This window comes from Streptococcus oralis subsp. tigurinus, assembly GCF_002356415.1.
Taxonomy (GTDB): domain Bacteria; phylum Bacillota; class Bacilli; order Lactobacillales; family Streptococcaceae; genus Streptococcus; species Streptococcus oralis_F.
Window position 1 is genome coordinate 1,612,753 of sequence record NZ_AP018338.1, and the last position, 115,343, is coordinate 1,728,095.

General features: G+C 42.7%; 107 protein-coding genes, 12 tRNA genes, 3 rRNA genes, 1 pseudogene and 1 riboswitch (2 of these 124 only partly in view). Of the genes and pseudogenes, 16 read left to right on the plus strand and 107 right to left on the minus strand.

What is annotated here, in order from left to right:
* Positions 1-41, plus strand: a pseudogene (locus STO1_RS09720) (site-specific integrase) (its annotated part extends 118 nt beyond the left edge of the window); the annotation flags it as partial.
* Positions 42-147: 106 nt separating this feature from the next.
* On the opposite strand, the gene rpsI reads toward STO1_RS09720, so the two are convergent.
* The 9 genes from rpsI to STO1_RS08270 all read right to left on the minus strand — a co-directional run bounded on the left by rpsI (position 148) and on the right by STO1_RS08270 (position 9,638).
* Positions 148-540: a 30S ribosomal protein S9 gene (gene rpsI, locus STO1_RS08230; protein ID WP_000075973.1), complete on the minus strand. Its 393-nt coding sequence runs from the start codon at positions 538-540 to the stop codon at positions 148-150.
* A gap of 18 nt (positions 541-558) precedes the next feature.
* Positions 559-1,005, minus strand: a complete 447-nt coding sequence (rplM, locus tag STO1_RS08235) for a 50S ribosomal protein L13 (RefSeq protein ID WP_001044624.1) — start codon at positions 1,003-1,005, stop codon at positions 559-561.
* Between the two features lie 214 nt (positions 1,006-1,219).
* Complete coding sequence (locus STO1_RS08240) at positions 1,220-2,419, minus strand: ABC transporter permease (RefSeq protein WP_096422788.1); 1,200 nt, start codon at positions 2,417-2,419, stop codon at positions 1,220-1,222.
* Entirely contained in the window at positions 2,416-3,309 is an 894-nt protein-coding gene (locus STO1_RS08245) for an ABC transporter ATP-binding protein (RefSeq protein ID WP_000895271.1), read from the minus strand. Before STO1_RS08245 ends, STO1_RS08240 begins: the two co-directional genes overlap by 4 nt.
* 250 nt (positions 3,310-3,559) lie before the next feature.
* The gene (pheT, locus tag STO1_RS08250; RefSeq protein WP_096422790.1) at positions 3,560-5,965 is read right to left on the minus strand and encodes a phenylalanine--tRNA ligase subunit beta; all 2,406 of its coding nucleotides are present in this window, start codon (positions 5,963-5,965) and stop codon (positions 3,560-3,562) included.
* 128 nt (positions 5,966-6,093) lie between these two features.
* Positions 6,094-7,140 carry a phenylalanine--tRNA ligase subunit alpha gene (gene pheS / locus STO1_RS08255; RefSeq protein WP_000103747.1) on the minus strand — a complete coding sequence of 349 codons (1,047 nt, stop codon included), beginning with the start codon at positions 7,138-7,140 and terminating at the stop codon, positions 6,094-6,096.
* A gap of 379 nt (positions 7,141-7,519) precedes the next feature.
* The gene (locus tag STO1_RS08260) at positions 7,520-8,170 is read right to left on the minus strand and encodes a phosphatase PAP2 family protein (protein WP_002876867.1); all 651 of its coding nucleotides are present in this window, start codon (positions 8,168-8,170) and stop codon (positions 7,520-7,522) included.
* On the minus strand, positions 8,160-8,723 hold the full coding sequence (locus tag STO1_RS08265) for an ECF transporter S component (RefSeq protein WP_000185817.1): 564 nt from the start codon (positions 8,721-8,723) through the stop codon (positions 8,160-8,162). Before STO1_RS08265 ends, STO1_RS08260 begins: the two co-directional genes overlap by 11 nt.
* Positions 8,724-8,876: 153 nt before the next feature.
* Positions 8,877-9,094, minus strand: a riboswitch (FMN riboswitch).
* Between the two features lie 40 nt (positions 9,095-9,134).
* Positions 9,135-9,638, minus strand: a complete 504-nt coding sequence (locus STO1_RS08270) for a tRNA (cytidine(34)-2'-O)-methyltransferase (protein WP_000181354.1) — start codon at positions 9,636-9,638, stop codon at positions 9,135-9,137.
* 402 nt (positions 9,639-10,040) lie between these two features.
* Between STO1_RS08270 and trkA the strand changes: the two genes are divergently transcribed.
* Together trkA and STO1_RS08280 are read left to right on the plus strand one after the other, a co-directional pair.
* Entirely contained in the window at positions 10,041-11,390 is a 1,350-nt protein-coding gene (trkA, locus tag STO1_RS08275) for a Trk system potassium transporter TrkA (protein ID WP_000706803.1), read from the plus strand.
* Between the two features lie 3 nt (positions 11,391-11,393).
* Positions 11,394-12,833 (plus strand): TrkH family potassium uptake protein, encoded by a 1,440-nt coding sequence (locus STO1_RS08280; protein ID WP_001043439.1) that lies wholly within the window; start codon positions 11,394-11,396, stop codon positions 12,831-12,833.
* An 88-nt stretch (positions 12,834-12,921) separates the two neighbouring features.
* Here the strand turns inward: STO1_RS08280 and STO1_RS08285 are convergent, their stop codons facing one another.
* The 5 genes from STO1_RS08285 to STO1_RS08305 form a co-directional block, all read right to left on the minus strand.
* The gene (locus STO1_RS08285) at positions 12,922-13,851 is read right to left on the minus strand and encodes an ATP-binding cassette domain-containing protein (protein WP_001291314.1); all 930 of its coding nucleotides are present in this window, start codon (positions 13,849-13,851) and stop codon (positions 12,922-12,924) included.
* A gap of 10 nt (positions 13,852-13,861) precedes the next feature.
* Complete coding sequence (locus tag STO1_RS08290) at positions 13,862-14,929, minus strand: ABC transporter ATP-binding protein (RefSeq protein ID WP_000159803.1); 1,068 nt, start codon at positions 14,927-14,929, stop codon at positions 13,862-13,864.
* An 8-nt stretch (positions 14,930-14,937) separates the two neighbouring features.
* Positions 14,938-15,864 (minus strand): oligopeptide ABC transporter permease OppC, encoded by a 927-nt coding sequence (gene oppC, locus STO1_RS08295; RefSeq protein ID WP_000103693.1) that lies wholly within the window; start codon positions 15,862-15,864, stop codon positions 14,938-14,940.
* Positions 15,864-17,360, minus strand: coding sequence for an ABC transporter permease (locus STO1_RS08300; RefSeq protein WP_000759887.1), 1,497 nt, complete (start codon positions 17,358-17,360; stop codon positions 15,864-15,866). Before STO1_RS08300 ends, oppC begins: the two co-directional genes overlap by 1 nt.
* Before the next feature lie 66 nt (positions 17,361-17,426).
* On the minus strand, positions 17,427-19,403 hold the full coding sequence (locus STO1_RS08305; RefSeq protein ID WP_096422792.1) for a peptide ABC transporter substrate-binding protein: 1,977 nt from the start codon (positions 19,401-19,403) through the stop codon (positions 17,427-17,429).
* A gap of 306 nt (positions 19,404-19,709) precedes the next feature.
* On the opposite strand from STO1_RS08305, the gene STO1_RS08310 reads away from it, so the two are divergent.
* Positions 19,710-19,780 (plus strand) — tRNA-Cys (locus tag STO1_RS08310).
* 150 nt (positions 19,781-19,930) lie between these two features.
* Here STO1_RS08310 and STO1_RS08315 read toward each other — a convergent pair.
* The 11 genes from STO1_RS08315 to STO1_RS08365 all read right to left on the minus strand — a co-directional run bounded on the left by STO1_RS08315 (position 19,931) and on the right by STO1_RS08365 (position 28,720).
* Positions 19,931-21,262 (minus strand): hemolysin family protein, encoded by a 1,332-nt coding sequence (locus tag STO1_RS08315; protein ID WP_000390009.1) that lies wholly within the window; start codon positions 21,260-21,262, stop codon positions 19,931-19,933.
* Between the two features lie 125 nt (positions 21,263-21,387).
* Positions 21,388-22,221 carry a DNA/RNA non-specific endonuclease gene (locus STO1_RS08320; RefSeq protein WP_096422794.1) on the minus strand — a complete coding sequence of 278 codons (834 nt, stop codon included), beginning with the start codon at positions 22,219-22,221 and terminating at the stop codon, positions 21,388-21,390.
* A 40-nt stretch (positions 22,222-22,261) separates the two neighbouring features.
* On the minus strand, positions 22,262-22,456 hold the full coding sequence (locus STO1_RS08325; protein ID WP_000739701.1) for a DNA-directed RNA polymerase subunit beta: 195 nt from the start codon (positions 22,454-22,456) through the stop codon (positions 22,262-22,264).
* On the minus strand, positions 22,443-23,726 hold the full coding sequence (gene murA / locus STO1_RS08330; protein ID WP_033585515.1) for a UDP-N-acetylglucosamine 1-carboxyvinyltransferase: 1,284 nt from the start codon (positions 23,724-23,726) through the stop codon (positions 22,443-22,445). The genes STO1_RS08325 and murA overlap by 14 nt, the downstream gene beginning before the upstream one ends.
* A 23-nt stretch (positions 23,727-23,749) precedes the next feature.
* Positions 23,750-23,980: a DUF1146 family protein gene (locus STO1_RS08335; protein ID WP_080568240.1), complete on the minus strand. Its 231-nt coding sequence runs from the start codon at positions 23,978-23,980 to the stop codon at positions 23,750-23,752.
* A 55-nt stretch (positions 23,981-24,035) separates the two neighbouring features.
* A complete protein-coding gene (locus STO1_RS08340) occupies positions 24,036-25,073 on the minus strand; it encodes a SepM family pheromone-processing serine protease (protein ID WP_096422796.1) in 1,038 nt (345 codons plus the stop codon).
* Positions 25,057-25,545, minus strand: coding sequence for a pantetheine-phosphate adenylyltransferase (gene coaD, locus STO1_RS08345; protein WP_084872220.1), 489 nt, complete (start codon positions 25,543-25,545; stop codon positions 25,057-25,059). Before coaD ends, STO1_RS08340 begins: the two co-directional genes overlap by 17 nt.
* Positions 25,535-26,074, minus strand: a complete 540-nt coding sequence (gene rsmD, locus STO1_RS08350) for a 16S rRNA (guanine(966)-N(2))-methyltransferase RsmD (protein WP_000706949.1) — start codon at positions 26,072-26,074, stop codon at positions 25,535-25,537. The genes coaD and rsmD overlap by 11 nt, the downstream gene beginning before the upstream one ends.
* A 64-nt stretch (positions 26,075-26,138) precedes the next feature.
* A complete protein-coding gene (asnA, locus tag STO1_RS08355; protein ID WP_000747987.1) occupies positions 26,139-27,131 on the minus strand; it encodes an aspartate--ammonia ligase in 993 nt (330 codons plus the stop codon).
* Positions 27,132-27,240: 109 nt separating this feature from the next.
* A complete protein-coding gene (locus tag STO1_RS08360) occupies positions 27,241-27,924 on the minus strand; it encodes a Bax inhibitor-1/YccA family protein (protein ID WP_096422800.1) in 684 nt (227 codons plus the stop codon).
* A 55-nt stretch (positions 27,925-27,979) separates the two neighbouring features.
* Complete coding sequence (locus STO1_RS08365; RefSeq protein ID WP_033605589.1) at positions 27,980-28,720, minus strand: TrmH family RNA methyltransferase; 741 nt, start codon at positions 28,718-28,720, stop codon at positions 27,980-27,982.
* 33 nt (positions 28,721-28,753) lie between these two features.
* Between STO1_RS08365 and STO1_RS08370 the strand changes: the two genes are divergently transcribed.
* Both STO1_RS08370 and yidC read left to right on the plus strand, forming a co-directional pair.
* Entirely contained in the window at positions 28,754-29,032 is a 279-nt protein-coding gene (locus STO1_RS08370; protein WP_001174619.1) for an acylphosphatase, read from the plus strand.
* 77 nt (positions 29,033-29,109) lie between these two features.
* Positions 29,110-30,039: a membrane protein insertase YidC gene (yidC, locus tag STO1_RS08375; RefSeq protein ID WP_000835958.1), complete on the plus strand. Its 930-nt coding sequence runs from the start codon at positions 29,110-29,112 to the stop codon at positions 30,037-30,039.
* 70 nt (positions 30,040-30,109) lie between these two features.
* Here the strand turns inward: yidC and pflA are convergent, their stop codons facing one another.
* The 12 genes from pflA to STO1_RS08435 all read right to left on the minus strand — a co-directional run bounded on the left by pflA (position 30,110) and on the right by STO1_RS08435 (position 40,781).
* On the minus strand, positions 30,110-30,904 hold the full coding sequence (gene pflA / locus STO1_RS08380; protein WP_096422802.1) for a pyruvate formate-lyase-activating protein: 795 nt from the start codon (positions 30,902-30,904) through the stop codon (positions 30,110-30,112).
* A 121-nt stretch (positions 30,905-31,025) separates the two neighbouring features.
* Positions 31,026-32,282 carry a diaminopimelate decarboxylase gene (locus tag STO1_RS08385; RefSeq protein ID WP_096422804.1) on the minus strand — a complete coding sequence of 419 codons (1,257 nt, stop codon included), beginning with the start codon at positions 32,280-32,282 and terminating at the stop codon, positions 31,026-31,028.
* A gap of 66 nt (positions 32,283-32,348) precedes the next feature.
* On the minus strand, positions 32,349-33,176 hold the full coding sequence (purR, locus tag STO1_RS08390) for a pur operon repressor (protein WP_002874197.1): 828 nt from the start codon (positions 33,174-33,176) through the stop codon (positions 32,349-32,351).
* 104 nt (positions 33,177-33,280) lie between these two features.
* The gene (locus STO1_RS08395; protein WP_009730690.1) at positions 33,281-34,222 is read right to left on the minus strand and encodes a 3'-5' exoribonuclease YhaM family protein; all 942 of its coding nucleotides are present in this window, start codon (positions 34,220-34,222) and stop codon (positions 33,281-33,283) included.
* Positions 34,212-35,468, minus strand: coding sequence for a DNA recombination protein RmuC (rmuC, locus tag STO1_RS08400; RefSeq protein ID WP_009730691.1), 1,257 nt, complete (start codon positions 35,466-35,468; stop codon positions 34,212-34,214). The genes STO1_RS08395 and rmuC overlap by 11 nt, the downstream gene beginning before the upstream one ends.
* Before the next feature lies 1 nt (position 35,469).
* On the minus strand, positions 35,470-36,132 hold the full coding sequence (locus tag STO1_RS08405; protein WP_096422806.1) for a thiamine diphosphokinase: 663 nt from the start codon (positions 36,130-36,132) through the stop codon (positions 35,470-35,472).
* Positions 36,095-36,751 (minus strand): ribulose-phosphate 3-epimerase, encoded by a 657-nt coding sequence (rpe, locus tag STO1_RS08410; protein ID WP_096422808.1) that lies wholly within the window; start codon positions 36,749-36,751, stop codon positions 36,095-36,097. The genes STO1_RS08405 and rpe overlap by 38 nt, the downstream gene beginning before the upstream one ends.
* Positions 36,752-36,761: 10 nt before the next feature.
* Positions 36,762-37,640, minus strand: coding sequence for a ribosome small subunit-dependent GTPase A (gene rsgA / locus STO1_RS08415; protein WP_096422810.1), 879 nt, complete (start codon positions 37,638-37,640; stop codon positions 36,762-36,764).
* A 1-nt stretch (position 37,641) separates the two neighbouring features.
* Positions 37,642-38,514 (minus strand): 16S rRNA (adenine(1518)-N(6)/adenine(1519)-N(6))-dimethyltransferase RsmA, encoded by an 873-nt coding sequence (gene rsmA / locus STO1_RS08420; RefSeq protein WP_001216849.1) that lies wholly within the window; start codon positions 38,512-38,514, stop codon positions 37,642-37,644.
* Positions 38,515-38,533: 19 nt separating this feature from the next.
* Positions 38,534-39,241 carry a dimethyladenosine transferase gene (locus STO1_RS08425; protein WP_096422812.1) on the minus strand — a complete coding sequence of 236 codons (708 nt, stop codon included), beginning with the start codon at positions 39,239-39,241 and terminating at the stop codon, positions 38,534-38,536.
* A gap of 203 nt (positions 39,242-39,444) precedes the next feature.
* A complete protein-coding gene (gene rnmV, locus STO1_RS08430) occupies positions 39,445-40,008 on the minus strand; it encodes a ribonuclease M5 (RefSeq protein ID WP_096422814.1) in 564 nt (187 codons plus the stop codon).
* Positions 40,008-40,781, minus strand: coding sequence for a TatD family hydrolase (locus STO1_RS08435; protein ID WP_000575641.1), 774 nt, complete (start codon positions 40,779-40,781; stop codon positions 40,008-40,010). The genes rnmV and STO1_RS08435 overlap by 1 nt, the downstream gene beginning before the upstream one ends.
* 151 nt (positions 40,782-40,932) lie before the next feature.
* Between STO1_RS08435 and STO1_RS08440 the strand changes: the two genes are divergently transcribed.
* Positions 40,933-42,777: an APC family permease gene (locus STO1_RS08440; RefSeq protein WP_096422816.1), complete on the plus strand. Its 1,845-nt coding sequence runs from the start codon at positions 40,933-40,935 to the stop codon at positions 42,775-42,777.
* 199 nt (positions 42,778-42,976) lie between these two features.
* Here STO1_RS08440 and rpmH read toward each other — a convergent pair whose 3' ends face one another.
* On the minus strand, positions 42,977-43,111 hold the full coding sequence (gene rpmH / locus STO1_RS08445) for a 50S ribosomal protein L34 (RefSeq protein WP_000831905.1): 135 nt from the start codon (positions 43,109-43,111) through the stop codon (positions 42,977-42,979).
* A 144-nt stretch (positions 43,112-43,255) separates the two neighbouring features.
* The gene (locus STO1_RS08450) at positions 43,256-44,470 is read right to left on the minus strand and encodes a pyridoxal phosphate-dependent aminotransferase (RefSeq protein WP_084938916.1); all 1,215 of its coding nucleotides are present in this window, start codon (positions 44,468-44,470) and stop codon (positions 43,256-43,258) included.
* A 244-nt stretch (positions 44,471-44,714) separates the two neighbouring features.
* Between STO1_RS08450 and STO1_RS08455 the strand changes: the two genes are divergently transcribed.
* Positions 44,715-45,167, plus strand: a complete 453-nt coding sequence (locus STO1_RS08455; protein WP_000079164.1) for a universal stress protein — start codon at positions 44,715-44,717, stop codon at positions 45,165-45,167.
* Between the two features lie 123 nt (positions 45,168-45,290).
* Here the strand turns inward: STO1_RS08455 and STO1_RS08460 are convergent, their stop codons facing one another.
* Together STO1_RS08460 and STO1_RS08465 are read right to left on the minus strand one after the other, a co-directional pair.
* Positions 45,291-47,369 carry a CAP domain-containing protein gene (locus STO1_RS08460; RefSeq protein ID WP_096422818.1) on the minus strand — a complete coding sequence of 693 codons (2,079 nt, stop codon included), beginning with the start codon at positions 47,367-47,369 and terminating at the stop codon, positions 45,291-45,293.
* Positions 47,370-47,891: 522 nt separating this feature from the next.
* On the minus strand, positions 47,892-49,286 hold the full coding sequence (locus tag STO1_RS08465; RefSeq protein WP_045616504.1) for a Cof-type HAD-IIB family hydrolase: 1,395 nt from the start codon (positions 49,284-49,286) through the stop codon (positions 47,892-47,894).
* A 65-nt stretch (positions 49,287-49,351) separates the two neighbouring features.
* Between STO1_RS08465 and STO1_RS08470 the strand changes: the two genes are divergently transcribed.
* Positions 49,352-50,314, plus strand: coding sequence for an asparaginase (locus STO1_RS08470; RefSeq protein WP_084853081.1), 963 nt, complete (start codon positions 49,352-49,354; stop codon positions 50,312-50,314).
* A 52-nt stretch (positions 50,315-50,366) separates the two neighbouring features.
* Here STO1_RS08470 and ccpA read toward each other — a convergent pair whose 3' ends face one another.
* Positions 50,367-51,377, minus strand: a complete 1,011-nt coding sequence (ccpA, locus tag STO1_RS08475) for a catabolite control protein A (RefSeq protein WP_084853082.1) — start codon at positions 51,375-51,377, stop codon at positions 50,367-50,369.
* Positions 51,378-51,585: 208 nt separating this feature from the next.
* Between ccpA and STO1_RS08480 the strand changes: the two genes are divergently transcribed.
* The gene (locus STO1_RS08480; protein ID WP_000886045.1) at positions 51,586-51,903 is read left to right on the plus strand and encodes a DUF960 domain-containing protein; all 318 of its coding nucleotides are present in this window, start codon (positions 51,586-51,588) and stop codon (positions 51,901-51,903) included.
* A gap of 50 nt (positions 51,904-51,953) precedes the next feature.
* Here the strand turns inward: STO1_RS08480 and STO1_RS08485 are convergent, their stop codons facing one another.
* The 7 genes from STO1_RS08485 to STO1_RS08515 form a co-directional block, all read right to left on the minus strand.
* Entirely contained in the window at positions 51,954-53,237 is a 1,284-nt protein-coding gene (locus tag STO1_RS08485) for a hypothetical protein (RefSeq protein WP_084853083.1), read from the minus strand.
* Positions 53,230-54,051 carry a 2-amino-4-hydroxy-6-hydroxymethyldihydropteridine diphosphokinase gene (gene folK / locus STO1_RS08490; protein WP_084853084.1) on the minus strand — a complete coding sequence of 274 codons (822 nt, stop codon included), beginning with the start codon at positions 54,049-54,051 and terminating at the stop codon, positions 53,230-53,232. Before folK ends, STO1_RS08485 begins: the two co-directional genes overlap by 8 nt.
* Positions 54,052-54,093: 42 nt before the next feature.
* On the minus strand, positions 54,094-54,648 hold the full coding sequence (gene folE / locus STO1_RS08495; protein ID WP_000380916.1) for a GTP cyclohydrolase I FolE: 555 nt from the start codon (positions 54,646-54,648) through the stop codon (positions 54,094-54,096).
* A 3-nt stretch (positions 54,649-54,651) separates the two neighbouring features.
* Entirely contained in the window at positions 54,652-55,953 is a 1,302-nt protein-coding gene (locus STO1_RS08500; RefSeq protein WP_096422820.1) for a bifunctional folylpolyglutamate synthase/dihydrofolate synthase, read from the minus strand.
* A gap of 1 nt (position 55,954) precedes the next feature.
* Positions 55,955-56,929 (minus strand): dihydropteroate synthase, encoded by a 975-nt coding sequence (folP, locus tag STO1_RS08505; RefSeq protein ID WP_172843653.1) that lies wholly within the window; start codon positions 56,927-56,929, stop codon positions 55,955-55,957.
* Positions 56,930-57,004: 75 nt separating this feature from the next.
* Positions 57,005-57,712 (minus strand): CPBP family intramembrane glutamic endopeptidase, encoded by a 708-nt coding sequence (locus STO1_RS08510; RefSeq protein WP_096422823.1) that lies wholly within the window; start codon positions 57,710-57,712, stop codon positions 57,005-57,007.
* A 54-nt stretch (positions 57,713-57,766) separates the two neighbouring features.
* A complete protein-coding gene (locus tag STO1_RS08515; protein ID WP_007522449.1) occupies positions 57,767-59,185 on the minus strand; it encodes an NCS2 family permease in 1,419 nt (472 codons plus the stop codon).
* A gap of 186 nt (positions 59,186-59,371) precedes the next feature.
* On the opposite strand from STO1_RS08515, the gene STO1_RS08520 reads away from it, so the two are divergent.
* The 4 genes from STO1_RS08520 to STO1_RS08535 all read left to right on the plus strand — a co-directional run bounded on the left by STO1_RS08520 (position 59,372) and on the right by STO1_RS08535 (position 63,267).
* A complete protein-coding gene (locus STO1_RS08520; protein ID WP_007522452.1) occupies positions 59,372-60,184 on the plus strand; it encodes a Cof-type HAD-IIB family hydrolase in 813 nt (270 codons plus the stop codon).
* Positions 60,185-60,464: 280 nt separating this feature from the next.
* On the plus strand, positions 60,465-61,454 hold the full coding sequence (locus STO1_RS08525) for a PTS sugar transporter subunit IIB (RefSeq protein ID WP_007522453.1): 990 nt from the start codon (positions 60,465-60,467) through the stop codon (positions 61,452-61,454).
* 74 nt (positions 61,455-61,528) lie between these two features.
* Positions 61,529-62,341 carry a PTS mannose/fructose/sorbose transporter subunit IIC gene (locus STO1_RS08530; protein ID WP_001280325.1) on the plus strand — a complete coding sequence of 271 codons (813 nt, stop codon included), beginning with the start codon at positions 61,529-61,531 and terminating at the stop codon, positions 62,339-62,341.
* A gap of 14 nt (positions 62,342-62,355) precedes the next feature.
* Positions 62,356-63,267 (plus strand): PTS system mannose/fructose/sorbose family transporter subunit IID, encoded by a 912-nt coding sequence (locus tag STO1_RS08535; protein ID WP_096422825.1) that lies wholly within the window; start codon positions 62,356-62,358, stop codon positions 63,265-63,267.
* Positions 63,268-63,330: 63 nt separating this feature from the next.
* On the opposite strand, the gene STO1_RS08540 is transcribed toward STO1_RS08535, so the two are convergent.
* The 26 genes from STO1_RS08540 to pbp2a form a co-directional block, all read right to left on the minus strand.
* Positions 63,331-65,559: an HAD-IC family P-type ATPase gene (locus tag STO1_RS08540; protein WP_096422827.1), complete on the minus strand. Its 2,229-nt coding sequence runs from the start codon at positions 65,557-65,559 to the stop codon at positions 63,331-63,333.
* A 164-nt stretch (positions 65,560-65,723) separates the two neighbouring features.
* The gene (pepC, locus tag STO1_RS08545) at positions 65,724-67,058 is read right to left on the minus strand and encodes an aminopeptidase C (protein ID WP_096422829.1); all 1,335 of its coding nucleotides are present in this window, start codon (positions 67,056-67,058) and stop codon (positions 65,724-65,726) included.
* Between the two features lie 109 nt (positions 67,059-67,167).
* A complete protein-coding gene (locus STO1_RS08555) occupies positions 67,168-67,890 on the minus strand; it encodes a pseudouridine synthase (RefSeq protein WP_084938923.1) in 723 nt (240 codons plus the stop codon).
* A gap of 72 nt (positions 67,891-67,962) precedes the next feature.
* Positions 67,963-68,193, minus strand: coding sequence for a GlsB/YeaQ/YmgE family stress response membrane protein (locus STO1_RS08560; protein WP_000580441.1), 231 nt, complete (start codon positions 68,191-68,193; stop codon positions 67,963-67,965).
* A gap of 9 nt (positions 68,194-68,202) precedes the next feature.
* A complete protein-coding gene (locus tag STO1_RS08565; RefSeq protein ID WP_096422831.1) occupies positions 68,203-69,444 on the minus strand; it encodes an aminopeptidase in 1,242 nt (413 codons plus the stop codon).
* Positions 69,445-69,459: 15 nt separating this feature from the next.
* Positions 69,460-69,612 (minus strand): hypothetical protein, encoded by a 153-nt coding sequence (locus STO1_RS08570; RefSeq protein WP_000776630.1) that lies wholly within the window; start codon positions 69,610-69,612, stop codon positions 69,460-69,462.
* Positions 69,613-69,635: 23 nt separating this feature from the next.
* On the minus strand, positions 69,636-74,027 hold the full coding sequence (locus STO1_RS08575; protein ID WP_096422833.1) for a PolC-type DNA polymerase III: 4,392 nt from the start codon (positions 74,025-74,027) through the stop codon (positions 69,636-69,638).
* A gap of 177 nt (positions 74,028-74,204) precedes the next feature.
* Positions 74,205-74,278: transfer RNA gene (locus STO1_RS08580), tRNA-Pro, on the minus strand.
* 15 nt (positions 74,279-74,293) lie between these two features.
* Positions 74,294-74,367 (minus strand) — tRNA-Arg (locus STO1_RS08585).
* A gap of 11 nt (positions 74,368-74,378) precedes the next feature.
* Positions 74,379-74,464 (minus strand) — tRNA-Leu (locus STO1_RS08590).
* Positions 74,465-74,471: 7 nt separating this feature from the next.
* Positions 74,472-74,543 (minus strand) — tRNA-Gly (locus STO1_RS08595).
* Positions 74,544-74,565: 22 nt separating this feature from the next.
* Positions 74,566-74,638, minus strand: a tRNA-Thr gene (locus tag STO1_RS08600).
* A gap of 12 nt (positions 74,639-74,650) precedes the next feature.
* Positions 74,651-74,732: transfer RNA gene (locus tag STO1_RS08605), tRNA-Leu, on the minus strand.
* A 5-nt stretch (positions 74,733-74,737) separates the two neighbouring features.
* Positions 74,738-74,810: transfer RNA gene (locus tag STO1_RS08610), tRNA-Lys, on the minus strand.
* Between the two features lie 24 nt (positions 74,811-74,834).
* Positions 74,835-74,907, minus strand: a tRNA-Asp gene (locus STO1_RS08615).
* A 4-nt stretch (positions 74,908-74,911) separates the two neighbouring features.
* Positions 74,912-74,984, minus strand: a tRNA-Val gene (locus STO1_RS08620).
* Positions 74,985-74,989: 5 nt separating this feature from the next.
* Positions 74,990-75,105 (minus strand): 5S ribosomal RNA (rrf, locus tag STO1_RS08625).
* A gap of 76 nt (positions 75,106-75,181) precedes the next feature.
* A 23S ribosomal RNA gene (locus STO1_RS08630) occupies positions 75,182-78,084 on the minus strand.
* A 122-nt stretch (positions 78,085-78,206) separates the two neighbouring features.
* A tRNA-Ala gene (locus STO1_RS08635) sits at positions 78,207-78,279 on the minus strand.
* A gap of 51 nt (positions 78,280-78,330) precedes the next feature.
* Positions 78,331-79,879: ribosomal RNA gene (locus STO1_RS08640) — 16S ribosomal RNA — on the minus strand.
* Together the 16S, 23S and 5S rRNA genes with 11 tRNA genes alongside form the textbook arrangement of a ribosomal RNA operon.
* Before the next feature lie 243 nt (positions 79,880-80,122).
* Positions 80,123-80,194, minus strand: a tRNA-Glu gene (locus STO1_RS08645).
* A 63-nt stretch (positions 80,195-80,257) separates the two neighbouring features.
* Positions 80,258-80,731, minus strand: coding sequence for a hypothetical protein (locus STO1_RS08650; RefSeq protein WP_007522820.1), 474 nt, complete (start codon positions 80,729-80,731; stop codon positions 80,258-80,260).
* A 120-nt stretch (positions 80,732-80,851) separates the two neighbouring features.
* Positions 80,852-81,388 (minus strand): transcription termination/antitermination protein NusG, encoded by a 537-nt coding sequence (gene nusG, locus STO1_RS08655; RefSeq protein WP_000376728.1) that lies wholly within the window; start codon positions 81,386-81,388, stop codon positions 80,852-80,854.
* A gap of 51 nt (positions 81,389-81,439) precedes the next feature.
* On the minus strand, positions 81,440-81,616 hold the full coding sequence (secE, locus tag STO1_RS08660) for a preprotein translocase subunit SecE (protein WP_000505776.1): 177 nt from the start codon (positions 81,614-81,616) through the stop codon (positions 81,440-81,442).
* A gap of 9 nt (positions 81,617-81,625) precedes the next feature.
* Positions 81,626-81,778 (minus strand): 50S ribosomal protein L33, encoded by a 153-nt coding sequence (gene rpmG, locus STO1_RS08665; RefSeq protein WP_009755504.1) that lies wholly within the window; start codon positions 81,776-81,778, stop codon positions 81,626-81,628.
* A 52-nt stretch (positions 81,779-81,830) separates the two neighbouring features.
* Entirely contained in the window at positions 81,831-84,026 is a 2,196-nt protein-coding gene (pbp2a, locus tag STO1_RS08670; RefSeq protein WP_096422836.1) for a penicillin-binding protein PBP2A, read from the minus strand.
* Positions 84,027-84,112: 86 nt separating this feature from the next.
* Here pbp2a and STO1_RS08675 point away from each other — a divergent pair, with 86 nt between their 5' ends.
* A complete protein-coding gene (locus STO1_RS08675; RefSeq protein ID WP_084647669.1) occupies positions 84,113-84,988 on the plus strand; it encodes an RluA family pseudouridine synthase in 876 nt (291 codons plus the stop codon).
* Positions 84,989-85,058: 70 nt separating this feature from the next.
* Here the strand turns inward: STO1_RS08675 and gap are convergent, their stop codons facing one another.
* From gap to tgt, 24 genes are all read right to left on the minus strand, one after another.
* A complete protein-coding gene (gap, locus tag STO1_RS08680) occupies positions 85,059-86,066 on the minus strand; it encodes a type I glyceraldehyde-3-phosphate dehydrogenase (protein ID WP_000260675.1) in 1,008 nt (335 codons plus the stop codon).
* A 316-nt stretch (positions 86,067-86,382) separates the two neighbouring features.
* Positions 86,383-89,034, minus strand: coding sequence for a bifunctional acetaldehyde-CoA/alcohol dehydrogenase (gene adhE, locus STO1_RS08685; RefSeq protein WP_096422838.1), 2,652 nt, complete (start codon positions 89,032-89,034; stop codon positions 86,383-86,385).
* Between the two features lie 296 nt (positions 89,035-89,330).
* Positions 89,331-89,744: an MORN repeat-containing protein gene (locus STO1_RS08690; protein ID WP_000413199.1), complete on the minus strand. Its 414-nt coding sequence runs from the start codon at positions 89,742-89,744 to the stop codon at positions 89,331-89,333.
* Complete coding sequence (locus STO1_RS08695) at positions 89,731-90,174, minus strand: low molecular weight protein-tyrosine-phosphatase (RefSeq protein ID WP_096422840.1); 444 nt, start codon at positions 90,172-90,174, stop codon at positions 89,731-89,733. The genes STO1_RS08690 and STO1_RS08695 overlap by 14 nt, the downstream gene beginning before the upstream one ends.
* A gap of 47 nt (positions 90,175-90,221) precedes the next feature.
* Positions 90,222-90,542: a preprotein translocase subunit YajC gene (gene yajC / locus STO1_RS08700; RefSeq protein ID WP_001069056.1), complete on the minus strand. Its 321-nt coding sequence runs from the start codon at positions 90,540-90,542 to the stop codon at positions 90,222-90,224.
* A gap of 117 nt (positions 90,543-90,659) precedes the next feature.
* Positions 90,660-92,636, minus strand: a complete 1,977-nt coding sequence (tkt, locus tag STO1_RS08705; RefSeq protein WP_096422842.1) for a transketolase — start codon at positions 92,634-92,636, stop codon at positions 90,660-90,662.
* A gap of 117 nt (positions 92,637-92,753) precedes the next feature.
* On the minus strand, positions 92,754-93,377 hold the full coding sequence (locus STO1_RS08710; protein WP_096422844.1) for a ribonuclease P: 624 nt from the start codon (positions 93,375-93,377) through the stop codon (positions 92,754-92,756).
* A gap of 55 nt (positions 93,378-93,432) precedes the next feature.
* Positions 93,433-94,419, minus strand: a complete 987-nt coding sequence (jag, locus tag STO1_RS08715; RefSeq protein WP_084855913.1) for an RNA-binding cell elongation regulator Jag/EloR — start codon at positions 94,417-94,419, stop codon at positions 93,433-93,435.
* A 14-nt stretch (positions 94,420-94,433) separates the two neighbouring features.
* On the minus strand, positions 94,434-95,261 hold the full coding sequence (locus tag STO1_RS08720) for a membrane protein insertase YidC (protein WP_000728097.1): 828 nt from the start codon (positions 95,259-95,261) through the stop codon (positions 94,434-94,436).
* Positions 95,236-95,607, minus strand: coding sequence for a ribonuclease P protein component (gene rnpA / locus STO1_RS08725; RefSeq protein ID WP_000748120.1), 372 nt, complete (start codon positions 95,605-95,607; stop codon positions 95,236-95,238). The genes STO1_RS08720 and rnpA overlap by 26 nt, the downstream gene beginning before the upstream one ends.
* A gap of 149 nt (positions 95,608-95,756) precedes the next feature.
* Positions 95,757-96,947 carry an acetate kinase gene (locus STO1_RS08730; protein ID WP_000167800.1) on the minus strand — a complete coding sequence of 397 codons (1,191 nt, stop codon included), beginning with the start codon at positions 96,945-96,947 and terminating at the stop codon, positions 95,757-95,759.
* Between the two features lie 50 nt (positions 96,948-96,997).
* Positions 96,998-97,951, minus strand: coding sequence for a class I SAM-dependent methyltransferase (locus STO1_RS08735; RefSeq protein WP_084917154.1), 954 nt, complete (start codon positions 97,949-97,951; stop codon positions 96,998-97,000).
* Positions 97,952-98,009: 58 nt separating this feature from the next.
* Positions 98,010-98,600, minus strand: a complete 591-nt coding sequence (locus STO1_RS08740) for a class I SAM-dependent methyltransferase (RefSeq protein ID WP_096422845.1) — start codon at positions 98,598-98,600, stop codon at positions 98,010-98,012.
* 32 nt (positions 98,601-98,632) lie between these two features.
* Entirely contained in the window at positions 98,633-99,046 is a 414-nt protein-coding gene (gene comGG / locus STO1_RS08745) for a competence type IV pilus minor pilin ComGG (RefSeq protein ID WP_096422847.1), read from the minus strand.
* Entirely contained in the window at positions 99,024-99,485 is a 462-nt protein-coding gene (gene comGF / locus STO1_RS08750) for a competence type IV pilus minor pilin ComGF (RefSeq protein WP_000250700.1), read from the minus strand. The genes comGG and comGF overlap by 23 nt, the downstream gene beginning before the upstream one ends.
* Positions 99,448-99,750 carry a competence type IV pilus minor pilin ComGE gene (gene comGE / locus STO1_RS08755; protein ID WP_000413383.1) on the minus strand — a complete coding sequence of 101 codons (303 nt, stop codon included), beginning with the start codon at positions 99,748-99,750 and terminating at the stop codon, positions 99,448-99,450. The genes comGF and comGE overlap by 38 nt, the downstream gene beginning before the upstream one ends.
* The gene (gene comGD, locus STO1_RS08760; protein WP_172843654.1) at positions 99,713-100,147 is read right to left on the minus strand and encodes a competence type IV pilus minor pilin ComGD; all 435 of its coding nucleotides are present in this window, start codon (positions 100,145-100,147) and stop codon (positions 99,713-99,715) included. The genes comGE and comGD overlap by 38 nt, the downstream gene beginning before the upstream one ends.
* Positions 100,110-100,433 carry a competence type IV pilus major pilin ComGC gene (comGC, locus tag STO1_RS08765; RefSeq protein ID WP_000735798.1) on the minus strand — a complete coding sequence of 108 codons (324 nt, stop codon included), beginning with the start codon at positions 100,431-100,433 and terminating at the stop codon, positions 100,110-100,112. The genes comGD and comGC overlap by 38 nt, the downstream gene beginning before the upstream one ends.
* A gap of 1 nt (position 100,434) precedes the next feature.
* Positions 100,435-101,451, minus strand: a complete 1,017-nt coding sequence (comGB, locus tag STO1_RS08770) for a competence type IV pilus assembly protein ComGB (protein WP_162138308.1) — start codon at positions 101,449-101,451, stop codon at positions 100,435-100,437.
* Positions 101,399-102,340: a competence type IV pilus ATPase ComGA gene (comGA, locus tag STO1_RS08775; RefSeq protein ID WP_061428665.1), complete on the minus strand. Its 942-nt coding sequence runs from the start codon at positions 102,338-102,340 to the stop codon at positions 101,399-101,401. Before comGA ends, comGB begins: the two co-directional genes overlap by 53 nt.
* A gap of 68 nt (positions 102,341-102,408) precedes the next feature.
* The gene (locus STO1_RS08780) at positions 102,409-102,774 is read right to left on the minus strand and encodes a DUF1033 family protein (protein ID WP_000286399.1); all 366 of its coding nucleotides are present in this window, start codon (positions 102,772-102,774) and stop codon (positions 102,409-102,411) included.
* A gap of 152 nt (positions 102,775-102,926) precedes the next feature.
* Positions 102,927-104,078 (minus strand): N-acetylglucosamine-6-phosphate deacetylase, encoded by a 1,152-nt coding sequence (gene nagA, locus STO1_RS08785; RefSeq protein ID WP_096422851.1) that lies wholly within the window; start codon positions 104,076-104,078, stop codon positions 102,927-102,929.
* A 140-nt stretch (positions 104,079-104,218) separates the two neighbouring features.
* Complete coding sequence (locus STO1_RS08790) at positions 104,219-106,036, minus strand: acyltransferase family protein (RefSeq protein ID WP_096422853.1); 1,818 nt, start codon at positions 106,034-106,036, stop codon at positions 104,219-104,221.
* Positions 106,037-106,169: 133 nt separating this feature from the next.
* Positions 106,170-107,312 (minus strand): tRNA guanosine(34) transglycosylase Tgt, encoded by a 1,143-nt coding sequence (tgt, locus tag STO1_RS08795; protein ID WP_061588011.1) that lies wholly within the window; start codon positions 107,310-107,312, stop codon positions 106,170-106,172.
* Between the two features lie 116 nt (positions 107,313-107,428).
* Here tgt and STO1_RS08800 point away from each other — a divergent pair, with 116 nt between their 5' ends.
* Complete coding sequence (locus STO1_RS08800; protein WP_096422855.1) at positions 107,429-108,286, plus strand: DUF975 family protein; 858 nt, start codon at positions 107,429-107,431, stop codon at positions 108,284-108,286.
* A 40-nt stretch (positions 108,287-108,326) separates the two neighbouring features.
* Here STO1_RS08800 and STO1_RS08805 read toward each other — a convergent pair whose 3' ends face one another.
* The 8 genes from STO1_RS08805 to STO1_RS08840 form a co-directional block, all read right to left on the minus strand.
* Positions 108,327-108,689: a DUF1304 domain-containing protein gene (locus STO1_RS08805; RefSeq protein WP_096422857.1), complete on the minus strand. Its 363-nt coding sequence runs from the start codon at positions 108,687-108,689 to the stop codon at positions 108,327-108,329.
* 10 nt (positions 108,690-108,699) lie between these two features.
* Complete coding sequence (locus STO1_RS08810; protein ID WP_007522862.1) at positions 108,700-109,125, minus strand: MarR family winged helix-turn-helix transcriptional regulator; 426 nt, start codon at positions 109,123-109,125, stop codon at positions 108,700-108,702.
* A gap of 158 nt (positions 109,126-109,283) precedes the next feature.
* Positions 109,284-110,147, minus strand: coding sequence for a DUF2262 domain-containing protein (locus tag STO1_RS08815; RefSeq protein ID WP_096422859.1), 864 nt, complete (start codon positions 110,145-110,147; stop codon positions 109,284-109,286).
* Between the two features lie 149 nt (positions 110,148-110,296).
* Positions 110,297-111,508: a LysM peptidoglycan-binding domain-containing protein gene (locus tag STO1_RS08820; protein ID WP_000746970.1), complete on the minus strand. Its 1,212-nt coding sequence runs from the start codon at positions 111,506-111,508 to the stop codon at positions 110,297-110,299.
* A 165-nt stretch (positions 111,509-111,673) separates the two neighbouring features.
* Complete coding sequence (locus tag STO1_RS08825; protein ID WP_033583906.1) at positions 111,674-112,294, minus strand: HAD family hydrolase; 621 nt, start codon at positions 112,292-112,294, stop codon at positions 111,674-111,676.
* A gap of 3 nt (positions 112,295-112,297) precedes the next feature.
* Positions 112,298-113,578: an MATE family efflux transporter gene (locus tag STO1_RS08830; RefSeq protein WP_061588006.1), complete on the minus strand. Its 1,281-nt coding sequence runs from the start codon at positions 113,576-113,578 to the stop codon at positions 112,298-112,300.
* 60 nt (positions 113,579-113,638) lie between these two features.
* Positions 113,639-115,123, minus strand: coding sequence for a threonine synthase (gene thrC, locus STO1_RS08835; protein WP_096422861.1), 1,485 nt, complete (start codon positions 115,121-115,123; stop codon positions 113,639-113,641).
* Between the two features lie 75 nt (positions 115,124-115,198).
* Positions 115,199-115,343, minus strand: partial view of a glutamate-cysteine ligase family protein gene (locus STO1_RS08840; protein ID WP_033583902.1) — the final stretch only. 1,133 nt of this gene lie beyond the right edge of the window; 145 of the gene's 1,278 nt are visible here — the last part of the coding sequence; its start codon lies beyond the right edge, outside the window — the gene reads right to left on this strand; it ends in the stop codon at positions 115,199-115,201.

Consider the following 115,343-nt stretch of genomic DNA (forward strand, 5'->3'; position numbering starts at 1 on the left):
TGGCAGTCGGTGAATTTGCCTTACAGTCTCTAAAACAATAAGGTGAAAATAAGGTGAACTTTGAGGTGAACTTTTTCAAAAAACATAAAAAAAGCACCCATGAGGTAAACTCTTGAGTGCTTTGAAACGTTGATATAATCGTATTGATTAACGTTTTGAGAATTGTGATGCTTTACGAGCTTTCTTAAGACCTGGTTTCTTACGTTCAACTTTACGTGAGTCACGTGTAAGAAGTCCTGCGCGTTTCAATGAATCGCGGAAGTCTGGGTCTACTTGAAGAAGGGCACGAGCGATACCGTGACGGATAGCTCCTGATTGACCAGCGTATCCACCACCTACAACGTTAACGAAAACGTCGTATGAACCTACAGTTGAAGTAACTGCGAATGGTTGGTTGATTACAAGACGAAGGTCAGCGTGTGGGATGTACTCTTCAACATCTTTTTTGTTAACAGTGATTTTACCAGTTCCTGGAACAAGGCGAACGCGTGCAACAGCGTTTTTACGACGTCCAGTACCTGCATATTGTGCTTGTGACATACTTTATTGTTCCTTTCCTTAGATAAGTCCTGAAATATCAAGAACTTCTGGTTGTTGTGCAGCGTGAGTGTGCTCAGCTCCAACGAATACTTTCAATTTCATACCTTGAGCGCGACCAAGAGTATTGTGTGGAAGCATACCTTTAACTGATTTTTCGATCAAACGTACTGCATTTTTAGAACGAAGTTCACCAGCAGAGATTTGTTTCAATCCACCTGGGTGGTTTGAGTGAGTGTAGTAGATCTTATCAGTTGCTTTTTTACCAGTCAATTTAACTTTTTCAGCATTGATAACGATTACGAAGTCACCTGTATCAGTGTGTGGTGTAAATGTTGGTTTGTTTTTTCCGCGAAGTACGCTAGCAACAACTGCTGAAAGGCGTCCAAGAGGTACATCAGTTGCGTCAACAACGTACCATTTGCGTTCTACTTGGCCTGGTTTAGCCATGAATGTAGTTTTGTTCATGATTTCTCCTATATGAATATCGTTTTTGTTTACAAGGCGGATGTTCCGGTCCGCGGGGTATTTGAAAGGTTCCGGGGCCTTACAAATGGGGTAAACAATACCGTCTACTATCATACCAAATTTTACTACTAAAAGTCAATAGATATGAAAAATAATTTTCCTGATTTGACCTTTAAAGTATCACAAAAACCTCGTAAAAACGAGGTTTCTATTACTATTTATAAGCTAAGGCACGTTTAAAGGTTTTCCATATTCCCAAATCATCCGTTTGAAGGACTAGGCTGGCATACATACGCCCGATAAAGACTGTCGCAGTTACTGCAAAAACGATTGTAATCGCTAGTGAAATCCAAGCCTCTAAATCACTTGCATAACCATTGATAGCTCTAAATGGCATAAAGAAGGTCGAGATGAAAGGAATATAAGACCCAATTTTCAAAACCAAATTGTCCCCCGCAGCGCCCAAGGCAGTTACCCCTATAAAGCCTGCTATAATCAAGATCATCAATGGTGACAAGGCTTTGCCTGCATCTTCAGGACGAGAAACCATGGAACCGAGAAAGGCTGCCAAAACTACGTACATAAAGAGACTCACTAAGACAAATAGTAAGGTATTGACTGTGAAGGCTTCTCCCAAATGGTTTAAAATACCTGAATTTGCCAAGAATGGTAAATCTTTGAAGAGAAGAAGCACAGCAAGTCCACCCACTACATAAATACCAATATGGGTCAAAATTACAAGAAGCAAGGCAATCATGCGAGCGTAGAAATAATGGCTAGCTCGGATACTAGAAAAGACAACTTCCATGATTTTGGTTCCTTTCTCGCTAGCCACTTCCTGAGCAGTGACACTAGCGTAGGTAATCAAGATCATATAAAGGAAGAAACCGAGCCCTGCAGCTGCAATGGTTTGGACCATCTTTTTATTTTCTTTGGATTCGTCAATCTTCTCAGTAAAGTCAACGGTTTGACTCAGGCGCTTTTCCTGCTCTTGGGACAAATTGGCCGCCGAGCGATTGAGTTGGTATTGAAGCTCATTGAGTTTATTGGTTACTGCTAGCTTGATGCCTGTTTCAAGAGAAGTTTCACCATGGTAAACGGCTTTGATGACACTATCCTCTTGATCAATGGTTAGGTAACCCTTGATTTTTTCATCCTTGATAGCAGCTTGGGCACTGGCTTCATCCTTATAATCAAAGTTGATACCATTGGTACCCTTGAGACCCTCAGCTACAGATGGCACTGTTGTTACTACTGCTATCTTGCTATTCTTGGCCATAGAAGACCCTTGGAGATAGCCGATTCCTACAGATAATCCTAAAAAGAGGAACGGCGAAATCACCATGAAGAAGAAACTCCACGACTTGACATGTCGAAGATAGGTTTCCTTCATTACAACCCACATATTTCTCATACTTCCACCCCTGATTCTAGTTTAAAGATTTCATCGATTGTTGGAGCTTGTTGGTCAAAGGTCGCGATATATTGACCTTGAGTGAGGATGGGGAAGAGTTCCCTTCCAGCGTCCTCATCATCCAGGATTAATTTCCAACTGCCTTGCTTAGTCAAGCTCACCTGTTTGACGTGAGGAAGTTTTTCCAGTTCTTCCTTGCTTTGTTCACTTGAAACGAAAAGACGTGTTTTCCCATATTGATTACGGACATCCTGAACAGGTCCATGCAAGACCACACGCCCATCTCGAATCATCAGAATATCATCGCAAAGTTCCTCAACATTGGTCATGACATGGTCAGAAAAGATAATGATTGCACCACGCTCTTTCTCTTTCAAGATGACCTGTTTGAGCAACTCGGTATTGACTGGGTCCAAACCACTAAAAGGCTCATCCAGGATAATCAAGTCTGGCTCATGGATCAGGGTGATAATGAGCTGAATTTTCTGCTGATTCCCTTTGGAGAGGCTCTTGATTTTGTCGGTCAATTTGCCCTTTACTTCCAATTTTTCCATCCATTGAGGGAGTTTTTCCTTGACCTCCTTAGCATCCATGCCCTTTAGAGTCGCCAAATAGCGAACTTGTTCAAGGACTGTTAGCTTAGGCATGAGGCTGCGTTCCTCAGGCAGATAGCCAATCCGAGCATAGGTCTCCTGACGAATCTCCTGTCCATCCAGACTGATTTCTCCTTGATACTCTAAAAATTTTAACATACTGTGGAAAATCGTTGTTTTCCCAGCACCATTTTTTCCTACCAAGCCCAGAATCCGTCCTGGACTTGCCTGAAAATCGACACCAAACAAGACTTGCTTGGAACCGAAACTTTTCTCTAGATTTCTTACTTCTAGCATCTTCCACCTCCGAGATATGTTGCACTTATTATACTCCTTTTTGATAGCATTTACAACATTTTATGTCCATTTTTATCGATATTATTTATAGTAAAAATCTACCAAATCTAAGTTTTTTAAGCGGTTCAGTGATAACTTAAGTATAGCTCATTAAAGGCTTTCTGAGATGATTCCTCTCTCAACTGTTGCTTTTCTCTTCTGAACTGTCCTTTTGAAACTAAAAATCCACCCCGAAGGATGGATTGATGAGTTAACGTACTTCTGCATTCACTTTTTCTTCGAGTGATGCTTGGATTTTTTCCATGTAGCGTGCGACTTCCTCGTCCGTCAAGCTATCTTCTGGATTTTGGAAGGTCAGGCTGTAAGCCATTGACTTCATACCAACTCCCAGTTTTTCGCCTGAGAAGACGTCAAAGAGTTTGATATCTGTCAATCGTTTCACGCCGGCAGCTCGGATAGCATCTACAACTTCTTGGTGAGTGACTTCTGCATTGAGAAGTAGAGCAATATCACGACTAACCGCTGGGAATTTCGTGATTTCCACAAATGGAGTAGCTGGTTGAAGGGCAGCTTCGATGGCTGAAAGGTTGAGCTCCGCTACATACGTTTCTGGAATATCATAAGCCTTAGCAGTGACTGGATGCACTTGGCCAAGGAAACCAAGAACTTGGTCACCGAGTGAAATCACAGCTGTACGGCCTGGGTGAAGACTAGCAATTTCATCTGTTGCTGTATAAGTCACTTCAAGCCCCAAGCGAGCAAAAAGCGCTTCAAGGATTCCCTTAGCATAGAAGAAATCAACTGGAACTGCTGCTGTTTGGAAGTCTTTTTCAGCAACCAAGCCGGTTAAGGCAAAGGCAAAGCTATTGATCTCATTTGGTAGATCTTCTTTTGGATTGCCTGTTTGTTCAAAGACTTTTCCAATCTCGTAAAGAGCCAAGTTTTTGTTCTTACGAGCCACATTGTAGGCAACCGTATCAAGGATACCTGAGACCATATTTTGACGGAGAACGGAGCGATCCACTGTCATTGGCCACATAAGTTCTGTAAGGTTACTTGGTTGAGCTGTGAACTCAACTGCTTTTTCAGGAGTTGTTAGAGCGTAGGTAATGATTTCTGTCAAGCCTGCTCCTTCAGCAATCGTACGGACTTGGCGACGCAATTTTTGTGTTGCAGTCAATTCACCTGCTGTACCATCATCTTTTGGAAGACTGGTTGGCAAACGGTCATAACCATAGATACGAGCGATTTCTTCAAAGAGGTCCGCTTCGATGGCGATATCCCAACGACGACGTGGGACGCTAACGGTAAAGCTATCTTCATTTCCAGAAAGACCAAAGCCAAGACGACGGAAGACATCTTCGACATCAGCGTATGAAAGTTCTGTTCCAAGGACACGGTTGACATCGGCAAGAGTTGAAGATACATCTTCATCTGAAGTGTCAAGCTCACCCGCTGAAACGATGCCCTTACGCACCGTCGCACCTGCAAGTTCTGCAATCATGCTAGCTGCAGCATCCAAGGCCTCATTGACTGTTGCCACATTGATCCCTTTTTCAAAACGAGAAGATGATTCCGAACGAAGGTTAAGGCGTCCGCTAGTCTTACGAATGGATGTGCCATTGAAAACAGCTGCCTCTAACACAACTCGACTTGATTTTTCAGAGATTTCTGTAGCCTCTCCACCCATGACACCTGCAAGGGCTACTGGTTTGTCAGCCACAGTGATGACTAAGTCATTTGTTTCCAAGTCACGTTCTTCACCGTCCAAGGTCACCAATTTTTCACCAGCACGCGCTTCACGCACATGGATGTCATTGCCTTCAAAGGTATCCAAGTCAAAGGCATGCATAGGCTGACCAAAGTAGAGTAGGATATAGTTGGTTACGTCGACCACATTATTGATGGGACGGATACCTTCGTTCATGAGGAGATTTTGCAACCACTGTGGACTTGGTGCGATGGTCACATTGTCCAAGATACGGGCAGCATAGTATGGCGCCTTGTCTGTTTCAATCCCTACAGAAAGAGCATCTGCTGCACTTTCATTTGTTTCTGTTAAACTGAATTCCTTAAAGCTAACTGCCTTGTCATAGATAGCTGCCACTTCGTGCGCTACTCCACGCATAGATAGAGCATCTGCACGGTTTGGCGTGATGGAAAGTTCGATAATTTCATCATCCAAGTCTAGGTAAGAAAAGACTTCGTCCCCAGGAATAGCATCTTGAGGCAAGATTTGGATACCATCTGCGAATTCCTTTGGCACAACTGAGTCCGAAATACCTAATTCACCAAGTGAGCAAATCATTCCGAGAGACTCTAAGCCACGGATTTTCCCTTTTTTGATTTTGTAGTTGTCAGCGATACGAGCTCCTGGAAGAGCCACCATGACCTTGATACCAGCACGCACATTTGGGGCACCACAAACGATCTGACGGGCTTCTTCTTCGCCAACGTTAACCTGACAAACATGAAGATGAGTTTCTGGCACATCTTCGCAAGACAAGACCTCACCGACGACAATTTTTGAGAGACCGGCAGCCGGTGATTCGACACCTTCGACCTCGATCCCTGTAGTTGACATTTTTTCAGCCAACTCTTGTGATGGCACATCAATGTCCACCAATTCTTTTAACCATTTATAAGATACAAGCATAATTCTGATTGTAAGATCTCACCAAGTAAGACCTTTTCAATTCCTTTCTTTTTCTTCGAGTCAGTCCTCACCTTCTCATCGAGAGAAAATGACTAGGACTGTATAGGACTGTGTTTCAGGTTTCAATCTTATTTAAACTGTTCTGAGAAGCGGACATCCCCTTGGTAGAATCCACGAATATCGTTGATTCCGTAGCGGAGCATAGCTACACGCTCTTGACCAAGACCAAAGGCAAAACCAGAGTAAACAGTTGCATCAATACCACTCATCTCAAGGACACGTGGGTGAACCATACCAGCACCCATAATCTCGATCCAACCTGTTTTCTTACATACGTTACAGCCTTCTCCACCACACTTAAAGCAAGAAACATCCACCTCGACAGATGGCTCTGTGAATGGGAAATAGGATGGACGCAGACGAATCTGACGCTCTTCACCAAACATTTTTTGAACGATCAATTGAAGGGTTCCTTGAAGATCTGCCATAGAAATGTTCTTCCCAACAACCAAGCCTTCGATTTGGTGGAACTGGTGACTGTGGGTCGCATCGTCCGTATCACGACGGAATACACGCCCAGGTGAGATCATTTTCAAAGGACCTTTTGAAAAATCATGGGCGTCCATAGCACGCGCCTGAACTGGAGACGTGTGAGTACGGAGTAAGATTTCTTCTGTGATGTAGAAAGTATCCTGCATATCGCGAGCTGGGTGATCTTTTGGAAGGTTCATACGCTCGAAGTTATAGTAGTCTTGCTCCACTTCAAAACCATCCACTACTTGGTAACCCATCCCGATAAAAATATCTTCGATTTCTTCACTGGTTTGTGTAAGAACATGACGGTGACCAACCGCAACAGGACGACCTGGAAGTGTTACATCGATGCTCTCACTAGCAAGTTGAGCTGCGACTTTCTTTTCTTCCAAGAGTTTCGCTGTTTCCTCAAAGGCTGCTGTCAAGACATCACGAGCTTCATTAACGTGTTTCCCGATGACAGGGCGCATTTCAGCCGATACATCCTTCATCCCTTTAAGGATTTCAGTAAGCGACCCTTTTTTACCAAGGACAGAGACACGTAATTCTTGCATCTCTTTTTCATTTTCAGCAGTAATCTGCTTCAAGCTAGCCAGCGTTTCTTCGCGAAGCGCTTTTAATTGTTCTTCAATAGTTGACATAATTCCTCCATCAGTCGCTCGTAGATAAAAAGAAAACCACATGCCAAAAACTCCACTCGGAGCGTTGACACGCGGTACCATCCGTTTCATCTGACAAGTCAGACCTTCATTTCTAAATCCATGCGCAAGTGAATTCACTCAGCTTTCATATAGAGAGCTTGCAGTCCTGGCTCTCCTCCCTGATATACTTCCCTTGAGTTACTAGTCTTGCGGATTTCTATTCGATTACTACATAGTTTATCAAATTTTTAGTTAAAAAACAAGTTAGACCAGACTAATTTCAATATAAAAAGGAACAAGACGCAATGCACTATCTATTTGTAGGGCCTGTTTCATCTGCTTTCCTTTTCATTTCTTTCTCCTCAAGGGAATTCGATACTCACTTCTGCTTGCCTTTAAATCGCCATTGGAAGCGAAGCTTGTCATAGAAAGGAAATTCGATAAACAAGACTCCCAAGCCCACACAGAGACTGGCAAGAACATCTGATGGGTAGTGAACTCCCAGATAGACCCGAGATAGCAGCACACTGACTAGGTAGAGGCCAAGGACGATTTGCACGATTTTTCTCCAGACTGGATTTTTAATTCGCTGACTAAGGATAACAATCAAAGTCCCTACCATCAGCGTCACTGCCAGAGAATGCCCACTTGGGAAGGAAAATCCCTTCTCCTCGACTAGATGTAAGATAGCTGGTCGTGGGCGCTGGTAGATATTTTTAAAGGACACGATTAAAAGACCAGCTATTGCTAGATTTCCCGCCATGAAGAAGCTTTCTATCTTCCACTGCTTACGATAAAAGATAAAGGCTGCGATGGCAACCCAGGTGATAATCACCGGGATATCAATCAAATGCGTAAGGGCACGGAACAGAACTGTCAAATAATTTGGCAAGTCTCCACGAAGGGCAGTCTGAATCGGTTGATCAAAACCGACCAACGTTTCAGGATAGAATTTAACCATATAGCCAAGAAGGACGAAAAGTAAAAGGGCAAAACTGCCCTTCATTAAAAATGTTTGTTTATCTCTCATAATATTTTAAGGTTGGTTTTAAGAGGACATACAGCAACCAGAATGAAACGGCAAAGATTACACCCTCAATCAAGTTAAAAGGTAAAACCATGGTCATTAGGTAGTTGGAAAGTCCCAAAATTTTTCCAATATCAAAGTTGGCAAACTGCGCGTACAAAGGAACCGCATAAACATAGTTGAGAACCAACATAGCAGCAGTCAATCCAATAGTTCCCGCTAGAGATGCTAGTAGGAAACGAAGAGTGCTACGTTCCTTTTTCCAAATCAAACCAAAGGCGATAACAAAAACTCCCAAGGCTACGATATTCATTGGCAAACCAATGTAGGTATTCACGCCCTGGCTATTCAGAAGCAACTTCAAGAGTGAGCGAAGCAAGAGGATTCCTAGTGCAGCTGGCAAATCCATCACCACCAAGCCCACAAGGACTGGCAAGATACTAAACTCGATCTTGAGGAAGGCCGCCGCTGGCAAGAGCGGAAAGTCAAAGTACATCAGCACAAATGAAATGGCTGATAAAATCGCAATGGTCGAAAGTCGACGTGTGTTTGTCATAACAGGTTCCTCCAATTTTCTATAAAATCAGAAGAAGTTGGAAAGGATCCCTCTATCTATTCTCACTTTTTATATCCCAAAAGCTCCCTCTCACTCTTTTGAGCAAGCGGTTGCAATTCATCTATAAACTCATCAGAACAGACAAAGCTATTCTTTCGTCTTCTCCCATCCAGACTATACTGTCGGTTGTGGAATCGCACCACATCAGCTTGCGCTCGCGGACTTCTTTAACTAAGATATTTTGGATTAATCTAGGCGTCGCAGTCGAAGATAATACTTGAGTATATCGAGACAAGACAACGAAGAGTAAGCCAAAATAGCTAGTTAAGGTCACCGCCGGTCGGGAATCTCACCCAGCCCTGAAGACCCTTTAATCATAACAAAAAACGCTTGCAAGTGCAAGCATTTTGATTATTTCAATTTATCTGCTTCATAGGTGTGAACAAGATCAAGACCTGCAAAATTCTGCTGGCGAAGAGCCTCATATACAATCATGCAGACGGTATTCGAAACATTGAGACTGCGGACGTGTTCATCGTTCATAGGAATACGGAGTGCTTTCTCAGGATGTTCTCGCATAAAGTCCTCAGGCAAGCCCTTGTCTTCACGTCCAAAGAGAAAATAATGGTCCTCGTCAGTCGATAAATCTACCTCAGAATACACCTTCTCAGCAAATTTCGAAATCAGATAGAGTTTTCCCTTCATCTGAGACATGAAATCTTCCAAGCTGTCATAAAAATAAATATCTAACTTATCCCAATAATCTAATCCAGCTCGCTTCATCTTGCGATCATCAATAGGAAATCCCATCGGTTTGATGATGTGAAGGGGAGAATTGGTCGCAGCGCAAGTACGCGCAATGTTACCTGTATTTTGTGGAATCTGAGGTTCAAATAATACAATGTGATTTGTCATGACTTGCTTCCTTTCACCATTGCAAAAAAATAGCCACACTGCCCGGAGTCAAGCTCAGCAAACAGCGTGGTTAAGGCATCGTTAACTTACCTCACAACAGGTTTGAAGTAAATCAGCGAAGCTGCTTTCTTAGTATAACACTTTCAGAATCATTGTCAATAGAAACGACTTGATTTTTTTACTTTTTTTGATAATATTTCCATACTTAGTCATTCTTTTTCTGAGAAAGGATATTAAATGAGCGAAATCACTTCATATAATAGACATTTCTATGAAAGGTGAGCAATTTTATCTTTGAAAACTTACAAAAAGTCTTTTCTTATCCTCTAAAATGGCTTGGTAAGTGCATTTTTTGCGAAAAAAGGGTATGATAGTTACATCATGAAAAAGTAGGGTTTTTATATGAAAATTGTCCTTGTTGGTGGAGGGAAAGTCGGTTTCGCCCTCTGTCGTTCACTGGTTGCAGAAAAACACGACGTTGTCCTCATCGAACAAGATGAGGCTGTTCTCGATCATATTGTCAGTCGCTTTGATATCATGGGACTCCTTGGAAATGGAGCAGACTTTGCTATCTTAGAGCAAGCCGGCGTTCAAGAGTGTGATATCTTTATTGCTCTAACGGAACACGATGAAGTGAATATGATTTCAGCAGTACTTGCTAAAAAAATGGGCGCTAAAGAAACCATCGTTCGAGTGCGAAATCCTGAATACTCCAATGCCTATTTCAAAGAGAAAAATATTCTTGGATTCTCACTTATCGTTAACCCAGAACTCCTAGCCGCCCGTGCTATCTCAAATATCATTGATTTCCCGAATGCACTCTCAGTTGAGCGGTTCTCAGGGGGACGGGTCAACCTGATGGAGTTTGTTGTCAAAGATTCCAGTGGTCTCTGTCAAATGCCAATCTCAGATTTTCGTAAAAAATTTGGCAATATCATTGTCTGCGCTATGGAACGAGACCATCAACTTATGATTCCGAGCGGTGATATCACCATTCAGGACAGAGATAGGATTTTTGTTACTGGGAATCGTGTGGATATGATGCTCTTCCATAACTATTTCAAATCACGTGCAGTGAAAAGCTTGCTCATCGTTGGTGCTGGAAAAATTGCTTATTACCTACTTGGCATTTTAAAAGATAGCCGTATTGACACTAAAGTTATCGAGATTAATCCTGAGAGAGCTCGTCTCTTCAGTGAAAAATTTCCAAATCTCTATATCGTACAGGGAGATGGAACTGCCAAAGATATCTTGCTTGAGGAAAGTGCTCCCAACTATGATGCAGTTGCAACTTTGACTGGGGTTGATGAGGAAAACATCATTACCTCTATGTTCTTAGACCGTGTTGGTGTCCATAAGAATATCACCAAGGTGAATCGAACTAGCCTTTTAGAGATTATCCATGCACCTGATTTTTCAAGTATCATCACACCCAAAAGCATTGCAGTGGATACCATTATGCACTTTATCCGTGGTCGAGTAAACGCCCAATACTCAGACCTTCAAGCCATGCACCATCTAGCAAACGGTCAAATTGAAACTCTTCAATTCCAAATCAAGGAAGCTAATAAAATGACTGCCAAACCTCTTTCACAGTTGAAATTGAAAAAAGGGGTTCTCATCGCAGCCATTATCCGAAAAGGAAAAACAATCTTCCCTACTGGAGAGGATAGACTTGAGGTAGGAGATCAGTTACTCGTGACGACTTTACTACCAAATATCACCAAGATTTATGATCTGATTGAGAGGTAAAAGATGAATAAAAGTATGATTCGTTACCTCCTCTCAAAACTTCTCTTGATTGAGGCGGTTCTCCTCCTAGTACCCGTTAGCGTAGCAACCTATTATCAAGAATCTAGCCAAGTATTTACAGCTCTCTTTACAACAATTGGAATTTTAATACTTCTTGGTAGCTTGGGAATTTTACGGAAACCCAAAAATCAGCGAATTTATACTAAGGAGGGAGTCTTAATCGTCGCCCTCTGTTGGATTCTATGGTCTTTCTTTGGAGCACTTCCCTTTGTCTTTTCAGGACAAATCCCAAGCGTCATCGATGCCTTCTTTGAAATCAGTTCTGGTTTTACAACTACAGGAGCGACCATTCTGACAGATGTCTCAGTTCTCAGCCGTTCCCTCCTCTTCTGGCGAAGTTTTACTCACTTGATTGGAGGGATGGGGGTACTCGTCTTCGCGCTTGCCATTATGGACAATGCCAAGAATAGTCACTTAGAGGTGATGAAGGCTGAGGTCCCTGGGCCTGTCTTCGGTAAGGTTGTATCCAAACTGAAAAATACCGCCCAGATTCTCTATCTGCTTTATTTAGGGCTCTTCTCACTTTTTGTAGTCATCTACTATCTAGCTGGTATGCCCCTATTTGATAGCTTTGTCATCGCTATGGGAACGGCAGGAACCGGAGGCTTCACCGTCTATAACGACGGAATTGCCCACTACGGCAGCTCACTCATCACCTATCTCGTCAGTATCGGGGTTCTGGTTTTTGGGGTTAACTTCAATCTCTACTATTACCTTATGCTCCGTCGGGTTAAGGCTTTCTTTGGAGATGAAGAACTTCGCACGTATGTAATCATTGTCCTAGTTTCTACCGGCTTGATTACGCTCAATACGCTCCATCTCTACCAAGGTGTCTCTAAGAGCTTTGAAATGGCCCTCTTTCAGGTTTCCAATATCATCACAACAACTGGTTTTGGTTATGGAGATATCACCAACTGGCCCCTCTTCTCCCAATTTATCCTCCTCTTCCTCATGGGAATCGGTGGATCTGCTGGATCAACCGCAGGTGGACTCAAAGTTATCAGAGGGCTCATCCTTTCAAAAATTGCAAAAAATCAGATCTTGTCCATCTTATCTCCTCATCGCGTATTGACTCTACATGTCAATAAAACTGTGATTGATAAGGATACCCAGCACAAGGTCCTAAAATATTTTGTCATTTATGTGATGATTTTACTGTCACTTATCTTCATTGTCAGTCTAGATAACAATGATTTTCTAGTTGTTACCAGTGCTGTCTTCAGTTGTTTCAATAACATCGGACCTATTCTAGGTACAACTTCTAGTTTTGCTATCTTTAGTCCCATCTCTAAAATACTTCTCTCATTTGCAATGATTGCAGGTCGTCTAGAGATTTATCCCATTTTGCTTCTCTTTATGAAACGTACCTGGTCCAAACGCTAATCACAATAAAACTCCCCTTTTACAAGCTAGTGAAAGGGGAATTTTTCTATTAAAAATGAGAAGACCTTTCGGTCCTCTCCTAATCTGTTTATTTTTTAAGTGCTTCTTTGTAGCGAGCAACTTCCGCTTGATTAGCCCAAACATAGTGACCTGGACGAATTTCCACCATAGATGGTTTGTCTGTCTCATAGTCATGTTGGCTAGGGTCATAGACTTTCAAGACCTTCTTACGTTCCAAGATTGGATCTGGAATCGGTACAGCAGATAGAAGCGCTTGAGTGTACGGATGAACCGGATTGTTAAACAACTCCTCTGTCTCCGCTACTTCAACGATAACACCCTTATAGATAACTGCGATACGATCTGAGATAAAGCGAACAACTGACAAGTCATGCGCGATAAAGAGATAGGTCAAGCCCAATTCTTTTTGAAACTTCTTGAGCAAGTTCAAGACTTGCGCACGAACAGACACGTCCAAGGCTGAAATTGGCTCATCCGCAATAACGAAATCAGGTTCCATCACAAGAGCACGGGCAATCCCAATACGTTGACGTTGACCACCAGAAAACTCGTGTGGGTAACGGGTCAAGTGCTCTTTCAAAAGACCAACTTCATGAATCATCTTTTGAACTTTTTCTTTTCGCTCTTCTTCATCTTTGAACAAGTGGTAGTTGTAAAGACCTTCAGAGATGATATAGTCAACTGTCGCACGTTCATTTAAGCTGGCTGCAGGGTCTTGGAAAATCATCTGGATACGGCGGATCAACTCTGAAGATTCCTTATGAGATTTTTTCCCATTGATCTTATGACCGTCAAAGATGATTTCACCTTTACTAGTATTATTCAAACCAATAATGGCACGACCAATCGTCGTTTTCCCACTACCAGATTCACCAACGAGAGAGAAAGTTTCTCCCTTGTTGATAAAGAAGTTAGCGTTTTTAACGGCAACAAACTTCTTACTTCCTTCACCGAAGGAAATTTCTAAATCTTTAATTTCTACTAATTTTTCAGACATTTCCTTCCTCCTAGTCTTCTAGATGAGCAAAGCCCATTTTATCACGAATTTTATCATGTAAATCTGCGATGATTTCTGGTTTTTCAACCTTAGGAGCATTCTCATGAAGCAACCAAGTCTTAGCCCAGTGAGTATCAGTGACTGAAAACTGAGGTGCTTTCTGTTCAAAGTCAATTTGCATCGCATAATCTGAACGAAGGGCAAAGGCATCACCTTTCAACTCCGTATAAAGAGACGGCGGTGTTCCTGGGATAGAGTACAATTCCCCTTTATCATCAGCGAGCTGTGGCAAGCTAGACAAGAGACTCCAAGTATATGGATGACGTGGGTCGTAGAAGACTTCCTCAACAGTACCATATTCTACAATTTCACCAGCATACATAACCGCTACCTTGTCCGCAATACTTGCTACCACACCAAGGTCATGGGTGATAAAGATAATGGTGAAGTGGTACTCATTTTGCAAAGTTTTAAGCAAATCAATGATTTGCGCTTGAATGGTTACGTCAAGGGCCGTTGTTGGCTCATCACAGATCAAGATATCTGGACGACACGCAAGGGCAATGGCAATAACGATACGTTGGCGCATCCCTCCAGAATATTGGAAAGGATACTCGTCAAAACGTTTTTCAGCGTCTGGAATTCCGACCTTGTTCATATAGTCGATTGCCATTTCTTTGGCTTCCTTAGCTGTTTTCCCTTGGTGTTTAACGATAACTTCTGTGATTTGGCTACCGATTGTATTGATTGGGTCCAAACTTGTCATTGGGTCTTGGAAGATGGTCGCAATTTTAGCACCACGGATTTTCTCCCATTCTTTGTTCGAAGTCAAGGCTGTCAAGTCTTGTCCACGATAGTCGATGCTTCCTTGGGCAATGCGTCCATTATCTTCTAACATCCCTGTAAAGGTTTTTGTTAATACAGATTTACCAGAACCAGACTCACCTACCAAGGCAAGAACTTCTCCTTCAATCAGTTCTAGAGAAACGCCTCTGATAGCTGTTAGAACTTTGTCACGAACGTCAAATTCCACGACGATATCGCGAGCAGTCAAAATTACATTACTTTCTTTTGTCATGTCTACTCCTATCTATGTGTACGTGGATCACTAGCATCCGCTAAGTTCTGACCAACAACGAATAGAGATAGGGATACCAAAATCAAGGTTGTCAATGGAATCCAGAACAAGTACGCGTTGGTCGTAACGTTTTGTGAGTAATCTGAGATCAAACGTCCCAAACTTGGCACTGTTACAGGCAATCCCAATCCAAAGAAAGAAAGGAATGCCTCATAAGAGATAAAGCTTGGCAACATCAAGGTCATCGTAGAAACAATAACAGATACCAATTGTGGCATGATATTTTTAACGATGATTTTAAAGGTTGGTGTTCCAAGTGTTTGAGAAGCAAGGTTGTATTCCAAGTCACGGTAACGCATGATTTGAATACGAATTGAATAAGCAATACCGATCCAAGTCGTCACACTCATAGCGAAGATCAAATTCCAGAAACCAGCACCAATTGAGTAAGTCAAGACGATAACAATCAAGAGAGATGGAATGTTTGAAATAATGTTATAAACTTCCATCATGACGCGGTCAACAGATTTGGAAATCCCCCAAATTCCACCAACAATAACCCCAATTACAAGGTTAATAAAAGTGGCAATTACAGAGATAAGAATTGAATTACGCGCACCAAACCAAACCCCGTCAAACAAGGATTTACCATTACTATCTGTACCAAACCAATGTTCAGCATTGGGCTTGATAAAACGAGCACTAAAGTCATTGACCTTACTTACATCGTTGAAGTCAAAATCTGAGAACATTGGGTAAATAAAGCTCATCAAGATAATGGCAACCAAAATTCCTAGCATAATGACTGTTGATTTTTTCTTTAAAAACTGTCTAAATACAGAGCCCCAGTAAGAGTAGGCAGGAGCATCAATCGTTTCAGAGGCAAAATCATCACGTTTTACGAACTGAAATTTTTCTTTATCAATTGTTGACATTATTTGCCTCCTTTCTCTGTCAATTTAATACGTGGGTCAAGCATAGTCATCCAGATATCTCCTACAAAGAGTGAGAAGATAGAAATACATGTAAAGATGAAGACGAGACCAACTACCATTGAGTTATTTGATGCCTTAACAGAGTCAATCAACATTTTACCCATACCTGGGAAGGCGAAGACTGTTTCTGTCAATGTTGCACCACCAATAACCCCGATTACGGCACCTGGAATACCTGAAACCAAAGGAACCATGGCATTTTTAAAGACGTGTTTATTTGAGATTTCTTTTTCAGATAAACCTTTTGCACGAGCAAAACGGACAAAGTCCTGAGATTGCAAGTCAATCATGTAACGACGAATCCAGATTGCTGTACTTGGTGCTCCCAGCAAACCTAGAATGACTGCTGGCAAGACATAGGAACGCCAATCTCCAGCCCCCAAGATAGGGAATGAGTCAGGCAGACCAATAGATGATCCAATCAAGCGAACGATATAAACCAAGGCAATCGTTGGAAGTGCAAGCAAGAAGGTTAGAACACCTGTTGAGAAGCTGTCAATCCAAGTATTCTTGTGGCGAGCCATAGCAGATCCAAGAGGAATCGCAATAGCATAAGAAATAATCAAACCAATCAAACCAGCAACAGCTGAGCTTGCAATCATAGATGGATATTGGTAGTTACTTTCTGTAGCTGTATATGGATCGTCTTTACCATAGTTAGCTATTTCACGCGCATCTGCTTGACTTGGAGATTTGTAGGTACGAGAGTAAATATCTACAGACGAAGTCTTTTTACCAGTAGGGAATTGAACTTCTGATGTCTTAGTTTGTCCTTGACCTTGTGTGATAACTTGAAGCACTGGCGTGTTCGCATAAGTTGGGTAAGAGTCACCCAAGTTAATGTTCACAAAGTTTTGGTGTACAAACGGGAATTGATTGTTGAAATACAAAAGGTATTTATGTTTGGTACCTGAACCAACCAATGACCAACCGATAGCAGGGTCATTTTCAAAACGAAGATAACGTTCCAAGTTTGGATTTTCAGGGTCTTGAATCTTGTTTGTATGATCAATATCAAGTAAGTTCGCATAGAATTTGAAAACACGTTCAAAAATCGGAATTTCACGCGTAGCATAGAACTGACCACTCTCTGAAAAGACACCTAACGTCCAACCATTACCGAGTTGGTTGATGTATTTTTCGTAGATTGCCTTATTGGTATCATTGGCATCTACTGTTACAGATGAGTCCATCGTGCTAGCTTTTTCTTGCAACTCCTTGGTATCGTAGTACTCGATATAGCCCATACGTTCATAAACGGTATTCTCATAATTATCCCGCTTATCTGGAGTTGTTGCAATCTTGTTGTAGTTGGTATCCTGCTTGAAAATCAGTTTCCGAGGAACCATCGTATAGATAATCGTGTAGGTCAAGGTTGTCACCAAGAAAATAGACAACAATGAGCGCAAGACACGCATAAAAATATATTTTTTCATATCGTTTCCTTTTAAAATCCCAAAAGAACCTTCTCCTCATGGAGAGAAAGTTCTCTTGAGAGTTATTTATTTAACGTGATTCGTCAATTCTTTTTGAACTTTTTCGTTTGATTCTTTTTTCTCTTTGAGCCATTTCTCACGAGCTTGTTCGTAATCAGCTTTCGTTACAACCTTGTCTTGCAACTGAATATACTTGAAGTATACATCTGAGCTCTTATCTCCAGACTGGCTGTATGATGCAGAGAATGGTACAACACGAGAAATGAATGGTGCAGCACCACTTGATGACATAGCTGGCAAGAAGAGTGAGCTATCTGTCAACCAAGCTTGAGCAGCCGCGTATTTTTCATAACGAACATTCAAATCGTCAGTTTCTTTAGCAGCTTCATCAACTAACTTATCGTATTCTTTCAAACCAACTTGTGCAGCTGCTGCATTTGCTGGATCGTCGTAACCCATATATGTTTTTGTTTGCTCGCTATTAGTTGTTTTCAAGATATCAAGGTAAGTTGATGGATCTTCATAGTCTGGGTTCCACCCAACTGCTCCTGAGAGATCCCAATCTTCTGCCGCAGCGCTTGCAGCATAGTAAGTGATATTGTTCAACTCATCTTTAGAAACTTGTTGGATATCAATGACTACATTGCCTTCGCCAAGTACTGTTTCAACTGATTGTTTGAAAGATTGGATACGTGCGATATAGTTTTTAGATGTTTGGTCTACTGGAATATCCAAGTGGATAGGGAATTTCACACCTTCTGCTTCCAATGCAGTTTTAGCTTTGGCAAATTCGGCTTTGGCTTTATCGGCGTTGAAGAGTCCATCTTGACCATCCGCAAAGTTTACATTCTTCCACTCATCACCATAAGTAGCCATCTTTTCAGTTACCAAGTCACCGAAAGTTTTTTCACCTGCAGAGACAAAACCTGGTTTCACAAAGAGGTTACGAACTGCAAGAGGAGCACCTTCTTTACCATTGATTTGTGCTGAGTAAGAAGTACGGTCAAAGGCAAAGTTCAAAGCCTGACGGAAATCCTTGTTAAGAAGAGCTTTCTTAGTAGAAGTCTTCTCTTCATCAGTTGTCTTAGAAGTGTATTTGTAACCTTGACGGTCAATATTCACACCCAAACCAGCAATCCCTGGTCCTGATGGAGTGTAGAAGATGTTATCCTTATAGCTTTCTGCTACTTTAGAATAGTTTGAACTTGTTGGGAAAAGGCGAGCATAGCTGTATGCTCCACTTGTAAAGTTACGTTCAATGGACTCTTGGTCTGACCCATCATAGAAAGCAAGGGTAACTTTATCAAGGTGAACATTATCCTTATCCCAGTACTGCTCATTCTTAGCAAATTCGATAGAAGATTTAGTAGTCAAACCTTTTAGCAAGAACGGACCATTATAAAGCAAGGACGTAGGATCTGTTGCTTTGGCAAAATCTGATCCTTTTGATTTTTCAAAATCTTCGTTCAATGGCCAGAAGATTGAATAAGCCATCTTAGAGTTCCAATACGGTTCTGGTTGGTTCAAGGTATACTCAAGAGTATAATCATCAACTGCCTTCACACCTACCGTAGAAAAGTCTTTTGAATTTCCAGACAAATAATCAGACAATCCTTTAACAGAAGTTTCTGCTAGATATAGAGCTTCGGATTTCTTATCTGCTGCGTGTTTCAAACCATTTACGAAATCTTTAGCTGTTACTTCAGCGTACTCTTCTCCATCAGATGTCATCCATTTAACACCTTTACGGATTTTGTAGGTATAAGTCAAACCATCTTTTGAGACTGACCAGTCTTCCGCAACTGCGGGAGTCAAATTCCCATATTTGTCATTTGTGAAGAGACCATCAATGCCATTTGAAGTGGCAATCTTAGTACTTTGTTTCCCTGAAATGAGGTAATCCAATGTTTCTGGGTCAGCTGAATAGATATAACCATAATTTTTTGGCGCCGTTGAATCAGATGATTTAGAACCGCAGGCAGCTAGTACGCCAGTCGCTAATAAGGCAACCCCTGCTGCAACCAATACTCTGCTTTTTTTCATGTATATAACTCCTCTTGAAAAATTTAGGCTTATTGGAAATTATAACATATATCTTCTAAAAAGTAAACGAATTTTCAGAATATTTAGGCGTATATCTACAAAAAACTTCTCTTTGTCAGAATTTCCCCATTCTTTATTTGTATTTATAAGAAAAGAAAATTAATTTGTCTAGCTCTGTAAGCTTCATTTTTACAAGTTGCTTTTCCCTTTTTTCTTCACATGACATAATCTATCTTCTTAAATTGGATTTTAGAATAAGAAACTATTGACGGGAAATGATTTTCAAGGTATAATAATAAACGTTGAGGCGGTATAGCCAAGTGGTAAGGCACGGCTCTGCAAAAGCTTGATCGTCGGTTCAAATCCGTCTACCGCCTTTCAGTACCTGAATTAACAGGAATTAACCGAATAAAAAAGCCCGTAAAATCGGGCTTTTTTATTTTTTTCTTCGGATAAATACGGATAACTTTGAAAAACTTTTGGGGCGGATTGGGCGAAAATATAAAGCAGTGACTCAAGTCACTGCTTTATTCTGTTTCTTCTTCAGTCTCTATTTCAGTGATTTGGACTTTTACCTTGGTAACACGTCCGTTTTTCACCTTGTCATTGGTTAGGATGATTTGTTTGTTTTGGCTGACCAATTCATAACTGAGTTTTTCAGTCGTTGGAATCATTCCCACACCCGTCAAATAATAACCGGCGATGGTATCAACATCATCACTTTCTAGTTCCACATCAAAGTAGTCATTAAAATCATTAAGATTCATGGTACCTTGAACGATATAGGTATCTTCTCCTATTTGATGGACTTCAATTTCAGCCTTGTCAGTCTCATCATCAATCTCACCAACAATTTCTTCTAAGAGGTCTTCCAGAGTTACCAAACCAGCCATTCCACCGTATTCATCTAGTAAGATGGCCATTTGATTTTGGGTATTTCGAAGTTCTTTAAGAAGATCGTCCACAAAGATAGTCTCAGGCACAAATAGTGGCGTTTGGAGAATTCGTTTCCAGACAATATTGTCAAAACCATCCACAAAAGCGGCATTCAACAAGCGCTTGGTGTGAATCAAACCAATCACATTATCCTTATCACCATCATAAACAGGGATACGTGAGAAATTTTGCTTTAAAATACTCTCGATAATCGTTTGACTGTCATCCTGAATATCCACCATAAAGGCATCTGTTCGGGGCACCATTACCTCACGAGCCATTAGTTCATCTAAAGAAAAGACTCCCTGTAACATTTCAATCTCATCTGCATCCAGTGTTTCTTCACTATTAGTGAGCATGTACTCTATTTCATCACGTGTCATCTTTTCATCAGCATCATCAAAGGTCATTGGCGTCACACGGCTCAATAGATTAGTCGAGGCTGATAGGAGCCAAACAAAGGGACTGACAATTTTCCCCAAACCAATAATAACTGGCGCTGTTCGGATAGCTAAGGTATCTTTCAGATTTAGAGCAATTCTCTTGGGATAAAGTTCCCCAAAAACAATGGAAATATAGGTCAAAAACGCTAAAGATAGAAAACTTGCAATAGCGGAAGCTGTTTCACTGTTCCCTATCCAAGATGCAATTTCGCGTCCTAGAGTCTCCGCTAAACTGGCCCCAGACAAGATGGTAATTAACGTGATACCAACTTGAATCGTTGATAAAAAGTGGTTAGGATTTTCAAGTACCTTTAACAAACGGATGTAACGTTTGTCTCCCTCTTCTGCCTTTTGTTCTACTCGGGAACGGTTTAGTGACACCATTGCCATCTCAGTGGCTGAGAAAAAAGCATTTAACAAGGTCAAGATAAATAATAATACAAACTGTAGCAACAAATGCTGACTGCTCGGGTCTTCCATAGTCCTTCTCCTAAAATAGTATCTTGTGTTTCATTATATCATAAAATTCTTCAGGATTCACATTATTTTTCATTTAAACTACAACTCCCCTGCCTCTAGAAGACAAAGGAACTGTTTTATTGTATCTATTGTTTCTGATCTGTCACCGTTACTTGACCTGTTCGGTAATCAAGCTGGATTCCCTTTTGAACATTGGGGATTAGCACGTTGAACTCCAATTCGCCATCCGAAGATTTGGCTTCAATTTGTGAAGCAGATGGAACTAGATCCTCATTTGTCGCATAGTGGAGTGTCACGCGGTAACGGACCCTCTTGTTTTGGTCTAAGGCTTTTCTGACCAAACTCTCATAGTAGTTCTGACCTGTCGAATCCTCAGCCTGCGCTTGGTTCGCCCAAGCTGTCTGGACTGCAATGTTCTTGGGGTTGCTGGTAGAGGCATCAAAACCATCCAAACCACCTATCAAGGCATAGCCCAGCAGGTGTCCTCTATCAACTGCATGTGTATAGGCTCCCTTTAGATTCTTAACCTGATGCCATCCTGGTGGCGTCCAAGAGGTGGAGCCATTCCCAGTCTCTTCACGATTCTTATATTGCCGAGTCGCTTTGGATAAGATGGCATTGGCAACAGTTGGGACTGTTTCTTTTCCAACTATCTTTGTCTTATTATCCGCATAGGGTTTACTAGAAACCTTGGCATCTAGATTGGTTTTATTGCCATTGACAACAAAGGCTCCTGCTCCATTCCACTCGAGCTCCCCCTTGATTTGGTTTTTGATTGACTCAGTTAAGACACTTTTAGCCAGCTCCTGACTGGGAGCTTCTGAAGCTTGTTTTTTCTGACTAACCTTCGTTCTAGGGCTATTTGGTGCCGACTGCATCTGCTTGATATAATAGCTTCCCGCAGCCAAGAGTAAAAATAGAAGTAACCCTATCAAAGTCTGTCTTGTTTTTTTGTTCATTTTTCTCCTTGTTTCTTTAGAAAAAGACTGGTCTCCCAGTCTAATTTCCTGTAAATTTGCTAATCAATTCCTGCCACTTTGCTGGAGACAAAATCGCCCATGGATCCTGTCCCTTTCCTAGGATACCATAGCCAACCATTAAGCCGATTCCTAAAGCCAGAAAGCCAAGCAGTAGGACGATAAAAATCAACAGTAAACGACGGAGTACATAGCGTAAGTTTTTATTCTTCTTCATCATTCGCCTCGATTCGCTGAATCTTCGCTCCTAGCTGAGCCAATTTCTCATGGAAACGGTAGTAACCCCTATCAAGGTGGACTAACTTACCAACAACTGTTTCTCCCTGCGCCACCAGACCTGTCAAAATCAAGGCAGCACTAGCGCGAAGATCCGTTGATAGAACTTCTGCCCCTTGCAAAGCCTGCCCCCCTACAATACGAGCTGTGTCACGGATAATCTCTGAATGCAAGCCCATACGGCGCATTTCCTCTAAGTGTTGGAAGCGATTCTCAAACACCGTTTCCACCATGGTGGATTCCCCTTTTGCGACTGTCATCAGAGCTGTAAATTGCGCCTGCATATCTGTTGGGAATCCTGGATGTGGTAAGGTTTTTACATGAACAGCCTTGAGATTTTCAAGTTGAGAACGAACACGAATACCTTCTGACTCCTCTGTCACTTCAACACCCATCTCAAGTAGTTTTGAAATCAAGGGACGATTATGCTCCCAGACTGCATCACGAACGAGAACATCCCCACCTGTCATGGCTGCGGCTACCATAAAGGTTCCAGCTTCAATACGGTCCTGTACTACAGTATGAGTCGTACCATGGAGGTTCTCGACACCAGTCACTGTGATGGTTTCGGTACCAGCCCCCTTGACCTTGGCTCCCATTTCATTAAGGAAGATAGCGAGATCAACAATTTCTGGCTCACGCGCAGCATTTTCAATCACTGTCACACCATCAGCTAGAGTTGCTGCCATCATCAAGTTTTGTGTTGCGCCGACACTAGGAAAGTCCATGTAGATATGAGCGCCATGCAGGCGTTCTGCCTTGGCTTCGATGTAACCAGCTGTCTGGGTAATCTTTGCCCCCATAGCTTCCAAACCTTTGAGGTGAAGGTCGATGGGACGACTCCCGATGGTACATCCCCCTGGCATAGAAACTTTGGCATGGCCTACACGAGCAAGGATTGGTCCCAAGACAACGATGGATGCACGCATCTTGCTGACATACTTGTATGGAGCTTCCTCAGTGATATCACCAGTCGCATCGACCTCGACAACATGAGCTTCCTCATCAAAGTCCACCTTGGCATTCAGACCTCGAACCACTTGATTCATGGTGAAAACATCTGACAAGATTGGGACGTTCTGCAAGACTGTCTTCCCCTTGCTTGCTAGAATAGTCGCTGCCAACAAGGGCAAGACTGCATTCTTTGCTCCCTCGATCGTCACACTCCCGACCAGACGATTATCTCCGCCTTGAACCACAATTTTTTCCATAGTTGTTTCCTTTACTTTTGATTTTATAATAGTCCTCTAAGCGCTTCTTGCCACAGTTGGTACAAACTGATAAAGAATGAACTCAAGATGTAGCCCATCACAATACTAAAGAAGCCGACCAACAAACGAACCTTTTTTGTGTTAGTAGCGGTTACTTTTAAAACCTTTTCCCATCTCACAAGATCCTTCAAAAGGTAAAAACTCAAATAAATAAAGAGTAGATGACTACTTAGAGTGAATAATAATTGAACCATTTGACTATTATACCATCTTATCGGCTTGCGCGCTAGTTTTCAATTTTTCTACGAATTAGGGATTGTTTTTAAGGTAATCAATCGCATCCTGCAAGGTCTTAACCGGAACGATTTTCATCTCTGTTTTGATCGTTTTAGCAGCTTCTAGGGCTGTTTCATAGTTGCTTTTCGCATTGGGATCTGCTTTTTTTGCTTCCTCAGTGACTGGATTGTCAGGAGCAAAAAAGATGTTGGCTCCCTGACGAGAGGCTGCAACCACTTTTTTGTCAATTCCACCAATATCGCCAACATTTCCATCACGATCAATAGTTCCCGTTCCCGCAACGACGCGGCCATTACGAAGTCCTGGATCTGCTATCTGGGTGTAAATAGCTAGACTAAACATGAGACCGGCACTTGGCCCCCCGATACCAGCTGTTGAAAAACGAATGGGAACATCACTGGTCACTTCCGTACGGTCAATCAAACCAATCCCAATCCCGTTTTTTCCGTTTTCGAGAGTGATAATTTTACCTTCTGCAGACTTGACTTTTCCGTCTTCTTCATAAGTTACCTTGACCGTATCCCCTAATTGTTGAGAATTGACATAGTCGACCAAATCTTTGGAACTGTCAAACGTTTTGTCATTAACAGCCGTCACGGTATCTGCAATGTTCAGAATGCCCTTAAAAGTTGAATTGTCCGTCACGGTCAAGACATAGACACCCAGATACTTGAGTTCGATATCCTTTCCAGCCGTCTTCAGTCCTTGATACTTGGCCATGTTTTGGGATGTTTGCATGTAGAACTGATTGATCCGCATAAACTCTGCATCAGTAGAGCCACCCGTAGTCTCCTTAGCACTTCTAATATCCGTAAAAGGTGTTAACCAAGCATAGACAAGATGTGATAGGGTTGCGTGTCGAATACCGACCGTTACAAACTGGTAAGCTCCTGCTTCTGTATCTTCTGTTTCATTGACTTTTAAAACTTGACGAATATCTTCCGCTCCACCTGGAACTTCTATGTAGTAGGGTAAAGGTACTACAAAGGCTAAAAAAGTCAATACTAGTGCTAGGATGACATATAAGGGCCATCTAGTTTTTTTCTTCATGTTCTAATTCCTCCACAACACTGTTTGGGACATATTGCTGAATCTCCTGACCAAACTTCAGAAGTTCTCTCACGGCTGAAGAGCTAATATAAAGATGCTCTGGGCGACTATATAGGTAAATGGTTTCGATTTCTGGAGCCAGTTGATGATTATAGTAGTCAAAGCTAGACTCGTATTGCAAGTCTGTGGCATTCCGCAAGCCACGAACAAGGGTCTTAGCACCCAGTCTTCTTGCAACATCGACGACTAGCTGGTCATGAGAAGCTAGGACCTCTACATTATCTAAATGCGCCACAGCTTTTTCGACTGCCCGTTTGCGATTTTCAACAGGGAGAAAGCCTTGTTTGTGGGGATTGTAGAACACCCCGACATAAAGCTTATCAAAGAGTTTGCTGGCACGTTCAATGATATCCAGATGTCCATTTGTCATTGGATCAAATGAACCGGTAAATAATCCAATTTTATCTGACATAGACAGTCACCTTACTAATCCCATATATTTTTTCCTTCCATATGCCGAGGCAGGCAATTTCTTCTGGAAGTTCTACAGACTTATCGGTTTCGCAGACAACCATGATTTCTTCGGAAAATAGGTTTCTTTCTGCCATTTTTTCGATATCTGCAACGATTTGTTCCTTGGCATAGGGAGGGTCTAAAAAGACCAGGTCAAAGGGACCTGTCACCTGCTCCAAGGCCCGTTCAGCCTCCATCTTTAAGAGCTGAAATTTGGAAACTTCCTTGGTCATTTGGATATTTGCAGCGACGATAGCTTGTGCCCTTCTATCCCGTTCCACTAAGACAGCATGGGACATCCCTCTTGACACAGCTTCAATAGACAGACCACCACTGCCAGCATAGAGATCCAAGACACGACCGCCCTCAAAATAGGGACCTATCATGTTAAAGATAGCTCCACGCACCTTATCTGATGTCGGCCTCGTCGTCTTGCCTTCTAGCGTCTTGAGGGGACGCCCTCCGTAGATTCCTGATACGATTTTCATACCGTTTATTATACCAAATTATAGGCAAAAAGAGAAAGAAAACCGAACCTTGCGGTTCGATTCTCTACAAGATATTTTCATACGTATCGCGGACTTCCTGAGGCCAAACACTGGTCTGAACTTCTCCAATGTGTTTCTTACGAAGAAGGAACATGGCCATCCGAGACTGTCCGATACCTCCACCGATTGTCAGTGGGAAAAGGCCGTTAAGCAAGGCTTTATGCCATTCCAACTCCAGACGATCTTCATCCCCTGTAAGGGCAACTTGGCGACGAAGTGTATCTTCATCTACCCGAATCCCCATTGAAGAAAGTTCAAAGGCGCAACCAAGAGATTCATTCCAAACCAGAATATCTCCATTTAGCCCCTTGTAGCCATTCTCAGACTCTGTTGTCCAGTCATCGTAGTCAGGTGCGCGGCCGTCATGAGGTTTGCCATCAGGCAACTCGCCACCAATACCAATCAAGAAGACAGCACCGAACTCTTTACAGATCGCATTTTCACGCTCTTTCGGTGTTAGGTCTGGATAGCGTTCCACCAACTCTTCTGTATGGATAAAGGTAATTTGTTTTGGCAAGATGGATTCAATATCGTAGCGTGCTTCTACGGCTAGCTCTGTCAGACGAATAGCCTTGTAAATCTTCTCGACGGTTTCTTTGAGATAAGCGATATTACGTTGACCATTTGGAATCACTTTTTCCCAGTCCCACTGGTCTACATATACAGAGTGAGTCGCATCAAGCGAATCTTCGTCTGGACGAAGGGCCTTCATATGAACAAATAGACCTTCACCTTCTCCAAAACCAAAACGAGCTAAGGTGTGGCGCTTCCATTTGGCTAGTGAGTGAACGACTTCATAAGTTTCATCTGGAATCTGCAAGACCTTTACGGATACTGGATGTTCGACACCGGACAGGTTATCCTGCATCCCATCACCAACCTTGCTCAAGATAGGGCCTTGAACTTCAACAACTTCTAACTTATCTTTCAAATACTGGGTAAAGGTGTTTTTGACAAAGGAAATCTCTTCTTGTTGATGAATAAAACTTTTCTTCATAAACGGCTCCTCAAAAATTAGTTAAAAGCATTATACACCTATTTCCAAGAAAAGAAAAGAGTAAATAAGAAAAAGTCAGTGCTCTTTTGAACACTGACTCTGTCATTCATTAATCGTTTCGACCAAAGATACGTAAGATGCTAAGGAAGAGGTTGATAAAGTCTAGGTAGATGCTGAGCGCCATTGAGATGACCCAACCTGTCGCTACTTGCCCTCGTGACTGCTCATAAACATAGCGAATCTTTTGGTTGTCCCAAGCAATCAAACCTGAGAAGACCAAGACCATGGCAATACTAATCATGTAGTCAAAGAAGCTATTGGCTAAAAATAGATTCACAACCATAGCAATGATGAGACCAACAAGCGCCGCCATCAAAGCTCGTCCCATTCCACTCAAATCTTTCTTAGTGAAAATTCCGATTGCCGCCATGACAAAGAAGAGAAGGGCACTGGATACAAAGGCTGATAAGACGGTCCCAGGTGTATAGAAGGCTACGACAAAGCTGAGCGTAAAGCCATTTAAAACAGAATAAACTAAAAATACTGGGAGAGCTGCTGGGCTGTTCTTCGCAGCCATGCTACTTGCAACAAAGACTAGAGCAAGTTCTGCAAAAGTTGCAACCATCAACCAGAGACGGCCATGCATTAAAAAGTAGACCAATTGGGACTGAAAGACTGTCAACATCAAAGCTGACACGAGAGCTGATAGGCCAATCCCAAGTCCCACAAAGGCATAAACCTTAGCGTAAAATTGATTGAGACCTGAACGTTCTTGAATAATCGTTTGATTCATTCTGATTCTCCTTTTCTCTATAAATATGTCTTGATTATAACAAAGATTTTATAAATCAGCTAAAATAAAACATCAATATACCTGCGGCAACTGCCACGTTGAGACTTTCTGCTCGACCTTTCATGCCAATATGAACCAGCTGTTCAGCACTCTCAACCATGACAGAACTAATCCCCTGTCCTTCATTTCCCATAACTAAAGCAAAGTTTTCTAGGGGAGAAAGATCACGATAATCCTTGGAATCTCTCGATAAAGTCGTTGCCAGAATGGGCAAGTTACTCTTCTTTGCCCCTTCTACAAAAGCGGCAACTGGCATACGATAGATGGGCAAGTGAAAATGACTTCCTTGCATGGAACGCAGGGTCTTGAGACTGTAGATATCTGCTGACTTATCTGAAACAATAACCCCTGTAAAACCTGCAGCATCCGCAGTTCGAATCATGGTGCCAACATTACCAGGATCTTGGACTTCCTCTAAAAATAGAAACTTACCCTGACGAAAATCAGGCAGTCCTATTTCCTCTTTTTGAATCACTGCAACAATCCCTTGAGGAGTTTGCGTATCTGCCAAATCCAGCAAAATCTCCTCTGAAACCCAGATAGTTTGAGGAAAAGCGACTAGCTGATCTCGGTAACTTTCTAAGGCAAAAATCTTCTCAATCGTTACTCCTGCTTGAACAGCTTCTTCAAACAAGTGCCAGCCCTCAATCAAATAGGCAGACTTTCGATATTTTTTTTGATGCAATTTCTTGGCATTTTTTACCACAGAATTGGCTTTTGAGGTTATAATAGTCATAGAAATATTATAACACAATCAAAGGGGTTTGGTATGCAAAAGGTTAGAATGATTGCCCAAGGTAGGGTGCAGGGTGTTGGTTTTCGCTGGGGTGTTTATACTTTAGCGCTTGAAATCGGTGGCATCACCGGTCGTGTCTGGAATAACGACGATGGCACAGTGGAAATTCTTGCTCAGGCAGACTCCTCTGCCACTATGGCAAAATTTATCCAAGAAATCCGAAAAGGTCCGACACCTTTTTCAAAAGTCACCTATCTAGATGTACAAATGAGCAACTTTTCATCCTATCCAGACTTCAAAGTCGCAAATTAGGTCTCCAGAACTATTGTATATTTTACAAAAAAACAGTAGAATAGAAAGGTATAATTTTTAAAGAAGGAATGAAAACATTGAAATCTATTAAACGTTTTGCCCTCTCTGCTATGGGAGTGGCTATGCTACTCGTCTTGACAGGCTGTGTCCAAGTAGACAAAGCAACAGGACAACCTACTGGTTTTATCTGGAACACTATCGGATCGCCTATGGCAGAGGCTATCAAGTACTTCGCTACTGATAAAGGTCTAGGCTTTGGTGTGGCTATCATTATCGTAACCATTATCGTGCGCTTGATTATCTTGCCACTTGGTATCTACCAATCATGGAAGGCAACGCTTCACTCTGAAAAGATGAATGCCCTCAAACATGTCCTTGAACCACATCAAACACGCCTTAAAGAGGCAACAACTCAGGAAGAAAAACTAGAAGCACAACAGGCTCTCTTTGCTGCACAAAAAGAAAACGGCATCAGCATGTTCGGTGGTGTAGGATGCTTCCCTATCCTCATTCAAATGCCTTTCTTCTCTGCTATCTACTTTGCAGCCCAATATACTGATGGAGTATCTAGCTCTACCTTCTTGGGTATCAATCTCGGTTCCCCAAGTATGATCCTTGTCGCCTTCGCTGGTATCCTCTACTATCTCCAATCACTCCTTTCACTTCACGGAGTAGAAGACGAGATGCAAAGAGATCAACTCAAGAAAATGATTTACATGAGCCCACTCATGATTGTCGTCTTCTCCCTCTTTGCCCCAGCCAGTGTGACACTTTACTGGGTTGTCGGTGGTTTCATGATGATTCTCCAACAGTTCATCGTTAACTATGTTGTTCGTCCAAAACTTCGTCAAAAAGTACGTGAAGAATTTGCCAAAAACCCACCAAAAGCAAGTTCATTTTCAACTGGAGGCGGGCGCAAAGATGTCACTCCTGACCAAGCAACTGCTATCATAACCAATAAGAAACATAAAAAACGCAATTCTGGAAAACAACGTTCTAGAAAATAAGAAAAAGGCTTAGCTGAGAGGCTAAGTCTTTTTGTATCACAAAAGCCCGATGTCTCCATCAGGCTTCTTTTTATCCATGAACACGTTTCATGTAATCTTGGTAACTTTCTGTGTCCATGAGTTTTTTGGCATTCTTGACACGGTCTGCTGTTGGTGGTTTTACCCCTTCAAGTGAGTATGGAATTCCAAGTTCACGCCACTTGAATTCTCCCATAGTGTGATAAGGTAGGATTTCAAACTTGTCAACGTTTTTGAGGGTTTTGACAAATTTCCCAAGTTCAATCAAGTCCTCATCTCTGTCTGTCAAGCCTGGAACCAGCACATGGCGAATCCAAACAGGTTTCCCAATATCTGATAGATATTTTGCACAAGCCAAGATGTTTTTATTGGTTTGACTGGTAACGATCCTGTGTTGTTCATCGTTGATTTCCTTGATATCCAAGAGAACCAAATCTGTCACTGCCATGAGTTTATTAAACTTTTCGAGATAACGTGGTTTATTACGGAACGGAAGGGCACAAGTATCCAAGGTACAGTGGATTCCTTTTTCCTTGGCCTTGGTAAAAAGGGCAATCAAGAAATCAATCTGTAAGAGGGCTTCTCCTCCACTGACAGTGATTCCTCCCTTGTCTCCCCAGAAACCACGGTAGCGAAGGGCTTCTGACAAAACATCGTCTACTGTCCGTCTTCGTGATTTATTGGTCTCCATAGCCCATGTATCAGGGTTATGGCAGTACTGGCAACGCATGTGACAACCCTGCAAAAAGACAATGAAACGAATCCCGGGGCCATCTACCGCCCCAAAACTCTCTGTCGAATGCACCATTCCTGTCACTTGTCCATAGTCAATTGTTTCTTCAGACATATCGTCACCTTCCTTGAAACCGTTTTATAGTTTTATTATATCACGAGTAAGGTGAAAAACAAGGTTTTTTTGTCTATTTTTTAGAAAGCAATCTGTTTTTCACTTTCATTTTCAATTTCTTTTAATGATCCGATTCAAAATCAAAACCATACAAGGTTGCGAAATAGTCCTCAGGACGCTCTGCACGGCGGATTTGGCGAGCTTTCCTTTCCTCGGTATAGAGGATTTCTGCAGAACGCAGTTTGGCATTGTACTGGTAACCCATGGAGAATCCATGTGCACCTGTATCATGAATCACCAGCAAATCACCTATTTCTGTATGAGGTAGTTCGCGATTGATGGCAAATTTATCATTGTTCTCACAGAGCGATCCAACCACATCTACGACCTCAACAGGGCCGTCTGGATGAGTGAGGTTGGTGATATGGTGGTAGGCACCGTACATGGCTGGGCGCATGAGATTGACTGCTGAGGCATCCACACCCAGATAGGTACGGTAGGTTTTCTTTTTATGGGTGACTTTGGTAACGAGAACCCCGTGAGGTGCCAGCATAAAGCGGCCTAATTCAGTAAAAATCTTGACCTGACCAAGCCCTGCCGGCGTGAGGACTTCTTCATAAACCTTACGCACACCCTCACCAATCATTGCAATATCATTTGGCTCCTGGTCTGGGCGGTAGTTGACTCCGATCCCACCTGAAAGATTGATAAAGTCTAGTGAAATGCCCAATTTTTCTTTAATTTCCACAGCTAATTCAAAGAGCTGACGGGCCAACTCTGGATAGTAGAAATGGGTCACGGTATTGGATGCTAGGAAAGAGTGAATCCCAAAAGTCTTGGCTCCTTTTTCCTTCAAGATAGCAAAGGCTTCAAAGAGTTGATCCTTGGTCATACCAAACTTGGCTTCCCCAGGATTGTCCATAATGTCTGTTCCTAATTCAAAGACTCCGCCTGGATTGTAACGACAAGAGATGATTTCTGGAATGCCTGCCGCTCGCTCCAGATGCTCAATGTCTTCAAAGGCATCCAAGTTAATGGTCGCCCCCAATTCTCGCGCATAAGCATACTCTTGGTCTGGCGTGTTGTTTGATGAGAACATGATCTCAGAACCAGGGAAATCCAGTTTATGGCTCATCAAGAGCTCCACATAACTAGAGCAGTCCACACCACAACCTTCCTCTTTGAGGATTTTCAAGATGGCTGGGGTTGGAGTGGCCTTGACGGCAAAATATTCCTTAAAGCCCTTGTTCCAGGAAAAGGCCTTGTTGACTGCTCGCGCTTTCTCGCGGATTCCCTTCTCGTCATACAAGTGAAAGGGAGTCGGAAACTCTGCAACAATCGTTTCTAAATCTTCTCGGCTGATAAATGGTGTTTTCATAAGCATCCTTCTATTCTGTTTGCAAAGAAAGGCTGGGACAATCGTTCCAACCTTTAGTTCTATTTCTTATTTGTCTTCGTCAAAGATATTTCCAATCTCAACATCGATGGATTGGTTCTTAACATCAATATTGGTTACTTTCAAGAGTGACTTGTAATCAAACTGCTTTTCACGTTCTTCTTGGGCATTGTCTGCAAAAACTGCGACACCAGCTAGTTCCGAATCAAACTCACGCAAGAGACTGATCATCCCATTGACAGTTCCCCCACCTTTCAAGAAGTCATCCACGATCAAGACACGACTGCCTGCCTTGAGGCTACGTTTTGAAAGGAACATTTTCTCTATGCGGTCACCGCTTGAACCTGAAACATAGTTGACGCTGACCGTTGAACCTTCGGTAATTTTCAAGTCACGGCGCACAATGACAAATGGAACATTGAGGACATTGGCAACTGCATTTGCAAGTGGCACACCTTTTGTTGCTACTGTCATAACCGCATCGATTTTTTGGTCCATAAAGCTCTTGGCAATGATACGACCAATATTTTTCAAAATGGCAGGCGTACTAAGCAGATCAGACAGGTAGATATAGCCGCCTGGCAAGATACGATCGCTTTCTGAAAGTTTGTCACGCAAGTCTGCGATCATTTCTTTGGCTTCATGACTCGAAATTGATGGTGTAAAGATAACGCCACCACCTGCTCCAGTCACAGTCTGAATATGGCCGATTTCAATTTCCTCAAAGGCACGCTTGATAATCACGATATCCTCCGAAATCGATGATTTAGCAGATTCGTACTTTTCTGCAAAGGTGTTGAGACTTGTTAGTTTGTATGGATTATTAATCAAATAGTTGGAAATGACAACCATCCGATCACTTCTTCTTAATTTCATTTTTATTTACCATTCCATTTAATTTTGATATTTTATCCATTATACCACATTCACATAAAAAAACGAACATTATTGCGTAAAAAATGCTCGTTTTTCTTAAATTATTAATCTAAATCTGGTTTATAGAAGGAACGATTGTCCATAGCGAAGATTTTATTGGTCATCTCTCCTTTGTCCACCAAAGCTAGAGCCGTTGACATCATCATCATGCTGGCATCCAGATTATCAATCATATGGATAATCTCTGCCTCCATAATGCGTGGTCGGACCGGACTTCCATACTCCAGCAAGCCATGATGACTGAGAATCACATGGCGCAGTAGCACCACTTCTTCTCTGGTATCATCGATACCGAGTTCCATAACTGTCTTGGTGATTTCGCTATCGATTAGGGCGATATGACCGATGAGATTGCCTCGCACTGTGTACTCCGTCTGATCGGGACCGCTGAGTTCTAAAACCTTGGCCAAGTCGTGCAACATAATCCCAGCATAAAGCAGGCTCTTGTTGAGCTGAGGATAGATATCGCTAATGGCATCTGCCAAGCGCACCATGGTTGCCGTATGAAAAGCCAAACCCGTTTCAAAGGCATGATGGTTGGTCTTGGCAGCTGGATAAGAGTAGAATTCCTTATCATACTTGGTGTAGAGACTGCGAACGATACGCTGCCAGACAGGATTTTCTATCTTGAAAATCATTTGCGACATGTAATCACGAATTTCCTTGACATCAACTGGAGATTTGACCTTGAAATCAGCTGGATCATTGGGTTCGCCAGGTTGAGGTAAGCGAAGAGTGATTTGATTTACCTGTGGAGTGTTATTGTAAACTTCTCGGCGCCCTTTCATGTGAACAACCTTACCTGCGGTAAAGGACTCAACGTTATGAGGTTGGGCATCCCAGAGCTTCCCTTCAATCTCGCCGCTATCGTCTTGGAAGGTAAAGGCTAGGTAGTTTTTCCCAGCACGCGTCTGTCTCAGGTCAGCTGATTTAATCAGGTAAAAACCTTCAAACAGCTCATCTTTTTTCATGTGACTAATCTTCATATTCTTCCTCATCTTCTTGGAAATGGAGTAGATCAAGCGCAGGCTCACCTTCTGATAACTCAATGTGACGGAGCGTCCGCTCAATAGCTGTGGTGCGACGGTTTAATAATTCATCAATATTGCCAGAGGCATGTTGAAGATGCTTTTGTGCCTTGACCAGAATGCCTCCGAACTTACCAAACTCGGTCTTGACACTAGCTAGGGTCTTGCTGATATGGTCGGCACTCTTTTGGATATTGAGAGTCTTGAAGCCAACTGATAGAGAGTTAAGCAGGGCTGATAGGGTACTTGGACCTGCGACAATAATCTGCTCCTCCCGTCTCAAATCATCAAAGAAGGCCGGATTTCGAACGATTTCTGAATAAAGACCTTCTGTCGGAACAAACAAAATCCCAAAATTGGTCGTCCGAGGCGGCGCTATATACTTGCTCTTGATATCCTTGGCAAAACGCTTAACGCTTGCCAAGAGTGACTTGCGACAGCGTTCGATTTCGTCCTTATCGCCTGCTTCATAAGCTTCTTCTAAGCGGTAATAATCCGCCAGTGGAAACTTGGAGTCAATCGGCAAATAGACAGTTACCTGGTCACCTTGACCAGGTAACTTGATGGCGTATTCCACACGTTCACTGGAGTTTTCAACCGTTGCAAATTCTCGTTCGTACTGGGCTGGTGTCATGATGTCTTCGATGATTTGCCCCAGTTGTAATTCGCCCAGAATTCCTCGCGTCTTGGTTCCAGAGAGAACCTTGTTGAGGGCCCCGACATCGCGGGCAACTGTCTGCATTTCTCCAAGGCCTCGATTGACCGACTCCAATTGCTTGGAAACTGTCTCGAAGGAAGCCTGCAAGCGTGTCTGCAAGGTCTTTTCTAGCTTTTCCTCGACCGTCTGGCGCATTTGTTCTAAACGTTGCTCATTGGACTCCTGCAGGGCTTGGAGACGTTGGTCGGTCTTGTCTCTGGTTTGAAGGAGATTCTCGTTCATCTCCTGTCTAACTTGAGTCAAGCCTTGGTGCAACTCCATTCGCACCTCTTGCAAGCGGTCGCTGACAGCCACTTCTAAGTCTTTTTGATCTAGTTGACTGGCTTGTCTGGCTTGTTCAAAGCGATAATCCAGTTGATCTGAAAGATTGTCTGCTTGATCTTCCAAACTCTTGGCTAGGTACTTGTCTTGCTTATCCTGCCTTTGCCAAATCAGAAAGAGTCCAGCTAGGTTGGCAATTAATAATAGTAATAATACAGTCTCCATCCTACCTCCTGTCCTTGCTATGCAGCACGACGACATAGCCATCTGGGCAAGTTATCAAAACTTCCCTATCTATATATTCGTTAGAAGCGTACACTTTTTTAAAGAAAAAATTTTCCTCTGTCAATTCGTACTTGGCTCCGATAATAGTCAACTGGCTATCCCGAACTGGCATAAAGGCTAGATAATCATAATCCGAACGGGGTTCTAGCTGACTGGTCCCTTCTGGACAATAGGCAATCAAATTTTGCCCGTCCTCAATTTCTATCTGGCGCATATAGGGTGCCAACTTAGGATTGCTAGGTAGAAAAACATTAGCCAGCATATGATCAATGCGACCGCCAAGAGCACCGAAAATAGTCACCCGAGCCTGAGGACTTTGCTCAAAGATGGCTAAGAGAGCCAATTCCAGATCTGTATCATCCTTTTCTGGATGGGCTTGGACAAAATGCTGGGCACGTTTTTGAATCAACTGACGTTCGTCCGCAGTCACCGAATCAAAATCCCCAACTGCTAGAGTCAGAGGCAGATCTTCTTCCAAGACCCAGAGCGAGCCTCGATCCACACCGACAAAGCAATCAAAATCCGTCCGGTAGTGACCGCGTTCTCCGCCTGCAAAAACGGCAACCCTAGCCCAGTTGTTTTCTAAGAGTTTGCACTCGTTCATTGACATCTCCCTTAAAGACATAAGACCCTGCTACAAAAACGGTAGCACCAGCTTCTTTAGCCTGAGCAATAGTTTGGTCATCAATCCCACCATCCACTTCAATCTCAAAGTTCAGCCCTTTTTTTTCACGAAGGGCAACCAACTCACGAACCTTGTCCATGGTTTCAGGCAGAAAGGCTTGTCCTCCAAATCCAGGATTCACTGTCATGACCAAGACTTGGTCAACTAGGTGAAGAACGTGCTTGATTGCCTCCACAGGCGTACCAGGGTTAATGACAACAGAAGGCTTGACACCTAGAGAACGAATCTTTTGAAGAGCACCATGGATATGAGGCGTTGCTTCGACATGAATGCTGATGATATCTGCACCTGCACGCGCAAAGTCCTCTAAATGATGCTCTGGATTAGCGACCATCAAGTGGCAGTCAAAGACCATCTTGCTATGGGGGCGAAGAGCTTCAACCACACCTGCACCAAAACTGATTTGCGGTACAAAGTGACCATCCATGATATCGATATGGGCATATTCTGCACCAGTTGCTTCTAGGCGTTTGATTTCACGTTCAAAGTTGGCATAATCTGCTGCCAGAATTGACGGAGCAATCTTGTATTGAGACATAGGTTTCTCCTTATTTTGGAATTTTTTTGCTGACTTTTTTATAGGTTTCTCTGCGATTTTCAATTTCACTGAGAAATTGCAGGTAGTTGTCAAAACGGAAGGTTGCAATAGCGCCTTCTTCTACAGCTGCCTTAACCGCACAGGACGGCTCATGGGTATGGGTACAAGTACGGAACTTGCAGTCTCGACTAACACTAGCAATCTCTGGAAAGGCCTGATTCAGCTCTTCAGCACTTGACACTTCATAATCCAGCGATGAAAATCCCGGCGTGTCCGCAATCTTTCCACCATTGAGATTGTAAAAACTAACAGCTCGAGTGGTATGGCGACCACGACCTAGACTGTCTGAAATTTCTCCTGTTTCAAGATTGAGGTCCGGTGCGATTTTATTGAGAAGAGTTGATTTTCCAACACCTGTCTGCCCCATAAAGACTGTAATCTTGCCTGTTAACAAGGGCAGGAGTTCCTCCTTACTGGTCACAAAGTCATAGCCAATGGCACCGTAAGTCTGCTGGTAAAAAGCCAGTTCCCCTCTATCTTCCAGCAAGTCCATTTTAGAAATATAGACGATAGGATGGATACCCTTGTGCTCCAAAAGAACCAAGAAACGATCCAGCAAATTGCTGTTGAAGTCCGGTTCCTTGACGGACATGATCACCACAGCTTGGTCAATATTGACAATAGGTGGACGGACCAGACTGTTTTTCCGTTCGTGAATCTTGAGAATATAACCTTCAGAATTTTCCTCCGCAGAAAAATCTACCCAGTCTCCGACGTATGGCGTGTGGCCTTTTTTACGGAAATTTCCACGCGCGCGTGTTTGATAGACCTGACCCTCACTCTCCACATAATAGAAGCCCGCCAAGGCTTTAATGATTTGTCCCTGCATCTTAGAATCCTTGTCCTTTAAGCGCATCTGAAAGGCTAGCAAATTCTTCCAAGCTTAGTGCTTCCCCACGCACACTTGGTGACAAGCCTGCTTGGTCCAAAGCCTTGGTCAGCTTATCCTTGACTTCTTCGGTCTTGCCAAAGTAGCCTGTTAAGTTGTTCCACAAGGTCTTGCGACGATGGGTGAAACTAGCCTTGGAAATCTTAAAGAAGAACTGTTCATCTTTCACTGCTACAGCTGGCTCTGGACGGCGCACCATTTTTAAAATGGCTGAGTCCACATTTGGCGCTGGCACAAAGACCGTACGAGGCACGATGAAGGCAACCTTGGCTGTCATATAATACTGCACAGCAATCGACAAACTACCATAAGCCTTGGTATTTGGCTGTGCTGAGATGCGATCCGCCACTTCTTTTTGCATCATGACGACAAACTCACTAAAAGGAATGCCACTCTCGATCAAGTGCATGAGAATAGGCGTCGTAATGTAGTATGGCAAGTTGGCTACTACCTTGATTGGTAGTTCAGGATTTTTGAAATTCTGGATATACTGCGCCAAGTCAACCTTAAGAATGTCCTCGTTTACTACAGTAACATTGTCAAAATCACGTAAAGTATCTGCTAAAATTGGCACCAAACGGTGGTCAATCTCAAAGGCCATAACTTCTGCCGCACGCTCAGCCAAAAATTCTGTCAAGGCACCAATCCCTGGCCCGATTTCGATGACATTGACCTGGTCATCAATTTCAGCCGTATCCACGATTTTTTGAAGGATATTGGTATCCGTCAGGAAATTTTGTCCGAAGGACTTTTTAAAGGTAAAACCGTGACGCTCCAGCACTGCCTTGGTCACGCTATAATCTGCAATTCTCATTTATTCTCTTTTCTATTTATTAGCTAAAAACAATATATAGAACCCATATAATTCCTAGTACCAATACAATCCAAAACACAAAATGAATACGATGCTTGTTTGAATCGGATCCAGTCATATCAAGCGCTTTCTTATCTTCTTGGGGGTTCATTTTCTTCAATTCATCCTGATAGGCAACCGAATCTAGAATATTGTCTTCTGGCAATAATTCTGAAGCATAATAATCAGGAAAACCCATAGCAAGGCCAATTAGGTTCTTATCCGTTAGAGAAAAATCCAAATCTTCTGGTTGATTTTCCTGAATAGCTCGGATATTTTTTAACAGTTTATCAGAAACTACAGACACTTGATTCATAAAAACTACATCCAAAACATCAAATCCAAGCACATCACCGTCTTTGACATTTGCAAGAATATAACGAACAAAGGCATCATATAGTTGCAAGGCTTGCGGGGCATTTTCTTCTAAAAAAGACCGATTTTGGAAGGCATTTTGCTGGAATTTTTCAATAGAAAGTAAGATATCTACATTCTGCTCTTGGTAAAACTTTTCTGCTTCCTCTTCATCTTCTTCGAGTTTTTCTGCTGTTTCCCAGAGAGCAATAGGAGCTTTTAAATCTTCTTCATCCCAAAACAATTGCCAAAAATAAGGTATTGTGTAAATTCCCTCTGTTAGAATACGGGCTTCATCTCCGTTTTTTAAGTAAATATGGCTTCTATTGGCCATGTTGTTTCCTTTCAATTTTTTAAAAGTAAGATATGGAATTCTACTCATCCCTCTTCCGTAGATAAATCTATATAGACTTTCAACATATCTTCAGAAATTTCAAGTTCTATCTTATGAGGTAGGACACCAGTTCCCATACAGCCAGCATCTCAATCTATTCACTTCTATTGTAACACATTCCGCCTACATTTTGGGACGGTTTCTCAATCCTCATAACTGGTCATAGCATCTTCAACTTCAGCTAGACTAATGCCAAACAACTCTAAGCGCTTAAGGAGTTGCTTGCCGTTGGAATAGCCGATGCGGAGCTGTTCGCCTAGATACTCTCTGCGCCTACGACTGTCTGCTCCCGCTAAGAAACCTAGGCGAATCAAGTCACCACGACTGATGTCAAATTCGTTCTCATTTTCAAATTGCTCTGTCACCTGAGCCAGCGCTGTTTTCAGGTTCTCATAGCTAGCGTGTTCGATTCCCAGAGAACATCCCTTAGTCTTGGATTTGGGAGCAGCCTCATCTCGCTTGAGAAAGGCATGCTGCACCGTTGGAATGGCCGTCATAATCATACGCCGAATCCGCTCCCCATTAAAATCTGGATCGGTAAAGACAATGACTCCATGCAATTCATGCAGGCGTTGAATGCGTTCTATATCCTGGTCATTTATTGCGGAACCTCGTGTTTCATAGGTCTCTACATCAAAGTAACGTTTGAGATTGGCCGTATCATCGCGACCTTCGACCACGATGACTTGGGAAATTTTTTCTTTCATCACTTGCTGTCCAATCCGAAGATTCGCTCTGCATTTGCAGTCGTTGCTGCTGCTAACTCTTCTGTCGTCATACCGCGCAAGTCCGCGATAAAGTCCACGACATAGCGGGTGTAGGCTGTCTTGTTTTCACGACCGCGCTTGGGAACAGGTGCCAAGTAAGGCGCATCTGTCTCAACGAGTATTTTATCCAAAGGAAGTTCTCTAGCAGCTTCTTGGATATCCGTCGCTTTCTTAAAGGTTACCACTCCCGAGAAGGAAATAGTCATACCAAGCTCGACAAACTTTTCTGCCCACTCAAGAGAGCCTGAAAACGAATGCATAATCCCACCACGAGGACCAACGCCCTCGCTCTTAATAATCTCATAGGTATCTTCCAGCGCATCCCGGGTATGGACCACAAAAGGCAAATCCAAGTCCTTAGACAACTGAATCTGACGACGAAAAACCTGCTCCTGCACTTCCTTAGGTGCGGTCATCCAATGGTAGTCCAGACCAATCTCACCCAAAGCAACAACCTTGGGATGCTTAAGCTTTTCAAGCAAGTAAGCCTCGACCTCGTCAGTATATGTACCTGCTTCAGTCGGATGCCAGCCAATAGTCGCGTAGAGTTGCTCATACTCATCTGCCAACTCTAGGGCACGTTCAATGGTTGGCTTGTCAAAACCAACAATATTCATCTGTGTCACACCCATCTCAGCAGCCAAGGAGATTTCTTCGGCTTCACGTCCTGCAAATTCCTCTACATTTAAGTGTGTGTGTGTATCAAAAATCATCTCTTCTAACCTCGTTTTCTTCCCTCTATTATACCAAAAATAGCATCCCTCGGCTTGTAAAAATATTCTAATACCAATCGTTCTCCCTTGACTACCTTTTTTCAAAGCAGTATAATAACACTTATTGAAATTTTCAGTAAAGGAAAAGAAAATGTTTAGAAAATTAAAATATACCTTTATCGGTCGGCCACTCAAGTCTCTCACAGACAGCGAAGGGGGCTTATTAGGAAAAATGCAGGCACTTGCAATGTTATCCAGTGATGCCCTGTCTTCTATTGCCTATGGACCTGAACAAGTCATTCTCGTTTTAGTCAGCCTCTCTCCTCTCGCTATTTGGTGGAGCCTCCCTATCGGTATCTTTGTCCTTTTACTCCTCGCTAGTTTGACCATTTCTTATCGTCAGATCATTCATGCCTATCCTCAAGGTGGAGGGGCTTATATGGTCACTCGGGAAAACCTCTCCCCTGAACTGGGCTTGATTGCAGGAGGCAGTCTCCTTGTTGACTATATGCTGACAGTAGCCGTATCCGTCGCTTCTGGAGCTGATGCTATTACAGCAGCCATACCTGCCCTCCATCCCTACAATCTTCATATCTCTATTTTCCTAGTCTGCCTGCTCATGCTCTTGAATTTAAGAGGATTGAAAGAATCTGCCAGCTCTCTGATGATTCCCGTCTACCTCTTTATCTTCAGTACCGTCTTTCTCTTGCTTTATGGGGTCTTTCAACTGTTTACAGGTTCCCTAAACTATCAGGCAACTTCAACCATTGGACAAACTGTTCCGAGCCTTTCCATCGTTCTCCTACTAAGAGCCTTTACCAGTGGCTCTGCCTCTCTGACAGGGGTTGAAGCTATTTCAAATGCGGTACCATTTTTTAAAACTCCGAAAGAAAAGAATGCTGCTCAGACTTTGACCATCATGTCGCTGATTTTAGGATTTCTTTTTGCAGGCATTACCTTCCTAAACTACTGGATGGGTATCACGCCTCAACACGGAGAAACCATCCTCTCGCAAATGGCCAAGGGCATTCTTGGTGATTCATTCTTTGGTCATGCTAGCTACTATCTCTTCCAGTTCTCGACAGCCTTGATTCTAGCCGTAGCTGCAAATACTGGCTTTTCAGCCTTCCCTATGCTGTCCTACAATATGGCCAAAAACAAGTACATGCCCCATCTCTTTATGGAAAAAGGGGATCGCCTTGGCTACTCCAACGGTATCTTAACTCTGGCTTTTGGAGCTATGATCCTTCTTCTCATTTTTAATGGGAATACTGAACGCTTGATTCCTCTTTATACTATCGGAGTCTTCGTTCCCTTTGCCCTTTCTCAGACTGGGATGATTCGCCATTGGAAAAAGGAAAAAGGAGCAAACTTCTTAAAATCTGCCTTCGCTAATATCCTTGGGGCCATCATTTGTTATGCCATTGTCCTCATTTTACTCCTCTTCAGACTGGGTGATATCTGGCCATTCTTCCCAATTATCCTAGTTTTAACCTTCCTCTTTTTGTCCATTCACAACCATTACCAAAAAGTGGCAAAACAACTACGACTCTACGAAGGAATTGAAAAACGCACTTATGACGGTAACCTTGTCCTTGTCCTAGTAGGAAATGTCACTCGAGTAAGTATCGGAGCCATCAACTACGCTCAAAGTATCGGTGACGAAGTGTTGGCCATGCACATTTCTACTAAAGAAACGGAAGAGAAAGACCAAGAAATTCTTCAGGAATTTACCGACTACTTCCCAAATATCACTCTGAAGAATATCAATACCAGCTACCGCGACATCATCACCCCTAGCGTTAAGTATGTCAAACGAATCGCCCAAGAAGCTAAGCAAAAAAACTATACCGTTACAGTCCTCGTCCCACAGTTTATCCCTAACAAGCCTTGGCAAAATATCCTGCACAATCAAATGAGCCTCAAACTAAAATACGCTCTCAGATGGCATGAAGACGTCGTTGTCGCTAGCTACTCTTATCACTTAAAAGAATAAACAAAAGCTCAAAATCATTTGTTTTTGATTTTGAGCTTTTTTATCTGAACTTCTCAAATTTTCTTATAAATCAGAGACTTATTCCATGATACAAAACTCATACTGAAATGTATGAATCTTTCACTATCTATACTTGTTGAGCAAAACAAAAGCCAGTAGACTCGAGTTCCTACTGGCTTCTTTGCTGAATTTGTTTGGATTATGCAGCCAAAACTTTGCGTCCTTTACGACGACGAGCTGCCAATACGCGACGACCGTTTTTAGTTGACATACGGTTACGGAATCCGTGTTTGCGCGCACGACGAAGTTTACTTGGTTGATAAGTACGTTTCACGATGAATACCTCCTCATAGATTTTGTATTCGTTTAGCCGGCTATAAAGTGATCAGTTACTAAACATACTTTACTATTCTATCTGATTCTCACCTATTTGTCAATAGCTCTAAGTAAATGTTTCCTGCTTTTCCCTATGAAAGCCTTATCTACGATACTGACTCAAGAAACGTGTCATCTTTTCTTGGATTTGCGCTAATTCGTCCACACGTGGGAGGTAAACGATACGGAAATGGTCTGGTTCTTTCCAGTTAAAACCGCGACCATGAACCAAAAGAACCTTTTCTTGCTTCAAGAAATCGAGGACAAACTGTTCGTCATCATCGATGCAGTACATATTGCGGTCAATTTTAGGGAAGATGTAAAGACCCGCCTTAGGCTTGACCGCAGACAAACCTGGAATATCTTGAATGGCATTGTAGATAAAGTTTCTTTGCTCGTAGATCCGTCCACCTGGAAGAAGCAATTCGTCCACCGACTGGTGACCTCCTAGCGAGGTTTGTACGACTTGCTGGGCCAAAACGTTGGAGCAGAGGCGCATATTGGACAGCATATTGAGCCCTTCGATATAGCCTTTAACATGGGTCTTAGGTCCAGATAAGACCATCCAACCTACACGAAAACCAGCGATACGGTGGGATTTCGAAAGACCATTCATGCTGACGCAGAAGACATCTGGAGCCAGACTTGCTACCGGTGTATGAACATGACCATCCATCACCATGCGGTCATAAATCTCATCTGCAAAGATGATCAAATCGTTTTGACGAGCAATCTCAATAATCTCCAACAAGAGTTCCTTAGGATAAAGGGCTCCAGTTGGGTTGTTCGGATTGATGAGAATAATAGCCTTGGTATTGGAAGTAATTTTTGACTTAATATCGTCAATATCAGGGTACCATTCTGCAGCTTCATCACAGATATAGTGGACGGCATTTCCCCCAGCTAGGCTGACAGCCGCTGTCCAGAGAGGATAGTCTGGCATAGGCACCAAGACCTCATCTCCATTGTCCAAAAGCCCCTGCATGGACATGACAATCAGCTCACTGACACCATTTCCAAGGTAAATATCATCAATATCCACATTTGGGAATTTCTTCAGTTGGCAATACTGCATGATAGCCTTACGGGCTGAGAAAATCCCTTTAGAATCAGAGTAACCTTCGCTATCACGCGCATTCATAATCAAATCATGAATGACTTCATCTGGCGCTGTAAAGCCAAATTCTGCTGGATTCCCTGTATTCAGGCGTAAAATCTTTTCTCCATTTGCTCGCATACGCATGGCTTCTTCTAAAACAGGACCACGGATATCATAAGCAACATGCTCTAGCTTGCTAGATTTGTTAAATTCTTTCATCTTTTTTCCTCAATTCGTCAGGATAGTAACATTATACCACTAGAAAGTCGCTGCGACAAGCTTCCATAAACAAGGAAGTAAAAGAAAAAATGGACAATGGGAATTCTCACCAATTCTCTTTTCTTTTATTTCTATATACGCACTAAGTCTATGACCAACAATATGGTTTAAAATATGATTTTTACTTTACTTCTTTAGTGAAAAGGGTTACAATAAAAGTAAGAAAATTTCAGGAGGTTTCATTATGGCACAACGTTACCAAAATGTTATGGTCGCAATTGATGGTTCTAAAGAAGCGGACTTGGCTTTCGTCAAAGGTGTTTACACTGCTCTACGCAATGAATCCAAGCTCACCATTGTCCATGTTATTGACACACGCGCTCTTCAAAGCGTATCTACCTTTGATGCTGAAGTTTACGAAGAACTCCAAGCCGATGCTGAAAGTATGATGAAAGAGTATGAAAAGCGTGCAAAAGATGCTGGTTTAACGGATATCCACATCGTCATCGAAATGGGAAATCCCAAAACTCTCCTCGCTCGGACGATTCCGGACGCAGAAAATGTTGACTTGATTTTAGTTGGTGCTACAGGTCTCAATGCCTTTGAACGCCTCTTAGTCGGTTCTTCATCTGAATATATTCTCCGCCATGCAAAAGTCGATTTGCTGGTCGTGAGAGAAAGTGAAAAAACATTGTAAATAGTAAGAAAAGGAGCCTAGAACTCCTTTTTGTTTGCCCTGATTAATCTACACAAAAAGGCTTTAAACAATTATTTAAAGCCTTTGTCTTATTTAGAAAGTAATCAATTCCAAAAGATCGAATTATTTGTAACTGTAGGCCCAGTAGTATACACCGTTTCCGTCAACGACTGTGGCTACAGCCCCTTCTGTGACATTTGGATCAAGAAGCAATTCTCTCAAACCACTGTTTGCCCATTTTTTAACAACAGTAGCTGCATCTTCGTCACGACGTCCGACAAAGCCTGCGCTATCATACTGACGTGAGATTTCATTTACTTTTGGAAGTGCTTGATTTTGATAAATATCTTCCGACCAAGTCAATTCTTTCAACCCTTGAGCTTTACGAGTCTCATTGATTTTAACGAAAGCTTCTTTCGCTTTTGAAACATAGTCATAGTTTGTATCGTTTGTCGCTTCAACGCGGTAAATAAACTTCACATAACCAAATTCTACATCACTGTATTTCTTGTCCTCAACACCACTCTTGAGGTTTGCGACCAAGACATAGTCTTTAGCATATGGGTTTTCTTTGGTCTTCTCAAAGATTTCTGGATCTTCGATTTCCCACTCAACTTTAGCATCCCAACCAGAGTTATCAAGGAACTTAGGATTCATTTTTTCGATGACATAGTTTTTAAATTCTTCAACATTTTTGAATGGTAATGGTTGACCTGCTTTGGCAGTTGTTACTAGGTTAGTTGAATAGAGTTTCACGCTTGAGTTCTTGTCACTGTACATGTACTCGTCATCAGCAGTGTTTTCGTGAAGTTTTGGATCACGAGCTGGATCGTTTGGATCAGTCATCCCTTGAAGTTTCCATTTTCCTCCAAGCCACTTCCAGTATGCTGAGTAACCTGTACGCTCTGAGTTAGATGGTACATAGTAGTAATGTACACTACCGTCGAAGTAGTAGTTTTTATCATTCTTGAGGACTGCATCACCTGGTTTACCTGGTGGGTAAACCAATTTTGGAGTTTGTCCATTTGGTGCCCAAGCCAAGTGTTCCAATCCTTCAGCTGGTTTTTCAACATAATCAGGGATTTGGTTTTCACTTGGTTCATCAGTCGTTACCAAACCTGGTGTTGTTGGGATAGCTGGAGTTGCTGGTGTTTCTGGTTTTGGTTCTGCTGGTGTTTCTGTTGATGGCTTAAATGGATCAAATTCACTATCAGCACCATTAATTGGTGGGTTTTCTGGTAGGTCAACACTTGGAGTTGCTGGTTGCTCTGGTTTTGGCTCAGCTGGTGTTGTTGGCTCTTCAGGTTTATCACTAGGAGCTGGTGTTGGAGTCTCTGGTTCTGCTGGTGTTGGAGCAGGAACTTCAGGTTGACTTGGCTGTGCTGGCTCAACCGGAGTTGTTGGTTGTTCTGGTTTTGGTTCAGCAGGTGTTGCCGGTTGTGCTGGTGTTGTATCAGCAGAATCTTTCACCAAGACCCACTTACCATTTTGGTAGTAGTAATAATCACCATTGTCTAATACATAGTAATGGTAACCATTTTCGTAACGATAGTGCGGATCGTTTTCCAAGTTGTTAGTAGATGAGTTGTTGTTACTATTGTTTGTCAAAGGTTTCCACTGACCGTCACGATAAATACGGTAGCTACCGTCGTTCATGCGGTAGTAGTGATTACCATTCCAGTAAATATAGTTTTCATCGCTAGCAAGATTGTTATAATTATTCCAATAGTTGTAACCATAATAGTTGCTACCATTATCATAGCCATAATAATTATTCCAATAGTTGTAGCCGTAGTAATTACTACTGTTATCATCGCCATAATAGTTATTCCAGTTATTGTAGCCATAATAACCATTACTATAGCCATAGTAGTTATTCCAATCATTGTAACCGTAGTTGTAACTTGGGTAATGGCTACCATATTCATAGTTATAGCTTGGATAGTAGCTATTGTAGCCATAGTTATAGCTTGGGTAATAACTGTTATAGCCATAACTTCTTACAGTATAGTTTGATGTGCGGCTACGATTTGCAGTAGTACGGTTAGAAGTACGATTGCTTGAACGACGGCTAATTCTTGTATAGTAACTATTATTTCCATTCCAATTGTAAGCAGCGTGAGCTTCACTTGGTGCAAAAGTTGGAAGCATTGTTACAGCTGTTAAAACAGAAGCTGTCAAATAGGTATATTTTTTCTTCATTTCAACCTCTTAATTCTTTAATTTTTAAACTTGAAAATTAAAATAATAAAAATTTGGAAAGCAATTGTGCACAAATTATATAACAGAATCTCAATCCAACTTCAAAACAATAACCAACTTTTTAAATGCAACTTACCTATAGGCCTAAAATAGATATGTTAACTTCTTGTCTCCTTACAATAAAAGTTACCAAAGAGTTTTAAAGTAGTCTAAATCTGTTTATATTTATTCGCCCTCTAAATTGATTCTAACACACTAAGTTTCAAATATCAAATAATTTGACTCACCTTTTTTGATAAAAATCTACAAAAAATTATATATCATACTAAAATATATAATTTTTAGTCTTTTTTTGTAAATGAAATAATTGCTTATTCTCTTTCCGAAAATATTCAAAACGTTTTCATTTCGTTTTATTATATAAAAAAGCTAATAATAATTAGTGATATATTCACAAAAGTTCGTTTTCTATTAATGTGGATTCAATAAAAACCTTTCTTGGTTTTTATCCCAAGAAAGGCTTCATGACTTATTTCTATTTCTTTCCTTATGTCGCTCATAAGCCTTAAGCTGACGTTGTAGCTCCTGTTTAATAGCAGGTTCTGGAGCATATTTTTCTTCCCAGTCATCTGGTTTTAAAATCTTGTGTGTAACTGGATCAAAATGAGCTTTTCCATCAGGGAAGACCTTCCCCATATTCGCTTCATGGACAATATCAAAAATACGTTCTGGATCCACTCCCATCAAAACAAAACTACCGTATGTGAAATACAGTGTGTCAATCAAAGCATCCACTTGACCGACCAGATTTTGCTTAGCAGGTGTCTTTTTCGCCACTTTCTCTGCCGCATTATCAAGTGCCTCATGCATGCTTGCAAGGGAGTTTTGAAATTCTTCCTCCGAAGAACTTGCTGCACGAACAAACTCCACTAATTCTTCAATTTTAAAGTCTGCGCGGTGGGTTGCACCTTCAGCATCCCATGCCTGTGGCTCTTCTTGAGTTCGTTCATCCATCATGTGGTGGAAGGTCTTGACCTTATTAAAGTGGTAGTCTCGACTGACAAACACTTTTTCTGAAGCCAAAACACCAAAGTGCTCGAGCGCCTTGTGGATACCATCTTGTTGATTACTTGCCGTAATATGCTTGGCAACTTCTTTGACACTGCTACTGCCATTCCCCATAGCGACCGACATACCAACACCCGCCAACATTTCCAGATCGTTGTCTGAATCACCAAAGGCCATGACTTGGTTGAGATCAAAGCCATATTCTTTCCCGACTCGGCGAATGCCTTCTAATTTGGAATTTCCTTGGTTAATGATATCTGCTGCAAAAGGATTGCTTCGAGTTAATTTCAAATCTTCAAAATCAGCTGCTGCCTTCTCAGATTCCTCTGGCGTCATCAGCATCAAAACTTGATAAATGGGTTGATTAATCAAGTTAAGCAGGTCGTCTTCCTTTTGAGGAACTGCCTTGCTGACCATTCGATTAAAGGAACGGCTAACGGTTCTTGTCAGAACAGTCGGAATAAAACGACTAACCAGTTGAGAAAAGGATCCGAGACCAAATGACATAATTTTCGAACCAACAACGGCATGCTCGGTTCCAAGAGCGATTTCTTTACGCTCCTTTTTAGCATAAGCAATCAGTTGACGCAGGCTTGACTTAGCAATCGGACTTGCAAAGAGTACCTTTTCTTTATTAAAAATGTATTGGCCATTGTAGGTAACCGCAAAATCCAAGTCCAAGTCTTCCATCAATTCCTTGACAAAAAACGGCCCTCGTCCTGTCGCTACTCCAACAAGTACCCCTTGCTCTTTGACAATCTTAATCGCGTCCTTAGTGGATTTCAAAACACTCTTGCGATCGTTGACTAGCGTTCCATCGATATCAAAAAAAACAGCCTTGACTTCCATCCTATCCCATTCTCCCCTTTTGTGTTACAATGATTATACCACATTTCAGAAAGAGTGACTAAATCATGCCTAAGAAAATCCTTGTTTTACATACAGGTGGGACTATTTCCATGCAAGCAGACGCCACTGGTGCCGTTGTAACTAGTCAGGACAATCCCATGAACCATGTTTCCAATCCACTTGAAGGGATTGAGGTTCATGCCCTAGACTTTTTTAATCTGCCAAGCCCTCATATCAAACCCAAGCATATGCTTGCACTCTATCATAAGATTAAAGAGGACGCTGATAACTACGATGGAGTTGTCATCACACATGGTACAGATACCTTAGAAGAAACAGCTTACTTCCTTGATACCATGAAAATCCCGCCTATCCCCATCGTTCTAACAGGGGCCATGCGTAGTTCAAACGAACTTGGTAGCGATGGTGTTTATAACTATCTGAGCGCTCTGAGAGTTGCCAGCGATGATAAAGCGGCCGACAAGGGTGTACTGGTCGTCATGAACGATGAGATCCATGCAGCCAAGTATGTTACCAAAACTCATACGACCAACGTCAGCACCTTTCAAACCCCAACACATGGACCACTTGGCCTCATCATGAAGCAAGAAATCCTCTACTTCAAAACAGCTGAACCTCGTGTCCGGTTTGATCTCGAGCATATTCAAGGTCTAGTTCCCATCATCTCAGCCTATGCAGGTATGACAGACGAGCTGATCGATATGTTAGACTTAGAACAGCTGGATGGCTTAGTCATTCAGGCTTTTGGAGCAGGCAATGTTCCCAAAGAAACAGCTCAAAAGTTGGAAAATCTCCTGCAAAAAGGAATCCCAGTCGCCTTGATCTCACGTTGTTTTAATGGTATTGCTGAACCTGTCTACGCCTACCAAGGTGGAGGAGTGCAGTTGCAACGAGCGGGTGTTTTCTTTGTCAAAGAACTCAACGCTCAAAAAGCGCGCCTCAAATTATTAATCGCCCTTAATGCTGGATTAAAAGGACAGGCCTTAAAAGACTATATGGAAGGCTAAACCCTACTCTAGAAAGCAAAATCAGGAAATCTTCACGATTCCCTGATTTTTTCTATTTCCGTTTTCGTGTTGAACGACGCTCTGTCAAACCATGAGGCAAGAGAACTTCACGTTCTTCCAACTCTTCCTTGTGCATAATCTTCGTCAACATACGCATACTGATGGCACCAAGGTCATAAAGAGGTTGGGCAATAGTTGTCAAGTTTGGACGGGTAAAGCGTGAGATTTGTGAATCATCACTAGTAATGATTTCAAACTCTTCCGGCACAGACACACCGTGGTCAGCCAAACCATTTAGGACACCTGCTGCCAATTCATCGCCTGTTACAACTGCGGCTGTAGCTTGTGATGAAATCAAGCGTTCTGCCAAGGCATAGCCATCGTCATAGCTGTATTTTGATTCAAAGACCAATCCCTCGCTATAAGGGATTCCTGCTTTTTTCAAGGCTTCCTTGTAACCGATCAAACGAACCTTGCCATTGATATCATCGACAAGTGGTCCACTCACAAAAGCAATTTTTTCGTTTTCTTTGAGAAGGTAGCTCACGGCATCAATCGTTGCTTGTTTGTAGTCGATATTTACACTTGGAAGTTGATGTTCGACATCCACAGTACCAGCAAGAACAACCGGTGTCCGTGAACGAGAAAATTCTGAACGAATCTTTTCAGTCAAGTGATAGCCCATAAAGATAATCCCATCGACTTGTTTTGAAAAGAGAGTGTTAACCACTGAAACTTCCTTTTCATCATCCTCATCACTATTTGCAAGGACAATGTTATACTTGTACATTTCAGCAATGTCGTCAATCCCCTTAGCAAGCGTTGAGAAATAACCATTGGTAATGTTAGGGATCACAACTCCGACTGTCGTTGTTTTCTTGCTAGCTAAACCACGGGCTACCGCATTTGGACGATAGTCCAAGCGATCAATCACTTCTAGGACTTTTTTTCGAGTGTTCTCTTTAACATTCTTGTTGCCATTAACGACACGGCTAACTGTTGCCATTGAAACTCCTGCTTCACGGGCGACGTCATAAATCGTTACTGTATCATCTGTGTTCATTCCGTTTCCTTTCTATAATGAAAATTTCGCTTTCACGCATCTACTTACTCCATTTTATCACTTATTGTAAACACTTTCAAGTATTTTTAGGAGAAACTTTGAAAAAATTTCATTCTTCATTCTCATTTTGAAAAAGCGAGTACGATTTCTTGATTTTTGAGATATTTTGCTGTATGATAAGGAAAAATAAAAGGGGGAGGGGACTCTTATGGCTTTTACAAATACTCAGAGACGTTCCGCCAGTTTTGGCGTCGTGACCAGCCTGCCTGACGATGTCATTGACTCTTTATGGTATATTATCGATCATTTTCTGAAAAATGTCTTTGAATTAGAAGAAGAACTTGAGTTTCAACTGCTCAACAATAAGGGGACCATCACCTTCCATTTTTCTAGCCAGCACCTTCCGACTAGCATCGATTTTGATTTCAATCATCCTTTCGATCCGCTTTACCCTCCTAGGGTTCTTGTTTTAGACTTGGACGGCAGAGAAACCATCCTCCTTCCAGAAGAAAATGACCTATTTTAAAAACTCTAGCTTCTCAGCGCAAACTGCTGAGGAACTAGAGTTTTCTTTTTCTAATAAATAGAGCGACTAACAACTAGACCGTTTGGTTTTGTATACTCTAAGTCAAGGTAATCCTGATAAGTCCCTGGCACAATGAAACCTTGGGGACTCAATATATCAGTCCCAGCTTTTCCCACGATAGAGTCTGCCAGCAAGACACAGTTGGTACTGAGAACAAAGTAGGTCTTAAACTCGGATGAGCTGAATTTATAGAGGGTCGCATCTGCTTCCTCTTTCAGTTGGTAGGAGTAGGTATGCTTTACCTCTCCCTCTCTTCTTTTCATCAACTGCGAACTTGGTTCCCAAGGAATTAACAGGTCTTCTATCTCCGCTAAACGCGCTTGGATAGCTGCTTTCTGTTGGTCCGTCAAACTCAGGCCATAAGCAAACAAGGTCTTCTGACTTTCCCTCTTACAGAGCTCGATGTATTTTTCCCGATTGGCCTTAAACAAAACACCGTCTCCAACCATACCCAATAAACGCTCCGAGTGAGGATCATAGGAACCATAGGAAATAACCTTCCCTTGATAACAAATATCTACATGTCCCATAGCAAGAAAGAAAGAGGTTTCTGAGGTATGGACAAAAATTTCCAGATCAACCGTCTGATCGTTTTTTCTTTCTGAATGAACTTCTCCTTCTTGACTTTCATGATTTGCCAGCCACTCATTCAATTTACGCAAGGTACTGATAGGGATCAGAGCCGTCACAAAGATCGGCAAGGTCATTCGCATTCGCCGTTTCAGCTTGGGATTGTTTTCTATCTTTTCAAAAAAGAAACCATCCCGGAGGCTACTGGCTCCTAGCATGAGCAAGTAAAACCCAAGCAAGAGCAATTCAAAATTCGCTGCATCGTGAAAAGGAGAGATGCTATAAAGCCCGAATCCTATCATCCATACAGCATCGAAGAGATGATGGAGCCGAGGATGAATAGTATTTTTTCGATAGAGAGACCAGGTCACAAGACTAATGATGCCCGTAAACAGTTGGTAGCTCGCAATGATAAAGACCAAGAGATAGAGGGCAAGGTCTTGCAAAATGATAGAGTCAAACACGAGAGCTGCTACCACCAGCTTGCCCAAGATTACAAAGATATTTTCCCGACGTTTTTTATCCTGAAACCAGCGAGTCAACAAGTGCCAAACTGCTGACAAGGAAAAGTAGCCCATCAGCAACTGGTATCCCATTCGCGGAATAACTTGTCCAAAACGAATCAATAGAAGCCCTAAAACAATAGCAAGTAGTCCCTCCCCGATACTCTTCCACTTGCTATAGGTCTCGGAAAGCTTAGGCATTTCCTTGCTCCAACTGGTCAACCAAGTAACGAATTGGTTGTTTTAAGATTGGATGAATAAAATGGGGAGCTATTTCCACTAACGGCTCAAGGACAAAGAGGCGTTCTGCTATATAAGGATGAGGCAAGATGAGTTCGTCTGTGTAAATGATCTGGTCCTCCACAAAGAGTAGGTCCAAATCAATCAAACGAGGCCCCCAATGCACTTCTCTCACCCGCCCCATTTCTGACTCGATGGCTAATAATGTTTCTAACAAGACTGATGCTGGTAACCAGGTTTCTACTTCAATCACCTGATTGGCAAAGCTATCCTGCTCCACACCACCCCAAGGCTCCGTCGTCAAAACACTGGACTCCTTGAGAATATGGATGCCACGAACTCGCAGTTTGTCAATGGCTTGTTCCAAGTTTGCTTGCTTGTCCCCCATATTGCTTCCTAGAGCTATAAAGGCCCGTTGCTTACGACGGTGAATGGTTACCGAGCAGGTATCCAACGGTAAATGCACTGGAGCCCAAGGTTTTTTTAGTTCCAACTCAATCTCTTGGACAAGAGGATAAGTCTCAAAGGTACGTTCAACTAGTTTGTAGGCTACCGTTTCAATCAAGTCCTCACTCGTTTCCTGAAACCAAGTCGTCCACTGCTGGCACAGTTCTCCGTAATGGACAGAAGCTGTCAAATCCAATTCTGTCGCCGCCTTGGTCATATCATAGGATAAGCTTGCGGAAATAACAAACTTCTGCCCCAATTCCTTCTCACTAGGGAAAAGACCATGATAAGCAAAAATTTCCAAATCTTTTATCTGCAGTTGATCCATAACTAGTCCTTTCTAGAAAAATCCGCATGAAGCGGATTCTTTTTATAGTCCCATTAAACGATAAGCCTGGTCTCGGAGGTCCTTATCTGTTTCAAATAGACCACGAGCGACTGTCGTCAAGGTTGCCGTGCCTGGTTTTCTGACCCCACGCATGCTCATACACATATGCTCAGCCTCAATGACAACAAAGGCTCCTTTAGCACCCAGATAGTCCATCAAGGCATCGGCCACTTCAATATTCAACCGTTCTTGAATCTGTGGTTTTTTAGAATAAACTTCAACTGTGCGGGCTAGCTTGGACAAACCTGCCACACGTCCATCTGGAATATAGGCAATGTGCGCTCTCCCATAGAAGGGCAAGAAGTGGTGTTCACACATGGTGTGGAAAAAGATATCCTTCTCCACCACCATATTATCGTCGATAATCTCAAAGGATTTTGACAAATGTTCCTCCGCAGTTTGGCCAAGACCTGAAAAAATTTCTTGGTACATACGAGCTACACGAGCAGGCGTTTCCTGCAAGCCCTCACGATTAGCGTCCTCTCCTACAGCCTCGATAATCATTTTTACAGCTGCTTCAATTTTTTGTGTATCCATTCTCTAGTTATTCCTCTCCATTAGGTAGGCTCTCACTTGGCTCAAGAAATACAAGGAACCCGTGACAATCCTAACTGTTTTTTTCTCTTCATTTTTATCTGTCAATTTCTGCTCTAGAACATCCTGCCAACTTTGGTAATTAAGATTTCTAGACTTGGCTGTCTCTTTCAGCACGCTTTCATCCGTCGCCCGACTATCGTCAAAATGGGTTAAAGTCAATTGACTATCTGGCATCGTCTCTAGTAAATCCAGCATATCATTCAAGGCCTTGGTTTTAATACACGTAAAGAGGATTTCCTTATGATAATCCGCAAAGCGTTCTTGCAAGGTTGCCAATAAAGCCTTGATAGCATGGGGATTGTGGGCTCCATCCAAAAGCAACAATGGGTCTCTAGACACGACCTCCAAACGCCCCGGCCAACTGGTTTCCTCAAGAGCTTGAGCAACCAAGGCATTACTTGCAAATTCTCGCCCAGTCTCCTGGCAATAAGTGTCTAGGAGGGCAAGCGCCATCCCCGCATTCTCGATCTGATGTAAACCAATCAGACCTGTTTGAAAGCAACCTTGTCTGACAGAACTAGTATAGTCAAAGATTTCGCCTGTCACCACACTTTCTTGATGACTGACTTGATAATCACTCCCATAGACAAGTCTCGGTGCATGTTTAACTTCTGCCATATGGTCGATAACAGCCAAGGCTTCTGGAGCAATGCGACCTGTCACCAAAGGAATATCTTGTTTGATAATACCAGCTTTCTGCTCTGCTATGGCTTCCAAGGTGTCACCAAGTAGGGCTACATGATCCAGTCCAATGGTTGTGATGCCTGTTAAAATGGGCTGGCAAACATTGGTACTATCCAGAAGGCCACCCATGCCGACTTCCATGATAGCCACATCTACTAGCTCTGAGGCAAAGTAATCATAAGCTAAAGCTGTGATAATCTCAAACTCAGTTGTTCCCTGCAAATTGTCAGCAGATTCTCCCTCAAGCAAAGACTGATAGTCTGCCATGAGGGCTTCTAGCCTAGCCTCGGGAATGGATTCCCCATTAATGCTAATCTGATCCGTATAATGAATGAGATAGGGCGAGCTGAACACCCCAACTCTCAGTCCTAGCTTTTCCAGCATCTTTTTCAAAAAAGCAATGGTAGACCCCTTGCCGTTGGTCCCTCCGATATGGATGACCTTGAGTTTGAGATGGGGATTGCCTCGCAGAGCTAGGAGTTCTACCATGCGTTCCAAGCCAAAATGCGGTTGGTCCGTCCGGTAGTGGGCAATCCATTGATTGTTTTGAATTTCGTTCATCTTATTTATATTGTTTTAAATCTAGATTTTCTGCATCATCTGCCAATCGAATAGCTGACGCAATTTCAACCGCCATCCTGTGACTGGCTACATCGTGCACGCGCACCACTTCTACACCCTGTCTCGCAGCGATACTGGTTACATGAGCCGAAGCTGTGTCCCGATTGCGGAAACCGACTTCCGTTTCAGGATTGACTTCAAAGCCATTTTCCTCCAGGATATTAATGACAAACCGCTTACGCGAAACTCCAAGAAAGATCGGATATCCTTGCTGGTGTAATTTATCAAGGTCCCGTAGAAGGAGTAGATTTTCCTTCTTGGTGAGACCAAAGCCAATCCCTGGATCCAGCAAAATGTTTTCTCTTGCAATTCCAGCTTCCTCCGCTCTCGCTAGAGCACGTTCAAAGAAAGCCTCCATCAAGTCTTCGATTGGCACTTTTTCAAAGTCAGCTAACTCTTCTTCTGTAAAAGCTTGCCCAAAACCAAAATGAGGAAATATGAGTGAACTAGGGTGCTGAGGTCGAGCCATAACTGGATTAAACATGATAACCACTTTTGCTCCAGCCTTAGCAACCACATCCGCCATTTTTTCATCACCCATAAGACCCGTGATGTCATTTACCAGATTGGCACCAGCAGCCAAAGCAGCCTCTGCCACCTGACTTTTCCATGTATCGATAGAAATGAGGACATCACTTTCCTCACGGATAGCTTTAATCACTGGAACAACACGCTGGATTTCCTCTTCTATCTCAACATAGCTACTGCCCGGCCGAGTCGATTCTCCACCGATATCGAGCATGCACGCTCCTTCTGCTATCAATTTACGGGCTTGCTGGAGCGCCTGCTCAAGAGCAAAAAACTGCCCACCATCCGAAAAGGAATCTGGGGTTACATTGATAATGCCGCAAATGGCTGTTTTTACGTGGTTGACTTTATTGGACATAACGGTTACTCCCTTAAGGTTCTTTACCATATTATCTCTCTATTTTACCATAAAAAGAAAAAGATGGACACGCTAGTATTCATCTTTTCCAAGTAGGTCAATGGCTTAGAATGATAGGCCTAGATTTCTACTAATCAATACCAATAAGGCCAACAAACAAAATGCAATACCATTGAGAATCATATGAAGTAAAATGGACATCTCCAAACGCTCAGTCTTATAGGCTGTCCAAGTCAAAACCGTTGACATTCCTCCATAAATAATCACAGAAGGCAGATTGGTTGGCGTATGGAGCAAGGCAAAGACGATTGCACCAACAACAAAGCCAAGTTTTTCTTTTCCACGGAAGATCTTTTGGGGAATAATTCCACGACACAAAATTTCTTCACAAATCGGCGCAATCAAGACTAGTAGAAAGAAAGTTGAAATCAAGGAACTATTCTGAACCAAACCATTCAGTATTGATTGGTTATTGGTTGTTGCCTCATTTGTTAGTCGAAGCAGGAGTGAACCCAAGAGATTTGTCGCAAAAATCACTAGATAACTCAGTACCAAGCGAGCCAAGTCTTTTGCCTTAAAAAAGGATAGATTAAAAGTAGCAAGTTGTGTTTTTCGTGCACCAATAATGAATACAATCAAAACGACTATGGATAGGGCACCTACTAAGAGACCTGACTGTAAAATTGGAAACTGTTTGTTTGCTAAAAACAAAGCAAGTCCTATGGGAAATTGAGATAGAACAAAAGCTACCAAAAGGATAATCACCCATTTCCCTCTGTTTAAAACCTCTTGCCAAATCGTCTTATCTTTCATGATGTACCTCCTTATAATTAAAAAGGGGAGACTCCCCTTTTTCTATTATATCATTTATAGCGCCATACTGATATAGTTAAGGATAAACAAGGCATCCAAAATCCAAATCATCGCGTGCACGTCCTTTGCTTGACCTTTGACAACTTTTGTTAACGTATAAGTCAAGAAACCAACTGCAATCCCTTGTGTGATAGAGTAGCTGAATCCCATGAAGATAGATGTAAAGAAGGCAGGGACAGCTTCAGCCATATCATCCCAATGGATGTTTTTCAAACTACCAAGCATCATAATCCCAACGATAATCAAAATTGGAGCCGTCGCAGCTGATGGAACAATTGCCAAAAGTGGACTAAAGAAACTTGAAATTGCAAAACAAATCGCAACCACTAAGGCAGTTAATCCAGTACGTCCACCTGCACCAATACCAGCAGCAGACTCGACATAAGTCGTTACGTTTGAAGTACCTGCGATGGCACCAATTGAAGTACCAATCAAGTCAGAGTAAAGAGCCTTATCTAACTTATCTGATTGGTGATTTTCACCATTTGTTGCTACGATACCGACTTTTTCACCTGTACCGATCAAAGTACCAATTGTGTCAAAAATATCTGTCAACGAGAAGGCCAGAATAGCCATAAGTGTTTCCGGTAGACGAGCAGTGTCTGAGATTAAAGCACCCAATCCTTGTGAGCCAAGTGCTGCACCAAAGATTGTCTTCAAATCTTCAAAGGCTGCACCTACATGGTTATTAGAAAAATCAATGCTTGATACATCAACCAAACCAACAGCGATAGCAAGAACTGTCGTTGTTAGAATAGAAAGGATGATTCCTCCCTTGATACCCTTAATAACAAAGAAAATCGTAATCGCCAAACCTGCAATAGCCACTAAAACAGCCGGATTATTAAAGCTAACCAAGCCTGGAACTGCTGAAGAATTTGCTGTAATGGCTGCTTGCGCCTTATCAGCACCTTCACCGGCAACTGTATAATTTCCTGGATCGATAGAGAATTTCAAAAGGCCAGCATTCTTAATCCCTACATAAGCAAGAAAGACACCGATACCTGCTGAAATCGCAGAACGAAGAGCGTTTGGAATTGACTCAATGATCATTTTCCGAACATTTGTTAAGGTAATGATTAGTGAAATAATCCCACAGATAAAGACCATAGCCAAGGCCTCTTGCCATGAATAACCAAGTCCAAATACGACTGTAAAGGTAAAGAAGGCATTGAGTCCCATACCTGGTGCTTGAGCGTATGGCAGGTTCGCATAGAAGGCCATCATCAGAGTACCAGCTACCGCACCAATAATCGTTGCTAGGAAGACACCTTGAGCAGGCATCCCTGTCTGCGCAAGCATTTGTGGGTTTACAAAGAGAATGTAACTCATTGCAAAGAAAGTTGTTAAACCAGCGAGAACCTCCGTACGAACGTCTGTTCCGTTCTCTTTTAGTTTAAATAGTTTGTCCATCATAAATCTCCTTTTGTTTTTTACGAACAATATGAGTATTATATCATTTATCATTCACCTTTTCAATATGTTTGTTTGAATTATTTAACAAAATGAAATTTTTATTTTTTGTTTTGAGTCTGTTTTTCTTCTTTCTTTTTGATATAATAGTAGACATCTTATCTGGAATCTACTAGGAAGGTTTATATGACAAAAAAAATTATTGCAGTCGATTTGGACGGAACCTTGCTCAATAGCGAAAGCAAGCTCTCCGATTTTACCAAAGAGACAATCAAAAAAATTTCAGAAAAAGGGCACCATGTTATCATCACGACGGGGCGTCCGTATCGCATGGCAAAAGACTTCTACCGCGAACTAGAGCTACATACTCCTATGATTAACTTTAATGGTTCCCTTACCCATCTACCAGGACAGGCTTGGGAGCACGAAAGATGCTTAACCTTGGACAAAAAATATCTCCTAGATATGGTCAAACGTAAAGAGGATATTCAGGCCGACTTTATTGCAGGAGAATACCGTAAGAAATTTTACATTACAGCTCCAAATGAAGAAATTGCGGACCCTAAACTATTTGGCGTAGAGAACTTCCAACCAGAAAATCAATTCAAACCCGAACGAGTAACCAAGAATCCTAACTGCATTCTCTTGCAAACAAGGGTTGAGGACAAATACGCTCTAGCGGACGAGATGAATCGTTTTTATCAGCACCAACTAGCTATCAACACCTGGGGTGGGCCACTCAACATCCTCGAGTGTACTCCCAAGGGTGTAAACAAAGCCTTTGCTCTAGAGTACTTGCTCAATGTTATGAATCGTGATAAAAAAGACTTAATCGCCTTTGGTGATGAACATAATGATACGGAAATGTTGGCATTTGCAGGCAAGGGATATGCTATGAAAAACGCCAATCCTTCTCTCATTCCATATGCAGACGAACAACTTCCTCTAACCAATGAAGAAGACGGGGTAGCCCACGCTTTACAAAATTTATTCCTATAAAAAGGAAGATTGCTATCCTGCAATCTTTCCTTTTTATTTTCATTCTATTTTCATAAAGGTCACTCATTTTCAGTATTTTTATATTAAATTTTCTATTGCTATTTTCATATATTTCTTGAACTTATTTATATATTAACATTTTGTAAGCCTGTTTTCATTGAAAACTTTTACAATTTTCGAAAAAGTAGTTGATTTTTATATGAAAACGATTTATACTAGGTACGTCTGAGGTTTTTAGGAAACCTATAAGTCAAACATTTTAAAAGGAGGAATGACAATAATGAGTATCGGAATCATTATTGCGAGCCACGGCGAATTTGCTGCGGGTATTCATCAGTCAGGATCTATGATCTTTGGTGAACAAGAAAAGGTTCAAGTTGTAACCTTTATGCCAAATGAAGGTCCAGATGATCTTTACGCTAAATTCAACAACGCTGTGGCTGCATTTGACGCAGAAGATGAGGTTCTAGTATTGGCTGACCTTTGGAGTGGATCTCCGTTCAACCAAGCTAGCCGCGTGATGGGAGAAAACCCTGAGCGTAAATTTGCCATCATCACAGGGCTTAACTTGCCGATGTTGATCCAAGCCTACACAGAGCGCCTTATGGACGCGAATGCAGGTGTGGATAAAGTCGCTGCGAATATCATTACAGAAGCCAAAGATGGCATCAAGGCTCTTCCAGAAGAGCTTAACCCAGTTGAGGAAGTTGCAACTGCTGCAGCTGCTCCAGTTACCCAAGCTGCTATCCCAGAAGGAACTGTTATCGGAGACGGTAAATTGAAAATCAATCTTGCCCGTCTTGACACACGTCTTCTTCACGGACAAGTCGCAACTGCTTGGACACCAGATTCAAAAGCAGACCGTATCATCGTTGCATCAGATAACGTTGCAAACGACGAATTGCGTAAAGAATTGATCAAACAAGCAGCTCCTAACGGAGTAAAAGCCAACGTTGTCCCAATCAAAAAATTGATTGAGGTTGCAAAAGACCCTCGTTTTGGTAACACACATGCTCTTATCTTGTTTGAAACACCCCAAGATGCCCTTCGTGCCATCGAAGGTGGCGTGCCAATCAAGACCCTTAACGTTGGTTCTATGGCCCACTCAACAGGTAAAACAATGATCAATAACGTCTTGTCTATGGACAAAGATGATGTTGCAACATTTGAAAAAATGCGTGACCTCGGTGTTGAATTTGACGTACGTAAAGTACCAAATGACACGAAAAAAGATTTGTTTGACTTGATTAACAAAGCGAACGTTCAATAATTTAGAATCTTCTCTCGAACTCTTAGAAGAAAGATTTTACACTTTATATAATTAAATAGAAAAGGAATAAAACCATGTCAGATATTTCAATCATTTCTGCTATCTTGGTTGTAGTTGTTGCCTTCCTTGCAGGTCTTGAAGGTATCCTCGACCAATTCCAATTCCATCAACCAATCGTCGCATGTACCCTTATCGGACTTGTAACAGGTAACCTCGAAGCAGGTGTTATGCTTGGTGGATCTCTTCAAATGATCGCCCTTGGTTGGGCTAACATCGGAGCTGCCGTAGCTCCTGACGCTGCTCTTGCATCTGTTGCCGCAGCGATCATCTTGATCAAAGGTGGTAACTTTACTACCGAAGGTATCGCCGTCGCAACAGCCACAGCTATCCCTCTTGCCGTAGCCGGACTTTTCTTGACAATGATTGTTCGTACAATCTCAGTTGCCTTAGTTCACTCAGCTGACGCAGCTGCAAAAGAAGGAAACATTGCGGCTGTTGAACGCGCTCACTACTTTGCCCTTGTTCTTCAAGGTCTTCGTATCGCTATCCCTGCAGCCTTCCTTATCGCTATCCCTGCTTCTGCTGTTCAAGACGCTCTTGGCCTAATGCCAGAATGGTTGAATGGTGGTATGGCTGTCGGTGGTGCTATGGTCGTTGCCGTTGGTTACGCTATGGTTATCAATATGATGGCAACTCGTGAAGTATGGCCATTCTTCGCTATCGGTTTTGCTCTTGCAGCAATCTCTCAATTGACTTTGATTGCCCTTGGTGTCATCGGTGTTGCCCTTGCCTTCATCTACCTCAACCTTTCTAAACAAGGTGGAAACGGTGGCGGAGGAGCTGCAACTTCTAACGATCCAATCGGTGATATCCTAGAAGACTACTAGAAAGGGGAACAATCATGGCTGAAAAAATTCAATTATCAAAATCAGATCGCCAAAAAGTTTGGTGGCGTTCACAATTCCTTCAAGGTTCATGGAACTACGAACGTATGCAAAACTTGGGTTGGGCTTACTCTTTGATCCCAGCTATCAAGAAACTTTACACTAAAAAAGAAGACCAAGCTGCTGCTCTTGAGCGCCACCTTGAGTTCTTCAACACTCACCCATACGTAGCTGCTCCAATCATGGGGGTTACTCTTGCACTTGAAGAAGAACGCGCAAACGGTACAGAAATCGATGACGCTGCTATCCAAGGTGTTAAGATCGGTATGATGGGACCTCTTGCTGGTATCGGTGACCCAGTCTTCTGGTTTACAGTTCGTCCGATCCTTGGTGCCCTTGGTGCATCACTTGCTGCAACTGGTAACATCGTTGGACCACTTCTCTTCTTCTTTGGATGGAATGCAATCCGTATGTCATTCCTTTGGTATACACAAGAGTTTGGTTACAAGGCTGGATCTGAAATCACTAAAGACATGTCAGGTGGTATCTTGAAAGACATCACTAAGGGTGCATCTATCCTTGGTATGTTCATCCTTGCCGTTCTTGTACAACGTTGGGTATCCATCAACTTCACTATCAACCTTCCAGGCAAACAATTGTCAGAAGGTGCCTACATCAACTTCCCAGAAGGTCCTGTTACAGGAGCTGAGTTGAAGGGCATTCTTGGTCAAGCGCTTAGTGGTATGAGCCTAGATAGAGTTCAACCACAAACGCTTCAAGGTCAGTTGGACTCATTGATTCCAGGATTGATGGGACTTCTCCTTACTTTCCTTTGCATGTGGTTGCTTAAGAAAAAAGTATCACCAATCGCAATCATCCTTGCTCTCTTTGCAGTAGGTATCGCAGCTCGTTTCTTCGGTATCATGTAATCCAAGCTATCGAGAATATAGATAAAAAAAGAATCAGGTTTATTACCTGATTCTTTTTGTGTATCAATTTTTTCTTCTAGTCAGATAATGCAAGCCTCCAATCACCACTGCTAGGATGGCTACATAGACGACTTGGATGGTTTCTAAAGGCACATACGCTCCTTGCAGGATAAAGGTATTGGCAAGCACTCCAACAAGGGCTGCAAGGCTCAAAAGTACGAGCAAGACTAGTTTGTATCGATTAAATGGCAGACTGACCTTGGCAACTAGACACAGACCATTGAACAAAGCAAGTAGGAAGCAAATAAATTTGACCTGACCTGGGACAGTGATAAGGAAGTTCGTCAAGAGTACACTAGCGACTAGAATGCCACCACCAATCGCAGCATTGGTCAAAATATCTCGCATAAAATGTGTGCTAACCTTTTCTTTATTGGACTCAAAAGTTAGGAAGAAGGATGGAATCCCAATCGTAATAGCTGAAATAATCGTAAACTGAATGGGGATAAAGGCAAATTCCAAACCAAATACCACACTCAAAATGGCAAACACGATGGAGAAGAAGGTCTTTGTCAGAAAGAGAGAGGCTACCTTTTGGATGTTATTGATGACCCGGCGACCTTCCATCAAGATATCATAAAATACTGCAAAATCATCTGTCAGGAAAACAATATTGGATACACTTTTAGCTGCGCTGGTAGCCCCCTTCATGGCAAAGCTGATATCTGCTTTCTTAAGAGCCAGAACATCATTGACCCCGTCACCGCTCATGGCAACTGTTTTACCAGCATTTTGCAAGATAGATACCATCTTTTGCTTCTGTTCAGGTGTCACACGTCCAAAGATTTCGTGTTCCAAGACCACTCTTTCAAAATCTTGTTCACTCACCTTGGTCATATCAATCGCACGGGCTTCTTCCTTAAAACCTGCCTTACGAGCCACCCCATATACAGCCACATGATTATCACCACTGATAATCTTCACTTCAACACCTTGAGATTCGAAATAGTCAAAGGTTTCCTTGGTATTGTCCTTAATCTCATCTGACAAAACGACGTGCCCTAGTAGTTCCATATTGGCTGGACTCATGATGTGGTCCTTACTATGGGCAAGTGTCAAGATTCGAAAACCTTGCTGCTTCAGATGTTCATAGTAGGTATCCATCGGCTGGGTAAAGCCTAGAAATTCATAGGCTCCGAAGAAATAGGTCCCACCATCTTTTACTTGAACAAAGGAATACTTGTTTTTGCTTGAAAAGGCACCAACTTCTTGAACTTCCCATTTTTTCTCACAGGTTAAGTAAGTCTTCAGAGCTCGGGAAGTTGCATTTTCATCTTCGAAATAAGCCAAATAAGAAGACAGTTTCTCTGCTACATTAGCATCCATTTCTTGGACCTTCATATTCCCCGTCGTGATAGTTCCTGTCTTATCAAAACAAAGAACATCTACTCGCGCCAAGGTCTCTACACAGTATAGCTCCTGCACTAGAACCTTCTTTTTAGCCAACTTCATGGCCGCTACCGCAAGGGAGACGCTAACCAAGAGAATCAAGCCCTCTGGAATCATGCCGACCAAGGCGCCAGAACTTCCCAAGACAATTTCAATATAAGTCCGCCCTAGACTAAAACCTCTGACATAGAGCAGAATGGCAACTGGCACCAGCAAGATGGAGACGATTTTTAAAATCTTATCCATGTAATCGCGCAGTTGAGAAGGATATTTTTTGAATTCCTTGCTGGATTTTGCGAGTTTGTTGATATAACTATCGGGTCCGACCGCCGTCGCCGTGACCAGACAAGTACCGCTAACGACATTGCTTCCGCTCATCAGCTTGTCACCTGCTGTTTTAAAGACCGAATCACTCTCACCAGTCAGCAAGGACTCATCAACTTCAATATTCCCTTCAAGGACTTCTGCATCGACAGGTACCTGATCTCCCAGATTGAGATGCAGATATTCCCCCAGTACGATGTCCTCTGGAGCAACCTCAATCGTTTGACCATCTCGGTTGACTCTGTACTTACTTTTACCAAGCAAACTCAGCTTTTCTAAGGCATTTTTTGAACGCACTTCTTGGAAAATCCCAATGGCTGTATTGATAGCAATCACACCTAAAAAGAGCATATTTTCAAATCGCAAGGTTGTGGCTACCAGAACTGCCAGAGCCAAGTTCATAGCATTAAAGAAGGTAAATATATTTGAAACGACGATTTCCTTAGTTGTTTTGTAAGGTTTAATGTCGCTGATGTTTCGTTGACAATCCTTGATGTCTTGATTGCTTAAATACTTCATTTCTACTCCGATATCCTTTTGTACTACTATAATAACACATATCCTTTTCTCTGTCACTTAAAGACTCAAAATAAGAAGAAGTCCCTTGGCAAGCATCATCTATCGCCACTTTAAGAAGGACTTAAAAAGAAGCTAGGATTTTCCTAACCTCTTTTCTTTATGCTTTATTCTGCCAAGGCTCCCATTGGGTCCCATGGTGCAAGTACGATTGGTTCTGCTTCATAGGCAGCTTTTTCTTCTGCTGTCAGCAATTCTTTGCGGACAACAATTTGGTAAGTGTATTCGTCCATCCAAGCGTCTGAGGCAACAAAGTAACCATCTGTACCGACCTTGTCTCCCCATGAGTTTTCAACCTTCCACTTGATTGATTTGCCATTTTCGTCCAAGTCCACACCTGTCAAGACCATGGCGTGAGTCATCAAGCTTTCGCTGTAGTCCAAACGTCCAGCCTTGTCTTGAGTGAGTTGAATATCCATACTTGATTCAAAGTCATAAACATCTGTCGCAAGGATTCCAGCTTTGCGGTTGCTAAGCTGGCCGACATCTGAACCAAACCAAACAGTCTCACCTGTTTGCATTTGGGCAATCGCCAATTCTTTCAAGCGCTCCATTGGAACGTTGATGTAACGAACTGCACGGCTACCAACGACATTCCCCAACATCTCAACTGTGTAAGATTTGCCGTAAGGCTTGTCAGCAGTGGGAGCATTGATAACAGAAACATAATCTTCTAAAGGAAGATTGACATATTTCTTGTAAAACTCTTGTGGTGTGATACCCTTTTCGCTTTGGTAGTTATCATCCTTATCACGATAAGCAAAGTCAAACTGACGTGGCGGAAGCCCTAAAGACATAGCAAGGAAGTTAAAAATTTCTTGCAAGAGGTCTTCTTTCTTAGCTTGAACAGTCGCTTGGTCAGCACCAGATGCTAGTAAATCACGCAAGATTTGAGCATCTTGGCGAAGCAATTTGTTGAGAATGGCATTGAGCTCACGGCTACTGCTAGATGAGATGGACTCAGGGTAAACAGACTTGGGAACGACACCGTATTTCTCAAAGAGGGCAACGACCATATCCCACTGACCGCCGTCTTGTTGTGGAGTTTGGAGTAGGAAGCTAACCTTGCGACTAGTTAAGTCTTGGTCTGCAGTCGCAATCACTTGCTCCAAGAACCAGTTAGATTTTTCATACTTGTCCCAGAAGAAGGTGTGGGCTTGTGACAGTTCAAAGTTTTCGAGCTTGTATTGAGAGATGAGTTTGTGGCGGAAGGTATTGAGAGCTGCAAACATCCAGCAACGACCAGAGGCTTTCTGGTTAGTAACCTTGTCCTTGGTCAAATCAAGCGAGAAAACAGGTGTATTGTCTACATGGCTTTGACGACGTTCTAGGGCTGCAAAAATACCGTTGTGGCTTGCAGCATTTTCGATAGCTTGGTATTTGACATTTGCTTCATAGTTAGCAAATAATTTATCCGTAAATGATTCTTGAATCGCGTTCATAGATTCCTCCTTTTATTCTACTGTCTATTATAACTCTTTTCACAAATGAAGCAACTGAAAAATGAAAAAGGCAGGGACTTTCTCCTCACCTTTTCTAACATAATCCAAACTAAGCAATACTAGCAAGGAGCTCCTCTAACTCCTCCTTGGTCAGGCGACGCCATTCTCCCCGTTTCAAATTCTCATCCAAAACTAGAGTCCCCATCGTCAAACGTTGCAAGTCCACGACTTCCTTACCACAATAGGCCACCATGCGTTTGACTTGATGAAATTTTCCTTCTCTAATGGTCACACGAACCTGGCTTTCACCCTTATCTGAATCCATTGACAAAATCTCCAGTTTGGCCGGCTGGCAGGTAAAGTCCTTAAGTGGAATACCCTTGCCGAATGTTTCCACATCTTCTTGGGTCATGATTCCCTTGACTTGAGCCAAGTAAGTTTTATCCACATGACGCTTGGGCGATAGAAGGGCATGAGCCAGCTGACCATCATTGGTCAAGAGTAAGAGTCCATGGGTATCGATATCCAAACGTCCTACAGGAAAGACTTCTTTGGCACGTCCATAGTCGTCCAACAAGTCCAAAACCGTTCTATGCTTGGGATCTTCAGTCGCCGAAATGACTCCTTGGGGCTTGTTCATCATGTAGTAGACAAACTCTTCATACTCCAGCACTTGACCGTCAAAACGAATCTCATCTCTTTCTTCATTGATTTGCAGTTTTGCTGATTTTTCTTTCTTGCCGTTAACCGTTACGCGTCTAGCTTTAAGCAAGTTTTTGACCTCAGTTCGACTCCCTACTGCGCAGGCAACTAAAAATTTATCTAATCTCATAGAACTATTATATCATACTCAAAAGGAGGCTGGCTCAATAGCCAACCTCCTTTCCTTTTCAGAGCCGGGAAGCTAACTTCCTCTTTCCCAGAAAATAGCTAACACAATCATGGCACCGAGAACTGCTGGGATAATGGCTGTACCATTTAGGCTTGGCCCCCAAGAACCAAAGAGTAATTGTCCTAAAAAGGCACCAATCCAACCGAGAAACATCTTCCCAAAGCATCCCATACGTTCTCCACGATTGGTGATAGCCCCTGCTAGTAGTCCAATTAAAAGACCGACAAACATGCTTCCAATCATAGCTTCTCCTTAATTTGCCCAGTCTCCATTACGAAAGAGCGGTACGCGCGTTCCATCCTCACGGATACCGTCTATATCCATTTGATTCGAACCAATCATAAAGTCCACGTGAACATCTGAACGGTTCAGTCCTGCAGCTTCAAGTTCTTCTTCGCTCATCTCTGCTCCACCAACAACGCTGGTCGCATAGGCTGCTCCGATAGCCAAGTGGTTTGAAGCATTTTCATCGAAAAGGGTATTAAAGAAGGTAATCCCTGACTGAGAAATTGGGCTTGGATCTGGTACCAAGGCACATTCGCCCAAGGCACGCGCACCAGCATTTTCAAAGACAAGATCTTTCATGACTTGATCGCCTTTTTCAGCTGTAACATCAACAATCTGACCATCCTTGAAGGTTACTTTAATCCCTTCAATGATATTTCCGTTATAGCTAAGTGGTTTTGTAGAAGTGACATAACCATCCGCGCGACGGAAGTCAGGCGCTGTGAAAACTTCCTCTGTCGGCATATTTGGCAAGAAACCTTCGCCTTGAGCATTGACAGCACCAGCTGATTCCCAAACGTGGTTCTTTGGCAAACCAAGTGTCAAATCTGTCCCTGGCGCTGTGTAGTGAAGGGCTGAGAATTGCTCTTTGTTCAGCATTTGAGCCTTGCTCTTCAAGATAGCTGCATGTTCTTCCCAAGCCTTAACGGGATCTTCTTCGTAGACACGGCAAGTTTTGAAGATTTGATCCCAAAGGAAATCGACTGCTTCTTCATCGCTCGCAGCATTTGGAAAGACTTTCTTAGCCCACTCAAGTCCAGCAGCGGCTGCTACAGTCCAGCTAACCTTGTTGGATTGCGTTGCGATACGCATTGGCTTCATGGCAAGTCCCATAGCTTTAGCAGAAGCTGAAAGCTTGTCAGCGTCCACACCGTTCAAGGCACCTGGATCAGAAGAACGAACCCCAAGACGGCTAGCCTTGTTCTCCAAGAGATAGTTCATCTCAGCAATCTTGTATTCTGGCACATTGTCCAGGCGCTCTATCGGAGCGTGGAGGAATTTCTCACGGTTGATGACATCATCTGTCCACTGAACGATGACCTCATGCGCACCCAAGGCATAGGCTTCTTTAACGATCAAATGCGCCAATTCACGTTGCTCCACATCGATAGAGAGAGCCAAGGTGTGACCAGGTTGCACGTTGATTCCATTCGCAACCAACAATTTCGCATATTTTTCTAGATTTTCTTTAAAATTTGGTAAAACCATTTTGTTTTTCCTTTTCTATTTTTCTTTTAAAGCAGAAAACAATCCTGCTAAAGCAATGGCACCCGACAGAAGCACTGTCGATAGGATAATTGTTTCATCTGCCAGCTCTAGCTGATAGTTAAAAACCTTTTCAGCTGGTTTGTCTTCCGCAAAGATTCTAAGTTTCATAAAGATGTTCTCCGTTCTAATCCTTAAAACAAATCATCAAACAAACTCAACTGGTTATCCTCTGGCATATTGCCAAGAATCCCCATTTCATCCATCTTTTCAACCAAGGTCGATGACAGTCCGCCACGCTTGCGCAGTTCTGTCTTAGAGAGGAACTCACCCTCTTCACGCGCACGCACCAACTGCTTAGCAACGTTCTCTCCCAGACCATCCATTGCTACAAATGGCGGAATGAGGGTATCCCCATCGATGAGGAACTCTGTTGCCTGACTACGGTAGAGATCGAGTTTGCCAAACTTGAAACCACGTTCCCACATTTCATTGACAATCTCAAGAGTTGTATAGAGGTCAATTTCCACATTAGAAGCTTCATTGTTCTTCCGTTTTTCAGCAATTTCTTGCATCTTGCGCTTGATGGTATCCAATCCCGCACCCATGGTCTTGATATCAAAGGCCTTAGCACGGATTGAGAAGTAAGCACAGTAATAATAAATCGGATGGTGAACCTTGAAGTAGGCCACACGCAAGGCCATCATAACGTAGGCGGCCGCATGGGCTTTGGGGAACATATACTTGATTTTCCCACAGGACTCGATATACCACTCTGGTACCTTGTTGGCCTTCATGGCTTCGATATAGCCATTTCTCTCCTCTTCGGAAATCTTCAACCACAAGCCCTTACGTACCCGTTCCATGATGGTAAAGGCCATCTTAGGTTCGAGACCTGCATGCATGAGGTAAACCATGATATCGTCCCGACAACCGATAACAGTTGATAGGTCCGCAATTCCTTGCTTGATCAGATCCTGGGCATTTCCCAACCACACATCGGTACCGTGGGATAGACCTGAGAGCTGAAGCAACTCCGCAAAAGTCGTCGGATGGGTTTCATCGACCATCCCACGTACAAAGTTGGTGCCAAACTCTGGAATTCCCAGCATCCCTGTCGGAGTTCCGATTTGCTCAGGTGTTACCCCTAAAACTTCCGTTCCAGAAAAGAGAGCCATAACGCTTTCATCATCCATGGGAATTTCATTAGGGTCAATACCAGACAAGTCCTGCAATTTCCGAATCATGGTCGGATCATCGTGTCCCAGTACATCAAGTTTGAGGACATTCTCATCGATATCGTGGAAGTTAAAATGAGTGGTCTGCCATTCAGCCGTCACATCATCCGCTGGATACTGGACAGGCGTAAAATCGTAGACATCCATGTAGTTCGGAATAACAACGATTCCCCCCGGGTGTTGTCCTGTTGTCCGCTTGACACCAGCCGCACCCTGAGCGAGGCGTTCCACCTCCGCATCTCGATAAAACTTGCCATAGTCCCGCTCATAGCCCTTGACAAATCCATAAGCGGTCTTGGCAGCCACCGTACCAACCGTTCCTGCACGGAAGGCATATTCCTCACCAAAGATATCACGCACATCCAAGTGGGCGCTAGGCTGATCTTCTCCTGAGAAGTTCAAGTCAATATCAGGAACCTTGTCTCCATCAAAACCAAGGAAGGTCTCGAACGGAATATCCTGCCCATTCTTACTGAGTTTGTGACCGCAGTTTGGACAGTCCTTATTAGGCATATCAAAACCTGAACCATAAGAACCATCTGTGATAAATTCACTATACTTACACTGACTACAAACATAGTGAGGAGAGAGAGGATTAACCTCCGTAATACCAATCATGGTCGCAACAAAACTAGATCCAACAGACCCACGAGAACCAACCAAGTAACCCCGTTCATTGGAACGTTGCACCAGCATCTGGGAAGCCAGATAAATCACAGCAAATCCATTCCCCAGTATAGAAGTTAATTCTTTTTCAATCCGCAAATCAACAATATCTGGCAGCGGATTTCCATAAATCTCAAAGGCCTTCTTATAAGTCAACTCAGCGACTGTTTCTTCCGCCTTGTCAATGAAAGGCGTGTACAAGTCACTCTTAACCACCTCAACAGGCTCAAAGGTTTCTGCCAAGGCATTGGTGTTTTCAATAACCAGTTTACGAGCTAGTTCCTCTCCCAAGAAGGCAAATTCATCCAACATCTCATTGGTTGTTCGAAAATGAGCCTTTGGCAAAGGAGCTGGTTGGGCATGTTCACCGTGACCAATGGTTCGGTTAATCATAGCCCCCTGTCCCAAACTACGAACGATAATTTCACGGTAAATTTCTTCTTCTGGTTCGATATAATGAACATTACCCGTAGCCAAAACGGGCTTGCCAAGACGGTCTCCCACTTCTATCAAACTCTTGATAATGGTCTGGAGTTCCTCTATATCCTTGACCTGCTCTTTAGCAATCAATGGCGCATAGATAGCTGGCGGCATGACCTCGATAAAGTCATAATACTTGGCCACCTCAACCGCCGCATCCACACCTTGGGAAACGACTGCATCAAAAACTTCACCTTCAGAGCAGGCTGTTCCTAAAATCAATCCCTCCCGATGAGCATCTAGAACCGTTCTCGGAATCCGTGGCACCCCTTCAAAGTACTTGGTATTGGACAAAGAAACCAGCTTAAAGATATTTTTTAGACCTACTTGATTCTTGACATAGATAGTCGCATGCTTGATCCGAGCTTTTTTATAAGAGTCTGGACTGATTAGATCTATATTTAGTCTAGCCAGATCAGTCACACCATGTTTTTCTGCTACCTCTTTGATAAAGATGAAAAGCAGACGACCAGTAGCTTCCGCATCGTAGTTGGCCATGTGGTGGTGTTCAAGTGCTACACCAAAACGCTTAGTCAAAGGTCCCAAACCATGGCGTTTATACTCAGGATAGAGGTTTCTAGCAAACTCCAGTGTATCGATAACTGGCTGGCTAATCCTAGGCAGACCATGGCGCTCATAATTGGCATTCATAAAGCCAACGTCAAAGGTCGCATTGTGGGCAACTAGAACCGTATCCTTGCAGAATTCTTGGAATTCTTGCAAAACTTGTTCTAGTGGTTTGGCATTTTTGACATGGTCATCTGTAATACCAGTCAACTCGGTAGTAAAGGCTGACAAGGGATATCCAGGATTAATAAATTCATCAAATTCAGCAATAACATTTCCCTTATACATCTTAGAAGCCGCAACCTGAATCAAGTCATTATAGATGGCTGAAAGACCCGTCGTTTCCACGTCAAAAACCACGTAGGTTGCTTCTGACAAGTTCATCTCCACTTCGTTGTAAACGATAGGAACACGATCCTCTACAATATTGGCTTCCATTCCATAGATCAGCTGAATTCCAGCTTTCTTAGCTGCCTTGTAGCCATGTGGGAAGGACTGGACATTCCCATGGTCCGTGATGGCAACCGCCTTGTGTCCCCACTTAGCAGCTGTCGCAACGATCTCCTCTACCTCTGGTAAAGCATCCATAGTCGACATATTAGTATGAGCATGAAACTCAACCCGACGCTCACCTTCTGGCATCAAATCCTTCCGCTCATAGTGAACAACTTCCTGCACATCCTGCACGTTCATAGTCAAATCACGTGTGAAGTTATTCATCTCCACATTCCCACGAACTCTGAGCCAAGAATTCTTCTTAATGATATCAAACTTCTGAGCCTCTTCTTCATTCTTAACCCATTTTTGCATTGAAAAACTTGAAGTGTAGTCTGTCATTTTAAAGTTGATCAAAACACGACCAGTTCTGGTCACCTTATGCTCCACATCAAAAACGACCCCTTCAAAGACCAGGCGATTTTCCTCAGTCGTCACGTCGATCATCTGGGTAACTTCAGCCTTATCTAGTTTAGGCTTGGCCGCAGCCTTTTTAGCCTGAAAATCAAAGGCTGGCTTCTCTTCTACTGGAGGGGGGGCCATCTGTTCCAGTTGTTCCATAGCACGCAAAGCCTCCTCATTAGCAGCCTGAACGATTTGTTCATTCTCCGCATGGAAGGCTTCTTCCTGCTCCTGTGTAAGAGCATCATTCTTTTCGATTTGGCAGACAAAAGCTGGAAAACCAAACTTTTCAAGTTGCTTTGTTAAATTAGGAAGATGATTTTTCTTAAAGTGTTCCTTATCAATCACCTCTGAACCTTCAATAAAGAGCTGATTTCCCACTGCACGAACTTGCAAATTCTGATAAAGAGATTTAAACCCTTGACTAGCACATGGACCTTCAGAAAAAGCCTCCTTATAGTAGGCCTGCAAGAGTTCATTTGAAAATTCTTGAGAGAGAGCCTTGATTTCGAAAACAGCTTTATTCCCTGTCTTAGAAAATTCTTCACTCAGCCCTTTCTTTAACTCTAAAAAGATTTCAATCGGTAAAATATTAGAAAATACAAAATGAAATTCCCAAATCTTACTAATTTTATGAACCACAACACACTCAATACTTGCATTAACAAGAGCAGGATCCTGTCTCAATTGATCAGAGACTCCTATTTGATTCATTAAAATTTCAAACTTACTTGACATTCAATTTCCTCACATTATTCTCTTACTATTTTACCATAATTAAAGAAAATATATAGCCACTACCATTCCCTTAAGCACTGCTAGTTTTCCTAAATTCATTCCTTAAAAACAAAAAAGAAGATTCTCAGAATCCCCCAGATAAACAAAAAAGATACCCTAAAGTATCCTCGTGATTGATCGGGAAGACAGGATTCGAACCTGCGACACCTTGGTCCCAAACCAAGTACTCTACCAAGCTGAGCTACTTCCCGCGTTAAATAAAAAAATGCACCCTAGAGGAGTCGAACCTCTAACCGCCTGATTCGTAGTCAGGTACTCTATCCAGTTGAGCTAAGGGTGCTCATCATTATATGCCGAGGACCGGAATCGAACCGGTACGATCGTTACCAATCGCAGGATTTTAAGTCCTGTGCGTCTGCCAGTTCCGCCACCCCGGCCTCTCTAAGCGAACGACGGGATTCGAACCCGCGACCCCCACCTTGGCAAGGTGGTGTTCTACCACTGAACTACGTTCGCATCGACCTCTTATATAAAAAAATGCCGGCTACATGACTTGAACACGCGACCCTCTGATTACAAATCAGATGCTCTACCAACTGAGCTAAGCCGGCTGCTTTCTATTATGCGGGTTAAGGGACTTGAACCCCCACGCCGTTAAGCGCCAGATCCTAAATCTGGTGCGTCTGCCAATTCCGCCAAACCCGCAAACATGACCCGTACTGGGCTCGAACCAGTGACCCATTGATTAAAAGTCAATTGCTCTACCAACTGAGCTAACGAGTCTAAAATAACTTCCGTTATCTTAAACGGTCCCGACGGGAATCGAACCCGCGATCTTCGCCGTGACAGGGCGACGTGATAACCGCTACACTACGGGACCTATATGGGAGTTAACGGGATCGAACCGCTGACCCTCTGCTTGTAAGGCAGATGCTCTCCCAGCTGAGCTAAACTCCCAAAGAGCTAAGCGACTTCCATATCTCACAGGGGGCAACCCCCAACTACTTCCGGCGTTCTAGGGCTTAACTGCTGTGTTCGGCATGGGTACAGGTGTATCTCCTAGGCTATCGTCACTTAACTCTGAGTAATACCTACTCAAAATTGAATATCTATCAAATCTCAAGAAAACCTCACACTTCGTATCCTCAGTTACTTTGGATAAGTCCTCGAGCTATTAGTATTAGTCCGCTACATGTGTCGCCACACTTCCACTTCTAACCTATCTACCTGATCTTCTCTCAGGGCTCTTACTGATATATAATCATGGGAAATCTCATCTTGAGGTGGGTTTCACACTTAGATGCTTTCAGCGTTTATCCCTTCCCTACATAGCTACCCAGCGATGCCTTTGGCAAGACAACTGGTACACCAGCGGTAAGTCCACTCTGGTCCTCTCGTACTAGGAGCAGATCCTCTCAAATTTCCTACGCCCGCGACGGATAGGGACCGAACTGTCTCACGACGTTCTGAACCCAGCTCGCGTGCCGCTTTAATGGGCGAACAGCCCAACCCTTGGGACCGACTACAGCCCCAGGATGCGACGAGCCGACATCGAGGTGCCAAACCTCCCCGTCGATGTGAACTCTTGGGGGAGATAAGCCTGTTATCCCCAGGGTAGCTTTTATCCGTTGAGCGATGGCCCTTCCATACGGAACCACCGGATCACTAAGCCCGACTTTCGTCCCTGCTCGAGTTGTTGCTCTCGCAGTCAAGCTCCCTTATACCTTTACACTCTGCGAATGATTTCCAACCATTCTGAGGGAACCTTTGGGCGCCTCCGTTACCTTTTAGGAGGCGACCGCCCCAGTCAAACTGCCCGTCAGACACTGTCTCCGATAGGGATCACCTATCCGGGTTAGAGTGGCCATAACACAAGGGTAGTATCCCAACAACGTCTCCTTCGAAACTGGCGTCCCGATCTCTTAGACTCCTACCTATCCTGTACATGTGGTACAGACACTCAATATCAAACTGCAGTAAAGCTCCATGGGGTCTTTCCGTCCTGTCGCGGGTAACCTGCATCTTCACAGGTACTAAAATTTCACCGAGTCTCTCGTTGAGACAGTGCCCAAATCATTACGCCTTTCGTGCGGGTCGGAACTTACCCGACAAGGAATTTCGCTACCTTAGGACCGTTATAGTTACGGCCGCCGTTTACTGGGGCTTCAATTCATACCTTCGGATTACTCCTAAGCACTCCTCTTAACCTTCCAGCACCGGGCAGGCGTCACCCCCTATACATCATCTTACGATTTAGCAGAGAGCTGTGTTTTTGATAAACAGTTGCTTGGGCCTATTCACTGCGGCTGACATATGTCAGCACCCCTTCTCCCGAAGTTACGGGGTCATTTTGCCGAGTTCCTTAACGAGAGTTCTCTCGCTCACCTGAGGCTACTCGCCTCGACTACCTGTGTCGGTTTGCGGTACGGGTAGAGTATGTTTAAACGCTAGAAGCTTTTCTTGGCAGTGTGACGTCACTAACTTCGCTACTAAACTTCGCTCCCCATTACAGCTCAATGTTATAGATATAAGCATTTGACTCATATCACACCTCACTGCTTAGACAGACACTTCCATTCGTCTGCTTTAGTTAGCCTACTGCGTCCCTCCATCACTACATACTCTAGTACAGGAATATCAACCTGTTGTCCATCGGATACACCTTTCGGTCTCTCCTTAGGTCCCGACTAACCCAGGGCGGACGAGCCTTCCCCTGGAAACCTTAGTCTTACGGTGGACAGGATTCTCACCTGTCTTTCGCTACTCATACCGGCATTCTCACTTCTATGCGTTCCAGCGCTCCTCACGGTACACCTTCTCCACACATAGAACGCTCTCCTACCATACCTATAAAGGTATCCACAGCTTCGGTAAATTGTTTTAGCCCCGGTACATTTTCGGCGCAGGGTCACTCGACTAGTGAGCTATTACGCACTCTTTGAATGAATAGCTGCTTCTAAGCTAACATCCTAGTTGTCTGTGCAACCCCACATCCTTTTCCACTTAACAATTATTTTGGGACCTTAGCTGGTGGTCTGGGCTGTTTCCCTTTCGACTACGGATCTTAGCACTCGCAGTCTGACTGCCGACCATAATTCTTTGGCATTCGGAGTTTATCTGAGATTGGTAATCCGGGATGGACCCCTCACCCAAACAGTGCTCTACCTCCAAGAATCTCTAATGTCGACGCTAGCCCTAAAGCTATTTCGGAGAGAACCAGCTATCTCCAAGTTCGTTTGGAATTTCTCCGCTACCCACAAGTCATCCAAGCACTTTTCAACGTGCCCTGGTTCGGTCCTCCAGTGCGTCTTACCGCACCTTCAACCTGCTCATGGGTAGGTCACATGGTTTCGGGTCTACGACATGATACTAATGCGCCCTATTCAGACTCGGTTTCCCTACGGCTCCGTCTCTTCAACTTAACCTCGCATCATATCGTAACTCGCCGGTTCATTCTACAAAAGGCACGCTCTCACCCATTAACGGGCTCGAACTTGTTGTAGGCACACGGTTTCAGGTTCTATTTCACTCCCCTCCCGGGGTGCTTTTCACCTTTCCCTCACGGTACTGGTTCACTATCGGTCACTAGGGAGTATTTAGGGTTGGGAGATGGTCCTCCCAGATTCCGACGGGATTTCTCGTGTCCCGCCGTACTCAGGATACTGCTAGGTACAAAGACTATTTTAAATACGAGGCTCTTACTCTCTTTGGCTGATCTTCCCAAATCATTCTTCTATAATCTTTGAGTCCACTTTGCAGTCCTACAACCCCGAAGAGTAAACTCTTCGGTTTGCCCTCCTGCCGTTTCGCTCGCCGCTACTAAGGCAATCGCTTTTGCTTTCTCTTCCTGCAGCTACTTAGATGTTTCAGTTCACTGCGTCTTCCTCCTCACATCCTTAACAGATGTGGGTAACAGGTAGTACCTGTTGGGTTCCCCCATTCGGAAATCCCTGGATCATCGCTTACTTACAGCTACCCAAGGCATATCGTCGTTTGTCACGTCCTTCTTCGGCTCCTAGTGCCAAGGCATCCACCGTGCGCCCTTATTAACTTAACCTTATTTTCTGACCTTTCAGTCATAAACTCTTTTAATACTACAGCGTTTCGGTTTATTTTCTTGTTACTATTTGATATAGATATTCAATTTTCAATGTGCATTACTTGGTGATCTCTCACCAATGGAGCCTAGCGGGATCGAACCGCTGACCTCCTGCGTGCAAAGCAGGCGCTCTCCCAGCTGAGCTAAGGCCCCACAAGACCTCTCAAGACTAAACAAGACCAATGTGCAGTTCCTTATCCTTAGAAAGGAGGTGATCCAGCCGCACCTTCCGATACGGCTACCTTGTTACGACTTCACCCCAATCATCTATCCCACCTTAGGCGGCTGGCTCCTAAAAGGTTACCTCACCGACTTCGGGTGTTACAAACTCTCGTGGTGTGACGGGCGGTGTGTACAAGGCCCGGGAACGTATTCACCGCGGCGTGCTGATCCGCGATTACTAGCGATTCCGACTTCATGTAGGCGAGTTGCAGCCTACAATCCGAACTGAGACTGGCTTTAAGAGATTAGCTTGCCGTCACCGGCTTGCGACTCGTTGTACCAGCCATTGTAGCACGTGTGTAGCCCAGGTCATAAGGGGCATGATGATTTGACGTCATCCCCACCTTCCTCCGGTTTATTACCGGCAGTCTCGCTAGAGTGCCCAACTGAATGATGGCAACTAACAATAGGGGTTGCGCTCGTTGCGGGACTTAACCCAACATCTCACGACACGAGCTGACGACAACCATGCACCACCTGTCACCTCTGTCCCGAAGGAAAACTCTATCTCTAGAGCGGTCAGAGGGATGTCAAGACCTGGTAAGGTTCTTCGCGTTGCTTCGAATTAAACCACATGCTCCACCGCTTGTGCGGGCCCCCGTCAATTCCTTTGAGTTTCAACCTTGCGGTCGTACTCCCCAGGCGGAGTGCTTAATGCGTTAGCTGCGGCACTAAACCCCGGAAAGGGTCTAACACCTAGCACTCATCGTTTACGGCGTGGACTACCAGGGTATCTAATCCTGTTTGCTCCCCACGCTTTCGAGCCTCAGCGTCAGTTACAAGCCAGAGAGCCGCTTTCGCCACCGGTGTTCCTCCATATATCTACGCATTTCACCGCTACACATGGAATTCCACTCTCCCCTCTTGCACTCAAGTTAAACAGTTTCCAAAGCGTACTATGGTTAAGCCACAGCCTTTAACTTCAGACTTATCTAACCGCCTGCGCTCGCTTTACGCCCAATAAATCCGGACAACGCTCGGGACCTACGTATTACCGCGGCTGCTGGCACGTAGTTAGCCGTCCCTTTCTGGTAAGATACCGTCACAGTGTGAACTTTCCACTCTCACACTCGTTCTTCTCTTACAACAGAGCTTTACGATCCGAAAACCTTCTTCACTCACGCGGCGTTGCTCGGTCAGACTTCCGTCCATTGCCGAAGATTCCCTACTGCTGCCTCCCGTAGGAGTCTGGGCCGTGTCTCAGTCCCAGTGTGGCCGATCACCCTCTCAGGTCGGCTATGTATCGTCGCCTTGGTGAGCCGTTACCCCACCAACTAGCTAATACAACGCAGGTCCATCTGGTAGTGATGCATTTGCACCTTTCAATCGATTATCATGCGATAATCCATTTTATGCGGTATTAGCTATCGTTTCCAATAGTTATCCCCCGCTACCAGGCAGGTTACCTACGCGTTACTCACCCGTTCGCAACTCATCCGCTCGGTGCAAGCACCAAGCTTCAGCGTTCTACTTGCATGTATTAGGCACGCCGCCAGCGTTCGTCCTGAGCCAGGATCAAACTCTCATTAAAAGTTTGAGTTCTCACTCATTTCTGTCACTGACAGATTTATTGTTTTTTTCATTGTTCAGTACTACAACATTAGTTGTAGTGCCCTGCACATTGGTTCGTCTTGTTCAGTTTTCAAAGGTCTTTGTCACTCAATCTCTCTCAAGCGACAACTATATTAGTATATCACAGCTAACTCTCTCTGTCAACAGTTTTTTGAAACTTTTTTGAACTTTTTTCATCAAGTGTTCCATCCGCAATATACCATAGTCCGTACGGGATTCGAACCCGTGTTACCGCCGTGAAAAGGCGGTGTCTTAACCCCTTGACCAACGGACCTGAGCTTTTCAACTCTTTCTATTATACCTACTTTCCCTACTTTGTCAAGGACTTTTTTCCTCTTTATCGAAATTCTGAAAATATAAGGGAAAGTTCTCTCAGGAGAGCTTTACGTCCTCTAAAGACTTCTCCTCCCATGAGACGATCTATTAATTCTTGTTTTTCCATACTCTGCTTTGATTTGTAATTCTTTAGAAGTTCGTGAAAGAGATAATAATCGTCCAGCCTGAGTCCTTTTTCTCCTAGACGATGGCTAATCTCACTCACCTCTTCATAGGGTTCTTTGTCAAAACGGCGCTTGTGGCTTTCCTGTTTACGGATGTAATCTAGAATACGATTTCTAAATTTTGTTTTAAAGCAAACATATAGTTGATGGCGCTCGCCCTCTAGCAACTCTGGATTGCGACTCACCAGCTCATACAGACATAACATGCCTTCCTGGTCCCAGTCCTCTTTCTCCCACAGATGCAAATGATAATCTTTGCGACACTTATGGACGATTCCCTTACTTTCTTCATATAAGTCTTTTAGCTTCATAGACCTCTCCTTTCTGCATTTAGTTTAGCAAAATGCACGATCCCATGAGCCCATTTCCTCTATTCTATACTTCTTCCTCCCTCAACGGCACATAAAAAGAGAGGCAAGGCCTCTCTGGGGTTATAATTCTGCAATTTGGTTTAGGTTTACTTCTGCAATCGTATCATTACCAAACATAGAGATAATCATCTTCACTTTATTGTTATCAATTTCAGTAATTTTACCTGTGTAGTCTGCAAAAGCGCCATCAATGATGCGGACAGTCTGACCAACTTCAACGTCAATATCAAACTCTTGAACAGTTTGTCCCATTGAAACCAGAATATCACGGATTTCTTGTTCCAATAGCGGAGTTGGTTTTGATCTGTTACCGTGGGATCCGACGAATCCTGTTACGTTCGGTGTATTTCGAACGACGAACCATGCTTCATCGGTCATGACCATTTCTACAAGGACATAACCTGGAAAGCGATTCTCTTCAATTTCTTTTTTCTTTCCATTTTTCTCAACTTGCACGGTTTGTGTTGGAATCTCAACGCGTAGAATATTATCCAACATGTTATACGTTTGTGCACGTTGCAATAGATTTTCTTTTACCTTATTTTCATAGCCAGAATAAGTTTGTAGAACAAACCATCCTTTGTCAAAACTATCCATGATATTTCCTTTCATAATAGAAGAAACTAGCAGAAGTTCTCCGCCTTTCTTCTAAAAAATGTTAATAAATCGAATCAAACCTGAAACAATCAACTGGTCAAAAATGTAAATGATGACCACAAAGAAGGCTGTGTATTCCATAATAGATCGAAAATCTCTCCAGCTTTCCTTGCGAGTTGGCCACGTTGTTTCTTTAAGAAGTTTAAAAATATCCTTAATAAAACCCATCGTTCTCTCCTATCTCGTTTCTCTATGTGTCGTATATTTCCCACAATGTTTACAAAATTTATTTACTTCTAGTCGTGTTGGCTTGGGGTTCCCACTAGTTTTGATTGAGTAATTCCTTGAACCGCAAACTGCACAAGCTAGGCTTGCTTTTTTTAATGCCATAACGCCTCCATCTTATCTATTATAACAAGAAACCTAGGCTTTGACAAGCCTCTTAACGAAATAGATTAAGGAATGAGTCCCATATTGTCTGGGCTTTTTCTTTTATCTTAGCTTCTGAAATCGCACGTCCCGCTTCATCTACAAGATTTTGTGCACGACTACGAATATCCGCTATCGGATCCTCAGACTGGTTTGTCTCATTTTCAACAACCTGCTTTTTCGTATTTTCTGGTTCAATACCATTTTGTTTATAAGCATTCTCAACTGTAAAGGTGCTACCTGGAGTGTATGGCAAAATGGTATTAGCCATACTTCTAAAGACATGGGCTGCTCCATTTGATGTCGAACCTGCTAGATAATGGTTCTCATCCGTCGTCGGGAAGCCGAGCCAGTGGGTAATTACCACATCTGGAGTATAACCAATCACCCACTGGTCACTAGTATATACTGAATTAAAAGCAGCCTCAGTAGTACCTGTCTTTCCAGCCATAACATAATCTGTTGGCGATGAACTAATTCCTGTACCATTGGTAAATGTCCCTAGCATCATGCTGGTCATTTTATCGGCTACCGACTTATCAATCACTCGTTTTTGGGAATTTTTATAACTCTTGATGACCTGACCACTGGCATTTTCAATACGAGTGATAAAATGCGCTTCAGGCATCAAACCTTCATTAGCAAAGGTTGCATAAGCTTGTGCCATCTGGAGGGGATTCGTCTCTATACCTCCACCGAGAGCGACTCCAAGAACTCGATCAACATTTTCCATATTCAGGCCAAATCTCTCCCCAGCGTCAAAAGCTTTGTCAATACCTAATGCATTTACAGTCGCAACTGCCGGTAAATTGAGTGATTCCGCCAAAGCCTGATACATAGGTACTTCAGGAGAAGTCTTAATCCCTGCATAATTGTCTACTTGATAACTATCGTACTGCATCGTATGATTATCCAGTTGCTTGTTTAAGGCCCATCCTGCTTCTACTGCAGGCGTATAAACCACTAAAGGTTTGATAGTTGAGCCTGGGCTACGCTTAGACTGAGTGGCATAGTTAAAATTGCGGAAGCCTGGTTTGTCATCGCCAGCTACGCTACCAACAACGCTACGCACCCCACCTGTTTTAGGCTCTAAAGCAACACTACCTGATTCAGCATGTGTTCCGTCTTCTGCTGTTGGAAATAGCGAAGTATTTTCGTAAACAACCTGCATGTTGGCTTGGTAGTTTTGGTCAAGTTCTGTATAGATTCGATAGCCGTTGTTGACAATTTCCTCTTCTGTGAGATTGTACTTGGAAACTGCTTCGTTGACAACTGCATCAAAATAGGACGGGTAACGATAATCTAAAACCCTCCCTTCATACTTATCTTGCAGTTGAGAAGCCATATCTGTTCCAACTGCTTCGGTCTCTTGATTTTTATCAATATAACCCGCTGCAACCATATTTTGCAAAACAGTATCCCTACGATTGGTTGAAGTTTCAACAGAATTTAATGGATTATACAATTCTGGTCCCTTGAGCATCCCTGCTAGAGTGGCCGCCTGATCAAGCGTTAGTTGTGAAGCCGATACACCGAAATATTTCTTACTTGCATCTTCAATACCCCATACCCCATTTCCAAAATAAGCGTTATTGAGGTACATAGTAAGGATTTGCTCCTTGCTGTATTTCTTTGTCAACTCTAAGGCAAGAAAAAACTCCTTGGCCTTCCGTTCAACGGTCTGGTCCTGGGAAAGATAGGCATTTTTCGCCAACTGTTGAGTGATGGTGGACCCCCCTCCAGAACGGCCTGCTGTAAGGATGGCTAGAAAGAAACGGCCGTAGTTAATCCCATCATTTTTATAGAAGGAACGGTCCTCTGTCGCGACGACAGCATTCTGCAAGTCTTTACTGATATCTGTTAATTCAACATAGGTGCCCTTTTGACCGGATAGGGCTCCTGCCTCTTTTTCTTCGCGGTCAAAAATCAGAGTTCGCGTTTTCAAGGCATTCTGCAAGTCATTAACATTGGTAGACTTGGCTATCGCAAATAGGTAGGTTCCTACTAGCAAACCTGCACTTAACCCTAAAATAATGACAATCTTGGTCAGATGATAACGACGCCAAAATTTCCGAATCGGCCCTACTTGGGACAATTTTTTTCTATCGCTCCGAGAACGACGCATGCTAGTCGAATCAGACTCCGCCGATTCATTCGTTTCTTTTTTAAAGAGAGAAAGAAACTTCTCAAATAATTTATCTAATTTCATGCGTTTATTTTATCATCTTCACCATGGGAACTCAAGAATTTAGCTACTCCCTATCCAAATAGGGCTTTTTTTGTTACAATATCTGTATGCAATTCACATTTACATTACCCGAATCCCTGCCTCAAATGACGGTCAAACAATTTCTAGAGGAACAACTACTCATTCCTAGAAAAATCCGTCATTTTTTGAGAACCAAGAAGAACATCTTAATTAACCACGAAGAAGTTCACTGGAACGAGATAGTCAAAGCAGGGGATATTTGCCAATTGACTTTTGATGAGGAAGATTATCCCAAAAAGGAAATCCTTTGGGGAAATCCAGACCTCGTTCAAGAAATTTATCAAGACCAACATCTTATTGTCGTCAACAAACCTGAGGGTATGAAAACGCATGGAAATCAACCAAACGAAATCGCCCTTCTCAATCATGTCTCTGCCTACGTCGGGCAGACTTGCTATGTCGTTCATCGTCTAGATATGGAAACCAGTGGGCTGATGCTTTTTGCTAAGAACCCTTTTATCCTGCCCATCCTCAATCGCTTGTTGGAGAAAAAAGAAATCGCTCGCGAGTACTGGGCACTCGTAGAAGGACGAATAGAGAGTAAGGAACTTGTCTTTCAAGATAAAATCGGCCGTGATCGACATGATCGCAGAAAACGAGTAGTAGATCCCAAAAATGGGCAATATGCTGAAACGCATATCAGTCGATTAAAGCAATTCCCAAACAAAACAGCTCTTGTTCGTTGCAAGCTAAAGACCGGTCGAACGCATCAGATTCGTGTTCACCTCTCTCATCACAAGCATCCTATCTTGGGTGACCCTCTCTATAATAGTAAATCAAAAACAAGTCGGCTTATGCTTCATGCCTTTCGCCTTTCTTTTACCCATCCACTCACCTTAGAAAAATTGAGTTTCACTGTTCTATCGGATACTTTTGAAAAAAAATTAAAAAAGAATGGATGACATTATCATCTATTCTTATATATACAAAAAAGCAAGGTCAGAAAGCCTTGCTTTTTTATCGACTCAAGAATTATTTAGCGATTTTTGCAAAGTATTCAAGAGTACGAACAAGTTGTGAAGTGTAAGACATTTCGTTGTCATACCATGAAACAACTTTAACCAATTGTTTACCGTCAACGTCAAGAACTTTAGTTTGAGTTGCGTCAAACAATGAACCGAATGACATACCTAGGATATCAGAAGATACGATTGGATCTTCAGTGTATCCATATGATTCGTTAGAAGCTGCTTTCATAGCTGCATTTACTTCATCAACAGTAACGTTCTTGTCAAGAACTGCTACCAATTCAGTTACTGAACCAGCTGGAACAGGAACACGTTGAGCAGCTCCATCCAATTTACCGTTCAATTCAGGAATAACCAAACCGATTGCTTTAGCAGCACCAGTTGAGTTAGGAACGATGTTAACTGCAGCAGCACGAGCACGGCGAAGGTCACCTTTACGGTGTGGTCCGTCAAGAATCATTTGGTCACCAGTGTAAGCGTGGATAGTAGTCATCAAACCTTCAACGATACCGAAGTTGTCATGAAGAGCTTTAGCCATTGGAGCCAAACAGTTTGTAGTACATGAAGCACCTGAGATAACTGTTTCAGTACCATCAAGTGTATCGTGGTTAGTGTTGAATACGATTGTTTTAACATCGCTTCCACCAGGAGCAGTGATAACAACTTTCTTAGCACCACCTTTAAGGTGTTTTTCAGCAGCTGCTTTAGTAGCAAAGAAACCAGTTGCTTCAAGAACGATTTCTACACCGTCGTTAGCCCAGTCGATTTGTTCTGGATCACGTTCAGCAGAAACTTTAACGAATTTACCGTTAACTTCAAATCCGCCTTCTTTAACTTCTACAGTACCGTCGAAACGACCTTGAGTTGTATCGTATTTCAACAAGTGTGCAAGCATCACTGGATCTGTAAGGTCGTTGATGCGAGTAACTTCAACACCTTCTACGTTTTGGATACGGCGGAAAGCAAGACGACCAATACGTCCGAAACCGTTAATACCAACTTTAACTACCATTAGTGATTTCCTCCTTATGAAAATCCTGAAAATTTTATTGTGAAAAGAGTAACTTGAATCACTACAAATCACCTTTCAACAAACCTATTATATAACTATTTGAGTTTAATTGCAAGTACGGGCGTTGATTTTCTCTCTTGCTTTTCTACTTTTCCACTCTTTTTCATTCACTTATTCTTTAATTTTTAAATATATCCCTACAATCTTTTATAATGTTCGTATATTATCTCCAGTTCCACACTCAACCTTAATTCCAGGTCTATCTGAGTTCACAAAAAAGAGACAGGATAACTCCTGTCTCTAGGCTGATAAACAATTATTTACGACGTCCTGGACGTTCTTTATAACCATAGTAAGCATCTGCCATGATTTCTTCCATGTCAGCTACCATTGGTAAGCGTGGGTTTGCAGGTGAACATTGATCTTCGTAAGCAAGTAAGGCAATCTCATGCAAGCTGTCTTTCCAAGTTTTTTCATCGATACCAAAGCCTTTGAAGTTCATTGTGATTCCAACTGCTTCACCAAGATCGTAAACTGCTTTGGCATAAGCTTCAACCGCTTCTTCTGGTGTTGAGCAAGGAAGACCTAGCATACGAGCGATATCTTGGAATTTTTCATCAGCTTTCCAGTAATTGTACTTAGGCCATGTTGTAGTTTTAGATGGACGAGTTCCATTATAACGGATAACATAAGGAAGTAAAATAGCATTTGTACGTCCGTGAATGGTGTGGTGAACAGCACCAATCTTATGCGCCATTGAGTGACTCATTCCAAGGAAGGCATTGGCGAAGGCCATACCAGCCATTGTAGAGGCATTATGCATCTTTTCACGGGCTTCTGGGTCAGCTGTTTTTACAGATTTTTCCAAATATTTGAAGACTAACTTGATGGTTTGAAGAGCAATACCATCTGTATAGTCATTGGCAAAGTTAGAAGTATAAGCTTCAGTTGCGTGTGTCAAGACATCCATACCTGTGTCAGCAGCAATAAATGCTGGAACAGATTCTACCAAAGCAGGGTCAACAATTGCAATGGTTGGTGTCAAAGCGTAGTCAGTGATTGGGTATTTCCGATTGTTTGCCTTGTCAGAGATAACTGCAAACGGTGTTACTTCTGAACCTGTACCAGATGTTGTTGGAATACCGATATATTGTGCTTTCTTACCAAGTGATGGGAATTTGAAGGCACGTTTGCGGATATCCATGAATTTTTGAACGAGGTCACCGAAGTCAACGTCTGGCTGTTCATAGAACATCCACATACCTTTAGCTGCATCCATTGGTGAACCACCACCAAGGGCAATGATAGTGTCTGGTTCAAACGAACGCATTACTTCAACACCACGACGAACTGTTGTGATATCTGGATCTGGTTCAACATCTGAGAAGACTTGAATCGTGACTTTGTTTTTACGAAGATTCAATTGGTCAATCACACGTTGTACAAAACCGAGTTTTTCAATTGATTTATCGGTAACAATCATGACACGTTCGATACCTTCGCAAGTTTGAAGGTATTGGATTGAGTTACGTTCGAAGTAGATTTTTGAAGGAACTTTAAACCATTGCATATTATTTCTACGTTTTCCTACTTTCTTGATGTTAAGAAGGTTGATAGCGGATACGTTATCACCAACTGAGTTGTGTCCATATGAACCACATCCAAGTGTTAATGATGGAATGAAGGCGTTGTATACATCACCGATACCACCAAAGGTAGATGGAGAGTTCCAGATAATACGCATTGCCTTTATTTCCGTACCGAAACGTTTTGCAAGAGCTTCGTCTTTTGTATGGATAGCAGCTGAGTGTCCTAGACCATTAAATTCAACCATTTGACGAGCTTTTTTAAGTCCATCTTCAGTATCTTCAGCTTTCAAAACTGCAATAACAGGTGATAATTTTTCACGAGTCAATGGTTCTTTAATTCCAACTTCTGCACATTCAGCAGCCAAGATATTTGTACCTTCTGGTACTTTGAATCCTGCTTGCTCAGCAATCCATGCTGCTGGTTTACCAACGATGTTGGCATTTAGCTTAGCACCAGCACAGTTCTTGCTGTTAGCTTTTGCACCAAAACAGAATTCTTCCAAAAGCGCTTTTTCCTTCTTGTTGACAAAGTAAGTATGGTATGATTTGAATTCTTCTACAAATTCGTCATACACTTCTTTATCAATGATAACCGCTTGTTCTGATGCACAGACCATACCATTGTCAAATGATTTAGACATCACGATGTCATGAGCAGCTTGACGAAGGTCAGCAGATTTTTCTACATAGGCAGGAACGTTTCCGGCACCTACCCCAAGTGCTGGTTTTCCACATGAGTATGCAGCTTTAACCATGGCATTCCCACCAGTTGCAAGAATAGTTGCAACACCTTCGTGGTTCATTAGCGCTCCAGTTGCTTCCATAGATGGCTTTGTAATCCATTGAACACAGTTTTCAGGAGCACCAGCTGCAATCGCTGCATCGCGAACGATTTGTGCTGCATGAGCTGATGATTCTTGAGCAGATGGGTGGAAGGCAAAAACGATTGGGTTACGTGTTTTTAAAGCAATCAAGGATTTGAAAATCGCTGTTGAAGTTGGGTTTGTTGTCGGAGTGACACCACAGATTACCCCTACAGGCTCCGCAATCTTTGTCAAACCTGTAATTGGATCATCTTCGATAACTCCAACTGTTTTAACTCCACGCATATTGTTCACTACGTGTTCGCAGGCAAATAGGTTTTTTGTCGCCTTGTCTTCAAATACCCCACGACCAGTTTCTTCAACTGCGTGTTGTGCAAGGATACCATGTGCGTCAAGTGCTGCAACCGAAGCTTTTGCTACGATATAGTCAACTTGCTCTTGGTTCAATTTGCGCAGTTCATCAAGCGCAACCAAGGCTTTTTTCACGAGACCGTCGACATGCTTTTCAGCAGCAAGTTGTTTTTCCTCTGGTGTTACTGTTTTTTTATCAGCCATATTATCCTCCATAGCCTTTAAGGATTTTACCCCTTTGTTAATTTTTTCACAAGTTTATTATAACTCTTTTTTTATGCTTTGTAAACAGTTTCATAAACATTTCACAAAGAAATTCCCTTAAATTGTGATTTTTTTCTCAATATACCTATGCAACAGAGTTTTGCTTGGATGATTGTGAAATTATGGAGAAAATTTTTTTATTTCACAAAGTTTTTCTAGTTGATAGTTATTTACTGAATTCAATTGCAGAAAGCGTTTTCTTTTCGGTTTTAAAAAATAGTCTCCTAACTTGGAGACTACTGTTTTTGTTGGAAAACGCCTTGTTTAAAGGTCCCTTCATAAACGACTTCTTGCTCTGTCGTCAACTTCCCTTGACCTTCAGCCTGGCCATTTACAAAATCACCTTCGTATTTCCAGCCATCTTTTGATTGGAACGTTCCTTTCCCATTAAAAGCTCCATTATTGAAATCACCTGTATATTGGTCCCCATTTTCAAAGGTCATGGTCCCCTGACCATTCATTTTCCCTCGTACCAGGGTACCATCATAAACAAGTGCACCACCATCAAGTGTCAGGACACCCTTTTTGGGTGTATTTAGTAGAAATACCGAAAGAGCACAGAGTGCAATTACGACTACTGCAATGAACTCTAACCTAGGGCGAGTTAGGTAAACTCTATACTTCTCATAGATTTGTTTAAGCTTTTCCATTGTCACTCTCATTTTCTAATCGATCTAGCCAGCTTTGACATCCACTTGTGATGCGAGCATAGGTTTCCTCAAAATCTCCTGTATACCAAGGATCTGGAACACTTTCAGGTGCAAAAGGGTAGATCTTATGCTGTAGTTCCTGAGGACACATTTGACGCAGATCTGAAACGTTTGAAGCATCCATCCCGATAATGTAATCAAATGACTCAAAATCTTCTCTACGAATCTGGAGTGATGTTTTGTCTTTGTCATACGCGATCCGATATTGCTGGAAAATTCCTTGCGTTCCCTTATGAATCGGATTGCCATGTTCCCATGATGACGTTGCCCGACTCTCAATCTGGTAATCGCTCGTCATGGATTTCATCACAAATTCTGCCATGGGGCTACGGCAGATATTTCCTAAGCACACAAATACTATTTTTCTCATCCCTTTTCCTCTTACTTCATAGAAAAACGGGAGTGACAGGTCCCGTTTTATTCTTCGATTGCTCCGCTTTCATCAACAACTGTTCCTTCTGGTGTCACAGCCTCTTTGAGCGGCAAAACGGTCTTGATAGCAGCCAATTCAAAAGTCAAATAAACGCCATCTACATCAAGTACGATTGTTCTCTTCTCAGTATCTACTTCATCCACTGTTCCGTAAAGGCCGCCAATTGTAATAACCTCATAGCCTTTTTGAAGCTTGTTCAAGCTTTCCATACGCTTTTGCGCTTGTTTCTTTTGAGAACGTTGCATAAAGAACATCAAGGCCATCATACCTACAAGCATGATTAAAAAAGTAATATTTGGATTCATTGTTTTCTCCTTTGTCTTTTACATAGGACTACTATATCAAATTTCAGCTACTTTTACAAGGTTGTACCTTGTTTTTATGGTTATAAAAAATCAGAGTTTTCACTCTGATTTTTGTGATTATTTCAAGTTTTGAACGACTTTGACTAGATTTTCTACCGTAAATCCGTACTCTGCCAATACTTTTGGTGCTGGGGCAGATGCTCCGAAAGTATCAATACCGAGAACTGCACCATCAAGGCCAACATATTTGTACCAGTTTTGAGTTGCACCCATTTCGACTGCAACACGACGGCGAACTGCATTTGGAAGGATTTCTTCCTTGTATGCTGCATCTTGTTTATCAAAGACATCTGTAGATGGCATGCTGACTACGCGGACTTTTTCGCCTTGACTAGCTAATTCTTTGGCAGCTGCGACAGCTGGATTGACCTCTGAACCTGTCGCAATCAAGATTGTATCAAAGTCTGCTGCATTTTCATAGACAACATAGGCACCTTTCGCAACCTTGTCGAAGTCTGTTCCTTCTTCGACAGTCAAGTTTTGGCGTGTCAAGACAAGGGCAGTTGGTGTTTTCTCGCTTGTCACTGCAAGGTACCAAGCCGCTTGAGTTTCACGCGCATCTGCTGGGCGGAAAACATTCAGATTTGGCATAGCACGGAGACCTGCTAAGTGTTCAACTGGTTCGTGAGTTGGACCATCTTCACCAACTGCGATTGAATCGTGAGTAAAGACATAAGTCACAGGAAGTCCTTGCAAGGCTGACAAGCGAACAGCTGCTTTCACATAGTCAGAAAAGACGAAGAAAGTACCACCGTATACACGAAGTCCACCATGAAGGGCCATCCCGTTCAAGATCGTTCCCATTGCAAATTCACGAACACCAAACTGAATGTTACGGTTCAAGCGATTAGCATCGTCTTGAAGGCCATCCGTTTTGATGTAAGTCATGTTTGAGTGAGCGAGGTCAGCTGATCCACCTAGGAAGGTTGGCAGTTTGGCAGCGACAACGTTCAAAGCATCTTGACTGGAATTACGAGTTGCTTGAGAGAAGCCATTTTCTAAGGCTGGGAAGTCTGCTGGAGTCACCTCAACTGGATCACGGCCGTCGATAATAGCTTCTACTTCTGCAGCCAGTTCTGGATGAGCCTCTTTATAATCAGCAACTAATTTAGTCCAAGCTTGATAAGCTGATGCGCCACGGTCTGCAACATTTTCCTTGAAATCAGCATAAACTTCAGCTGGGATTTCAAATGGTTCATAGTCCCAACCGAGGGCTTGACGAGTTGCTGCAGTTTCGTCTGCACCAAGAGGAGCACCGTGTACAGCATTGGTTCCTTGTTTGTTTGGAGAGCCATATCCAATCACAGTCTTCACTTCAATCAAAGATGGTTTGCCTGAAGCTTTGGCTGTTTCGATAGCAACATGGATTGCTTCCAAGTCTGTTCCATCTTCAACCAAGGCTGTATGCCAACCGTAGGCATTGTAACGGTCACGAACACTTTCTGTAAAGGAATCCTTTGTCTCACCATCCAAGTTGATGTCATTTGAATCATAAAGAACCACCAACTTGTCAAGTTTTTGCAAGCCTGCGTATGAAGCCGCCTCACTTGAGACACCTTCCATCAAGTCTCCGTCTCCGCAGATAACGTAAGTATAGTGGTCAAAGATATTGAAGCCTTCACGGTTATACTTCGCCGCAAGGAAACGTTCTGCTTGGGCAAAACCAGTGGCAGTAGAAATCCCTTGTCCTAGAGGACCGGTTGTAGCGTCAACCCCTGCAGTGTGGCCAAATTCTGGGTGACCAGGTGTTTTGGAACCCCATTGGCGGAAGCTCTTGATTTCATCCATGCTGACATCTTCAAAACCAGAAAGGTGAAGAAGGGCATAGAGAAGCATAGATCCGTGTCCTGCTGAAAGAATAAAGCGGTCGCGGTTAATCCAGTTTGGTTGGGCTGGATTGATACGAAGTTGTTTTGTAAAGAGGCTATAAGCCATTGGAGCAGCCCCCATAACCACCCCTGGGTGACCTGAGTTTGCTTTGTTGATGGCGTCAATACCTAGAAAACGAATTGCATTAACAGATAGATTTGACATAGAATTTCCTTTCTCTTTGAGGTGATTAATGAATCACACATCCTATTTTACTATTATATGAAAAAATGCATAGAATAGCAATAAAACAATTTGCGTTCATCTAACACATTTGATTTTCTATTCCCTCGTCACTTCATAGTACGGAAGCAAGCGCGCATAAGCCTCTTCTAGCTTCTCCAATATCGCTTCTACTGACTGATTTGCAATGAAGGAAACATCTGCCTTAACCAAAACTTTACGGACTTCCTGACTTCTCACCTTCTCGCGTAAAGTACGACGATTCTCCTCAGTAGCCTCCACCTTATGACTTTCCCCATTTGAGTAGACTAGATAATAAATCCCTTCTACCACTGGAAGTTCTAAAACCTTGGCTTGTTTGTCTAAGGTCTGTTCGTCTTTCTTGCGCTCGATGAAACTGACTTCCAAAGAAATCCCAAAGTCAGCAGGTGTTCCATACAAACGAAGAGCCATCATAGGTTCTGTCACTTGTCCGTCTCTCTGTAGATAGGCCCAGAAATGCGGTCGCAAGCGTTGCGCTTGGTTCATCCACTGACTAGTCTGTTGAAGTTGCCATTCTGGATGACTAGCTTGAAAGGTTTTGGCCAATTCTGTAAAAGACTTCCGAGCCTCTTGACCTTTTTGCCGCAAGTCCAACATCTTTTCTCTTTCATCGCCAGCTTTATCAGGATTACGGTACTGGACCCCTTCAAATGATAGGTATTCTCTAACTGCTTTCAGCATATCTGAATCTTTCCTTTCCTAGCAAAAAATCAGGATGAACCTGATTTTGCTTTGCTTATTCTGCGTCTACGACAACATAGCGATTTGGCTCGTCACCTTCAGAGTAACTCGTCACACCATCCATGCGTGAAATAATGCGATGGATAATCTTGCGTTCGCTATTTGACATTGGATCAGTTTGTTGGCTACGTCCTTCTTCTAAAACGCGAGTCGCCAATTTTTGAGCGTAGGTTTGCAAGACTTCTGCACGGTGTTCAACGTAATCATTGACATTGATCGTGATATAGAAGGTTCTTGAATAGCGATTATAAAGGTAATTTTGCGCTAACAGTTGAAGAGCTTTCAAGACTTTTCCGTGGTAGCCGATAATACGACCTGGTTCATTAGTGTCAATTTGAAGATTGATGGTGCGGCGATTGTAGTCGCTTGAAATCGTCCCTTCAACATCCATATCATCTACAATGGTTTGAACGTAGCTAGCTACCTCAGTTGCCACTTGTTCGATGTCATAACTTGGTTCTACTTTCAAGCCTAAATCTTCCAAAGATTGGCTTGTTGCTTCCTGCCTTTCAGTTTCTTTTTCTGGAGCAGATTCCACTTCCTCGGTAGTATCCTCTGGTTCCAATTCATTTAAAATTGAAATATGGCCTGTTTCTTCCAAAATCGTGCTGGCGTGCTTTTCATTTTTCAGAATTTCAGCCTTGACCTCTTCAGAAACACCTTGACCTTCTTCTTCAATCTTCTTAATCGCTTCAACTACATGTCCCAAATCAACAGTTGCTTCACTTACTGTTTTCACGGGTTCATTTTTTTCATTGACTTCTTTTGGAACCCCTTTAATGGCCTGCTGATTGGCTTTGATCACTGTCGTTTCACTAATGGCTTCGATATCAACTTGAGCTGGCTTCTTACCAAACAAGCCTAAGAATCCTTTTTTCTCTTTTGAAACGACCTTGATGTGGGCCTTCATTCTTGGAATGTCTAATTCTTTCAATCCTTTTTGGATTGCTTCTTCAACCGTTGAACCTGTAAATAATACCATTACCAGATTCCTCCTTATTTTTTCTTTTTCTGTGCTTTTTTCAAAGCTCTTCTCTTCTTGCCTTCTAAATCTTTTTCTGCTTGCGCCACTGCTTCTCTTTCAGCAATAATCTTGAAAGGATTGTTCAAAAAATAGGTTTGCAGAACTTGGTAAGCATTGGATACGGCCCAGTACAAGGCTACACCACTTGGGGCGGAGATGGCAAAAACAAAGATCAATACAGGCATACCATACATCATCCCTGTCGTAGCTCCACTTTTTTCGGACAAAGCTTTATTCGATAACCAGCTACTCAAGAAGGTAAAGACTGCCGCCAAAATCGGAAGGACAAAACTTGTATCTACTCCTCCCAAATTAATCCATAAAAAGTGACCTGTTTTCAAAAAGTCTACTCGACTCAAGGCTTGAAAGAGCGCCAAGAGAACCGGCATTTGTATTAAAATTGGCCAGAGAGAGGATGAATGTTTGATTCCTAACTCTTTATAAACCTTACGCATCTCCTGGTCTAGCTTGGTTCTACTTTCCATATCACGACCTGGGTATTGCTCTCGCAAAGCCTTGATGCGCGGTTGAGCCTCTTGCATTTTTCTAGAGGCAACCATCTGTGTCTGAAAGACCGGCAATAAAATCGTCCGGATCAAAATCGTGAAGAGAATAATCCCCACTCCGATACTAATATCAAAGGACAAAAAGCGGATAATTTCAGCAAAAAAATAGACGAATTTGCTCCAAAAGTCTGTCGAATCTGCTGTTATATCGCTAGCTGTACCATTTGTTGCACAGGCTGTCATGATAAACAAGGACAGGCCCAACAAACTAGTCAACTGTAGTTTCTTTTTCACTCCCATTTCCTTCCTGGTAAATCTTTGATAACTTTAATACGTGGAGTAGGTTTTTCTCCATCTCTGCATATTCCAAGGTTTCCACCCCTTTTCGGGCAATCACGACAAAATCAACATGCTCTACTAAACTCCCTTTTACACTTTGTAGAATGTGCCGGATTCGTCTCTTGATTTGATTTCTGGTAACTGCATTCCCCAGCTTTTTGCTGACGGACAGTCCTACTCGAAAATGGTTTTGCTGGTTTTCCAATTGGTAGACAACAAATTTTCGATTGGCAAAACTTGTTCCGTCCTTGAAAATCGCCTTAAAATCTTTCTCTCTTTTTACACGAAAGCTTTTCTTCAAAACTCAACTCCATCTATTAAATTACTACTATTATACCATATTTTTTGAAAAAGCCAATAACAGCAAGGTTTTAGACATTTTCTACATAAAAAAAGCTGGAAAATCTCTTTCCCAACTTCTTTTTACAATCAAATTTTACGTGTATTTACTTATTTTTTCAAGCGCTCAACATCGCGTGCAATCACCAATTCTTCATCTGTTGGAATAACCAAGACACGGATTTTCGCCGCATCAGTTGAGATATCTCCCGTTACACCAAAGACGTTCTTTTCTGGATCCACATCACAACCAAACCAAGAGATACCTGAGATGACATCTTCACGTACGTTTGCAGCATTTTCACCGATACCTGCTGTGAAGATAATCGCATCTGCTCCATTTAGGACTGCAAGATATTGGCCGATATGTTTTTGGATACGATCAACATACATTTCATAAGCCAAAGTTGCATCATGGTCTCCTGCTTCCATGGCAGCAATCACATCACGCATATCGCTTGACTGGCCAGAAACTCCCATGAGCCCTGATTCACGATTGAGAACGCGACTAATATCTTCAGGGGTATTGAAATCCTCTGTATATTGCATGAGATAAGGGATGATAGCAGGGTCAATATCTCCTGTACGAGTTCCCATCATCACACCTCCAAGTGGTGTGAATCCCATAGAAGTATCCACAGACTTCCCACCCTTAACAGCTGTGATAGAAGCCCCGTTACCAATATGGCAGGTAATCAATTTCAAATCTTCTAGAGGACGACCCAAAAGTTTCGCTGCTTCTTCTGCGACAAACTGGTGGCTTGTCCCGTGGGCACCATATTTACGAACCTTGTTGTCTGTGTAGTATTTAGTTGGTAGAGGGTAGCGATAAGCCTTCTCTGGCATGGTTGTGTGGAATGAGGTATCAAATACGACAACACTGGTAATATCTGGCAGCAATTCCTTAAATGCGCGAATTCCAGCTGCGTTAGCTGGATTGTGAAGAGGAGCCAACAGTCCCAATTCCTCAACTTTTTCTAACACATCTCCCTCAACAACTGTTGATTCCTTGAAATATTCACCACCTGCAACGACGCGGTGGCCGACACCTGTAATTTCGTCGTACCCTTTGATAATGTCAAAACGAATCAAGTCATCTAATAAAATTTTAACGGCTTGTGTATGGTCTTCAATATCAAGAATTTGTTGCTCCGAACGACCGTCAAATTTTACTGTTGAAATGGAATCCTTCAAGCCAATACGTTCAATCAAGCCTTTCGCCAATACAGTTTCTTCTGGCATTTGGTATAGTTGCCATTTCAAGCTTGAGCTTCCTGCATTGATTGCAATTGTTTTTGTCATAAGATGATACCTCTTTTTAAGCGTTTTCATCTATTATAACAAAATCTCTTTTATATTTCAGTACCTTTGCTCCAATTTTGAAAATTTTCTTTAAAGGTCAACAAAACTGACGGATCTTGCAAGCTAGTAAGAGGGTAGACAAAGGGTTCTATTTCCTTGTCTCTTTTCTTCTGTAAGACAAAAATACTTTTAGCTTGGCTTGCAGTTGAGAAAATATCCTCTGGCAGAGCGATGATAGCAGCCAGACTCACTTCGTCTTTGAGCCACCCTTTTAATGAGTCACTTTGAGGGCTGGTCAATAAATCACTCGGAGCTAGAAAAATAGCATAGCCATTTGACTTAAGGTACTTGAAGCCTTGTTCCATCAGCAAATGGTGGGCATAGGTATGCTCTTGACTAGAAGCCACTTGATAGCGAGAAGCGATGGCATCGTCTGGGTAATAGCCTACAGGCAAGTCGCTGATGACCACGTCGCTTTCTTTAAGCATTTGCGGACGAACGGCATCTCCTTGGACAAAACCAGCCTGCAAACCAATCACATCTGCCATACTGGCTGCCAAATCAATCAGCAAGTCATCCACTTCGATTCCCAAGTAATCTACTTTTTTAGCAAGAGAAGTCAAGAAAGTAGCCCCCAAAATCCCCATACCAGAACCTATTTCGAGGATGCTAATTTCCTCTTGATCCAGCAACTCTTCCACAATAAGTACCAAGAGGAGGGCAATGGCATCCGGCGTAAACTGGTGATTGGCCTGTAAAGGCTCCGTTTGTCCCGCCTTCATCAAGAGAAACTGGTAGGTCTTGAGCCACTCTTCCTTGCGAAGCGCTAAGCGTTTAAGGGCTTGATTGTTCTCTTTGACCTGCTCTAGCTCGGTCTCGCCGTCCAGGTAGATACTATTTTGCTCTACCAAGGCATCATAAAAGTTGGTCGCCAAATCACTTTGGATGACTTGGACATTCTCTAGTAAATACGTATAAGCTTGTTCAATTTTTTCAAAATCCATATTCCTATCTTATCAAATTTCCCTCCTTTTTTCCATCTGAAGAGAAAAAATCACTGCTTTAGTCAGCGAGTGATTTTTGGGCTACTGTTAAAAAGAGTTCTGAATAATTTCCTTGAAACAATTCTTCAGCGCTATAGAGAATCTGACTATGCACAGATGAAAAAACCTGCTGAATTAACTTATTTTCCAGTTCAGCTAAATCAAAACCATGATGGTTGGTATCTGTCTTGACAAAATCAGCGATGAGAACTTGTCCATTCTCCCTAAGGTGATGGTAAAACATGGCAAGAGTTGCATCTAGATCAGGCATATGATGAAGAACCCGACTGACAACAATCAGGTCAAATTGCTGTTCCAAGGGATTTGCCAGTAAATCCTGCTCCAAAAACTGGATATTCTTGATGTCTTGTTGCTCTGCTTTCAAACGGGCTTGCTCCAGCATTTTCTCCGAGATATCTACAAGGGTAACCGACTTGGCCTGCTTGGCTAGGGGCAAAGCTAATAGACCTGTCCCACCACCGAAATCCAGAATTGCCTTGTCTGATAGAAAATCAATCTGTGCTTCAACTGCCTGACAAACCAAGTTTGCAAGGAAGATATTTTTAGGGGAATCAAAGGTTTCTGCTTTGTGATTAAAATCGTGTTTCATGTTTTTAGTTTAGCACAAAGTAGTTGAATTGACTAGGAATTATCTTTCTTTTCAGGCTTTTCTTCTGATTTTTTCTTCCCTGCTTGATTGCTTGAATCAGTCGCTACCTCTTCCTTTTTAGCTGTTCTCTTTTCTTGGGTTTTCATCTGAGGAAAGAGAAATTCATAGTTGCCCTTATTCATACGAACACTTGTTGCAAAACCTGTTTTCGTATTGTGATACCTGACTTTTCCTAAGTTAAAGACTCGTTCTCCACTTTCTTGTTCAACCTTATCTTTACTTCGCTTGGCCATAGCAAAAGCTGCCAACTTTTCTTTGTTTAGGGCAAAGTCTTTGTGATGGGCGACTTGCCGATTCAAATAAAACTGCAACAAAAGGCTAAAAATGGCTGCCATGGTGACTGCATATAAGAGAACGCCTGCCTTAACTTTTTGCTTTTTCCACACGATAGATGAACTCCCTTTCTAAGCCTTTTTGAAACTGGAAACGGAAGCGAACCAGTTGATTTCCCTCTGTAATTTGAGCTGATTTAAGTCCATAAACCATAGGTTGGTAGCCCCGTCCGCTGGCATCGGTCTTCCGAAAATCATCCGATTTAGATTTCCCTATAGAGATATCCTTACCATCCTGTTTCATGTAGAGGCGATTGCCTTCTACCTTTTCAAACTGCGAACGCTCTAACTCTGCCTCCAGTTGATCCACAAACAAGAGCCACTCTTTTTGCTCGCTTTGCTGCTGGTAACGAACTTCTGAAATGAGGAGCTGACTCATAGCTTGAAAAAGTAGCAAACCTCCGCTAATGACGATAAGGGCAATCAGAGATTCTAAAAGAGTGAAAGCTCTTACCTTACTGCTCTTTAAGATCGAGCAATTTCTCTGAACCATGGTAGACCTCCAATCCTTTTTCACTAGCAAATACCTGAATCTCCACTCCATTTATGTTTACCTGATTTTGCCCTGTTTGCAGAGCCATCTTCGCCACACGCAAGACTTCTTCCTTTTGCAAGATTTCTGCCTCTTCTTGTCTATTTTTCTGAATTTTCCCCAAAAGAAGGGTCGCAATGCTGGCAAACACAGCCAAAGCTACTACTGCTTCTAGTAAGATTACTGCCCTAATTTTTTGTTTCCTTAATGCGTTTAATTTTTCCATTTCCTAGATATAATTGATAGCGAATCGCTCCTTTGCTGGTTTGAAATTCAACCTTAGCCAGGGACGAATTGCCTCCAGCTCGGTCAAATATAATGCTTTGTCCTGAGGGTGCCTGAATTCCTTTAGGAACGGTCAAGTTTTGACTGCCATTGCTGATCGTCTGTCCATCTAAGTTCAGACTGGTCTTTTGCTGACTGGCTAGACTGCGTTTTTGCGTTTCCCGATAGAGTTCTTCAAACTCCATAAAGAAAATCTGCTCTTCTACCGCTGCAAAACTGGATTGAACAGAACCAGACAAGCCCAGGGCAAGGATACTCACAAGTCCCAAAACTAAGAGACTTTCCAGCATAGTAAAGGCCTTAATCTGCAACAGTTTGACTTGTTTTTTGTTTTGCATGGTAGTCTTTATAAGCTTTGGCTTGCTCAGCTGTGATACGACCGTCCGCTTGTAATTTGCTGAGGCTGGCGTCATCATTTTTGTCCAAACGATAGAGTTCTGCCTGGCTTTCCACAACCTTGACAACAGCAGCTTTTCCTTTATCATCTACGGCATCCTTTTGCTTGGTCAAATTGGGCACAAAGAGCAAGAGGAGTACGCTGATGATAAGCAAGACGACTAACATTTCTACCAAAGTGAAAGCTTTAACCTTGGCTTTTTTTAAATTTGTCATGAGTTTTTTCATTTTAAAAATTTACCTCCATATTTTGATACATGGGCATAAGCATTGCCGCATAAAGTAAAACGATAATCAGGGCCACAAAGATAAAAACCAGTGGCTGTACTAAGTTCATGGTGCGGTTGACTCGGGTAAAAAAGGCTTCCCAAGTTTTTTCAGCATAGATTTCCAACTCACTCCCCAGCTTGGACTTGACTTCTCCATACTCGATGATGAGACTCAACTCCTTTTTAAAGAAAGGATAGGTCGCTATGGTTTGAGAAAATTCACGGCCATTTTGCAGGGCTTGAGACAAATCTTGACCGATTTCTTTAAAGAGTTGGGAACCTTGTTCCTTCATGATTTGAAAAATCTGCGTCAGCTCCATTCCCTGTGAAATCATATTGCCCCATTCACGCGCATAATAAGCTGTCAGATAAGTCTGGACAAAGATTCCTAGAAAGGGAATCCGCGCTAACATCGAGAAGACCCGCATCTTGGAACTTCTTTTGTAAAAAGTGAGAGCTAAAAGTAGAGACAGAGAGCAAACCAACACTAGTCCCAGAAAGATTTGTGGCAGATTGCCGATGATTTGAGTGGCGATATTGCTACTGTCCAGTTGGGGGAGCAAATAATTCCTGAGCCCCAACATGATTAGCAGGAGAAATCCCAGCAAAATCAAAGGATAGGTTGCTACTTCGATTAACTTTTTCTTGACCTTGGCCAGATTGTCCAGATATTCTTCTATCTTTCCCAAACTCAGGTGAAGATTGCCATGAACTTCAGCTAGGGATAGCTGAGTCACAATGGCACTTGAAAACCCTAAACTCTCCATCATTTCTGAGAAAGATTTTCCCTGAGACAGTCCTTGGTGCATCTGTGTCACATAGTCTTTTTCTAACAAAGCACTTCTACCCAAGAAAGAAATAATTTCCACCAAATGAAAACCACTGGAGAAGAGATTGTTAAACAGGGTGATGATTTTCTTCTGCTTAGCTGTAGCTAATTTTTTCCGTTTCAGCCTGAAGACTTGTGATATGTCCATCTTTAAGAAGCTGATCAATCTGCTCATTCCAGCTAGTTGGCTGGTGTTCTTGATAGTCTTTGTTTGCAAAGTCAACGATTCCTCCTCCCCCGATTAATCTCTGGTAGCAGACGCCTTGCAGGACAACTGCTAGTTCCTCCTCCGTCACCCCCAACTCCAGAAGGCGTTCATAAACTCCTCGGATACTCTTGGCATGAATGGTTGAAAAAACTGTCGCCCCTGTCAAACTGGCTCTGACCACTGCACGCGCTGTCTCGCTGTCACGAATTTCACCGATAATCAAGAGATCAGGACGATGCCGAAGAGACAGTTTGATGAGATTTTCATAGGTCAAGCCAATCGCCTCATTTAACTGCAACTGGAGCATGTCTTCCTGCTTGATTTCGACAGGATCTTCAATGGACATGACCTGCTGCCCCTTAAAGAGAGACTTGGCTAATTCGTGCATCAGTGTTGTCTTACCACTGCCGACTGGACCTGCAAAGAGATAGAGCCCCCGTTGCCTGTACTGCTCACCCAGTTCATTCATATCCTGAAACCAGAAATGCAGCTCCTGCTCCTCATCGTGCAACAAACGAATGACCAAACTCTCATGTCCCCGATAATCTCCCACGGTAGACAAACGCAGAGAAGACACCTTCTCCCCATGCTGATAGTCGCAAGATCCCAGCTGACTACGTCTCTTCTCCCCTACATTCATACCCGCTACAAACTTAAAATGACTAATCACAGCAGCTAAAACATCAAACTCATAGGAGTCAACGAGACATCGTTCGTCTCCAACCCGCATGTGAAGCTCATAGGACTTTTCCTTGGGAATGAAATAGATATCCTGAGCCTTCTTTTCTTTCGCAGTCGCAATAATTTTCTGTGCAATTTCTTGTACCATACCGCCCTCCTTATCTAACTATTCGAAAAAAATTGAAAAAAATAAAAAGCAACTTAAAAAGTTACTTTTTATCTCCATTTCATGCGGCAAGAACGGTGCTTTTCTTGACCTGTTTGTTTTTCGTAGCCTGGACGTAGCTTTTCATCGGGGATGACTTGCTCATCCTGTAAAAGTGCCAAAGAATGGTACTGTTGCAAATATTCATCGCACTCATCACACCAGCGTTGGTCGGCAGGATCCCAAAAAATAGTCATCAAATCACTTCGACTCTTATAAAGAGGATTCTTCTTTTCCAGCTCAAACCAGCATGATTTATAATATTTTAGAGCATCATAATACTTGTCAAAAGATTGACTCATGATGACATCTTCTTCCCAACCTTCTATGAACCACCACGGTTCAAAGTCCCCATACATTTCTATAACACGATACATTCTTACTACTTCCTTTGTATCGTATATTATATCTAATTTTTTATTACAAGAAAAGGATTTTGCTTGTTTCCCCCATTAGCAATTTCTTTAATCCTATTATTTTCATCTGATAATAAAAATAGGAGTCCTTTATTGACCCCTATTTTATCATCTTAAGCTTGATAACGTTTCACACCATCTAGGTAGGTTGCTACCAATTCCAAATCTTTATCTAGTACGATAAAGTCAGCGTCATAACCTTCACGGATTTGACCACAGACATCATCGATGTGAACAGATTTTGCTGGGTTGAGGCTGGCCATCATGACGGCTTCATGCGGGTTCGCAATGCCCCATTCGACTACATTTTTCAAACCATCTTTGAGTTTAAGGATAGAACCTGCCAAATTGCCTGTAGATTTGAGGCGAGCAGTTCCATTGGCAACTACTACTGGGAATTCTCCCAACATGTAGTCTCCATCTTCCAAGCCACCAGCTGTCATACAGTCTGTGATAAGAGCGATATTTTCAGTTCCTTTTTGTTTGAGCAAAATATCACAGGCCTTTGGATCTACGTGGTGACCGTCACAAATCAATTCAGCGTAAGTATGTGGCAATTCATACATGGCTCCCACCATACCGAGCTCACGGTGAGTCAAGCCACGCATCCCATTGTAGGCATGCACCCAAACACTCGCTCCAGCATCGACTGCTTTTTTAGCTTCTTCAAAAGTCGCATTGGAGTGTCCAAGAGCAACAGTCACACCTTCGCCCGTAATCGTACGAACAAAGTCTTCTACACCTTCACGTTCTGGTGCAAGGGCAATTTTATTAAGCAAGCCATTTGCTGCTTTTTGCCAAGCACGAAACTCATCCATACGAGGATCTTTCATGTAAGCAGGGTTTTGAGCTCCTTTGTATTTCTCTGTGAAATAAGGGCCTTCAAAATAGATCCCACGAATCTTGGCTCCACTTGCTTCCTGGTAACGAGCACCGATATTTTCAGTTACCGCAAGCAACTGCTCGTAAGAGGAAGTCAACGTCGTTGGCAAGAAGCTGGTGACACCTGTACTAAGTAGTCCTTCACTCATGGTATGAAGGGTCCCTTCGATGTTATTGTCCATGACATCCACACCGCCAAATCCATGAATGTGGGTATCCACAAGTCCTGGGGCAATGCTATAACCTGTATAGTCAATCACCTCAGCTCCTTCAGGAATTTGAGCCACATGCTTTCCAAACTTGCCATCCACAAGTTCCAAGTAACCGCCACGACGAACTCCGTGTGGGTAGAAAAACTGATCCGCTTTAATATAATTAGGCATAATGATAACCTCCTTGATAGATTGATTCTAAAATTTATTATGTCAATTACATTATAAACCTTTCCTTTTCATTTGTAAATGGTATAGACCTATTTTCTAGAGATATTTTAAAAGAGCTGGATTTCTCCAACTCTTTGATCTTATTTTGATTTTACAGGCAGTTCTTGAGCAGCCTTGACAGCAGCTGCAATCGTTTCTGCGTAAAGTTTAGCACCTTCTTCAATCATGTTGCTATCATTTCCAAAGTGGACTTGGTCAGTTCCAGCCCAGATTTCAGGGTGTTCCTTAGCAATCTTATTCCAGTCAGCGATGCTCACATATGGATTCTTTTCAGCTAATTCTCTCGCATAAGCCGCATACTGCTCCACTGATGTGTAAGTGTCCTTACTCTTATCTCCCTCATAAGGTGTCACCAATATCAGATGGTGTCCTTTCGGTAGATTGTTCACAATGCTATCCAAATCATTCTTATAGCCTTCAGGATTATTGACTCCCGTTGCAATGACAACAGTTTTTAGCAGCGCCTTGTTCTGACTGTTATTGAGCATAATATCATTGGCTTGCTTGGTCGTTCGACTAATCTGGGCATTGATATTTGCTTCAGGAAGTGCCTCTTGTAAGGCTGTATTGGCACGCAAGGCTACCGAATCTCCTATTAGGCTTGTTCCATCAGAAATTCCTAGACGACTCAGTTCAGCTTGTTCAGCAAGAGTCTTTGTTTGTCCTATATTAGTCTGGGCTTGTTTGAAACCATTGACCATCAAGTCTGTCTCAAAAGCTCCAACTTGAGGAGCCACAGCTATGATAATCAAGCTAATCAAGGTAAGAATGACAGCAGCACCAGCACTAATTGGTTTAATATGAGGCAATCGACTAATCTTCCGTATTAAAGGATTGGATTTACCGGCAATCAATGGCTCAATAATATAGAAGGATAGGATAGCAAAGAAATAAGAAAAGATAATTGTCAGAATAACAGCAGGCAGATTACTCATCAACTGAGAAAAGATAATATAAAAAGGCCAGTGGAAGAGATAAACCGCGTAGCTGGTATCCGCTAAAAATGTGATTATCCGAGGTTCTTGTATCTCAGGCGTTTTCTCATGCAAGACACGCGCAGCAAAAATCATAGTCACTGCCGCTAAACTTGCTAGCAAGAAGCCAAATAAGTACGCAAACAGGTAGGTGAACTTGACAAAGAAAGTCAAGAGCATTAACACCAAGAGACCTGCAGCAAATACCAGTAGATTTTGACGAAGATTCCACATCCGGTCAAACTGCTTGACTAAATCGCTCGTCTGACGAACCCCCACAACTGTCGCCAAAATGCTTCCTAAAAAGAAGGGATAGACATGGGTTAAACTTGAAAAGTAGACAGATGAATAGGAACTCGCCATTAGACTACCAATAAACATGGAGAAAAAGCTAATGATAAAAGCTCCTGCAGAAAGGAGAAAGACCATCCCTCTCAATTGACTACTAGATTTTGAACGTTTCGATAAGAACCAAACCGCTAAGCCCCAAAGGATATAGTAGTGAACCTCAACAGCTAGACTCCAGTTGTGAACAAAGAGATGCGGAATGAACTGGGATTCATAACTCCCCCCTGTTAACATTTCGTAGAAGTTGGTCATAAAACCGAGAACTCCAGCTATCTGGCCACCAATTCCAGCAACATAGTCTTGACGAACCAAGAAAGTAAAAGGCATGGTCACCAAAACCATCAGCACTACAGGTGGCACGATGCGGTAAAACCGTCTCTTAAAAAAGCCCAACAAATCAATCTGGCGTGCCTTCCCGAATTCTTCTAAAAGGAGGGCAGTGATCAAAAATCCTGAAAAAGTGAAAAAGACATCTACCCCAAAGAAGCCTCCAGGAAAGATCGTTTGAAAGAAGTGGTACAAAAGCACCAAAAGTAAACCTGTAATCCTAATCAAGGAAAACCATTTAATACGCATACGAGTTTATTCCCCACTCAATTAGATCTTAAAAACATCTAATTTTTATTCCATAATACACCTTATTTTATCAAAAAAAGAAGAAAAATCCTACGAGAAAACGTAGGATTTTTTAGCTTCTATAAATTCCATTTTAGAAATTGCGGCCCGACTTATTGTAACCATATTTTTCTACAAAATACTCACGGAATGCCAAGAGATTGTCATCCATGATGGCTTGACGGACTTGCTTCATCAGGTTGAGCAAGAAGTAGAGATTGTGGTAGCTAGTCAAGCGGATACCGAAGGTTTCGTCAGCCTTGAGCAGGTGACGAAGGTAGGCGCGTGTGTAGTTCTTACATGTATAGCAATCACACTCAGGATCCAGTGGCGTAAAATCTTCAGCGAATTGGGCATTTTTGACAACCAAACGACCTTGGCTAGTCATACAAGTCCCATTACGAGCGATACGAGTCGGCAAGACACAGTCAAACATATCCACACCACGAATAACTCCATCGATCAAGCTATCTGGCGCTCCCACACCCATCAAATAGCGAGGTTTGTTTTCAGGCAGCAGTTGAGTTGTGAAGTCCAAGACTGCATTCATTTCTTCGTGCGTTTCTCCCACAGCCAAACCACCGATAGAGTAGCCAGGGAAGTCCATGCTAACAAGGTCGTGAGCTGACTGACGACGAAGGTCTTCAAAGCCCGCTCCCTGCACAATCCCAAACAAGCCTTGGTCGTGCGGACGACGATGAGCTTTCAAACCACGCTCAGCCCAACGGCTGGTACGTTCAATTGATTTCTTAACGTAATCATAGGGTTGGTAAAACTGAGGACATTCGTCAAAGGACATCATGATGTCTGAGCCCAGATTATTCTGGATAGAGATGGCTTTCTCCGGTGATAGGAACATCTTGGAACCATTGAGATGGTTTTTAAAGGTTACGCCTTCTTCGGTGATATTTCGGCTATCAGCTAGGGAATAAACCTGGAAACCACCACTATCCGTCAAGATTGGCTGGTCCCAGTTCATAAATTTGTGGAGACCACCTGCGCGTGCAATGAGTTCGTCCCCTGGACGAAGCCATAGATGATAAGTATTAGAGAGGATAATTCCTGATCCCATCTCCTTCAACTCCTCTGGCGACTGGGTCTTGACAGTAGCTTGGGTCCCAACTGGCATAAACATAGGTGTCGGGAAGGTACCGTGCGGAGTGATGATTTCTCCCAGACGAGCTCCCGTGTGTTTTTCTTTCTTAATCAAACGGTATTTGATTGGTGAATCTGACATTTTCTACCTCCGAAGCTGGGAAAGACAGTCCCAGTTCATACTTTGTGCCCAAAGGCATACTGTATGATTTTATCAAAAAAACCAGGAACTGTCACGAACTATGGTATAATGAGAGAATGAAATACCCAAAAATTGATTTAAAAACCATTCGTCTGCAGACGAGGCAGTTTCAGGCTGAAAATCCCCGCCTCTTTCTCGTCTATCTCTTACCTAGCATGCTGGTCATCTTGTCAGGCTTTCTCAACCCCTTGGCTCGTCTCCAGGAAAGTGTTTTAGAGCAATCCTTTTTCAGCATGCTGGCACAAGTTCTCCAAGCCTATCTCTTCCCGTTAGTGGTTTCTTTTGTGAGCACGATTTTTCTAGCAGGTGCTGCCTTTGCGACACTCCGACTCCTCAAAGATCCTGATACAGAACTCTCAGTAAAATCAAGTCTAGCCCTCTTTGCTGAAGAGCGCTTCTCGCAAACCTTCCTAACTCTGCTCGTCAAACGTTTCTACCTTTTTTTATGGAGTATTCCAAACTTAGTAGGCGTTTATTTTCTCTTTTATAGCAATCTCTTAGCTCGGAGATTTGTTGCCCTGCATCCTGAATTTCCAAAACTAGACCTCTCATCCATTGAAATCGAGCAATTCCTTATGACCTTTGGCTTCTACTTTTTCGCGAGCCTCATCTTGATGATTGTGGGCAATCTCCTCTACGTACCGCAACATTATGCCTACTCGCAGGTAGAATTCCTCCTCTGCGACACTCTGGATTTAGGACAGGCTAAACCAAGGCAAATCCTGAAAACCAGCCGTTTCTTGATGAAGGGTTACAAATTCCAGCGCTTTGTCCTCGACCTACAACTACTCCCTTGGTACTTCCTCAACTGGATCACCTTTGGAATTGCTAGCTTTTCGCTCCTTCCCTATATCCAGAACAATCACATCTTCTTTTACAGAGCCCTACTAGCCCGTAAACGTCGAAATGGATAAGAGTCTACAAAAACCAGCGTCGTTCAGAACGCTGGTTTTCTTATTTCAAAAGTAACATACTCAGCAGAGTCAAAATAGCAGGCCCACCTTGCTTCAGAAGAATCTTCTTGTCTGCTGTCAGAGAACCATAGGTCGCTGCACCAAGCACAAATAAAACAAAGATGGTCACAATTTCCAAACTTTGCGAGAAATAAATCCCGTACAAGAGAAAGACACCTATTAAAGCATTATAAATCCCCTGATTTTTAAACAATGAACTCACTGAAGGACGAGCCAGTTCTTCTTTATCCACATTAAACACGCGACTAGTAGTATCTGATTGCGTAGCCACACTTTCCAAATAAAAAATGTAAAAATGCTCCAAAGCAACGATAGTTGCTAAAACAATTGTAAAAATAGACATATTCTTCTCCTTAAATTTCTATCTCTTCTAAGCCAGATTGCAACTTTTCTAACAAGCGACTGAACTCTTCTCGCTCTCCTTTTGTAAGTACACTTTCCATCTGACTCTTTACCTTTATATGTTGTTGGGGAGAGTTGGTTACGAGTTGCTCTCTCGCAAAGTCTGTCACTTCCACCAAAACCTCCCTCTGGTTTTCGGGATTCCGACTGCGCTTGACCAAACCTTCCTTTTCCAGAATTTTAAAGTGCCGTGTCAAGGCAGCCTGATCGATTTGCAACTTCTCCTGAACGGCAATCTGGTTGCAGGGTGACTGCTGCAGTAAAAACTGCAAGATTTGATAGCGGGTCAAACTAATTCCCAATTGTTTCTCAAAAAGTTGAGTGATCATCTGATCTGTTAAATGGAGCTGGTACAGTAAGTCGTTAATTTTTTTCATTTCTACCTCCTTGCGTACACTTGATTTATCAACTATTGATTTATCAAGTATATTACAGAAAGATTAAAAACGCAACTATTTTGCTTACTCACGAAAAATAGCCTCTTGGTTTCAATCCCAAAAGGCTATTATTTCTATATTCAAGATAAAATCCAGCACTAACCTACCAAATCTGCTCGAAGGATTTCTCCCTCTTTATCAATGACAACTTCGATGGCATGGCCTGCAAAAATTTCCTCGCTATCATCATAGTAGAGGGTCAATTCCCCGTCTTCGTTGATCGATAGTTCACTCAAGGAAAGAGAGTTGGTAAAATACTCTTCTGTTAACTCCACATCATTTTCATCTGAATCTATCCAGTCTTGAGCTGTTTCCCACAGTTCTTTGACAATATAGTCTTTAATCCGAGTATCTTGAACTTGGAAAGTTCCCATAAATTTCTTTAGATCATCAAAAGAACTTGGAGGGAGACTTTCATCTGCACTCGCAGCAAAGATAGCATGAATCTTACCACCCTCGTAAGTGATAAATCCTTCAAACCAAGAATAGACTCTGTTTAAGGTGAATTCGCCAATATCGTCTTGAATGATGACCGGTTTTTGGTAGGTTTCAATCAAGGTCTCTAACCTAGAGTCTGAGGATTGGTCATCTAGGTATTCCAGCAAGTGGTAGCAGTTATTAGCTACTTCTGACATATATGGCTCTAACTCCATGAAGGGGCGTTTTTGACATTTGATATGATGAATTTTGTAGGGTTCAAAACTAAAGCCCCATCTCTTTTCTTCAAATTCCTCAGAAGTCAATACCCATTCCAAACGTCCCTCACGTTCAGAGAATTCCTGGGTTACAACATTGACACTAGCTTTAAAATGAACGGACGGCATTTTACAACCATCTTTTAAAGAAGCGGCCCCAGTTACATTTTGGAGGGTAAAAATCAAGAATTCGACAATTTCACCACAAAATTCCTCTTCAAAATCATCTCTTGTTTTCTCAAATGGAGTTTTTAATCGATTTGTCATTCACTTCATCCTTTCTCTCTATGCTTAAGAGCGTTAGTATAGTTTTGTATTCGCTTACATTTTAACATGTTTTAGATTTTATTTCACTTATCAATACTATTTTACACAAAAAGAAGCTACACTTTTAAATGTATAGCTTCTTATTATTCTTAATTCATTGATACATGGACATGGTCATAGTGATTTTCGGTCACACTACCACGGTCTGGCATTGGATTCCACGTGTAGGCAGGTCCATATTTACTATCGTATGGAGCGTAGAAACGTTGTTTCCAGATGATGTAGTTGATACCACGGCTAGCCATATTTTGAACCGCGTATTCCGCGATTTGATCACCAAGTGCTGAACTCACTGGGACCATAAAGTCGATGGCCAATCCTTTACCATGGTCTCCACTGTCACCAGGACGGTAGCCGCTAAAGGATGTAATTCCAAACAAATTGGCAATTTCTTCTTTGAAGGCTGCAGTTTGTGGTTGAAGACCAGCATTCTCAGACTTAGCTACAGCAAGTCCTACATAGTCAGGAGCCGCTGGAGCTGAATAAGTTCTTGAAGGAGTTTGGCTTTGCTCTGCTTGATAAGTCGAAGTTGCAGTGTCAGAAGTTGCTGTTGATGCTGCTGTTTCTTCTGCTACACTTGTTCCTGTTGTATCAGCAGGTGTTTCAGTTGCTAGAGCAGCTGCTACTGGTGCTTCTGCTGGAGTTGTTGCAGCCGTTTCTTCGGCAGCTGGAGTCGCCACTTGTGGAGCTTCTTCAACTGGACTAGTTGTTTCTGCTACCGGTGCTTCCGCTGGAGTCGTTTCAGCTGTTTCTTCTGCTACAGGTGTTTCTGTGGATGGTGTCTCCTCAGCAACTGTCGCTGTCTCAGAAACTTCTGAACTTGGCGCTACTTCTGCTGGTTTTTCAGTCTCTGTTGCAGTTGGAGCTTCCTCAATTGGTTGAGAAAGGTCTTCTACTTGAACTGTTTGTTCATCGACTGTCACTTGATTGGTTGTCAAATCAGCTGTCGCAGTCGTCACTTCTTCACTAGCATCTGCTTGAGGAGTTTGGATTTCAACTTCCGTTACCTCTTCTGCCTCATTGACAGTTGTAGTGAGGACAGTATCTGGGAAAATCAAGTCCATATTGGTGATTTTGTTCAAATTTGCAAGAACTGTGACATCTACACCCAAGGCTTCTGCAATGGTGCTCAAGGTATCACCATACTGTACTGTATAGCTTGTTTTGTTGTCCGTTTTAGTCAAATCGTTTTGGATTTGCTCAACACTACGTGCAGTCCAAAGGACTTCTTCTGCTTGAGTTGCCAATACTGGGACAAATGACAAGGCTACTGTTGAGGCTAAAATCATTCTTTTCTTCATTCGTTCATATTCCTTTCAAATGAGTACCTGTCTATCATAACACAAAAAAAGCTGAAAAAAAGCCCTCTCGGGCCTATTTAATAGAACTGTCTATTCCTTGTAACAAACTCGATTACTTGAAATAGTTTGTTAGGTCTCTGTCACACAACTGACACAATCTTCTCGTTACTTACTCTCAAAAATATGAGGAATATCTGCTAGTGCTCGAATCATGTGATTGCCTTCAAAAGAAGACTCTAAAAAGTTGATGCTTTGAATACCGCTATTCTTGGCAAATTCCACATCTAAAGTCCGGTCCCCTATATAATAGGTCTTCTCAGGATCCAGCTGATACTTGTCTAACAAATAGGTAGCCGCTTCTGGACTAGGCTTGCGCTCAAAGCCACTCTGACTGGTTAAAATCTCTGTAAAATAGGATTCCAATCCCAGATTCTTTAGAATAGTAAAGGCATTGTCTCCTTTATGAGTGTAAACAAAGTTCCGAATCCCTACTTGGTCTGCCCAATTCAACACCTCACGCGCACCTGGCATCAAAACTATCTGGGCATTCTTCTCAGCCAAACTCTGGGCACGCACCTGATTGAGCACTTCCACATCCAGTTTTCGCTCTTCTGCCACCTGCTCCAGTAAATCTTGCACCGAAAACTTGAGGATAAACTCTCTCACTTTCTCCTTGTCATAAGGAATAGAAAACTGACCAAAGGTTTCCTCAATCCCTGACAAAATCGCTTCGTAAGAGTCCAATAAGGTTCCATCTAAATCCCAAATAAAAGCTGTTTTTTTCATTTCCTATCCTTTCAAGCTCATATAACTTTGGTAACGGTAGCGTAGAAATAACCATCGAAAACCATTGTCCAATAACGTTCCAGCCCAAATACCAGGTAAACCCCAACCAAGCACAATTCCCATCAGATAGGCTGTCCCTATACGGATACACCACATCCCAATACTTGTCGCATAAAAGGGGAGGCGAGCATTTCCCAATCCCTGCCAAACTGCCGTATATATAACTGTCCCTGTCGCCATGGGGGTTCCTAGTAGAGAGAACAGTGCCACCAAAACGCTCGCTTCAACCGCTACAGGATCGGTCGTATAGAGATGAGTCAATGGTGTCCCCAAGGCATAGATACTGAGAGTTAAGGGCAACATGAGAAGCAGGGAAAGCCAAAAGGTTTGCCTGCTCAAATCATCTACTCTTTCCCAGTTATCCTCTCCAACTGCTCGAGCTACCTGCATGACCGTCGCCGTAGCGACGCCAAAGGCAGGCATATAGTTAAACTGGGTCAAGACTTCTCCGACTGCATTCCCCGCTACTGCCTCCGTCCCAAAAGAAACAACCAAGGCAATGATCACTACATCTCCAGCTCGCATCATGAGACGTTCCCCTGCCGCTGGCAATGCCAAGGTCAGTAAGTCTTTATCCAGTCCAAAAGTCGGTTTCTCAAAAGGCAGCTTTAATTGCGACCACAAAATCACAAGACCGACTAAGCGAGACAAGATAGTCCCCCAAGCAACACCCGCTATGCCCATATCAAGGACAAAAATGGCTAGACTTGAAAAAAGAATATTCAAGGCATTGGATAACAGACCAACATAGAAGGGTAGACGCGGATTATGAGTTGCACGAATCAAGGCACCTATACTCGTCATCAAACCCAAGAGAACAATCGATCCACCTACCAAAGATAGGTAGAGCCCACCACTCTCGGCCACAGCCTGCTCAGTTCCCAAGAGCCCTATCATCTCTTGCCCGGCAAAGAGCGATAAAGTGCCTAACAGTGCACTCAGCAATAGGGTTATCTTGAGAGCCTCTGTCACGTGATAAGCCAACTTGGACTGATCTTTCTGCCCCAAACTTTTTGAAATAACACTGGAAATAGCAGCCCCCAGAGCGATAAAAATGGCCTGGTAAATCGTGATAATATTGCCAGCCACTGAAACACCCGAAATAGCGATTAAGCCCAAGTGAGCGACCAAGTAACTGTCCACCATTCCCATGAGCATCTGCAAAAAGTTTTCACCCATAGCTGGCAATGCAATATTAAGAATGTCTCTATTTTTCTTAAACAATCCTTCCTCCTGATGAAAAGAAACTCAGTTGGTTTCCCAACCGAGTTTACTCCCTCTGTCTTAAAGTCCTAGATAAGCCTCAACCGCTGCTTGCATGTCAGCAGCTGCCACTGTTGTTTTATGACGAACTGGAGCTGTTTCAAGGCCATCAACCGCTGGTGGCACTGCCACTCCTGAAATGTCATGTAATTGAGCCAAAGCTTCAGAGTCAGTCAAGCCAACCTTCTCAGTTACCGCTTCTACTGCAACCACTGGGAACTTGTATGGACTAGCTGTTGAAGCAATCACTGTCTTAGTCGCATCGCCAGTAGCCACTTGGTATTTTCTATAAACAGCTGAGGCAACCGCCGTATGTGGATCCTCGATGTAGGCATCTGTTTGATAAACACGCTTGATTTCTGCCGCAGTTTCTTTCTCCGTCGCATATTCAGCTGCAAAGAGTTCCAGGATTGCTGCATCAAAATCAGTCAACTCATATTGTCCTTGCGTGTTCAAGGCATTCATAAGTTCAGCTGTCTTAACCGCATCATTCCCCAAAAGATGGAAAATTAAACGCTCTAAGTTTGAAGATACTAAGATATCCATAGATGGGCTAGTCGTTACCTTAAACTCACGTTTCTTATCGTAAACACGTGTTTTAAAGAAGTCAGTTAAAACATTATTGTCATTTGAAGCACAGACTAATTTGCCAACTGGCAGACCAATTTGTTTAGCATAAAAGGCAGCCAAGATATTTCCAAAGTTTCCTGTTGGTACTGTGAAGTTGACTTTTTCACCAGTCACAATCTCACCAGACTTGACCAACTGAGCGTAGGCATAAACATAATAAACAATCTGTGGTACCAAACGACCAATGTTCATAGAGTTAGCTGATGAAAATTGCAACTTGTTCGCTGCCAATTTTTCACGAAGAGCTTCATCGTTGAACATGTGCTTCACATTTGTTTGCGCATCATCAAAGTTTCCATCAATAGCGATAACATGAGTATTGTCGCCAGTCTGAGTAGTCATTTGCAACTCTTGCACCTTGCTGACACCATCCTTTGGATAAAAGACGATAATCTCAGTTCCAGGCACATCGGCAAACCCTGCCATCGCAGCTTTCCCAGTATCACCAGATGTCGCTGTCAAAATGACAATCTTGTTCTCCAAACCATGCTTTTTAGCGGCTGTCGTCATAAAGTACGGCAAGATAGACAAGGCCATATCTTTAAAGGCAATCGTTGAACCATGGAACAATTCCAAGTTGTATTGCCCATCCAATTTCACCAATGGCGCAATAGCTGGAGTATCAAACTTGCTATCGTAGGCATTGTTGATACAGTAGTCCAACTCCTCAGCCGTAAAGTCATCTAAAAAGGCTGATAAAACTAATTTAGCCACTTCTTGGTAAGAAGCATCTTTTAATGTGTCAAAGTCCAAATCCACCTTTGGATAAGTAAGTGGTGTAAGCAGACCACCATCCGTCGCCAAACCTTGTAAAATAGCTTGGCTAGCAGTTACTATATTGTTGGCATCACGCGTTGATTGATAAACTAATGTCATTACTCTCTATCCTTTATCTATAGTCTCTTCCATTATATCATGATTTTTCAGAAAATTCTCGCTTTATTAGAAAAATTATAGGCTCAATTCTTCTTTCAAAGGCTGTAAATAGGTCATTTCTTGCTTGCCTCTTTTCTCCAGTCCTTCCTCAGCTAGAAGGAGTAAGCCTTTTGAAAACTCGACAATTGCAGTTTCTTCCTCCTCTGTGAGCCTTTTCTTA

Bases quoted from the DNA above. Each gene is read 5' to 3' on its own strand.
- rpsI (WP_000075973.1), bottom strand. From the start codon at position 540: ATGTCACAAGCACAATATGCAGGTACTGGACGTCGTAAAAACGCTGTT.
- rplM (WP_001044624.1), bottom strand. From the start codon at position 1,005: ATGAACAAAACTACATTCATGGCTAAACCAGGCCAAGTAGAACGCAAA.
- STO1_RS08240 (WP_096422788.1), bottom strand. From the start codon at position 2,419: ATGAGAAATATGTGGGTTGTAATGAAGGAAACCTATCTTCGACATGTC.
- STO1_RS08245 (WP_000895271.1), bottom strand. From the start codon at position 3,309: ATGCTAGAAGTAAGAAATCTAGAGAAAAGTTTCGGTTCCAAGCAAGTC.
- pheT (WP_096422790.1), bottom strand. From the start codon at position 5,965: ATGCTTGTATCTTATAAATGGTTAAAAGAATTGGTGGACATTGATGTG.
- pheS (WP_000103747.1), bottom strand. From the start codon at position 7,140: ATGTCAACTATTGAAGAACAATTAAAAGCGCTTCGCGAAGAAACGCTG.
- STO1_RS08260 (WP_002876867.1), bottom strand. From the start codon at position 8,170: ATGAGAGATAAACAAACATTTTTAATGAAGGGCAGTTTTGCCCTTTTA.
- STO1_RS08265 (WP_000185817.1), bottom strand. From the start codon at position 8,723: ATGACAAACACACGTCGACTTTCGACCATTGCGATTTTATCAGCCATT.
- STO1_RS08270 (WP_000181354.1), bottom strand. From the start codon at position 9,638: ATGACAAATCACATTGTATTATTTGAACCTCAGATTCCACAAAATACA.
- trkA (WP_000706803.1), top strand. From the start codon at position 10,041: ATGAAAATTGTCCTTGTTGGTGGAGGGAAAGTCGGTTTCGCCCTCTGT.
- STO1_RS08280 (WP_001043439.1), top strand. From the start codon at position 11,394: ATGAATAAAAGTATGATTCGTTACCTCCTCTCAAAACTTCTCTTGATT.
- STO1_RS08285 (WP_001291314.1), bottom strand. From the start codon at position 13,851: ATGTCTGAAAAATTAGTAGAAATTAAAGATTTAGAAATTTCCTTCGGT.
- STO1_RS08290 (WP_000159803.1), bottom strand. From the start codon at position 14,929: ATGACAAAAGAAAGTAATGTAATTTTGACTGCTCGCGATATCGTCGTG.
- oppC (WP_000103693.1), bottom strand. From the start codon at position 15,864: ATGTCAACAATTGATAAAGAAAAATTTCAGTTCGTAAAACGTGATGAT.
- STO1_RS08300 (WP_000759887.1), bottom strand. From the start codon at position 17,360: ATGAAAAAATATATTTTTATGCGTGTCTTGCGCTCATTGTTGTCTATT.
- STO1_RS08305 (WP_096422792.1), bottom strand. From the start codon at position 19,403: ATGAAAAAAAGCAGAGTATTGGTTGCAGCAGGGGTTGCCTTATTAGCG.
- STO1_RS08315 (WP_000390009.1), bottom strand. From the start codon at position 21,262: ATGGAAGACCCGAGCAGTCAGCATTTGTTGCTACAGTTTGTATTATTA.
- STO1_RS08320 (WP_096422794.1), bottom strand. From the start codon at position 22,221: ATGAACAAAAAAACAAGACAGACTTTGATAGGGTTACTTCTATTTTTA.
- STO1_RS08325 (WP_000739701.1), bottom strand. From the start codon at position 22,456: ATGAAGAAGAATAAAAACTTACGCTATGTACTCCGTCGTTTACTGTTG.
- murA (WP_033585515.1), bottom strand. From the start codon at position 23,726: ATGGAAAAAATTGTGGTTCAAGGCGGAGATAATCGTCTGGTCGGGAGT.
- STO1_RS08335 (WP_080568240.1), bottom strand. From the start codon at position 23,980: ATGGTTCAATTATTATTCACTCTAAGTAGTCATCTACTCTTTATTTAT.
- STO1_RS08340 (WP_096422796.1), bottom strand. From the start codon at position 25,073: ATGAAGAAAAAAACTAGATGGCCCTTATATGTCATCCTAGCACTAGTA.
- coaD (WP_084872220.1), bottom strand. From the start codon at position 25,545: ATGTCAGATAAAATTGGATTATTTACCGGTTCATTTGATCCAATGACA.
- rsmD (WP_000706949.1), bottom strand. From the start codon at position 26,074: ATGAAAATCGTATCAGGAATCTACGGAGGGCGTCCCCTCAAGACGCTA.
- asnA (WP_000747987.1), bottom strand. From the start codon at position 27,131: ATGAAGAAAAGTTTTATTCATCAACAAGAAGAGATTTCCTTTGTCAAA.
- STO1_RS08360 (WP_096422800.1), bottom strand. From the start codon at position 27,924: ATGAATCAAACGATTATTCAAGAACGTTCAGGTCTCAATCAATTTTAC.
- STO1_RS08365 (WP_033605589.1), bottom strand. From the start codon at position 28,720: ATGACTATTATAACCTCAAAAGCCAATTCTGTGGTAAAAAATGCCAAG.
- STO1_RS08370 (WP_001174619.1), top strand. From the start codon at position 28,754: ATGCAAAAGGTTAGAATGATTGCCCAAGGTAGGGTGCAGGGTGTTGGT.
- pflA (WP_096422802.1), bottom strand. From the start codon at position 30,904: ATGTCTGAAGAAACAATTGACTATGGACAAGTGACAGGAATGGTGCAT.
- STO1_RS08385 (WP_096422804.1), bottom strand. From the start codon at position 32,282: ATGAAAACACCATTTATCAGCCGAGAAGATTTAGAAACGATTGTTGCA.
- purR (WP_002874197.1), bottom strand. From the start codon at position 33,176: ATGAAATTAAGAAGAAGTGATCGGATGGTTGTCATTTCCAACTATTTG.
- STO1_RS08395 (WP_009730690.1), bottom strand. From the start codon at position 34,222: ATGAAGATTAGTCACATGAAAAAAGATGAGCTGTTTGAAGGTTTTTAC.
- rmuC (WP_009730691.1), bottom strand. From the start codon at position 35,468: ATGGAGACTGTATTATTACTATTATTAATTGCCAACCTAGCTGGACTC.
- STO1_RS08405 (WP_096422806.1), bottom strand. From the start codon at position 36,132: ATGAACGAGTGCAAACTCTTAGAAAACAACTGGGCTAGGGTTGCCGTT.
- rpe (WP_096422808.1), bottom strand. From the start codon at position 36,751: ATGTCTCAATACAAGATTGCTCCGTCAATTCTGGCAGCAGATTATGCC.
- rsgA (WP_096422810.1), bottom strand. From the start codon at position 37,640: ATGCAGGGACAAATCATTAAAGCCTTGGCGGGCTTCTATTATGTGGAG.
- rsmA (WP_001216849.1), bottom strand. From the start codon at position 38,514: ATGAGAATTGCAGATTATAGCGTGACCAAGGCAGTGCTGGAGCGTCAC.
- STO1_RS08425 (WP_096422812.1), bottom strand. From the start codon at position 39,241: ATGGCCAATAGAAGCCATATTTACTTAAAAAACGGAGATGAAGCCCGT.
- rnmV (WP_096422814.1), bottom strand. From the start codon at position 40,008: ATGAAAGAAAAAATTTCCCAAGTCATCGTGGTCGAAGGTCGCGATGAT.
- STO1_RS08435 (WP_000575641.1), bottom strand. From the start codon at position 40,781: ATGATTTTTGATACACACACACACTTAAATGTAGAGGAATTTGCAGGA.
- STO1_RS08440 (WP_096422816.1), top strand. From the start codon at position 40,933: ATGTTTAGAAAATTAAAATATACCTTTATCGGTCGGCCACTCAAGTCT.
- STO1_RS08450 (WP_084938916.1), bottom strand. From the start codon at position 44,470: ATGAAAGAATTTAACAAATCTAGCAAGCTAGAGCATGTTGCTTATGAT.
- STO1_RS08455 (WP_000079164.1), top strand. From the start codon at position 44,715: ATGGCACAACGTTACCAAAATGTTATGGTCGCAATTGATGGTTCTAAA.
- STO1_RS08460 (WP_096422818.1), bottom strand. From the start codon at position 47,369: ATGAAGAAAAAATATACCTATTTGACAGCTTCTGTTTTAACAGCTGTA.
- STO1_RS08465 (WP_045616504.1), bottom strand. From the start codon at position 49,286: ATGGAAGTCAAGGCTGTTTTTTTTGATATCGATGGAACGCTAGTCAAC.
- STO1_RS08470 (WP_084853081.1), top strand. From the start codon at position 49,352: ATGCCTAAGAAAATCCTTGTTTTACATACAGGTGGGACTATTTCCATG.
- ccpA (WP_084853082.1), bottom strand. From the start codon at position 51,377: ATGAACACAGATGATACAGTAACGATTTATGACGTCGCCCGTGAAGCA.
- STO1_RS08480 (WP_000886045.1), top strand. From the start codon at position 51,586: ATGGCTTTTACAAATACTCAGAGACGTTCCGCCAGTTTTGGCGTCGTG.
- STO1_RS08485 (WP_084853083.1), bottom strand. From the start codon at position 53,237: ATGCCTAAGCTTTCCGAGACCTATAGCAAGTGGAAGAGTATCGGGGAG.
- folK (WP_084853084.1), bottom strand. From the start codon at position 54,051: ATGGATCAACTGCAGATAAAAGATTTGGAAATTTTTGCTTATCATGGT.
- folE (WP_000380916.1), bottom strand. From the start codon at position 54,648: ATGGATACACAAAAAATTGAAGCAGCTGTAAAAATGATTATCGAGGCT.
- STO1_RS08500 (WP_096422820.1), bottom strand. From the start codon at position 55,953: ATGAACGAAATTCAAAACAATCAATGGATTGCCCACTACCGGACGGAC.
- folP (WP_172843653.1), bottom strand. From the start codon at position 56,929: ATGGTAAAGAACCTTAAGGGAGTAACCGTTATGTCCAATAAAGTCAAC.
- STO1_RS08510 (WP_096422823.1), bottom strand. From the start codon at position 57,712: ATGAAAGATAAGACGATTTGGCAAGAGGTTTTAAACAGAGGGAAATGG.
- STO1_RS08515 (WP_007522449.1), bottom strand. From the start codon at position 59,185: ATGGACAAACTATTTAAACTAAAAGAGAACGGAACAGACGTTCGTACG.
- STO1_RS08520 (WP_007522452.1), top strand. From the start codon at position 59,372: ATGACAAAAAAAATTATTGCAGTCGATTTGGACGGAACCTTGCTCAAT.
- STO1_RS08525 (WP_007522453.1), top strand. From the start codon at position 60,465: ATGAGTATCGGAATCATTATTGCGAGCCACGGCGAATTTGCTGCGGGT.
- STO1_RS08530 (WP_001280325.1), top strand. From the start codon at position 61,529: ATGTCAGATATTTCAATCATTTCTGCTATCTTGGTTGTAGTTGTTGCC.
- STO1_RS08535 (WP_096422825.1), top strand. From the start codon at position 62,356: ATGGCTGAAAAAATTCAATTATCAAAATCAGATCGCCAAAAAGTTTGG.
- STO1_RS08540 (WP_096422827.1), bottom strand. From the start codon at position 65,559: ATGAAGTATTTAAGCAATCAAGACATCAAGGATTGTCAACGAAACATC.
- pepC (WP_096422829.1), bottom strand. From the start codon at position 67,058: ATGAACGCGATTCAAGAATCATTTACGGATAAATTATTTGCTAACTAT.
- STO1_RS08555 (WP_084938923.1), bottom strand. From the start codon at position 67,890: ATGAGATTAGATAAATTTTTAGTTGCCTGCGCAGTAGGGAGTCGAACT.
- STO1_RS08560 (WP_000580441.1), bottom strand. From the start codon at position 68,193: ATGATTGGAAGCATGTTTGTCGGTCTTTTAATTGGACTACTAGCAGGG.
- STO1_RS08565 (WP_096422831.1), bottom strand. From the start codon at position 69,444: ATGGTTTTACCAAATTTTAAAGAAAATCTAGAAAAATATGCGAAATTG.
- STO1_RS08570 (WP_000776630.1), bottom strand. From the start codon at position 69,612: ATGAAACTTAGAATCTTTGCGGAAGACAAACCAGCTGAAAAGGTTTTT.
- STO1_RS08575 (WP_096422833.1), bottom strand. From the start codon at position 74,027: ATGTCAAGTAAGTTTGAAATTTTAATGAATCAAATAGGAGTCTCTGAT.
- STO1_RS08650 (WP_007522820.1), bottom strand. From the start codon at position 80,731: ATGAAGCTAAAAGACTTATATGAAGAAAGTAAGGGAATCGTCCATAAG.
- nusG (WP_000376728.1), bottom strand. From the start codon at position 81,388: ATGGATAGTTTTGACAAAGGATGGTTTGTTCTACAAACTTATTCTGGC.
- secE (WP_000505776.1), bottom strand. From the start codon at position 81,616: ATGGGTTTTATTAAGGATATTTTTAAACTTCTTAAAGAAACAACGTGG.
- rpmG (WP_009755504.1), bottom strand. From the start codon at position 81,778: ATGGCATTAAAAAAAGCAAGCCTAGCTTGTGCAGTTTGCGGTTCAAGG.
- pbp2a (WP_096422836.1), bottom strand. From the start codon at position 84,026: ATGAAATTAGATAAATTATTTGAGAAGTTTCTTTCTCTCTTTAAAAAA.
- STO1_RS08675 (WP_084647669.1), top strand. From the start codon at position 84,113: ATGCAATTCACATTTACATTACCCGAATCCCTGCCTCAAATGACGGTC.
- gap (WP_000260675.1), bottom strand. From the start codon at position 86,066: ATGGTAGTTAAAGTTGGTATTAACGGTTTCGGACGTATTGGTCGTCTT.
- adhE (WP_096422838.1), bottom strand. From the start codon at position 89,034: ATGGCTGATAAAAAAACAGTAACACCAGAGGAAAAACAACTTGCTGCT.
- STO1_RS08690 (WP_000413199.1), bottom strand. From the start codon at position 89,744: ATGGAAAAGCTTAAACAAATCTATGAGAAGTATAGAGTTTACCTAACT.
- STO1_RS08695 (WP_096422840.1), bottom strand. From the start codon at position 90,174: ATGAGAAAAATAGTATTTGTGTGCTTAGGAAATATCTGCCGTAGCCCC.
- yajC (WP_001069056.1), bottom strand. From the start codon at position 90,542: ATGAATCCAAATATTACTTTTTTAATCATGCTTGTAGGTATGATGGCC.
- tkt (WP_096422842.1), bottom strand. From the start codon at position 92,636: ATGTCAAATCTATCTGTTAATGCAATTCGTTTTCTAGGTATTGACGCC.
- STO1_RS08710 (WP_096422844.1), bottom strand. From the start codon at position 93,377: ATGCTGAAAGCAGTTAGAGAATACCTATCATTTGAAGGGGTCCAGTAC.
- jag (WP_084855913.1), bottom strand. From the start codon at position 94,419: ATGGTATTATTTACAGGTTCAACGGTTGAAGAAGCAATCCAAAAAGGA.
- STO1_RS08730 (WP_000167800.1), bottom strand. From the start codon at position 96,947: ATGACAAAAACAATTGCAATCAATGCAGGAAGCTCAAGCTTGAAATGG.
- STO1_RS08735 (WP_084917154.1), bottom strand. From the start codon at position 97,951: ATGGATTTTGAAAAAATTGAACAAGCTTATACGTATTTACTAGAGAAT.
- STO1_RS08740 (WP_096422845.1), bottom strand. From the start codon at position 98,600: ATGAAACACGATTTTAATCACAAAGCAGAAACCTTTGATTCCCCTAAA.
- comGF (WP_000250700.1), bottom strand. From the start codon at position 99,485: ATGGTTCAGAGAAATTGCTCGATCTTAAAGAGCAGTAAGGTAAGAGCT.
- comGE (WP_000413383.1), bottom strand. From the start codon at position 99,750: ATGGAAAAATTAAACGCATTAAGGAAACAAAAAATTAGGGCAGTAATC.
- comGD (WP_172843654.1), bottom strand. From the start codon at position 100,147: ATGCAAAACAAAAAACAAGTCAAACTGTTGCAGATTAAGGCCTTTACT.
- comGC (WP_000735798.1), bottom strand. From the start codon at position 100,433: ATGAAAAAACTCATGACAAATTTAAAAAAAGCCAAGGTTAAAGCTTTC.
- comGB (WP_162138308.1), bottom strand. From the start codon at position 101,451: ATGGACATATCACAAGTCTTCAGGCTGAAACGGAAAAAATTAGCTACA.
- comGA (WP_061428665.1), bottom strand. From the start codon at position 102,340: ATGGTACAAGAAATTGCACAGAAAATTATTGCGACTGCGAAAGAAAAG.
- STO1_RS08780 (WP_000286399.1), bottom strand. From the start codon at position 102,774: ATGTATCGTGTTATAGAAATGTATGGGGACTTTGAACCGTGGTGGTTC.
- nagA (WP_096422851.1), bottom strand. From the start codon at position 104,078: ATGCCTAATTATATTAAAGCGGATCAGTTTTTCTACCCACACGGAGTT.
- STO1_RS08790 (WP_096422853.1), bottom strand. From the start codon at position 106,036: ATGCGTATTAAATGGTTTTCCTTGATTAGGATTACAGGTTTACTTTTG.
- tgt (WP_061588011.1), bottom strand. From the start codon at position 107,312: ATGTCAGATTCACCAATCAAATACCGTTTGATTAAGAAAGAAAAACAC.
- STO1_RS08800 (WP_096422855.1), top strand. From the start codon at position 107,429: ATGAAATACCCAAAAATTGATTTAAAAACCATTCGTCTGCAGACGAGG.
- STO1_RS08805 (WP_096422857.1), bottom strand. From the start codon at position 108,689: ATGTCTATTTTTACAATTGTTTTAGCAACTATCGTTGCTTTGGAGCAT.
- STO1_RS08810 (WP_007522862.1), bottom strand. From the start codon at position 109,125: ATGAAAAAAATTAACGACTTACTGTACCAGCTCCATTTAACAGATCAG.
- STO1_RS08815 (WP_096422859.1), bottom strand. From the start codon at position 110,147: ATGACAAATCGATTAAAAACTCCATTTGAGAAAACAAGAGATGATTTT.
- STO1_RS08820 (WP_000746970.1), bottom strand. From the start codon at position 111,508: ATGAAGAAAAGAATGATTTTAGCCTCAACAGTAGCCTTGTCATTTGTC.
- STO1_RS08825 (WP_033583906.1), bottom strand. From the start codon at position 112,294: ATGAAAAAAACAGCTTTTATTTGGGATTTAGATGGAACCTTATTGGAC.
- thrC (WP_096422861.1), bottom strand. From the start codon at position 115,123: ATGACATTAGTTTATCAATCAACGCGTGATGCCAACAATATAGTAACT.